At 70.9% G+C, this 114,688-nt stretch carries 102 protein-coding genes, 1 tRNA gene, 1 pseudogene and 1 riboswitch (1 of these 105 cut by a window edge); of the genes and pseudogenes, 44 read left to right on the top strand and 60 right to left on the bottom strand.

The genetic code is table 11. The annotated features are described in order from the left end of the window. The 3 genes from Q9R26_RS09965 to Q9R26_RS09955 all read right to left on the bottom strand — a co-directional run. Positions 1-713: the 5' portion of a CDP-alcohol phosphatidyltransferase family protein gene (locus Q9R26_RS09965; RefSeq protein ID WP_311227189.1), read on the bottom strand. The gene continues 109 nt to the left of window position 1, outside the view; the window shows 713 of its 822 coding nt (coding positions 1-713); the start codon lies at positions 711-713; its stop codon lies beyond the left edge, outside the window. Positions 714-717: 4 nt separating this feature from the next. Then, a complete protein-coding gene (locus Q9R26_RS09960) occupies positions 718-1,761 on the bottom strand; it encodes a glycosyltransferase family 2 protein (RefSeq protein WP_111029537.1) in 1,044 nt (347 codons plus the stop codon). A gap of 182 nt (positions 1,762-1,943) precedes the next feature. Then, positions 1,944-3,896, bottom strand: coding sequence for a trypsin-like peptidase domain-containing protein (locus tag Q9R26_RS09955; protein ID WP_311227188.1), 1,953 nt, complete (start codon positions 3,894-3,896; stop codon positions 1,944-1,946). A 191-nt stretch (positions 3,897-4,087) separates the two neighbouring features. Between Q9R26_RS09955 and Q9R26_RS09950 the strand changes: the two are divergent. Continuing rightward, positions 4,088-5,212: pseudogene (locus Q9R26_RS09950) on the top strand (aminotransferase class I/II-fold pyridoxal phosphate-dependent enzyme); the annotation flags it as partial. A 114-nt stretch (positions 5,213-5,326) separates the two neighbouring features. Here Q9R26_RS09950 and Q9R26_RS09945 read toward each other — a convergent pair. From Q9R26_RS09945 to Q9R26_RS09930, 4 genes are all read right to left on the bottom strand, one after another. Continuing rightward, positions 5,327-6,166 carry a carbon-nitrogen hydrolase family protein gene (locus Q9R26_RS09945; protein ID WP_311227187.1) on the bottom strand — a complete coding sequence of 280 codons (840 nt, stop codon included), beginning with the start codon at positions 6,164-6,166 and terminating at the stop codon, positions 5,327-5,329. A 187-nt stretch (positions 6,167-6,353) separates the two neighbouring features. After that, positions 6,354-6,430, bottom strand: a tRNA-Met gene (locus Q9R26_RS09940). A 63-nt stretch (positions 6,431-6,493) separates the two neighbouring features. After that, complete coding sequence (locus Q9R26_RS09935; protein ID WP_311227186.1) at positions 6,494-9,466, bottom strand: UPF0182 family protein; 2,973 nt, start codon at positions 9,464-9,466, stop codon at positions 6,494-6,496. A 165-nt stretch (positions 9,467-9,631) separates the two neighbouring features. Next, entirely contained in the window at positions 9,632-10,741 is a 1,110-nt protein-coding gene (locus Q9R26_RS09930; RefSeq protein ID WP_311227185.1) for a S16 family serine protease, read from the bottom strand. 152 nt (positions 10,742-10,893) lie between these two features. On the opposite strand from Q9R26_RS09930, the gene Q9R26_RS09925 reads away from it, so the two are divergent. Next, positions 10,894-12,312 carry a zinc-dependent metalloprotease gene (locus Q9R26_RS09925; RefSeq protein ID WP_311227184.1) on the top strand — a complete coding sequence of 473 codons (1,419 nt, stop codon included), beginning with the start codon at positions 10,894-10,896 and terminating at the stop codon, positions 12,310-12,312. Between the two features lie 60 nt (positions 12,313-12,372). Next, on the top strand, positions 12,373-13,230 hold the full coding sequence (locus tag Q9R26_RS09920) for a TOMM precursor leader peptide-binding protein (protein WP_209133554.1): 858 nt from the start codon (positions 12,373-12,375) through the stop codon (positions 13,228-13,230). Here the strand turns inward: Q9R26_RS09920 and Q9R26_RS09915 are convergent. Beyond that, positions 13,121-14,887 carry an ATP-dependent helicase gene (locus tag Q9R26_RS09915; RefSeq protein ID WP_259580746.1) on the bottom strand — a complete coding sequence of 589 codons (1,767 nt, stop codon included), beginning with the start codon at positions 14,885-14,887 and terminating at the stop codon, positions 13,121-13,123. The two genes, Q9R26_RS09920 and Q9R26_RS09915, sit on opposite strands and share 110 nt — an antisense overlap. Next, positions 14,884-15,819, bottom strand: coding sequence for an NAD(+) diphosphatase (gene nudC / locus Q9R26_RS09910; RefSeq protein ID WP_311227183.1), 936 nt, complete (start codon positions 15,817-15,819; stop codon positions 14,884-14,886). The genes Q9R26_RS09915 and nudC overlap by 4 nt, the downstream gene beginning before the upstream one ends. 116 nt (positions 15,820-15,935) lie before the next feature. Between nudC and Q9R26_RS09905 the strand changes: the two genes are divergently transcribed. Next, entirely contained in the window at positions 15,936-16,934 is a 999-nt protein-coding gene (locus Q9R26_RS09905; RefSeq protein ID WP_311227182.1) for a phosphotransferase, read from the top strand. A 390-nt stretch (positions 16,935-17,324) separates the two neighbouring features. Here the strand turns inward: Q9R26_RS09905 and Q9R26_RS09900 are convergent, their stop codons facing one another. Both Q9R26_RS09900 and Q9R26_RS09895 read right to left on the bottom strand, forming a co-directional pair. Next, on the bottom strand, positions 17,325-20,618 hold the full coding sequence (locus tag Q9R26_RS09900; protein ID WP_311227181.1) for an ATP-dependent DNA helicase: 3,294 nt from the start codon (positions 20,616-20,618) through the stop codon (positions 17,325-17,327). Beyond that, positions 20,615-23,770, bottom strand: coding sequence for a PD-(D/E)XK nuclease family protein (locus Q9R26_RS09895; RefSeq protein ID WP_311227180.1), 3,156 nt, complete (start codon positions 23,768-23,770; stop codon positions 20,615-20,617). The genes Q9R26_RS09900 and Q9R26_RS09895 overlap by 4 nt, the downstream gene beginning before the upstream one ends. A gap of 127 nt (positions 23,771-23,897) precedes the next feature. Between Q9R26_RS09895 and Q9R26_RS09890 the strand changes: the two genes are divergently transcribed. Together Q9R26_RS09890 and Q9R26_RS09885 are read left to right on the top strand one after the other, a co-directional pair. Continuing rightward, complete coding sequence (locus Q9R26_RS09890) at positions 23,898-24,122, top strand: DUF3107 domain-containing protein (RefSeq protein ID WP_031259670.1); 225 nt, start codon at positions 23,898-23,900, stop codon at positions 24,120-24,122. A 4-nt stretch (positions 24,123-24,126) separates the two neighbouring features. Next, positions 24,127-24,423, top strand: coding sequence for a hypothetical protein (locus Q9R26_RS09885; protein WP_311227179.1), 297 nt, complete (start codon positions 24,127-24,129; stop codon positions 24,421-24,423). A 36-nt stretch (positions 24,424-24,459) separates the two neighbouring features. On the opposite strand, the gene Q9R26_RS09880 is transcribed toward Q9R26_RS09885, so the two are convergent. After that, positions 24,460-25,173 (bottom strand): ferritin-like domain-containing protein, encoded by a 714-nt coding sequence (locus Q9R26_RS09880; protein ID WP_259580738.1) that lies wholly within the window; start codon positions 25,171-25,173, stop codon positions 24,460-24,462. Positions 25,174-25,362: 189 nt separating this feature from the next. Between Q9R26_RS09880 and Q9R26_RS09875 the strand changes: the two genes are divergently transcribed. Further along, complete coding sequence (locus tag Q9R26_RS09875) at positions 25,363-26,871, top strand: DEAD/DEAH box helicase (protein WP_311227178.1); 1,509 nt, start codon at positions 25,363-25,365, stop codon at positions 26,869-26,871. Positions 26,872-27,055: 184 nt separating this feature from the next. Here Q9R26_RS09875 and Q9R26_RS09870 read toward each other — a convergent pair whose 3' ends face one another. After that, complete coding sequence (locus tag Q9R26_RS09870) at positions 27,056-27,928, bottom strand: PHP domain-containing protein (protein WP_311227177.1); 873 nt, start codon at positions 27,926-27,928, stop codon at positions 27,056-27,058. A 70-nt stretch (positions 27,929-27,998) separates the two neighbouring features. Between Q9R26_RS09870 and Q9R26_RS09865 the strand changes: the two genes are divergently transcribed. Together Q9R26_RS09865 and Q9R26_RS09860 are read left to right on the top strand one after the other, a co-directional pair. Beyond that, positions 27,999-29,483: an aminopeptidase P family protein gene (locus tag Q9R26_RS09865; protein ID WP_311227176.1), complete on the top strand. Its 1,485-nt coding sequence runs from the start codon at positions 27,999-28,001 to the stop codon at positions 29,481-29,483. Positions 29,484-29,498: 15 nt separating this feature from the next. Continuing rightward, positions 29,499-29,969: a GNAT family N-acetyltransferase gene (locus Q9R26_RS09860; protein ID WP_182065260.1), complete on the top strand. Its 471-nt coding sequence runs from the start codon at positions 29,499-29,501 to the stop codon at positions 29,967-29,969. A gap of 450 nt (positions 29,970-30,419) precedes the next feature. On the opposite strand, the gene Q9R26_RS09855 is transcribed toward Q9R26_RS09860, so the two are convergent. Next, complete coding sequence (locus tag Q9R26_RS09855) at positions 30,420-31,322, bottom strand: general stress protein (protein ID WP_311227175.1); 903 nt, start codon at positions 31,320-31,322, stop codon at positions 30,420-30,422. A gap of 119 nt (positions 31,323-31,441) precedes the next feature. On the opposite strand from Q9R26_RS09855, the gene Q9R26_RS09850 reads away from it, so the two are divergent. The 5 genes from Q9R26_RS09850 (at position 31,442) to Q9R26_RS09830 (ending at position 36,780) form a co-directional block, all read left to right on the top strand. Next, the gene (locus tag Q9R26_RS09850) at positions 31,442-32,761 is read left to right on the top strand and encodes a magnesium transporter MgtE N-terminal domain-containing protein (RefSeq protein WP_182065240.1); all 1,320 of its coding nucleotides are present in this window, start codon (positions 31,442-31,444) and stop codon (positions 32,759-32,761) included. 52 nt (positions 32,762-32,813) lie between these two features. Then, positions 32,814-33,311 carry a DUF1003 domain-containing protein gene (locus tag Q9R26_RS09845; RefSeq protein ID WP_042539423.1) on the top strand — a complete coding sequence of 166 codons (498 nt, stop codon included), beginning with the start codon at positions 32,814-32,816 and terminating at the stop codon, positions 33,309-33,311. Continuing rightward, positions 33,304-34,464 carry a P-loop NTPase gene (locus Q9R26_RS09840; protein ID WP_209133571.1) on the top strand — a complete coding sequence of 387 codons (1,161 nt, stop codon included), beginning with the start codon at positions 33,304-33,306 and terminating at the stop codon, positions 34,462-34,464. The genes Q9R26_RS09845 and Q9R26_RS09840 overlap by 8 nt, the downstream gene beginning before the upstream one ends. A gap of 10 nt (positions 34,465-34,474) precedes the next feature. Then, the gene (locus tag Q9R26_RS09835) at positions 34,475-35,323 is read left to right on the top strand and encodes a bifunctional 2-polyprenyl-6-hydroxyphenol methylase/3-demethylubiquinol 3-O-methyltransferase UbiG (RefSeq protein WP_262137194.1); all 849 of its coding nucleotides are present in this window, start codon (positions 34,475-34,477) and stop codon (positions 35,321-35,323) included. A gap of 161 nt (positions 35,324-35,484) precedes the next feature. Continuing rightward, positions 35,485-36,780, top strand: a complete 1,296-nt coding sequence (locus Q9R26_RS09830) for a carbohydrate-binding protein (protein WP_209133574.1) — start codon at positions 35,485-35,487, stop codon at positions 36,778-36,780. 78 nt (positions 36,781-36,858) lie between these two features. On the opposite strand, the gene Q9R26_RS09825 is transcribed toward Q9R26_RS09830, so the two are convergent. Further along, positions 36,859-37,227, bottom strand: a complete 369-nt coding sequence (locus Q9R26_RS09825; protein WP_027464570.1) for a twin-arginine translocase TatA/TatE family subunit — start codon at positions 37,225-37,227, stop codon at positions 36,859-36,861. Between the two features lie 64 nt (positions 37,228-37,291). On the opposite strand from Q9R26_RS09825, the gene Q9R26_RS09820 reads away from it, so the two are divergent. Then, positions 37,292-37,924, top strand: a complete 633-nt coding sequence (locus Q9R26_RS09820) for a class I SAM-dependent methyltransferase (protein WP_311227174.1) — start codon at positions 37,292-37,294, stop codon at positions 37,922-37,924. A 27-nt stretch (positions 37,925-37,951) separates the two neighbouring features. Here the strand turns inward: Q9R26_RS09820 and Q9R26_RS09815 are convergent, their stop codons facing one another. The 4 genes from Q9R26_RS09815 to dapE all read right to left on the bottom strand — a co-directional run bounded on the left by Q9R26_RS09815 (position 37,952) and on the right by dapE (position 41,424). Continuing rightward, positions 37,952-38,671 (bottom strand): AAA family ATPase, encoded by a 720-nt coding sequence (locus Q9R26_RS09815; RefSeq protein WP_311227173.1) that lies wholly within the window; start codon positions 38,669-38,671, stop codon positions 37,952-37,954. Positions 38,672-38,794: 123 nt separating this feature from the next. Beyond that, positions 38,795-38,965: a DUF3117 domain-containing protein gene (locus tag Q9R26_RS09810; RefSeq protein ID WP_017887054.1), complete on the bottom strand. Its 171-nt coding sequence runs from the start codon at positions 38,963-38,965 to the stop codon at positions 38,795-38,797. A 147-nt stretch (positions 38,966-39,112) separates the two neighbouring features. Further along, on the bottom strand, positions 39,113-40,357 hold the full coding sequence (locus tag Q9R26_RS09805) for a hypothetical protein (protein ID WP_311227172.1): 1,245 nt from the start codon (positions 40,355-40,357) through the stop codon (positions 39,113-39,115). After that, entirely contained in the window at positions 40,342-41,424 is a 1,083-nt protein-coding gene (gene dapE, locus Q9R26_RS09800) for a succinyl-diaminopimelate desuccinylase (protein WP_182065235.1), read from the bottom strand. Before dapE ends, Q9R26_RS09805 begins: the two co-directional genes overlap by 16 nt. Positions 41,425-41,544: 120 nt before the next feature. Between dapE and dapD the strand changes: the two genes are divergently transcribed. After that, positions 41,545-42,510 carry a 2,3,4,5-tetrahydropyridine-2,6-dicarboxylate N-succinyltransferase gene (dapD, locus tag Q9R26_RS09795; RefSeq protein ID WP_311227171.1) on the top strand — a complete coding sequence of 322 codons (966 nt, stop codon included), beginning with the start codon at positions 41,545-41,547 and terminating at the stop codon, positions 42,508-42,510. Between the two features lie 406 nt (positions 42,511-42,916). Here dapD and Q9R26_RS09790 read toward each other — a convergent pair whose 3' ends face one another. The 7 genes from Q9R26_RS09790 to typA all read right to left on the bottom strand — a co-directional run bounded on the left by Q9R26_RS09790 (position 42,917) and on the right by typA (position 50,949). Further along, positions 42,917-44,215, bottom strand: coding sequence for a citrate synthase (locus Q9R26_RS09790; protein ID WP_111046314.1), 1,299 nt, complete (start codon positions 44,213-44,215; stop codon positions 42,917-42,919). Between the two features lie 164 nt (positions 44,216-44,379). Further along, on the bottom strand, positions 44,380-45,498 hold the full coding sequence (gene dapC, locus Q9R26_RS09785) for a succinyldiaminopimelate transaminase (RefSeq protein ID WP_311227170.1): 1,119 nt from the start codon (positions 45,496-45,498) through the stop codon (positions 44,380-44,382). An 11-nt stretch (positions 45,499-45,509) separates the two neighbouring features. Next, the gene (gene fdxA, locus Q9R26_RS09780) at positions 45,510-45,827 is read right to left on the bottom strand and encodes a ferredoxin (RefSeq protein ID WP_017887060.1); all 318 of its coding nucleotides are present in this window, start codon (positions 45,825-45,827) and stop codon (positions 45,510-45,512) included. Between the two features lie 35 nt (positions 45,828-45,862). After that, positions 45,863-47,047 carry a PIG-L family deacetylase gene (locus Q9R26_RS09775; protein WP_311227169.1) on the bottom strand — a complete coding sequence of 395 codons (1,185 nt, stop codon included), beginning with the start codon at positions 47,045-47,047 and terminating at the stop codon, positions 45,863-45,865. Between the two features lie 19 nt (positions 47,048-47,066). After that, positions 47,067-47,615 (bottom strand): hypothetical protein, encoded by a 549-nt coding sequence (locus tag Q9R26_RS09770; RefSeq protein ID WP_311227168.1) that lies wholly within the window; start codon positions 47,613-47,615, stop codon positions 47,067-47,069. 117 nt (positions 47,616-47,732) lie between these two features. Further along, a complete protein-coding gene (locus Q9R26_RS09765) occupies positions 47,733-48,926 on the bottom strand; it encodes an amidohydrolase (protein ID WP_311227167.1) in 1,194 nt (397 codons plus the stop codon). 100 nt (positions 48,927-49,026) lie between these two features. After that, positions 49,027-50,949 (bottom strand): translational GTPase TypA, encoded by a 1,923-nt coding sequence (gene typA, locus Q9R26_RS09760; protein WP_182065228.1) that lies wholly within the window; start codon positions 50,947-50,949, stop codon positions 49,027-49,029. Positions 50,950-51,087: 138 nt separating this feature from the next. Between typA and Q9R26_RS09755 the strand changes: the two genes are divergently transcribed. The 3 genes from Q9R26_RS09755 to Q9R26_RS09745 all read left to right on the top strand — a co-directional run bounded on the left by Q9R26_RS09755 (position 51,088) and on the right by Q9R26_RS09745 (position 53,178). Further along, positions 51,088-51,837, top strand: a complete 750-nt coding sequence (locus tag Q9R26_RS09755; protein WP_182065227.1) for a CPBP family intramembrane glutamic endopeptidase — start codon at positions 51,088-51,090, stop codon at positions 51,835-51,837. A 119-nt stretch (positions 51,838-51,956) separates the two neighbouring features. Then, on the top strand, positions 51,957-52,436 hold the full coding sequence (locus tag Q9R26_RS09750; protein ID WP_182065226.1) for a peroxiredoxin: 480 nt from the start codon (positions 51,957-51,959) through the stop codon (positions 52,434-52,436). 193 nt (positions 52,437-52,629) lie between these two features. Then, the gene (locus tag Q9R26_RS09745; RefSeq protein WP_311227166.1) at positions 52,630-53,178 is read left to right on the top strand and encodes a PH domain-containing protein; all 549 of its coding nucleotides are present in this window, start codon (positions 52,630-52,632) and stop codon (positions 53,176-53,178) included. Between the two features lie 115 nt (positions 53,179-53,293). Here Q9R26_RS09745 and Q9R26_RS09740 read toward each other — a convergent pair whose 3' ends face one another. Next, on the bottom strand, positions 53,294-55,012 hold the full coding sequence (locus Q9R26_RS09740; RefSeq protein ID WP_311227165.1) for an ABC transporter family substrate-binding protein: 1,719 nt from the start codon (positions 55,010-55,012) through the stop codon (positions 53,294-53,296). Positions 55,013-55,268: 256 nt separating this feature from the next. On the opposite strand from Q9R26_RS09740, the gene Q9R26_RS09735 reads away from it, so the two are divergent. The 3 genes from Q9R26_RS09735 to Q9R26_RS09725 are packed head-to-tail and all read left to right on the top strand — an operon-like array spanning position 55,269 to position 59,328. Continuing rightward, complete coding sequence (locus Q9R26_RS09735; RefSeq protein ID WP_311227164.1) at positions 55,269-56,249, top strand: ABC transporter permease; 981 nt, start codon at positions 55,269-55,271, stop codon at positions 56,247-56,249. 3 nt (positions 56,250-56,252) lie between these two features. After that, positions 56,253-57,191 carry an ABC transporter permease gene (locus tag Q9R26_RS09730; protein WP_209133588.1) on the top strand — a complete coding sequence of 313 codons (939 nt, stop codon included), beginning with the start codon at positions 56,253-56,255 and terminating at the stop codon, positions 57,189-57,191. After that, entirely contained in the window at positions 57,184-59,328 is a 2,145-nt protein-coding gene (locus tag Q9R26_RS09725; protein ID WP_311227163.1) for an ABC transporter ATP-binding protein, read from the top strand. Before Q9R26_RS09730 ends, Q9R26_RS09725 begins: the two co-directional genes overlap by 8 nt. Positions 59,329-59,509: 181 nt before the next feature. On the opposite strand, the gene Q9R26_RS09720 is transcribed toward Q9R26_RS09725, so the two are convergent. The 8 genes from Q9R26_RS09720 to gcvT form a co-directional block, all read right to left on the bottom strand. Further along, a complete protein-coding gene (locus Q9R26_RS09720) occupies positions 59,510-60,016 on the bottom strand; it encodes a PH domain-containing protein (protein ID WP_311227162.1) in 507 nt (168 codons plus the stop codon). A gap of 62 nt (positions 60,017-60,078) precedes the next feature. Beyond that, the gene (locus tag Q9R26_RS09715; RefSeq protein WP_259580687.1) at positions 60,079-61,821 is read right to left on the bottom strand and encodes an ABC transporter ATP-binding protein; all 1,743 of its coding nucleotides are present in this window, start codon (positions 61,819-61,821) and stop codon (positions 60,079-60,081) included. Further along, complete coding sequence (locus Q9R26_RS09710) at positions 61,818-62,768, bottom strand: ABC transporter permease (protein WP_182065220.1); 951 nt, start codon at positions 62,766-62,768, stop codon at positions 61,818-61,820. The genes Q9R26_RS09715 and Q9R26_RS09710 overlap by 4 nt, the downstream gene beginning before the upstream one ends. After that, the gene (locus Q9R26_RS09705) at positions 62,758-63,687 is read right to left on the bottom strand and encodes an ABC transporter permease (RefSeq protein WP_027464553.1); all 930 of its coding nucleotides are present in this window, start codon (positions 63,685-63,687) and stop codon (positions 62,758-62,760) included. Before Q9R26_RS09705 ends, Q9R26_RS09710 begins: the two co-directional genes overlap by 11 nt. A 221-nt stretch (positions 63,688-63,908) precedes the next feature. Then, positions 63,909-65,534 (bottom strand): ABC transporter substrate-binding protein, encoded by a 1,626-nt coding sequence (locus Q9R26_RS09700; RefSeq protein ID WP_182065219.1) that lies wholly within the window; start codon positions 65,532-65,534, stop codon positions 63,909-63,911. 533 nt (positions 65,535-66,067) lie between these two features. Continuing rightward, positions 66,068-68,989, bottom strand: a complete 2,922-nt coding sequence (gene gcvP / locus Q9R26_RS09695) for an aminomethyl-transferring glycine dehydrogenase (protein WP_311227161.1) — start codon at positions 68,987-68,989, stop codon at positions 66,068-66,070. Next, the gene (gene gcvH / locus Q9R26_RS09690) at positions 68,986-69,363 is read right to left on the bottom strand and encodes a glycine cleavage system protein GcvH (protein ID WP_311227160.1); all 378 of its coding nucleotides are present in this window, start codon (positions 69,361-69,363) and stop codon (positions 68,986-68,988) included. The genes gcvP and gcvH overlap by 4 nt, the downstream gene beginning before the upstream one ends. Positions 69,364-69,367: 4 nt before the next feature. Continuing rightward, the gene (gcvT, locus tag Q9R26_RS09685) at positions 69,368-70,513 is read right to left on the bottom strand and encodes a glycine cleavage system aminomethyltransferase GcvT (protein ID WP_311227159.1); all 1,146 of its coding nucleotides are present in this window, start codon (positions 70,511-70,513) and stop codon (positions 69,368-69,370) included. Positions 70,514-70,562: 49 nt separating this feature from the next. After that, a riboswitch (glycine riboswitch) is annotated at positions 70,563-70,668 on the bottom strand. A gap of 230 nt (positions 70,669-70,898) precedes the next feature. Between gcvT and Q9R26_RS09680 the strand changes: the two genes are divergently transcribed. The 4 genes from Q9R26_RS09680 to Q9R26_RS09665 are packed head-to-tail and all read left to right on the top strand — an operon-like array spanning position 70,899 to position 72,795. Then, positions 70,899-71,273, top strand: coding sequence for a BlaI/MecI/CopY family transcriptional regulator (locus Q9R26_RS09680; protein ID WP_311227158.1), 375 nt, complete (start codon positions 70,899-70,901; stop codon positions 71,271-71,273). Positions 71,274-71,286: 13 nt separating this feature from the next. Beyond that, a complete protein-coding gene (locus Q9R26_RS09675; protein WP_111092456.1) occupies positions 71,287-72,024 on the top strand; it encodes a M56 family metallopeptidase in 738 nt (245 codons plus the stop codon). A 37-nt stretch (positions 72,025-72,061) separates the two neighbouring features. Further along, positions 72,062-72,544: an FBP domain-containing protein gene (locus Q9R26_RS09670; RefSeq protein ID WP_311227157.1), complete on the top strand. Its 483-nt coding sequence runs from the start codon at positions 72,062-72,064 to the stop codon at positions 72,542-72,544. After that, positions 72,541-72,795 (top strand): hypothetical protein, encoded by a 255-nt coding sequence (locus Q9R26_RS09665; protein WP_259580672.1) that lies wholly within the window; start codon positions 72,541-72,543, stop codon positions 72,793-72,795. The genes Q9R26_RS09670 and Q9R26_RS09665 overlap by 4 nt, the downstream gene beginning before the upstream one ends. Before the next feature lie 46 nt (positions 72,796-72,841). On the opposite strand, the gene Q9R26_RS09660 is transcribed toward Q9R26_RS09665, so the two are convergent. Next, positions 72,842-73,726 (bottom strand): LysR substrate-binding domain-containing protein, encoded by an 885-nt coding sequence (locus Q9R26_RS09660; RefSeq protein ID WP_311227156.1) that lies wholly within the window; start codon positions 73,724-73,726, stop codon positions 72,842-72,844. 68 nt (positions 73,727-73,794) lie between these two features. On the opposite strand from Q9R26_RS09660, the gene Q9R26_RS09655 reads away from it, so the two are divergent. Together Q9R26_RS09655 and Q9R26_RS09650 are read left to right on the top strand one after the other, a co-directional pair. Next, a complete protein-coding gene (locus tag Q9R26_RS09655; protein ID WP_182065211.1) occupies positions 73,795-74,283 on the top strand; it encodes a GNAT family N-acetyltransferase in 489 nt (162 codons plus the stop codon). A gap of 84 nt (positions 74,284-74,367) precedes the next feature. Then, positions 74,368-74,553, top strand: coding sequence for a hypothetical protein (locus tag Q9R26_RS09650; RefSeq protein WP_110860597.1), 186 nt, complete (start codon positions 74,368-74,370; stop codon positions 74,551-74,553). 9 nt (positions 74,554-74,562) lie between these two features. Here the strand turns inward: Q9R26_RS09650 and Q9R26_RS09645 are convergent, their stop codons facing one another. Further along, positions 74,563-75,750, bottom strand: coding sequence for an aminotransferase class I/II-fold pyridoxal phosphate-dependent enzyme (locus Q9R26_RS09645; RefSeq protein WP_311227155.1), 1,188 nt, complete (start codon positions 75,748-75,750; stop codon positions 74,563-74,565). 110 nt (positions 75,751-75,860) lie between these two features. Here Q9R26_RS09645 and Q9R26_RS09640 point away from each other — a divergent pair, with 110 nt between their 5' ends. After that, the gene (locus tag Q9R26_RS09640; RefSeq protein WP_311227154.1) at positions 75,861-76,637 is read left to right on the top strand and encodes an isocitrate lyase/phosphoenolpyruvate mutase family protein; all 777 of its coding nucleotides are present in this window, start codon (positions 75,861-75,863) and stop codon (positions 76,635-76,637) included. 83 nt (positions 76,638-76,720) lie between these two features. Here the strand turns inward: Q9R26_RS09640 and Q9R26_RS09635 are convergent, their stop codons facing one another. Together Q9R26_RS09635 and Q9R26_RS09630 are read right to left on the bottom strand one after the other, a co-directional pair. After that, a complete protein-coding gene (locus Q9R26_RS09635; RefSeq protein WP_311227153.1) occupies positions 76,721-78,589 on the bottom strand; it encodes an amidase family protein in 1,869 nt (622 codons plus the stop codon). Further along, positions 78,586-79,395 (bottom strand): hypothetical protein, encoded by an 810-nt coding sequence (locus Q9R26_RS09630; RefSeq protein WP_311227152.1) that lies wholly within the window; start codon positions 79,393-79,395, stop codon positions 78,586-78,588. The genes Q9R26_RS09635 and Q9R26_RS09630 overlap by 4 nt, the downstream gene beginning before the upstream one ends. A gap of 139 nt (positions 79,396-79,534) precedes the next feature. Between Q9R26_RS09630 and Q9R26_RS09625 the strand changes: the two genes are divergently transcribed. Then, positions 79,535-80,146 carry an HD domain-containing protein gene (locus tag Q9R26_RS09625; protein WP_311227151.1) on the top strand — a complete coding sequence of 204 codons (612 nt, stop codon included), beginning with the start codon at positions 79,535-79,537 and terminating at the stop codon, positions 80,144-80,146. A gap of 265 nt (positions 80,147-80,411) precedes the next feature. Next, positions 80,412-80,699, top strand: a complete 288-nt coding sequence (locus Q9R26_RS09620) for a hypothetical protein (RefSeq protein WP_182065205.1) — start codon at positions 80,412-80,414, stop codon at positions 80,697-80,699. A gap of 82 nt (positions 80,700-80,781) precedes the next feature. Here Q9R26_RS09620 and Q9R26_RS09615 read toward each other — a convergent pair whose 3' ends face one another. Beyond that, positions 80,782-81,246 carry a phage tail protein gene (locus tag Q9R26_RS09615; RefSeq protein WP_311227150.1) on the bottom strand — a complete coding sequence of 155 codons (465 nt, stop codon included), beginning with the start codon at positions 81,244-81,246 and terminating at the stop codon, positions 80,782-80,784. A gap of 99 nt (positions 81,247-81,345) precedes the next feature. Between Q9R26_RS09615 and Q9R26_RS09610 the strand changes: the two genes are divergently transcribed. Together Q9R26_RS09610 and Q9R26_RS09605 are read left to right on the top strand one after the other, a co-directional pair. Beyond that, positions 81,346-81,810 (top strand): helix-turn-helix domain-containing protein, encoded by a 465-nt coding sequence (locus Q9R26_RS09610; RefSeq protein WP_311227149.1) that lies wholly within the window; start codon positions 81,346-81,348, stop codon positions 81,808-81,810. After that, positions 81,810-82,190 carry a HepT-like ribonuclease domain-containing protein gene (locus tag Q9R26_RS09605; protein ID WP_311227148.1) on the top strand — a complete coding sequence of 127 codons (381 nt, stop codon included), beginning with the start codon at positions 81,810-81,812 and terminating at the stop codon, positions 82,188-82,190. The genes Q9R26_RS09610 and Q9R26_RS09605 overlap by 1 nt, the downstream gene beginning before the upstream one ends. A 36-nt stretch (positions 82,191-82,226) precedes the next feature. On the opposite strand, the gene Q9R26_RS09600 is transcribed toward Q9R26_RS09605, so the two are convergent. From Q9R26_RS09600 to Q9R26_RS09590, 3 genes are read right to left on the bottom strand one after another with little or no spacing between them, the layout of a single operon-like run. Continuing rightward, entirely contained in the window at positions 82,227-82,598 is a 372-nt protein-coding gene (locus Q9R26_RS09600; RefSeq protein ID WP_311227147.1) for a hypothetical protein, read from the bottom strand. A gap of 12 nt (positions 82,599-82,610) precedes the next feature. Then, positions 82,611-83,684: a redox-regulated ATPase YchF gene (gene ychF, locus Q9R26_RS09595; protein WP_311227146.1), complete on the bottom strand. Its 1,074-nt coding sequence runs from the start codon at positions 83,682-83,684 to the stop codon at positions 82,611-82,613. Between the two features lie 59 nt (positions 83,685-83,743). Beyond that, the gene (locus Q9R26_RS09590) at positions 83,744-83,953 is read right to left on the bottom strand and encodes a hypothetical protein (RefSeq protein ID WP_311227145.1); all 210 of its coding nucleotides are present in this window, start codon (positions 83,951-83,953) and stop codon (positions 83,744-83,746) included. A 44-nt stretch (positions 83,954-83,997) separates the two neighbouring features. Between Q9R26_RS09590 and Q9R26_RS09585 the strand changes: the two genes are divergently transcribed. Together Q9R26_RS09585 and Q9R26_RS09580 are read left to right on the top strand one after the other, a co-directional pair. Then, entirely contained in the window at positions 83,998-84,663 is a 666-nt protein-coding gene (locus Q9R26_RS09585) for an exonuclease domain-containing protein (RefSeq protein WP_311227144.1), read from the top strand. A 105-nt stretch (positions 84,664-84,768) separates the two neighbouring features. After that, complete coding sequence (locus Q9R26_RS09580) at positions 84,769-85,527, top strand: GntR family transcriptional regulator (RefSeq protein WP_182065196.1); 759 nt, start codon at positions 84,769-84,771, stop codon at positions 85,525-85,527. A 187-nt stretch (positions 85,528-85,714) separates the two neighbouring features. Here Q9R26_RS09580 and Q9R26_RS09575 read toward each other — a convergent pair whose 3' ends face one another. From Q9R26_RS09575 to iolC, 11 genes are all read right to left on the bottom strand, one after another. Continuing rightward, positions 85,715-86,122 (bottom strand): tautomerase family protein, encoded by a 408-nt coding sequence (locus tag Q9R26_RS09575; RefSeq protein ID WP_182065195.1) that lies wholly within the window; start codon positions 86,120-86,122, stop codon positions 85,715-85,717. A gap of 61 nt (positions 86,123-86,183) precedes the next feature. Beyond that, positions 86,184-87,377 (bottom strand): Gfo/Idh/MocA family oxidoreductase, encoded by a 1,194-nt coding sequence (locus tag Q9R26_RS09570; protein WP_311227143.1) that lies wholly within the window; start codon positions 87,375-87,377, stop codon positions 86,184-86,186. Between the two features lie 206 nt (positions 87,378-87,583). Further along, the gene (locus Q9R26_RS09565) at positions 87,584-88,696 is read right to left on the bottom strand and encodes a transaldolase family protein (protein ID WP_311227142.1); all 1,113 of its coding nucleotides are present in this window, start codon (positions 88,694-88,696) and stop codon (positions 87,584-87,586) included. Continuing rightward, on the bottom strand, positions 88,693-89,562 hold the full coding sequence (locus tag Q9R26_RS09560; protein ID WP_311227141.1) for a sugar phosphate isomerase/epimerase family protein: 870 nt from the start codon (positions 89,560-89,562) through the stop codon (positions 88,693-88,695). Before Q9R26_RS09560 ends, Q9R26_RS09565 begins: the two co-directional genes overlap by 4 nt. A 3-nt stretch (positions 89,563-89,565) precedes the next feature. Further along, positions 89,566-90,639, bottom strand: a complete 1,074-nt coding sequence (locus tag Q9R26_RS09555; protein WP_182065191.1) for a Gfo/Idh/MocA family protein — start codon at positions 90,637-90,639, stop codon at positions 89,566-89,568. Between the two features lie 44 nt (positions 90,640-90,683). After that, positions 90,684-91,637 carry a sugar phosphate isomerase/epimerase gene (locus Q9R26_RS09550; RefSeq protein ID WP_017887103.1) on the bottom strand — a complete coding sequence of 318 codons (954 nt, stop codon included), beginning with the start codon at positions 91,635-91,637 and terminating at the stop codon, positions 90,684-90,686. A gap of 33 nt (positions 91,638-91,670) precedes the next feature. Beyond that, complete coding sequence (gene iolD, locus Q9R26_RS09545) at positions 91,671-93,560, bottom strand: 3D-(3,5/4)-trihydroxycyclohexane-1,2-dione acylhydrolase (decyclizing) (RefSeq protein ID WP_311227341.1); 1,890 nt, start codon at positions 93,558-93,560, stop codon at positions 91,671-91,673. 17 nt (positions 93,561-93,577) lie between these two features. Next, on the bottom strand, positions 93,578-94,501 hold the full coding sequence (gene iolB / locus Q9R26_RS09540) for a 5-deoxy-glucuronate isomerase (RefSeq protein WP_311227140.1): 924 nt from the start codon (positions 94,499-94,501) through the stop codon (positions 93,578-93,580). 8 nt (positions 94,502-94,509) lie between these two features. After that, on the bottom strand, positions 94,510-96,021 hold the full coding sequence (locus Q9R26_RS09535) for a CoA-acylating methylmalonate-semialdehyde dehydrogenase (protein WP_182065189.1): 1,512 nt from the start codon (positions 96,019-96,021) through the stop codon (positions 94,510-94,512). Further along, complete coding sequence (locus Q9R26_RS09530; protein WP_035807563.1) at positions 96,018-97,007, bottom strand: class I fructose-bisphosphate aldolase; 990 nt, start codon at positions 97,005-97,007, stop codon at positions 96,018-96,020. Before Q9R26_RS09530 ends, Q9R26_RS09535 begins: the two co-directional genes overlap by 4 nt. Then, positions 97,000-98,055, bottom strand: coding sequence for a 5-dehydro-2-deoxygluconokinase (gene iolC / locus Q9R26_RS09525; RefSeq protein ID WP_311227139.1), 1,056 nt, complete (start codon positions 98,053-98,055; stop codon positions 97,000-97,002). Before iolC ends, Q9R26_RS09530 begins: the two co-directional genes overlap by 8 nt. 190 nt (positions 98,056-98,245) lie before the next feature. Between iolC and Q9R26_RS09520 the strand changes: the two genes are divergently transcribed. Further along, a complete protein-coding gene (locus Q9R26_RS09520; RefSeq protein ID WP_311227138.1) occupies positions 98,246-99,508 on the top strand; it encodes a DNA recombination protein RmuC in 1,263 nt (420 codons plus the stop codon). A gap of 167 nt (positions 99,509-99,675) precedes the next feature. Here the strand turns inward: Q9R26_RS09520 and glpX are convergent, their stop codons facing one another. Then, positions 99,676-100,665, bottom strand: a complete 990-nt coding sequence (glpX, locus tag Q9R26_RS09515) for a class II fructose-bisphosphatase (protein ID WP_311227137.1) — start codon at positions 100,663-100,665, stop codon at positions 99,676-99,678. 219 nt (positions 100,666-100,884) lie between these two features. Between glpX and fbaA the strand changes: the two genes are divergently transcribed. Continuing rightward, complete coding sequence (fbaA, locus tag Q9R26_RS09510; protein WP_209133631.1) at positions 100,885-101,913, top strand: class II fructose-bisphosphate aldolase; 1,029 nt, start codon at positions 100,885-100,887, stop codon at positions 101,911-101,913. Between the two features lie 105 nt (positions 101,914-102,018). Continuing rightward, entirely contained in the window at positions 102,019-103,278 is a 1,260-nt protein-coding gene (locus tag Q9R26_RS09505) for a M18 family aminopeptidase (protein WP_311227136.1), read from the top strand. Positions 103,279-103,465: 187 nt separating this feature from the next. On the opposite strand, the gene Q9R26_RS09500 is transcribed toward Q9R26_RS09505, so the two are convergent. Both Q9R26_RS09500 and Q9R26_RS09495 read right to left on the bottom strand, forming a co-directional pair. Beyond that, positions 103,466-104,212, bottom strand: a complete 747-nt coding sequence (locus Q9R26_RS09500; protein ID WP_311227135.1) for a DUF6264 family protein — start codon at positions 104,210-104,212, stop codon at positions 103,466-103,468. Beyond that, positions 104,209-105,273, bottom strand: a complete 1,065-nt coding sequence (locus Q9R26_RS09495; RefSeq protein WP_371830610.1) for a 4-hydroxy-3-methylbut-2-enyl diphosphate reductase — start codon at positions 105,271-105,273, stop codon at positions 104,209-104,211. The genes Q9R26_RS09500 and Q9R26_RS09495 overlap by 4 nt, the downstream gene beginning before the upstream one ends. 126 nt (positions 105,274-105,399) lie before the next feature. On the opposite strand from Q9R26_RS09495, the gene xseA reads away from it, so the two are divergent. The 5 genes from xseA to Q9R26_RS09470 all read left to right on the top strand — a co-directional run bounded on the left by xseA (position 105,400) and on the right by Q9R26_RS09470 (position 109,771). Continuing rightward, a complete protein-coding gene (xseA, locus tag Q9R26_RS09490; protein ID WP_111055645.1) occupies positions 105,400-106,635 on the top strand; it encodes an exodeoxyribonuclease VII large subunit in 1,236 nt (411 codons plus the stop codon). Between the two features lie 71 nt (positions 106,636-106,706). Then, on the top strand, positions 106,707-106,952 hold the full coding sequence (locus Q9R26_RS09485; RefSeq protein WP_017886728.1) for an exodeoxyribonuclease VII small subunit: 246 nt from the start codon (positions 106,707-106,709) through the stop codon (positions 106,950-106,952). After that, positions 106,949-107,584 carry a DUF4245 domain-containing protein gene (locus Q9R26_RS09480; RefSeq protein WP_311227134.1) on the top strand — a complete coding sequence of 212 codons (636 nt, stop codon included), beginning with the start codon at positions 106,949-106,951 and terminating at the stop codon, positions 107,582-107,584. The genes Q9R26_RS09485 and Q9R26_RS09480 overlap by 4 nt, the downstream gene beginning before the upstream one ends. Before the next feature lie 56 nt (positions 107,585-107,640). Next, positions 107,641-108,255: a carbonic anhydrase gene (locus Q9R26_RS09475; protein WP_027464510.1), complete on the top strand. Its 615-nt coding sequence runs from the start codon at positions 107,641-107,643 to the stop codon at positions 108,253-108,255. A gap of 97 nt (positions 108,256-108,352) precedes the next feature. After that, positions 108,353-109,771 (top strand): class II fumarate hydratase, encoded by a 1,419-nt coding sequence (locus tag Q9R26_RS09470; RefSeq protein WP_311227133.1) that lies wholly within the window; start codon positions 108,353-108,355, stop codon positions 109,769-109,771. A gap of 93 nt (positions 109,772-109,864) precedes the next feature. On the opposite strand, the gene Q9R26_RS09465 is transcribed toward Q9R26_RS09470, so the two are convergent. The 3 genes from Q9R26_RS09465 to Q9R26_RS09455 all read right to left on the bottom strand — a co-directional run bounded on the left by Q9R26_RS09465 (position 109,865) and on the right by Q9R26_RS09455 (position 113,750). Next, entirely contained in the window at positions 109,865-111,226 is a 1,362-nt protein-coding gene (locus tag Q9R26_RS09465) for a PhoH family protein (RefSeq protein ID WP_182067150.1), read from the bottom strand. Between the two features lie 505 nt (positions 111,227-111,731). Further along, a complete protein-coding gene (locus Q9R26_RS09460) occupies positions 111,732-112,841 on the bottom strand; it encodes an aminotransferase class V-fold PLP-dependent enzyme (protein WP_110860697.1) in 1,110 nt (369 codons plus the stop codon). Positions 112,842-112,964: 123 nt separating this feature from the next. Beyond that, positions 112,965-113,750 (bottom strand): isoprenyl transferase, encoded by a 786-nt coding sequence (locus Q9R26_RS09455; protein WP_311227132.1) that lies wholly within the window; start codon positions 113,748-113,750, stop codon positions 112,965-112,967. Between the two features lie 96 nt (positions 113,751-113,846). On the opposite strand from Q9R26_RS09455, the gene Q9R26_RS09450 reads away from it, so the two are divergent. Next, positions 113,847-114,557, top strand: a complete 711-nt coding sequence (locus Q9R26_RS09450) for a hemolysin III family protein (protein ID WP_247737514.1) — start codon at positions 113,847-113,849, stop codon at positions 114,555-114,557. The last annotated feature ends 131 nt before the right edge of the window (positions 114,558-114,688 follow it).

The raw sequence follows: 114,688 nt of genomic DNA, 5'->3' as shown, positions 1-114,688 counted from the left end.
CCGATCACCAGGGCGAGCACGGCGAAGACGAACGCGAGCATGCTCAGCTCGACCGAGTGGTACAGGCGGTGGAACGGCAGGAACCTCGCCAGTCGGCGGAGCGAGGCGAGCTTCCGACCCGACGGCGCGGTGGAGGCGTCCCGCCGGTCGACGAGCTTGTCGAGCCCGGCGTTCGCGCGGGCCACGTGCACCATGTCGTTGAGGGCCTTGTTCAGCACGATGACCAGGCCGAGTGCGCAGCCGATCGTGGTCCACATCCAGTCGGCGTCGTGGATCGGCCACGTGGCGGCCCGGATGCCGAGCGCGACCGGGATCAGCCCCTCGGTCGTGTAGTGCCCCACCTTGTCGAGGAACACCCCGGCGGGCGACTTGGTGCCGCGCCACCGGGCGACCTCGCCGTCGGAGCAGTCGACGAGCATCTGCAGCTGGCCGAGCACGAGCGCCAGCGCAGCACCCCAGATGCCCGGGATGAGCAGGGCGGCCGCGACGCTCCAGCCGACCAGGATCATCAGACCGGTGACCTGGTTCGCGCTGACGCGGGTCTTCAGGAGCACCCAGGTCAGGTACGGCGAGACGTCGCGCAGGTACAGCGAGGCCGTCCAGTGCTCGGCGTTGGCGCGGGCGCGGACCTCCTCCGGCTGGGCGACGGCCCGGAGCTCGGCGATCGAGGTCGGCCGTGCGGATCCGCGGCCGGTCGTGGGCTGGTCGGTCATTCGGTCACCGTCCCGTGTGGGTGGTCAGCTCGGACGTGCGGGTCAGGAACCCGATGATGAACCCGAGCCCCCAGCCCACGTGGATGCAGGGGAGCACGACGAGCAGCCAGAGGAGCGTCGGCAGCCCGGAGCGGCGCGCCACGGCGATCGACCCCAGGACGACGAAGAGCAGGTAGACGACGGGCACCACGAACCCGAGCAGCGCCCAGGCGAGCGGCGTGCCGAGCACGGCGCCGACGACGCCGACGAGCCCGGCGACGATGCCCAGCGCCATCGCCGCCACCATGGCCGGCGGCACGAAGTAGCGCAGGCCGTTGTTCGCCGGGAACCGACGGGCGAGCTCACCGCGCCAGAGCCCGGTGGCGACGAACTGCCGCACCAGGCGCTTCAGGCTCGGCCGCGGGCGGTACGTGACGACGAGTTCCGGCGTGAACCAGACGGTCCCGCCGGTCTGGCGCAGCCGCCGGTTGAGTTCCCAGTCCTGTCCGCGCTTGATGCCCTCGTCGAAGAGTCCGACGTCGAACAGCCGCTCGCGTCGGAACACGCCGAGGTAGGCGGTCTCGGCCGGCCCCGCGGTGCCGCCGACGTGGTGCGGCGTGCCACCGAGCCCGACACGGCTGCCGTAGGCCAGGGCGACGGCCCGCTCGAAGGGGGTCCGGCCCTCGGCGCGCATGATGCCGCCGACGTTGTCCGCACCGGACTCGAGGAGCGTGTGCACCGCGATGCGCGTGTAGTCGGTCGGCAGGACCGAGTGCGCGTCGACCCGGATGACGACGGGGTGCACGGACGCACGGATCGCGACGTTCAGCCCGGCGGGCGTCGACCCGACGGGGTTGTCGATCGCGCGGATCCGGGGGTCGGCAGCGCTCATCTCGGCGACGAGCTCGTTCGTGCCGTCGATCGACGGCCCGAGCGCGAGGATGACCTCGAACGGGCCCGTGTAGTCCTGGTCGAGCAGGCTGCCGACCGCGGCTCGGACCTCGGTGACCTCGTTGAGCACGGGCATCACGTACGAGACGCCCGGCAGGGGCTGTCCGTCTGACTGCATGCGTACCTCGGGGTGCTGGCTGGCGGCACGGGACGCACCGGGGCGGTGCCGCCCCGCAGAGCGACCATGAGCCTATCAAGAGGCCGAACCACCCACCTGCGTCGGCGCGGGACGCGCCCCGTGACGGACTGGAGGCCCGGCGCACGTCGTGCCCCGGGCCTCCTGTCCGTCGTGTGGTGGCGTCAGCCCTTGCTGTCGAACGTCCCCAGCTTCACGTCGGCCTGGCGGGTCTGGCCGTCGCGGACGAAGCTGATCGTCGTCGACGCGCCACCCGCGAAGAAGCGCACCTGCGCCGTCAAGTCGGTCGCGTCGGAGACCGACGCCGAACCGATCTTCGTGACGACGTCGCCCTTCTGCAGACCGGCCTTCGCCGCGGCACCGCCGTTGGACACCGACTTGATGAGGGCGCCGACCTGGGTGGCGCTGGCGTCCTCGGTGGCGTCGCCGACGGTCGCGCCGAGGAGCCCGTGCGTCGCCGAGCCGTTGTCCTTGATCTCGTTCGCCACCCGCTTGACCAGGTTGGCCGGGATCGAGAAGCCGACGCCGATGCTGCCCGCGGCCGAGTCGGACGACGACGAGCTGCCGGCGGAGGCGATCGCCACGTTGATGCCGATCAGTCGGCCCTTCGAGTCGAGCAGCGCACCGCCGGAGTTGCCGGGGTTGATCGATGCGTCGGTCTGGATGACCGGGAGCGACACGGTGGTGTTCGCGGACGAGCTGCTGCCGTTGTCCCCGTTGCCCCAGAAGTCGAAGGGACCCGAGCCGCCGTTGCCGCCCTCGTTCGAGTCGCCACCCTCGCTGGGGGCACTCGAGGTGACCTGGATGCTGCGGTTCAGGGTCGAGACGATGCCGTCGGTGACGGTGTTCGACAGCCCCAGGGGCGCACCGATCGCGACCGCGGTGTCGCCGACGTTGAGCTTCGACGAGTCCGCGAACTCCATCGGCTTGAGGTCGGTCGCGTCGATCTTGATGACCGCGAGGTCGACCGTCGGGTCGGTGCCGATGAGCTTGCCCGCGTAGATCTTGCCGTTCGAAGTCGTCACGGTGATCCGGCCGTTCGAGCTGTCTCCGTCGAGGGTGACCACGTGGGTGTTCGTGACGATGTAGCCGTCCTTGCTCATCACCACACCGGAACCGGTGCCGGCTTCGTTGCTCGCGGACACGTTGATGGTGACGACCGACGGGGTCGCCTGTGCCGCGACGGCGGTGACGACCGTGGCGGAGTCGTAGTCGTTGACGGTCAGGTTGCCGCCCTGCGACGAACCGGAGGACACCACGCTGCCACCGTCGTTGCCGGAGGAGACGGCCCAACCGGCGCCGCCGCCCACCAGACCGCCCGCGATGACCGCCGCGATGACCGGCAGGAGCAGCCGGTTCCGGCCCGAGCGGTCCTTGGTCGTCGTGGACGCCGCGGCACCCGAGGCGTCGTCGCTGAAGTAGTGGCCGTTGCGCTGGTTCGCGCCGTCGACGTCGCCGAAGGCGCTCGTGGCGGACTGCGGGGCCTGCGCGGACGCGTTCGCGTACTCGGAGGACGAGCTCGGAGCGGACGAGGACGTCGGCTGCGCGTACTCGCCGTAGCGGGGGCGTTCGGCGCCCGGCTGGCCGTACTGGGACTGCTGGCCGTACGGGTTCTGGCCCTGCTGGCCGTACTGGGACTGCTGGCCGTACGGGTTCTGGCTCTGCTGGCCGTACTGCGACTGCTGGCCGTACGGACTCTGGGCCTGCGGCGTCTGCTGGCCGTACGGCAACTGCTGGCCGTACGGGTTCTGGCTCTGCTGGCCGTACTGGGACTGCTGGCCGTACGGGCTCTGGCTCTGCTGAGGCTGCTGTCCGTACGGCGACGTCTGCTGGCCGTAGCCGCCCTGCTGCGCGCCCGAGGAGTCGCCGGAGACGGCGGGGTACGGCGCGGTGTAGCGGTCGGTCGGGTGGTCCGTCGACGACGGGATCACGTCCGTGTTGTCCGGGGTCGTGTCGTTCTGGTTCGGGCGACGGGTCTCGTCCGGCTGGTCGGAGTCGTTCGGCATCGACGTGTTCCCTCTCGTGGCCGCTGCTGCGGCGTCCTCACTGGCGGCAGGCGGAGCCGCATCGTCCGGACGGCGGTCGTCGCCCTGCCCGCTGGGCGTGGTGTCGGTCATGCTGGACGTGCTCCCTTCAAGCTCGTGCAGTCTGTCGCAAGCACCTGAGCGGTCCTTCTGGCGACGCTGCGAGCCACCCCTGGCGATCTTATGCGTGCGCTGTACACGGTGGCCCGGTCCGCCGCGGGACGGACAGCTAGGTTGGGGTCCGTTCAGCGCGACACGTCGTCGCCCGCACGGGAGGGAACCACATGCGCCAGGCAGGACCGTGGCTGCGAGCCGCCGACGGAGCGATGCTGCTGGGACCGGACGGGGTCCCCGCACCGACGGTGTTCGCCGAGATGAGCGCCCTCGCGGCCAGCACCGGTGCGGTCAACCTGGGGCAGGGCTTCCCCGACGAGGACGGGCCGGCCGAGGTGCTCGAGGCCGCGATGCAGGCGATCCGCGACGGCGTGAACCAGTACCCGCCGGGCCGGGGCACCTCCGACCTGCGGGCGGCGATCGCCGAGCACCAGCAGCGGTGGTACGGGCTCGCGGTGGACCCCGACCGCGAGGTCCTCGTCACCGCCGGGGCCACCGAGGGGCTGGCCGCGACGATCCTCGCGCTGGTCGAACCCGGCGACGAGGTGGTCACCTTCGAACCGTTCTACGACGCCTACGGCGCACTCATCCGGCTGGCCGGCGGCGTGCACGTCACGGTCCCGCTCACCGCGCCCGACTTCCTGCCCGACGAGCGCACGCTCCGCGCGGCCTTCACCGACCGCACCCGCGCCGTGCTCGTGAACACGCCGCACAACCCGACCGGCCGCGTCCTGCCCACCGAGGTACTGCAGACGATCGTCGACCTGGCCACCGAGCGCGACGCGGTGATCATCACGGACGAGGTCTACGAGCACCTGACGTTCGACGTCCCGCACACGCCCGTCGCGACCCTGCCCGGCGCTGCCGAGCGGACGGTGTCGGTGTCGAGCGCCGGCAAGACCTTCAACACGACCGGGTGGAAGGTCGGCTGGCTCACCGCTCCCCCGGCGCTCGTCGACGCGATCACGACGGTCAAGCAGTACCTGACCTTCGTGAACGGTGCGCCCTTCCAACCGGCCGTCGCCGTGGGACTCCGGCTGCCCGACGCGGTCTTCACCACCATCGCCGCCGACCTGCGCGCGAAGCACGAACTGCTGGCCGACGGACTGACGGCGGCGGGCTTCGACGTGATGCGACCCGACGGCGGGTACTTCGTGCTCGCGGACGCCGCGCCGCTCGGGTACGACGACGCCCGTGCGTTCTGCCTCGATCTCCCCGCGTTGGCCGGTGTCGCGGGCGTGCCGGTCTCGGCGTTCGTCCGCCCGGACCGGGTCTCCGGCTACCGGTCCCTGGTGCGCTTCGCGTTCTGCAAGCGCCGGAGCGTCCTGGAGGACGCCGCCGCACGCCTGGCGACCCTCGGAGCGCGCCCCCGCGCTGAGACGCGACCGCGTCGGGACGCGACCGACGTGTCAGGGCTGCCCCGGGCCTCCAGGCAGGGGGCGCAGTGCGACGTCGTACCGCCGCAGCGACAGCGACGGGTTCACCCGCCGGACGGCGTCGGTGACGGCGGTGTCGATCGTGGCGGTGAGCGTCGTCGGCGAGGCGCCGGCTGAGGCGACCGCGACGCCCGACGGGTCGAGGACGACCGAGCCGCCGACCCCGATCGGCGGCGTCTGGCCGACCCCGACGACCCAGACGGTGTTCTCGATCGCGCGAGCGGTGAGGAGCGTGCGCCAGTGGTGCTCCTTGCCGGGACCGCGCACCCACTCCGCGGGGAGGACGACGACGTCGGCCGCTCCGGTCTCCGGAGCGGCGAGCCGTCTGGTGACCTCGGGGAAGCGCAGGTCGTAGCAGGTCTCGAGCCCGATGCGGACTCCGTGGAGCTCGAAGACCGGCAGCTGCTCCGGGTCGCCGGACGCGATGCGGTCCGACTCCCGCGAGCCGAAGGCGTCGTAGAGGTGGACCTTCCGGTACGTCGCTGCCAGGTCGCCCGACGGGAGCACCGCGACCAGGGTGTTCCGGAAGCGCTCCGGCGTGTCCGTCGACTCAGCGACCCCGACGACGAGGGCGATCCCGGTCTCGCGGGCGACGTCGCGGAGGCCCGAGACGAACGGACCCTCCAGGGGCTGCGCGGCCGCCACGAAACGATCGTCGATGTCGGCGGTGAAGTACGAGGTGTACTCCGGCGTGACGAGGAGGTCCGCACCCCGGGCGGCCGCGTCGGCGGCGGCGGTGCGCACGGTGTCGAGGTTGGCGACTGGGTCGTCCACGGGGGCGAACTGCGCCGCCGCGATCGTGAGGGTGGCCATGGGGTGAGCGTACCCGGGGGCCTGCGGCGGGTCGTCTCGCGACCGGTCGTCTCGCGGTGGGTCGTCTCGCGGCGGGTCGTCTCGCGGCGGGTCGTCTCGCAGCGGGTCGTCTCGCAGCGGGTCGTCTCGCGACCGGGGACACGAAGAAGGCCCCGGTCCTGTTGGACCGGGGCCTTCATGTGACGCTTGGTTGCGGGGGCAGGATTTGAACCTACGACCTCTGGGTTATGAGCCCAGCGAGCTACCGAACTGCTCCACCCCGCGGCACGTTTAGAAGCCTACACGGGGCCGTGGCGGGACACAAATCGAGTGCCCCGCCACGGTGTGTCAGTTGCCGTTCTCGGCTGCCGTGGCGGCCTCGATCGCGTCCTGGAGGCGCTGGTCGGCTTCCGCCGCAGCGACCAGGTCGTTGTCGGCGTACGCCTCCTGACGGTCCTGCAGGGCTGCCTTGGCGTCGGCCAGGGCCTCCTGCAGGGCGTCGTTGTCGGTGGAGCCGGATCCCGTCGAGCCGGAGCCCGAGGAACCCGTGTCGGAACCGGACCCCGTGTCGGAGCCGGAACCGCTGTCGGAGCCGGAACCACTGCCGGAACCGGAACCGCTCGCGCCGGAGTCGCCGGCGGCGGCACCGGAGTCACCGCCGAACAGCGAGTTCAGGGCCTCGTCGAGGGTGTCCTCGAACGCGATCTTGTCGCCGAAGGCCACGAGGACCTTCTGCAGCAGCGGGTACGAACCACTCGAGGTCGACTGGACGTAGACGGGCTGCACGTAGAGGAACCCACCACCGACCGGGAGCGTGAGCAGGTTGCCCTGCTTCACGGTCGAGTTGCCCCGCTTCAGGATGTTCAGCTCCTGCGACACGGTCGAGTCACCGTTGAACAGGCTCTGCACCTGCCCGGGGCCCGGGATGTTGTCGGTCTTCGGCATCGTCAACAGCGTGAGTTTCCCGTAGCCCGACGCCTTCTCGCCCTTGCCGGCTCCACCCGCGTCGGAGTTCACCGCCAGGTAGCCGGTCAGCACGTTGCGGTTGTTCGCCCCGGCGGACTGCTGGGGGATGTAGGTCGTGTACAGCGAGTACGCCGTCCCCTGCCCCGGTACCTTCATCGTCAGGTAGTACGGGTCCTGCAGATTCGCCCTGTTGGCGGTCGTCGTCGTCTGCGCGCCGAGCGCGTTCGTCGACGTCGCCGCGGTGTCGGCGTCACTGTCCGACGTCGCCGTGCTCGTCGGTTCCTGCGGGGTGTTCCACGCGTCGTCACCCGAGTAGAACGAGTTCGCGTTGGTCACGTGGTACGTGCCGAGGATCGAGCGCTGCACCTTGAACAGGTCGGTCGGGTACCGCACGTGGTCGAGGAGCTCGGCGCTCATGCTCGACACCGGCTTCATCGAGGTCGGGAAGATCTTCTGCCAGGTCTTCAGGACCGGGTCCTTCGTGTCCCACGTGTACAGCGTCACCTTGCCCGTGTACGCGTCGACCGTGGCCTTCACCGAGTTCCGGATGTAGTTCACCTGGTCGGTGCGGTACGTCGAGGACTCGGCGCCGGCGATGCTGTCCGACAGGCTCTGGCTCTGCGAGTACGGGTACGCGTCGCTCGTGGTGTAGCCGTCCACCACCCACTGGATGCGGTGGTCGACGATCGCCGGGTAGGCGTCGCTGTCGACGGTCAGGTACGGCGCGGCCTTCTGCACGCGGGTGATCGGGTCGCGGTCGTAGAGGATCTGCGAGTCCTTGTTCACCGCGTTCGAGAGCAGGATCTGCTCCGACTGGAACTTCGCGGCGTAGACGAGCCGGTTGAAGAAGTTGCCGAGGCTCGGACCGCCGTCGCCGGCGTACGTGGTGGTCGCGTTGCCGCCGTTGTCGTCGTCGGAGCCGGACGGGTAGTCGAGTTCGACGTCCTTCGTGCCCTTCGGGGCACCCACGATCGAGTAGGGCGGCGAGGTCTCACCGAAGTACACGCGCTGCTGGAAGTCGCCGAGCGCACCGTTCGACGGGATACCGGACTCGAGGAACACCGGCTTCCCGTCGCTCGCGCGCTGGTTGCCGTAGGCCGCGGTGACGCCGTAGCCGTGGGTGTAGACGAACGCCCGGTTGTACTGGGTGTTCGCAGCCGAGCTGAGGCCGTCGAGGTCGATGTCGCGCACCGCGATCACGGTGTCCTCGGTCTCGCCCTTGACGTCGTAGCGGTCGACGTCGAGCTCGTTCGGGAACTGGTAGTACTGCCGGTACTGCTGCAGCTGACTGAAGGTGTCGGAGACGATCTTCGGGTCGATGAGGCGGATGTTCGCCGTCGTCTGGGCGTCCTGCGCCAGGGCGCCCGAGCTCGCCTCGGTCGTGGCGTCGTAGTTCTGCTCCTCGACCCCGGCGACGCCGTAGGCGTCACGCGTGGCCTTGATGTTCCGCTCGATGTAGGCCGACTCGAAGGTGCGCTCCGAGGGCTTCACCTGCAGACGCTGGACGACCCACGGGTAGATGCCGCCGACGACGATCGCGGCGACGAGCAGCAGGCCCGTCCCGACGATCGAGATGCGCCAGCGACCGATGACCGCCGTGACGATGAAGAGCAGCGCGACGATCGCCGCGATGCCCGCCATGATCTCGCGGCCCGGGATCACCGCGTTGACGTCGGTGTACTGGGCACCGGTGATGAGCGAGTTCGACTTCGTCAGCGCCGCGTACTGGTCGAGCCAGAGGCTGACGGCCTGCAGCGCGACGTAGAGCGCCGCCGTGACCGCGAGCTGGATGCGCGCGGCACGGGAGATCCGGACCTCGCGCCCACCGAAGCGGAGCGCACCGTAGAGGTAGCTCGCGGCGAGCGCAGCGAGGCCAGCGATGAGGACGACGGCCGATGAGTAGGCCACGATCGAGCGCCAGAACGGCAGCTCGAACACGTAGAACCCGATGTCCAGTCCGAACTGCGGGTCGGTCTTGCCGAACGGCGTGCGGTTGAAGTACTCGAGGACCATGCTCCAGCGGCCCGCCGTCGAGAGCCCGGCGAAGATGCCGAGCACCACGGGGATGCCGATCATCACGGCGCGCCGCAACGGCTCGATGACCTGCTGGTAGCGGTCGAGCTGCGAGTTGAGCTTCGCGTACACCGGCCGGAACCGGAACGCGAGCGCGATGCTCACGAAGACCGGGACCGCCATGCCCAGGAAGCCCGCCAGGAACATCAGGGTCCCGGCGATCCACCGGGTCGTGAGGACCTGCTGGAACCCGAGCTGCGCGAACCACGCGTAGTCGGTGTACAGGCTGGCGAAGATGAAGAAGGCGATCACCAGTGCGGCCAGCACGATGATCGTGACCACGATGGGGACCCGCGGCGAACGCCGCCCCGAGGTGGACGAGGTTGTCGTCACTTGATGTGCTCCAGACGTGTCGGACCGGCGGGCCCGGCTCGCGGCGGGCCGTCAGTGACTCTGATCCTATGGGACCGGACCGAGCGTGAACCTGTACGGGGACTCAGGACCGGGTCAGGAACCGCAGCGGGCGAGCTTCGCGGTGCTCTTGCCGTCGGCGATCGTCTGCAGGTCGGTGACGGCCTGGTCGAGCGTGGAGACGCTGTAGACGTCGAGCCCGTCCGGTACGTGCCCGACGACCTCGTCGCAGTTGTCCGCGGGGGCGAGGAACACCGTGGCGCCAGCGTCCGCGGCGCCGTAGAGCTTCTGCCGGATCCCGCCGATGGGGCCGACCTCGCCGTGCGCCGTGATCGTGCCGGTGCCCGCGACGTGCTTGCCGCCGTTGAGCTTGCCCGGCGTGATCTCGTCGATGATCCCGATCGCGAACATCATGCCGGCTGACGGGCCCCCGACGTCCTGCAGACGGATCGACACCTTGAAGGGGAACTCGTAGCGCTCGGTGACGCCGACACCGAGCAGCGCCGTGCCCTGCTCGCTGCGCGGCGTCACGCGGACGTCCTTCGTCGCGCCGTCCCGCTCGACGGTGACGGTCGCGGGGCTCGCGGTGCCGTGCTGCGCGACGGCTTCGCGCAGGCTCCCCGCGTCGGCGTTGGTCGTGAGCGGCTTGCCGTCGAACGCCGTGATGACGTCGCCCTTCTCGATCGCGCCGTCGGCCGCTGAGCCCTGCTGCACGGCGCTCACCTCGAGTTCCGTGGGCAGGTCGTTCCCCTGCTGGATGAGGGCGGCGGCGACGGCCGACTGCTGCGACGCCTGCATGTCGGCGGAGTCCCGCTCGTTCACCTGCTCGGTCGTGGTGCCGCTCGGGTAGATCGCCTCGACCGGGATCACCGCCTGCGACCTGGTGAAGATCGCGCGGATCACGCTGGTCCACGACGGACGGTTCGTGGCGTCGCCCTGGATGCCGACGGTGAGCATGTCGAGGGCGCCTGCGGTCGGGTACGTCTCGTGGCCGGACACCTGGATGAGCTTGACGTCCTTCGCGTCCTTGCCCGTCCCCTGCTTCTGCGTGCCGATGGTGTTGTAGACCGGCCCGGGGACCTCGATGAGGTACGGGCTGGGCAGCAGGCTCGCCAGCAGGCCCAGCACGACCGCGCCGATCAGGAACGCCCACCCGACGGTCCGGGCACGCGAGCGACGACGGGGCGCGGGGGCGAAGAGGGTCACGCGGGGTCCTTCCGAGGTGGGCACCCGCGCCTGGCGGCAGGGTGGTCGCCCACGTCTCGCGACGGGGCTGTTCGCCCTGGGCGCAGCGCTCCGGGCGTTCCCACGGGGGCATCCCAGGTGCGGCCCCGTGAGCAGCGATTAGCGTAGTCGGCATGCCTGATGAACCACAGCCGGGGCCGGACGACGACTTCCAGGAGATGCTGCGCAAGCTGCTCTCGGGCGAGGGGCAGATCGACCCGTCGCAGCTCGCCGGTGCCGCCGGTCTGCCGAACGACCCGGCCTCCGTGGCGAACCTGATGAGCCAGCTCCAGCGCGCCGCGCAGTCCGGCGGTGACGGCATCGACTTCTCGGCCACCGCCGAACGCGCCACCGCGATCGCTCGGGACGGCGGCCACCCCGTCGACCCGGCCACCTCGCAGGCCGCCGACCAGGCGTTCCAGGTCGCCGCATTGTGGCTCGACGAGGTCACGACGGTCGCCGAACTGACCGCGACCCCGAGTCTGTACACGCGTGAGCAGTGGGCCAAGGCGACCGTCCCGGTGTGGACGCAGATCGCCGAGCCGGTGGCCTTCAGCATCGCCGATGCCCTGACCGAGGCGATCGACCAGCGTGCTCCCGAGCAGCTCAAGGCGATGCTCGGCGACGTCTCGAAGGCGATGCGCGGCATCGGCGGGGCGCTGTTCGCGATCCAGCTCGGCCAGGTCGTCGGGCAGCTGTCGAAGGAGGTCGTGTCCGGCGGTGACGTCGGCGTGCCGCTCCTCGACGAGCAGGTCGCAGCACTCCTGCCGCAGAACGTCGCCGAGTTCGCCGAGGGCCTCGATGTCTCCGAGGACGAGGTCCGCATCTACCTCGCGGTCCGCGAACTCGCCCACGCCCGGCTCTTCCGGTCAGCACGGTGGCTGCGACTGCACATCATCTCGTCGATCACGGACTACGCGCGGGGCATCCACATCCCCTTCGACCGCGTCGAGGAACTCGCGGCCGACATCGACCCGACCAACCAGGAGCAGCTGCGCGACGCACTCGCCTCGGGTGCCCTCATCCCGCCGCGCACCGCTGAGCAGGACGCCGCACTCGCCCGGCTCGAGACGATGCTCGCCCTGGTGGAGGGCTGGGTCGACACGGTCACCGCTGCCGCCACCGTCCGTCTCCCGAAGGCCGGGGCGATCGCCGAGATGGTGCGCCGCCGCCGTGCGGCCGGTGGCCCGGCCGAGTCGGCGTTCGCCACACTCGTCGGCCTCGAGCTGCGTCCACGTCGTCTGCGTGAGGCGGCGGCGATGTGGCAGCGGGTGACCGACGAGCTCGGCGCCGAACAGCGCGACGCCCTCTGGTCGCACTTCGACCTCGTGCCGACCTCGGACGACGTCGACGCACCCGATGCCCTCGTCGCACGGCTGCGGAACCCGTCCCAGAGCGACGAGGACGACGCGTTCGACAGGGCCCTCGAGGACCTGTTGAACGACTCGACGGGTGCGCGCCCGCACGAGGACGAGTCCGGCCGTGTGGCGGACGACCGCGAGGGTGGAGCGGACGACGAGCCGGGGAACGACACGGGCGACCAGACCCGCTGAGTTCTCCACAGATGCCCCTGGTGACCCCACACGTGCCGCGCACTCCGGCACCGTGGGGTCATGGGCATCCGCATCGATCCGACGCTCGAATTCGTCTGGCGTGACCCCGCCACGGTCCAGCTCGGGGTCGATCCTCCACGCGCCGTCGTCGCGGTGCCCACCACGGGGGAAGAGCGTTTCCTCGACGGCCTGCGACGCGAGACCGGCCACGACGTGCTGGCAGGCCTGGCGGCCGCGTCGGGGTGCTCGCCGGAACGTGCCGCGGGTGTGCTCGGTGCGGCGTCGCCCGCGGTGGTCGAGGTCCTGCCCGAGCCGCTCGAACGCATCGAGGTGCACGGCGCCGGTGTCCTCGCCGACACCGTGGCGACGTTCCTCTCCGGCGAGGGTGTGACGGTCAGTCGCACCACCGCGCCCGCCGGGGGCCCGATCGCGTTGCCCGAGCCCGAACCGCGCCTCGCCGTGGTGGTGGCCGACCACGTCGTCGATCCGGCGCTCCGCGCCGCGTGGACCCGCCGGGGCGTGCCGCACCTGGCGGTCGTCGTCGGGGACGGACGCGTCCGTCTCGGTCCGTTCGTCGTGCCGGGAGCCGGGCCGTGCCTCCAGTGCGCTGAGTACGCACGCGTCGACGACGACCCGGCCTGGCCGGCGATCGCCGCCCAGGTGTGGGGGCGGCACCCCGCACCGCTGTCGCCGTGGCGAGCAGCGGCGGTGGCCGCCGCCACGACGCGGATGCTGCTGGAACGGCTCCCGCTCCGGACGCAACTGGCCGAGCCCGACCAGCTCGTCTTCGAGCGCGACGACCTGTCGGTCAGCCGTTCGCCGGTCCGGCCCCATCCGCGGTGCGCGTGCCGAGCGCTGCCAGGAACCGACTCGGAGCCCGGGCTCCCCCACGCGTGGAGCCCTGTTGCGACCACGTGATCGTGACGGATCGGCGGGCTCGGGTCAGCCCGACGTAGAACAGGCGTCGTTCCTCGTCCACCTCGGTGTCGGTCGACGCGTGCGAGATCGGCAGGAGCCCCTCGGCGGCGCCGGCGATGACCACGTGCGGCCACTCCAGACCCTTCGACGAGTGCAGCGTCGCGAGCGTGACGGCGTCGACCTCGGGCTCGTGGTGCGTCGCCGCACGGTCCACCAGGTCCTGGGTGAACTGCTGCATCGTCGTGCCGGCGGGGGCGTCCTCGGCCAGGCCCATGATCGCCTGCAGCGCTTCCCACTGCTCGCGCACTGCGCCGGTGCCCTCCGGCGGTGTCTCCGTCCAACCGCTGACCTGCAGCACCAGCCGGACCCGTCGGGTCAGCTCGTCGTCGGTCTGCCGGATCGCCTCGCCGCGCATGTGGTGGACGGCGAGCTTGACCTCCGGGCGGTTGAAGAACCGGGTGCCTCCCTGCACGCGGTACGGGATGCCGTTCCGGCCGAGCGCGGACTCGAGCGCGGCGGACTGCGCCCCGACGCGGAAGAGCACGGCGCAGTCCCCGTAGGACGCTCCGGCCCCGACGAGCTCGGCGATGCGCCGGGCGATGGTCTGTGCCTCGTCGCCGTCGTGGACGCAGGCCAGCACGACCGGCTCCGGGCCCGGTTCCTGGCTCTGGGCCACCAGGTCGAGCGCGCCGGGCTGGCCGCGCATCAGCGTGTTCGCAGCGGACACGACCTCGCGAGTGGAGCGGTAGTTCCGCTCGAGGCGCAGGACCGACCCGCGCGGGAACTCCGACCCGAACCCGAGCAGGTAGTCGCTCGAGGCGCCGGCGAACGAGTAGATGGTCTGACTGGCGTCCCCGACCACGCACAGGTCGTCCCGGCCGCCCAGCCAGGCGCGCAGCAGGTCGTGCTGGACGGGCGAGACGTCCTGGTACTCGTCGACGACGAAGAACCGGTACTGCTGCCGCACGTACGACGCCACTCGGGGCTCGGACTCGACCATGCCGAGGGTCGCCAGCAGGACGTCCTCGAAGTCGAGCTGCCGCCGGTCGTCCTTCAGTCGCTCGTACGCCTTCATCAGGTCGATGACCCGGCGCGGTGTGGTGTCGCGCGGCATCACCCGGTCGGCGGCGGCGGCCTCGTACTCGTCGAGCGAGAGCATCTGGACCTTGCGCCACTCGACCTCGGCGGCCAGGTCGCGGAGCACCGGGGTGTCGACGTGCATGCCGACGGTGTCCGCGGCGTGGGCGATCATCCGCCCCTTGGACTCGACGATCTTCGGGGCGTGCCCGCCGACGGTGTCCGGCCAGAAGTAGCTGAGCTGCGCCATCGCGGCGGCGTGGAAGGTGCGCGCCTGGACCGTCCCGGCCCCGAGCGCGCGCAGGCGCGACCGCAGCTCGCCGGCGGCACGGGTCGTGAAGGTCAGCGCGAGGACGTGGTTCGGGGCGTAGGTCCCGGTGGCGACGCCGTAGGCGATCCGGTGCGTGATCGCACGGGTCTTGCCCGTCCCGGCGCCGGCGAGCACCGCGACCGGACCGAGCAGGGTGCGGGCGACCGTCCGCTGCTCGGCGTCGAGCGCGGCGAGCAGTTCGTCGGGCGACGGCGGCCGGGGCTCGACCGCCCCTGCTCCCGTTGCGGCGCGCGGACCGGCGGCGCTCACGGCAGGTCCAGCGGCCCGCCGTACCACTCCTCGATGATGGCGCGGGCGATCGAGGTGCGTCCCGGCAACAGCAGGGTGTCGCCGGCGCGCTCGCGGATCTCGTCGCGCGAGAACCACCGGACGTCCAGGATCTCCACGCCGTCGGGGCGGGCGGTCGTGGGGTCACCGCCGGCTGCGCGGGCACGGAAGCCCACCATCAGCGACGCGGGGAACGGCCACGGCTGCGAGCCGAGGTACTCGGGCTCCTCGACGCGGACGCCGGACTCCTCCCAGACCTCGCGACGGACGGCGTCCTCGAGCGACTCCCCCGGCTCGACGAACCCGGCCAGCAGCGAGTACCGGTTGGCGTCCCAGGCGGCGTTGGAACCGAGCAGGATCCGGTCGTCGGCGTCGACGACCCCGACGATGATCGCCGCGTCCGTGCGCGGGAAGAGATCGTGCCCCTCGGGGTCGCGGCGGACCCATCCGCCGCTCACGACGGCGGTAGGCGACCCGGTGCGCGGCGAGAAGCCGTGCACGGCGTGCCAGTTGGCCATCGCGACGGCTTCGACCGCCAGGCCCTGGTCGCGCGGCGAGAGCTCGGTGCCGAACATCCGGAGGCTCTGCCAGGCGTCGTCGTCGGGTTCGATGGCGGTCGCCGTCGCACTGTCGATCAGGGCGGCGACGAAGCGGGTACCCGCCGGGGCGTCGGCGGCGTCCGACACCGCACGTCCGAGGTACAGGGTCACGGTGTCGACCGGGATCTCCGTCGCGGTCACGAAGCGCAGGGCGCCGTCGGCGTTCCGGAGCATCTCGGCACCACGCACCGGCAGGTACCGGGTGTGTTCGTCCTCGCGCAGGACGCGCTCGACGTCGTCGGTCGTGCGGAACTCGGCGTCGCGGTCGAGTTCGTTGCGGGAGAGCGGGAGCCGGGCGGCGAACTCGACGGTCACGGCGGGAGAGCTCCTCGGATCGGGTACGGACGTGCAGGAGACGTGCGGTGGGCGTGCGGGCCGCCGAACAGCGTGGCGTGCAGCCGTGCACGGCTCACGCGCCTACCCTGAGGGGCATGGCGGGATCCCAGTTCACTCTAGCCGCGTTGGCGACGACGGCCGTTCCAGGTCTCCTCGTCACGGGCACGCGCACGCTCGGCTCGGCCGCGGGCGGCGACTACGAGTCGGCGCTCCTCCGCGACGCCGACGGCACCGAGATCGTCATCCGCCGCCCCCGGAACCAGCGCGCCGAAGCGCGGCAGTCGGCCGACCTCGTCGCCATCCGTGCGCTGAGCGCCGGCATCCGCACACGTCTGCCGTTCGGCGTCGCCGAGTACCGCGGCCAGGCGCCGATCGGGTCGACGCGCGCCATCGTCACGACCCGACTGGCCGGGGCTCACCCGACCCTCGCGTCGCTCGTCGAGCGCCCCGACCTCGCCACCAGCGTCGGCCGTGCCGTCGCCTCGATCCACCAGCTGCCGACGAGCTTCGTCTCCGACGCCGGCCTGCCGTCGCTCACGCCGTTCGAGGTGCTCCGGTCCGCCGTCTCGGTGATGGACCGCGCCGTGGCGACCAAGCTCGTCCCCGCCGCGCTCGTCGAACGCTGGGAGGGTGCCGCCCGCGACCAGCAGCTCTGGCAGTTCACACCGACCGTCGTGCACGGGTCGCTCGGCACCGGCGCCCTGCTGGTCGACGGCGACGCGGTGACCGGGGTCCTCGACTGGGGCGAGCTGCGGCTCGGCGACCCGGCGAAGGACCTCGCCTGGGTGCTCGCCGGCCGCCGCGATGCCTTCGACACCGTCCTCAGCGCCTACGAGGCGAACGGCGGCGGACGCGACCGCCAGCTCGCACAGCGTGCACGCGTGCACCACGAACTCGAGACGGCGCACTGGCTGCTCCACGGCGTGCAGGCGAAGAGCACCGAGGTCGTCGACGATGCCGTCGCGATGATGCACCGCCTGGTCGACGCGGTGCACGCCCCGAGTGCGGAACCGCTGCAGTCGGTGTCACCCGAGACGATGGAGATCGGCGAGGTGGAGCAGCTGTTGTCCTCCACCGAACGCCGCCACGGCTGACCCCGTCTCGTTCGACGCCGTCTCGTTCCACGCACGGCGGTCACGACTCCCCGCTCAGTTCCGCCGAGGGGTCATGACTCGTCGGTCCCAGCGCGGCCGCCCGACGGTCTGTGACCACTCGCTGTGCGTCCTGCGGGGAGTGGTGACCGGTCCCGGCCGCCGCCCGGGCACCTGGCGCGACCGCCTGGAGGCCGGGTGCCGGCAGGGCGGACCCGCACCGGGCCTCCAGGGCGGAGCACGACACGGGCGCGACTCGACACGGGCGCGACTCGACACGGGCCCAGCGCGACGCGGGCGTAACGCGACATGGGCGGAACACGACGCGGGCGCAGCGCGACACGGGCGCGGTACACGACGGGCGCGACGCGCCACCCGCCTGACGCAGAGGGGTCAGCTACCGATGGCCTCGGCCCACGCACGCTCGAGTCCGGCGCGGTCGAGCAGCTCGGTCGGACGGACCTCGAGGTCGTCGGCGACGAAGTAGAACACCGCGTCGACCTGGTCGAGCGGTCGCCCGGTGAACTCGGCGTAGGCGACGCGGTACAGCGCGAGCTGCAGCGTTCGGCGGGCCAGGTCGTCCGCGCCCGACGGCGCCTTGCCCGTCTTCCAGTCGACGACCTCGGCACGGCCGTCGATCTCGTACACCGCGTCCAGCTTGCAGACCACACTGTGCCCGAGGAACGGGATGTGGATCTCCCGCTCGACCTCGATCGGTGTCAGCCCAGCCCACCGGGAGCGGGCGAAGGTCGCCTGGAAGTCCGCCAGTCGACGGGCGTCGTCGTCGGTGACCACGGCGTCTGGCGACGCGTCGGTGAGGTCGTCGGCATCGAGGTCGAGCTCCCCGTCCCACACGTCGAGCGTTTCGAGCGCGCCGCCGCTCCGCGCCCGCTGTTCCACCCACTGGTGGAAGAGCGTGCCGAGCCGGGTGGCGCGGTACGGTCGCTCCGGCATCGGCCGGCGGAGCCGCTCGGCGACGGAGTCGGGTTCGGTCAGGTAGTCCTTGAAGCCCGAGGCCGGCACCCGGTGCGGGACGGCGACCGCGTGCTTCGCGTTCCGGGTGGCGTGCCGTTCGGCGAGCAGGAGGTCGATGTCGGCAGCGAAGCGCCCCGCAGCGCCGGGGTTCGCGTTCCGCACCCGCTCCGCCGCGGCCAGGACCCGCGGCGCGCGCTGCCCGAACGGCACGTGCGGCCAGGTCTGGGTCGCGCCGCTCTCCCCCATCGGGTTCTCGTCGTGCACCGTCGTCTCCGGGATCGCAGCACCGTCGATGACGCCGGCGTCCACCAGGTCGCGCAGGTAGCGGCTCGGCTCGGTGGGTCGGACTCCGCCGGCCCAGAACGAGCCGGACACCAGCAGGTCGTGCTTGGCGCGGGTCAGGGCGACGTAGGTGAGCCGGCGCTCCTCGTCTTCGTTGCGGGCCTTCACCTGTTCCTTGAAGGTGTCGATCGCCGTGGTGACGTCCTTCTGGGTCTCCTGCCCGCGCCACGCGAGCCGTGGCAGCTCGGCGGCGTCCCCGCGGAACTCGTACGGCAGTCGGCCGAACCCGAGCCAACCGGACGAGCCCTCCTGCGGACGCGCCGGCAGCCCGCCCTCGACCATCCGGGGCACCGCGACGGCGTCCCACTCCAGCCCCTTGGACCCGTGGATCGTCAGGATCTGCACGGTCCCGGCCTCGGGCTCCTCGGAACGCGGACCCATGTCGTCACGCCGGGCTGCGGCGTCGATCCACCCGAGGAACGAACCGAGGTCGGCGCGGTCGTCGGTCGAGACGAAGCCGGCGAGTTCGTCGATGAACGCGTCGAGGTAGGCGCCGCTCCCCTGTTCGTGCGCGGCGACCTCGATGTCGAGCCGCATCTCCTGCACGACGAGCGTCACGAAGTCGACCAGGTCGCTCCCCGCGCGTGACCGGAGCATCGCGAGCTGCCCGCCGAGCGCACGCATCCGGCTGCGCCCCGCGGCGGTGATGCCCTCGAGCGCGCCGTGCTCGTCGGGCGCGGTCGCGACGAAGTCGAGGGCGTCGACGATCGACCCGTGCTCCCCGGCGGCCACCGAGGCCCGGAAGGCCGCGGTCAGGTCGTCGTCGAGGCGCTGCTGGGTGTGGTCGCGCTGGAACAGCCACCGGGCGAGCTGGTGCAGGGCGACGATGTCCGCTGCCCCGACCCGCCACCGTGCACCCGCCAGCAGCCGGATCAGGTCGTTGCCGGCCGCCGGGTCGTGCAGCACGCGCAGGCACGCCACCAGGTCGACGATCTCCGGACGCTGGAGCAGTCCTCCGGTGCCGAGCACGTGGTACGGCACCCCGCGGGCACCGAGCGCCGCCGTGAACGCCGCGAGGTCCTTCCGCGCGCGCAGCAGCAGCGCCATCGAGCCCGTCGGGTCCTGACGGCGGTGGTCCTGGAACCACGCCGCGACCTCGTCGGCTTCTTCCGGCAGGGTCTCCGGGAACACCACCCGCACGGTGCCGGCGTCCGCGCCCGGCCGCGGCGAGAGCCGTTCGACGTCGACCTCGGACGCCTCGGACAGCGGTGACACGATCGCGTTCGCCCCCGCGAGCACGTCCACCGGGTTCCGCCAGCTGGTCGACAGCGCGAAGGTGACGGGTTCGGCCACGCCGGGTTCGTCGCCGCCGAAGTCGTGCGGGAACCGGGCGAGGTTCGCCGCACTCGCACCACGGAACCCGTAGATCGACTGGTGCGGGTCGCCGACTGCCATCACCGAGTGCCCGCGGAACAGCCGGGCGAGGAACCGGGTCTGCACCACCGAGGTGTCCTGGTACTCGTCGAGGAGCACCACCCCGTACCGGCTCCGCAGGTCGGTGACGACGCGGGGCGCGGACTCGGCCGCGGCGAGCGCGAGGGCGATCTGGTCGGAGAACTCCACGAACCCGCGGTCGACCTTCTGCCGTCGGAACTCGGCGACCAGGTCGGCCAGGGGTTCGAGGGCACCGATCGCGGCGACCGCGTCGGTGATCGCCTTGTACGGCTTGCCGCGGTTGCCGGGGAGTTCGAGCAGCTCGGAGAACTCCATCGCGAACCGGCGCAGGTCCTCCGGCTCGACGAGGTGTTCGGACGTGGCGCCGGCGAGGGCGACCACGGCCGCGGTCAGGGTGTCGACATCGCGGTCGAGTCCGGCGAGCCGCTCGTCGCGGGCGGCGACCACGACTCGACGGGCGAGCTGCCAGGCCGAGGGTTCGGTCAGCACCTGGGACTCTCCGTCACGCCCGACGAGCAGGGCGTTCTCGCGGAAGACCGCGTTGGCGAAGGCGTTGTACGTCGAGACGGTGGGCGCCTCGAAGGCGTCCCCCGGGGTGATCAGCCCCACGTCCTCGAGCGCGCGGATGCGGTCGTTGATGCGGACGGAGAGTTCACCGGCGGCCTTGCGGGTGAAGGTCAGGCCGAGCACCTCGTCCGGGCGGACGAGTCCGTTGGCCAGCAGCCAGACGACGCGCGACGCCATCGTCTCGGTCTTCCCGCTGCCGGCTCCGGCGACGACCAGCGCCGGCACGAGCGGCGACTCGATGACCGCGCGCTGCTGGGCGGTGGGGCGGGGGCGGCCGAGGGCGTCAGCGATGGCGTCGGCGTCGTGCCGGATGACGGGCGGCACAGCGGCAGCCGTGCGGACCGCACCGGCCACAGCAGCCGTGCCGGTCGCGTCAGCCGCGTCGGTCGTGTCCGCCGTGTCGCTCACCAGGTCACCTCCGCCACCACGTGGATCCGGCACTCGACCCCGGTCCGGGCCTTGTCGCAGTGGTCGTCCACGTTCGCCACGAACGTCCGGCCGGCCATGCCCCGCGCCACCCCGTGCAACCGCTCGCGGTAGGCCTCACGCGCCTCGGCGTCGAACGCGTGCTGCGTCCGCTCGGAGAACGCCTGCCCACCGCGGGGGTTCTGGACGAACACCAGCCGGGCGTCGGTCATCGGAGAACCCGCCGGCACGCCCTCGACCGCGCCGTCCTCGACCGCGAGTTGGTAGGCGCCGAGCTGCGGGTGTTCCGGCATGTCGTTCTTCTCGCTGGGCATCGACCGGCCGGTCTTCAGGTCGACGACGCTGACCCGGCCCTCGGGATCGACCTCGATGCGGTCGATGCTCCCCCGGATCCGGGCGGGCCCGGTCACGAGCGCGAACGACGTCTCGGCTCCGAGCAGCCGGCGGCCGGCACGGGCGAAGGTACGGAGGTAGTCGCTCAGCCCCTCGATCATCCGCCGGGTCCGGGCGCGCTCGCGGTCGGCGACCCAGGGCGACTCGAACGTCAGCTCGTCCCACCGGGCCTCGACCCGCTCCCACAGCGACTCGACGTCGATCTCGGTGGCGTGCTCCATCGCCTCGTGCACGATCGTCCCGATGCCCATCGCCGGGCTCGGGGCTCCGCCGCCGAAGGTCTGCGCGAACCAGTGCACCGGGCACTCCTCGAAGGTGCCGATCCGCGACGGCGACACCGACACGACCGGAGCGACGGGCTCGCCGCCCTCGACCTCGGGCGCGGGCTCGGCGTCGAGGTCGACCAGGGGGTCGTCCGTGGTCGGTTCGGCGAGCCCGTACCACTCGTCCGGTGCCGCCCCGGGTACCTCGGCCTCGGCCAGGCGGGCCAGCGCGGACGCGGCCTCGTGGTCGCCGGAGCCCACCACCCGGCGGCGCAGCGACCCGGCGAGCCCACGCAGGGACAGCGGGTGGACGGTCGGCTGACGGTCCGGCGGCACCGGGACGAGTCGGACGAAGGGTGACGGCGACTCGTCGTCGTTCGCGACCGTGCCGATGACGACCTGCGTGGTGGCGCGCGAGACGGCCCGCGCGAACAGCCGGAGTTCGTCGGCGACCACCGCGGCACGGTCGTCGATGGGCGAACGCTCGACCCCGGCAGCAGCGCGGACCAGTCCGTCCGGGTCGAGCAGACTGCCGCGCACCCGGGTGTTGGGCCAGACGCCGTCCTGCAGACCGAGCACCACGACCACGTCGCACTCGAGCCCGATCGTCGCCGACGGCGTCAGCACCCGCACCCGGCCGGCGGTCCGGTCGGGGCCGATCGAGTCCTCGGGCAGGTCGGCGCCGAGCAGGTCGTCGACGAAGACCCGCGCGGGAGCGTCCGGCGTGCGCTCGACGAAGCGCTTGGCGGCGGTGAACAGGCCGACGACGGCGTCCAGGTGCCGGTCGGCTTCCCCGGCGCCGACCCCACCGGCGGCGGACTGGGCACCCCACGACTTCGCGAGACCGCTGCGTTCCCAGAGGCCCCAGAGGATCTCCTCGATGCTCGATCCCGCCTGGGCGTCGGCACGGGCCTGCACCAGGCTCCGGGCCAGCCGGGTCGCCCGGCGCGCGAACCCGGCGTCCACCGTCGCCAGGCGCTCCGGTGCGCCCAGGGCATCGACCAGCAGTTCGTCGGCGGTGCGGCTGCCGTCGCCCGCGAGTTCCTCGCGCCGCAGGGCGAGCCGGAGCCGGCGCATCGCCAGGGTGTCGAGGCCACCGAGGGGTCCCGTGGCGAACGCGGTGGCCAGGGCGGCGTCCAGCGGCAGGACGTCGAGCGCCACCGCAGCCGCGTCGAGCAACGCCCGCGCCGCGGAGTCGTCGCGCGGACGGACGGGCGCGGCACCGGCGGTCGCCGGGACCTCGGCCACGGAGAGTGCCCGGACGAGTTCGGGGATGGCAGCACCGCTGCGGGTGACCACGGCCATCCGGTGCCACGGCACACCGTCGAGCAGGCGGTGTTCGCGCAGTCGACGGGCGATCGCCACGACCAGCGCGGACCGGCTGGCGGCCTCGAGGTGCACGACGGCGTCGGACCGCGCATCCTGGTCGCCCGCCGAGGCGCTGCGCTGCCGACCGGCCGCCGCGGTGCCGATGCGACCCGTGACACCGGTGACCAGGGCACGGATCGGGGCGGGGTGCCGGTGCACTGCGCCGAGGAACAGCTCGTCGACGCGGTCGACGCCGAGTCGCACGGCCAGGCGACCGAGGACGTCCGGTTCGGCGCCGCGGAACGCCGAGGCGGCGATGTCCGGGTCGCCGAAGGCCACGAGCTGCACGCCGGAGCGCGCGAGTGCCCCGAGCAGGGCGATCTCACCCTCCACCAGTTCCTGCGTGTCGTCGACCACGACCAGGCGCAGGGCGGCGATGCTCGCGGGGAGCTCGTGCCGCAGCACCGCGGCGGTGGCGTACGCCACGAGTTCGCCGGAGTCGAGTCCGGCCGGTCGGAACGCGGTCACCGATGCCCGGTAGTCGTCCACGAAGTCCCCGACGGCCCGCCACTCGGGTCGTCCGAGCTCGTCGCCGAGTTCCCGCATGTCGTCGGGCTCGACGCCGGCGGCCACCGCACGCATCATGACGTCACGCAGGGCGGTGCGGAAACCCGCTCGCTCACGGACGACGGCGGTGATCGGGTCGGGCCAGGCCGGTCCGGCTCCGTCGAGTTCGTGCCCGGCGAGCAGGTCGGCGATGATCCGGTCCTGCTCCCCACCGGTCAGCAGCGTCGGGGGTTCCTGCCCCTGCACCGACGCCGCGTGGGTGACGATCTGGAACGCCAGCGAGTTCACGGTGCGGGCGAGTGCACCCGGCACGACCCGGTCGACCGCCCGAGCGAGCCGGTCGCGCAGCGCCGTCGCGGCCGTCCGCGCCGAGGTCAGGGCGAGGACCGTCGCGTGGCCATCGGGGGTGATGGCGTCGGGTCGGGTCAGCCGGTCGGCGACGAGCCGTGCGAGCGTGGTCGTCTTGCCACTGCCCGGTGCACCGATCACCGCGGCGTGACGGCCGTCCGGCAGCGCGAGCACCGCGGCCTGCGACGGGTCGTCGACCAGTGCGCGCGCGAACCCGGTGTCCTCGGGAGCGGGCGTCAGCGTGGTCTGCGGCACGCTCGTACGGTACCCAGGACCGCCGACAGCACCGCTGCGGACGCGCGGGACACCGGTCGTCACGACGTCGAGTGCGCCCGCGGCGAACGCCCGATGCCGCTCGGGACGGCTCGGATACGCTGTGCTCGTGGACATCAAGATCGGCATCATCAACAGCCCCCGCGAGATCGCCTTCGAGACCGCCCAGACCGCGGACGAGGTCGAGAAGGCCGTGTCCGAGGCACTCACCGCCAAGTCGACGCACCTGTCGCTGCAGGACGACAAGGGTCGTCGCTTCATCGTCCCCGTCTCGGCCCTGGCGTACGTCGAGGTCGGCGCGGAAGAGGCACGGCGCATCGGCTTCGTCGCCTGACGACGTGGAACTGCTCTTCGCCGTCCTCGGCGGCGTCATCATCGGCGCGGTCGCGCACGTGATCCTGCCGTGGCGGTCGAACCGCGGCGTGCTCGTCGGCCCCGCGGTCGGCGGCATCGCCGCAGCCGTCCTCTGGGAGGCACTGACCTGGGCCGGGTGGCGGTACGACGGCACCTGGATCTGGGTCGTGGCCCTCGTGGGGTCCGGCGTGGTCGCCCTCGTCGTCGAGTGGCTCCTCGGCATCCAGCGCGACAAGCGCGACGCCGCGTACTACGAGCAGCTCAGGACGCGCGGCGCCTGACCAGCAGGCGGCCCGACGCTCGAGCAGCCTGACCGCTCAGGCCGTCAGACCGAGTGCGTCCATCCGTCGGGTGTGCGCGGCGATGAGTTCGGTCCAGACCGGCTCGAGCCGCTCCTGGTCCTCGCGGGCGTGCGACGCCAGCGCCGACCGGGCGACCAGCAGGGTGTCCCCCACCAGGCGACGTCCCCACATCGCCAGACGCGAACCGATCTGCGGGTCGTCCTCGATGTGCGCCGTCAGTTCTTCGACGACCGCCGCTTCCTCGCGCGCGTCGAACACCGAACGGAGCCGCTGCCGCACGTCGATCGGCAGCGAGCGGAGCAGGTTGCCGAACAGGTCGTTCAGGATGCCAGCCGTCACGTAGCCGGTCAGCATCGACTCGTACCAGTCGGCACCGCTGGTCCGTTCGAGGAACAGGTCGATCGCCTCGCGGTGCGGTGCCATCAGCGCCGCCGGGTCTCCGCCACTGCGCTCGATCTCGGCCACGATCGTGCGGTGCCGCTCGAGCGCCGTCGTCGCGAGCACCCCGGTGACCAGACGGCCGGAGAGCGTCGGTGCGGAAGCACCGGCTCGTCCCATGGTCTCGTAGACGGAGAGCTGCAGGTACGCGGCCTGCCCCAGGTAGACGTCGAGCTCCGGGGTGACGTCGTCGAGCGCGAGCCGCTTGACCTGTGCGGCTCCGCGCGGGGTCCGCGACGCGAGCCATGCGGCAGCGAGCTGCGCCGCGCGCTTCCGGTTCCACCACGACACCACCCGACCAGCATAGAGGGCACCCGCCGGTCACCCGCCCGACCTCCAGCGGTGCCGACCGGTCGCCCGCCCGACGTCCGGTGACGCCCGCCGATCGCCCGCGCGGACGCCCCGACGGACCCCGGAGCGCCCGGACCACGCGCCCGTCGGTAGACTGGCCGGGACTTCCACCAGAACTAAGGTGATTCTTTGACTTTCTCAGACCTCAACATCGACCAGGACATCGTCGATGCACTGGCCGGCAAGGGCATCCTCGAGCCCTTCCCGATCCAGGAACAGACCATCCCGCTCGGCCTGACCGGCCAGGACATCATCGGCCAGGCCAAGACGGGTACCGGCAAGACGCTCGGCTTCGGCCTCCCGCTGATCCAGCGGCTCGGCGCCGACCCGGCGCACGGCGTGAAGGCGCTCGTCGTCGTCCCGACCCGTGAACTCGCGGTCCAGGTCACCGAGGACCTCGAACTCGCGGCCTCGAACCGTCCGACCACGATCGTCTCGATCTACGGCGGCAAGGCCTACGAAGGCCAGGTGGAGCAGCTCAAGGCCGGTGCCCAGATCGTCGTCGGCACGCCCGGGCGACTCATCGACCTGCAGCGGCAGCGTCTGCTCGACCTCTCCCACGTGCAAGAGGTCGTGCTCGACGAGGCCGACCGCATGCTCGACCTCGGGTTCCTGTCGGACATCGAGCGCATCTTCCAGGCCGTCCCCGAGGTGCGGCACACGATGCTGTTCTCGGCGACGATGCCCGCGCCGATCGTCGCCCTCGCCCGCCGGTTCATGAGCCGTCCGGTGCACATCCGGGCGACCGACCCGGACGAGGGCCTCATGCAGGCCAACATCAAGCACCTCATCTACCGCGCGCACTCCCTGGACAAGGACGAGGTCATCGCCCGCATCCTCCAGGCCGAGGGCCGCGGCAAGACCGTGATCTTCACCCGGACCAAGCGTGCCGCGGCGAAGCTCGTCGAGGAACTGAAGGACCGTGGGTTCAACGCCGCAGCGGTGCACGGTGACCTCAACCAGGAGCAGCGCGAGCGCGCGATGGCGGCGTTCAAGGCCGGCAAGCGTGACGTGCTCATCGCCACCGACGTCGCGGCCCGCGGCATCGACGTCGACGACGTCACGCACGTGATCAACCACACGATCCCGGACGACCCGGACACGTACCTGCACCGCGCCGGCCGCACCGGCCGAGCGGGCAAGACCGGCATCGCGGTCACGTTCGTCGACTGGGACGACCTGCACAAGTGGACGCTGATCGACAAGGCCCTCGAGTTCGGGATCCCCGAGCCCGTCGAGACCTACTCGTCGTCGCCCCACCTGTTCGAGGAACTCGACATCCCCAAGGGCACCAAGGGCCGTCTGCCCGGCTCGTCGTCGCACGCGGCTTCTGCCGGCGCGCCCGTCGAGAAGCGCAGCAGCGACCGCCCGGCCTCGGGTTCGCGTGACGCGTCGCGCTCGCGGTCGCGCAGCCGCACCCGGTCAGGAGGCTCGGAGCAGTCCACCGCGCAGGCTCCGGCCACCGAGTCGGTCGCCCCCACCGCCGCGACGGGCACCGAGGACGGCTCGGCCGCGGAGGCTGGTTCCAGCACCGACGGCGCCGCGAAGCGTCGCCGACGTCGCCGCCGTCGCGGAGCCGGCACCGGCGATGCCTCGGCGACCGCTTCGGCACCGCAGGGCACGTCGGACGGCGAGTAGCGCCTCCAGACCGAAGGGCCCGTCGCTGACGCGACGGGCCCTTCGCCGTCTTCCCCCCCCCCCCCCCGACTGCACCGCGGGAGCGACAGATCGCCGCGAAGGGTCAGCGGGCATCTGTCGCTCCCGCGGTTGGGTCACGCCGCGCCGAGCGAGATCTGTCGCTTCAGTGGGACGGCGCGACGCGTCAGGACAGGCGCGAGCCGGGTCCGACCACCGGAGCGCTGCCCGTCGCCTCGGACACGATCGCGTCGAAGGAGACGCGTGCGGTACGGTGCTCCCCCAGCCGGTTCGGCTTGCCGGTGCCGTGGTAGTCGCTCGAACCGGTGACGAACAGGCCGTAGCGGGTCGCCCAGTCGAGCAGCGTGCGCTTGCCGTGTGCCAGGTTCTCGCGGTGGTCGACCTCGAGCCCGCCGAGCCCGGCGTCGACGAGGTCGCGGAGCATCGGCTCGTCGATGACGATCCCGCGCGAGGACGCCGCCGGGTGCGCGATGACGGGCACGCCGCCTGCCTGCCGGATGAGTTCGACGCCGCGCAGGGGCGACGGTGCCTCGTGTGGTTCGTAGTAGCCGGAGGCGGGGTGCAGGATGCCGCGGAACGCCGCGGACCGGTCGGACTCGAGCCCGCGGGCGACCAGGGCGTCGGCGATGTGCGGACGGCCGATCGTGGCACCGGGGCTGGACTGGGCCAGGACGTCCGCCCAGGTGATCGGGTGGTCCTCGGCGATGCGGTCGACCATGCGGTGCGCGCGGGAGAGCCGGCCGTCGCGGATGCGAGTCGTCTCCTCGACCAGTCCGGGGTGCTCGGGGTCCACCAGGTAGCCGAGCACGTGCACGCTGCGGTAGCCGATCCGGGTGCTCAGCTCGAGGCCCGGCAGCAGGGTCAGGGGCAGCTCGTGCGCCGCGGCCGCGGCGTCCGCCCACCCCGCGGTCGTGTCGTGGTCGGTCAGCGCGACGGCGTCGAGTCCGGCGGCCGCGGCCGCTCGCACGAGCTCCGCGGGACGCTCGGTGCCGTCGGAGACACTGGAGTGCGCGTGCAGGTCGATGAACGGGTCTGGCACGTGGCCAATGCTATCCACAGGTGAGCGGCCGCACAGGCCGGGTGTCCCCGGGCGGTGCGATGATGGACGCATGGCCGACACGACTCCCCGCGCGACGAGCAACCGATCCACGACCCCCGGGTCCTCGACCTTCAAGGACTTCATCGGGTCGCAGTGGGCCGAGCGCTCGGAAGCGCAGCCCGAGCCCCGCGAGCAGGCCGCGTTCGCCGCCGAGCGTCGCGCGCGCATCTCCGAGCTGCACCAGGGCCGCACGATCGTGGTGCCCGCCGGGCAGGCCAAGGTCCGCTCGAACGACTGCGACTACCCGTTCCGACCGCACTCCACCTTCGCGCACCTGACCGGCTGGGGCACCGATACCGTCGTCGGCTCCGTGCTCGTGATGACGCCGAACGGCTCCGGCCACGACGCCACGCTGTACTTCCGCGCCACCGCGGGCCGCGACTCGGAGGAGTTCTACGCCAACCCCGAGATCGGCGAGTTCTGGGTCGGTCCGCGCCCCTCGCTCGACGCCGTCGCCACCGACCTCGGGCTGGCCACGGCCGACCTCGGGGCGTTCTCCGCCGTCGCCGACGCACTCGACGCATCGGCACTGCTCGTGCGCGAAGCCGACGACGACCTGACCCGTTCGCTCGACGCCCGCATCGGCGCGGCGATCGGTGGTGCGGTCGAGACCGAGGGATCGCCGGCCACCAACGACCTGCTCTCCCGCGACCTGTCCGAGCTGCGACTGGTCAAGGACCCGTACGAGGTCCGTGAGCTCCGTAAGGCCGTCGACGCCACGAAGCACGGGTTCGACGACGTCATCGGCGACTTCGACGCCGTGCTCGCGCACCCGCGCGGAGAGCGCATCGTCGAGGGCACGTTCAACCGCCGGGCCCGCGCCGACGGCAACACCGTGGGCTACGACACCATCGCCGCCTCGGGCCACCACGCCTGCATCCTGCACTGGACCCGCAACGACGGCGCCGTGCAGCCGGGCGACCTCATCCTCATCGACGCCGGCGTCGAGGTCGACTCCTTCTACACCGCCGACATCACCCGTACGCTGCCGGTGAGCGGCACCTTCTCGCCCGTGCAGCGCATGGTCTACGAAGCCGTGCTCGAGGCCGCCGATGCCGCGTTCGCGATCGTCAAGCCCGGCATCACGTTCCGCCAGGTGCACGCCACCGCGATGGAGGTCATCGCGCGCAAGACCGCCGAGTGGGGCTTCCTGCCGGTCTCGGCCGCCGAGTCGCTCGAGCCGGACAACCAGTTCCACCGCCGCTACATGGTGCACGGCACGAGCCACCACCTCGGACTCGACGTGCACGACTGCGCCAAGGCCCGCCGCGAGATGTACCTCGACGGCACCGTGCAGGCCGGCATGGTCTTCACGATCGAGCCCGGACTGTACTTCCAGCAGGACGACCTGACCGTGCCGGAGGAGTTCCGCGGCATCGGTGTCCGCATCGAGGACGACATCCTGGTGACCGAGGACGGCGCCGAGAACCTGTCAGTCGGCATCCCCCGAACCCCCTCGGAAGTGGAGGGGTGGATCGCCCGCTCTGGCCGCTAGCCTGATCGGGTGACCATGCCCGAGGCCTCCCCGAACACGTTCTCGATCGAGGTCGAGCACTTCGACTCCCCCGACGCCCAACGACTCCGCGCCGCCCAGCGCCTGGAGATCGACCGGGCACACGGCGGCGACACCGAACCCGGTGAGAAGCCGACAGCCGAGTCGATCGCGGTGTTCTTCGTCGCACGGGACGAGTCCGGTACTCCCCTGGGGTGCGGGGGCCTGCGCATCGTCGACGACGGCATCGCCGAGATCAAGCGGATGTACGTCCGACCGGAATCCCGCGGGTCCGGCGTCGCAGCTGCCCTGCTGCGACGGCTGGAAGAAGCCGCGCTCGACCTGGGGTCCCCGGCGCTCGTCCTCGAGACGGGGACGGAGCAGCAGCGCGCCGTCGGGTTCTACCAGCGCGAGGGGTTCCGGCGGATCGCGAACTTCGGGCCCTACGTCGGGGCACCCCTGTCGGTCTGCTACTCGAAGGTCCTCTAGCCGCGCCGAAGCCGCCTGGCGGTTCCGTGCCGTGCGATGCCGCTCCGTGCGCAAGTCGGCGCCGCGCGTGGGCCCGCGCCGCGCGCGGGCCCGCGCCGCGTCCGGTCACGACGTGCCGTCGGCCCGAGGACGAGCGGTCACGAACCGTCGTCTGTGCCGGCGCCGAACGACGATCGCTGACCGCTCGACCCCGGTCTCGCGAGGTGTGGCGACCGCCCAAACGTCCGCCCTCCGGACTCCGCCGCCGGGTCGCACGAAGTGCCGCCCGCGACGATCGGCGGCGACAGTTCGCGCGACGTCGGCGGACGTGAACGGCGTGTCGAGCGATCTCGCAGGACCCGATCTCGCACAACCCGATCTCGCACGACCCGATCTCGCACGACCCGGTCTCACGCAAGCCGATCTCGCACGACCCGAGGACGAAGCCCGGTCGCGCCAGCCGGAGCGCAGCTAGCGGCGGTCGCCGTCCACGTCGCCGTCGCGCTGGGCATCCGGCGAGGAGGAGGGCTCCGGCGGCGTGGCACCGGCGACCCGCTCGCCGTAGCGCGGCGGCTCCTCGGGCCGACGCTCCGGCACCGGCCGGGCCGCGGGGGCGGCAGCCGTCTCCGGGGTCTCCCCGTACCGGGGTCCGTCGTTCGTGCCGTAGCGCGGCGGGCCCGAAGGCGCACCCGTCTGCGCCCCGGGGGCCGACGTGCCGGGGTGCTGCGGGCCTCCTGGCTGCTGGTGCGGCGTGGCGTGCCCGCCGTACGGCGACTGCTGCTGCGGCGGGACCCCACCGGGGCCCGGACGCCACTGCTGCTGCTGCCGCTGCTGCTGCTGCTGCTGCTGCTGCTGCTGGGGAGCGTCGTTCCAGTGCGTGGACGGGGTCGCTCCGTGCTCGCCGAGGATCCGCTGCGCCTGCCCGGTCAGCTGCGGGTTGACGACGATCTGGTAGTTCGTGGCGAGCACCTGGTGCACGCTCGTGAAGTCGCGCTGCCGCTTCGTGATCGCGAACGAGACGATGCCGTAGAGCATGCCGAACGCGGCGCCGATGACGGCCGCGGCGAAGAACAGCCCACCTGCCTGCGGTGAGAACAGCGTGAGCACGATGCCGAAGAAGAACCCGAGCCACAGACCGGACAGCGCGCCGGCGATGGCGGCGCGGCCGTAGGTCATCTTGCCGGTGACCCGCTCGACCGTCTTCAGGTCGTTGCCGACGATCGAGAGCTGGTTGACGGGGAAGTCGGCCTCGGCCAGCTTCGCCACCACGCGCTGCGCATCGGGGTAGCTGTCGTACGTTCCCAGGACGTCGCCCTTGGGCAGCGTCGGGAACGCCTGGGCGGTCCTGCCGGCGAAGGGGCTCTGATTGCTCACACAGCCATCATTCACCGCACACCTTGCAATCGCACGTGCACTCTCAGGGAAGCAGCCGATCGGAAGCAGCCGACCGGCGCGGGCCGAGCGCGCACACCCGAGCGACTACGCTGGGTCGGGTGAGCGCCACGAAGGTCTTCGTCGCCCGCCTCGCCGGGTGCTCCGTCTTCGACCCCGCGGGCGACCGCGTCGGCAGGGTCCGGGACGTCCTGGTCGTCTACCGCCGGGCCGATCCCCCACACGTCGTCGGGCTCATCGTCGAGGTGCCCGGCAAGCGCCGGATCTTCGTGAGCATCGGCCGCATCACCTCCATCGGTGCCGGGCAGGTCATCACGACCGGCCTGGTGAACATGCGCCGCTTCGAGCAGCGCGGCGGCGAGGTCCGCGTCATCGCCGAGATGCTCGGCCGCAAGGTGCTCATCAAGAACCAGCGGATCCGCGCCACCATCGAGGACGTCGCGATCGAGGACCGCGGACAGGGCGACTGGGAGGTCGCGCAGCTCTTCCTCCGCAAGCCGAAGACCACGCCGTCGCCGTTCGGCAAGGGCCCCACGACGTTCGCGACGTGGAACGAGGTCACCGAGGACGAACTCCCCGGCGAGGCCCAGTCCGCCGAGCACGTCATCGCCGCCTACTCCGACCTGCTGCCCGCCGACCTCGCGTCGACGCTGCTCGACCTGCCCGCCGAGCGCCGGTTCGAGGTCGCCGAGGAACTGCCCGACGACCGCCTCGCCGACGTGCTCGAGGAGATGCCCGACCAGGAGCGCATCGAGATCCTCACGCGGTTGGCCGACGCCCGCGCCGCCGACGTCCTCGACCAGATGCAGCCGGACGACGCGGCCGACGTCCTCGCCCAGTTCTCCGACGAGCGGAGTGAGGCCCTCCTGCAGCTCATGGAGCCGGAGGAGGCGCAGGACGTCCGCATGCTCCTGGAGTACGAGCCGGACACCGCCGGTGGTCTGATGACCACCGAGCCGGTGATCGTCTCGGCCGACGCCACCGTGGCCGAGGGCCTGGCGCTGGTCCGCCGCCACGAGCTCGCGCCGGTGCTCGGCGCCGCCGTCTGCGTCACCCTGCCGCCGTACGAGCCCCCGACCGGTCGGTTCCTCGGGCTCGTGCACTTCCAGCGGATGCTCCGCTACCCGCCGAACGAGCGGCTGGGCACGCTCATCGACCAGCAGACCGAACCGGTCCGGGTCGACGCGAGCGCCGCCGAGGTCACCCGCATCATGGCGACCTACAACCTGCTGTCCGTCCCCGTGGTCGACGACGCCCACCGTCTCGTCGGGGTGGTGACGATCGACGATGTCCTCGACCACGTCCTGCCGGACGACTGGCGAAGTCAGGGCGAGGGGGAACCCTCACCGCTTCCACGCCAACGCCCGCGCAGGACACCCGTGACGACGGGAAGGAGGACCACCCGTGGCCCGAACGGATGACAACCGTCGCGACCGTGACCGCCAAGAGGTCCGGCTCGACTCCCCCAAGGGCATGCGCACGCGTGTGCTCCCCAGCCGCCGCCGTGGTCGCGGGGACACCTTCGGTCGCGCCACCGAGGGCATCGCCCGCGGTATGGGCACGCCGTGGTTCCTCATCGGCCTCACGCTGTTCTGCGTGGTCTGGATGGGCTACAACACCCTGGCACCGAAGCCGTGGCAGTTCGACTCGGCGGCCATCGGGTTCACGGCGCTGACGCTCGTGCTCTCGCTGCAGGCCTCGTACGCCGCTCCCCTGATCCTGCTCGCGCAGAACCGGCAGGATGACCGCGACCGCGTGCAGTTCGAGCAGGACCGCCAGCGCGCCGAGCGCAATCTGGCCGACACCGAGTACCTGGCCCGCGAGGTCGTCGCCCTGCGCCTGGCGATGCGGGACATGGCGTCGAAGGACTTCATCCGCGCCGAGCTCCGCTCCCTGCTCGAGGAGCTCGACCGCCGCGACGCCGACGAGGCCGGCTACGCGGACGAACACGACAGCTCCACCCGTGGCTGACGCCGCCCCCACCGACGAGCAGCTCGGCACGGCGGTCCTCGCTGCGCTCGGCCGTGTCATCGACCCCGAGATCCGCCGCCCCGTCACCGAGCTCGACATGATCCGAGGTGTCGACGTGCAGCCAGGAGGCGCGGTGCGCGTCGACCTGCAGCTCACGATCGTGGGATGCCCGGCCGCCGACACCATCGAGCGCGACGTCCGCGTCGCCGCCGGGTCCGTGCCGGGAGTCGCCGCAGTCGCCGTCGACGTGTCCGTGATGGACCCGGCGACGCGCTCCGCGCTCACCGAGCGGCTGCGGGCCGGCCGCCCCAAGGGTGTCCAGTTCACCGCGGACTCGCTCACCCGGGTCATCGCCGTCACGAGCGGCAAGGGCGGCGTCGGGAAGTCCACCGTCACCGTGAACCTCGCCGTCGCGCTCGCTCGGCGCGGTCTGCGCGTCGGGGTCGTCGACGTCGACGTGCACGGCTTCAGCGTCCCCGGGCTGATGGGTCTGACGGACGAGCACGGGGTCGCACCCCGTCCGACCCGCGTCGACAGCATGATCCTGCCGCCGGTGGCGCACGACGTGAAGGTCGTGTCGATCGGCATGTTCGTCGACGACGTCTCGACCGCGGTGTCGTGGCGCGGACCGATGCTGCACCGCACCGTGAACCAGTTCCTGACCGACGTGTTCTTCGGTGATCTCGACGTCCTGCTGCTCGACCTGCCCCCGGGCACCGGTGACGTCGCGATCTCGGTGGGGCAGCTGCTGCCGCACGCCGAGGTCCTGGTCGTCACGACCCCGCAGGCCGCCGCGGCCGACGTCGCCGAACGCAGCGGGATCGTCGCCCGGCAGACCGGGCAGCGCGTCATCGGCGTGATCGAGAACATGGCCGGGCTCGTGCAACCCGACGGATCGGTCCTGCACCTGTTCGGCGAGGGCGGTGGCGCCGAGACGGCCGCGCGGCTCTCCCGCGGGCAGGACGCCCCCGTCCCGGTGCTCGGCAGCGTGCCGCTGTCCGTGCCGCTGCGAGAGGGCGGCGACGCGGGCGTGCCGGTGGTGCTCAGTACCCCCGAGGACCCGTCCGCCGTGGCGCTGACGGCGATCGCCGACCGCATCACCACGATGGGACGCGGGCTCGCCGGTCGGAAGCTCGGGTTGTCGCTGTCCTAGGCTCGGGGGCATGAGCACGGATCACGTCGACGTCGACTGGGACCACGCACGCGCCACCAACCGCGCGAACTGGGACGACCGGGTGCCGATCCACGAGGGTGCCTACGCGATCGACGCCCTCGCCGACCCCGGCCACCGCTCGGACGTCGTCCGCGAGGACCTGCCGGCCCTGACGCCCTGGTTGCCGACCGGATCGCTCGCGGGCCTCGACGTCTGTCACCTGCAGTGCCACATCGGCACCGACACGGTGTCACTCGCCCGCGAGGGTGCTCGACTGACCGGCGTCGACTTCTCCCCCGCCGCCCTCGCCTCGGCCGCCGGGCTCGCATCACGCCTCGGCCTCGACGTCACCTGGGTCGAGACCGACGTGCTCGATGCCCGGGCCGCCGTCACCGGCGACTTCGACGTCGTGTACACGAGCATCGGCACGATCTGCTGGCTCCCCGACCTCGACCGTTGGGCTGCGCAGGTCGCCGGCCTGCTGCGCCCCGGCGGGGTGTTCTTCATCCGCGACGGCCACCCGGCGCTGTACGCCCTCGACGAGGACGCCGACGAGCTCGTCACCCGGTACCGGTACTTCCCGGACGGCACGGCGCAGCAGTGGGACGACGCCGGCACCTACGCCGGCGACGGCACGGTGGCGAACACCCGCACCTTCGAGTGGCCGCACCCGCTGTCCGAGATCGTGAACGCCCTGCTCGGGGCCGGGCTGCGGATCCGGCGGCTCGATGAGGGCCGGACGCTGCCGTGGCGCTTCAGCTCGCGCATGGTCGAGACCGGCACCGGGTCGTGGGCCTGGCCGGAGCACGACCGCGACCGGATCCCCACCACCTACACGATCGTCGCGACCCGCGATTGACGCGTCCCCTGGTCCGTTCGGCGCATCCTGTGCGTTCGTTCATGGACAGGGCGTTCTACCCCGGCGCATTATGCAAGGGCATTACACAATGCCCTTGCGGAATATGATGTGAGGGCTCCACCCGCCGGACGACGACGTCCGACCGAGGACAGGAGAACCGTGTGAACCAGAACACCCGTGTGCGATCGGGCCTCGTTGCCACCATCGCCGCCGTCATCATCGCAGGGGGCTCGCTCACTGCGGCGCCAGCCTTCGCCGCGACGACCTGTGCGACCGCTTGGAGCGCCGGCACCGCCTACAACGGCGGAGCCACCGTCAGCGAGAACGGCTCGAACTACACCGCGAACTGGTGGACCCAGGGCGACGAACCGGCGACCCACTCCGGTACGACCGGCAGCGGCCAGCCGTGGACGTCGACCGGCGCGTGCACCGGCGGCAGCACGGGCGGTGGGACGACACCTCCGGGCGGCGGCACGACGACCCCGGGCAACGGCAGCACCGGGACCGCGAGCGGGCTGGTCTTCAGCCCGTACAAGGACATCACCGTGAACCTCGACTGGAACACGAACGTCATGAACACCGCGGTCACCGGCACGCGGATCCCGGTCGTCGGGTCGACCAACAGCCTCGTGTCGACGCGGGAACCCGGTCTCAAGGCCATCACGCTCGCCTTCGCCACCGGTACCTGCGGCAGCGAGAACTGGGGAGGTGTGGCCGCCGACGCGTTCGCCAGCGCCAACATCGCGAAGCTCGACGCTGCCGGGGTCGACTACATCGTCAGCACCGGTGGCGCCGCAGGCTCGTTCAAGTGTTCCGGCACCGCGCTCCAGTCCTTCATCGCCCGGTACGCCTCGCCACACATGATCGGCGTCGACTTCGACATCGAGAGCGGGCAATCCGCCGCGGACGTGCAGAACCTGGTGAGCGCAGCGGCCCTGGCGCAGTCGAAGTACCCCGGCCTGCGCTTCTCGTTCACGCTCGCCACCCTGGCGGCGTCCGACGGTTCGTTCGGCGGGCTGAACAGCACCGGTGACGCCACCGTCAAGGCGATCAAGGCCTCGGCGCTCACGAACTACACGATCAACCTCATGACGATGGACTTCGGGCGTGCGACCACGGCCAACTGCGTGATCGTCGGGTCGACGTGTCAGATGGGGCAGTCCACGATCCAGGCGGTCACGAACCTGCAGCACACCTACGGGATCGCGTCCTCGAAGATCGAGGTCACGCCGATGATCGGTGTGAACGACACCCAGGACGAGGTCTTCACCCTCGCCGACGTCGACACCGTGGCCGCCTACGCGAAGTCGCACGGCCTCGCCGGCGTGCACACCTGGTCCCTCGACCGCGACACCCCGTGCCCGGCACCGCAGAGCACGGCGTCGCCGACGTGCAACTCCGTGACGGGGTCGGCGCCGCTCGCGTGGACCGACCGGTTCCTGGCGGCGCTGCGGTAGGCGCGCACCGGACGGACGGGAGGCCCGGTGCCAGCTGGCACCGGGCCTCCCGTCCGTCGCGTGGGGACGTGACGGGCGTCAGGTCGCCTCGGCGTCGAAGGGTGCCGGTTCACCGGCGGCCAGGGGCACGACGGGAGCCGTCGCGCGCACCTTGGAGGCCGTCACCTGCGCGGTCTGGACGGCTGCGGCACTCGTGCCGGAGTCGAGCAGTGCGTCTCGGATGATGCGACGCGGGTCGTACTGGCGCGGGTCGAGCTTCTGCCACTCGATGTCGTCGAACTCGGGGCCCATCTCGTCGCGCATCCGCTCCTTCGCGGTGTCGGCGAACCGACGCACGGCCTTGACGAACTCGGCCAGCTTCTGGGCGTACATCGGCAGGCGCTGCGGGCCGAGCAAGAGGACGCCGATGACCCCGATGATCAGGATCTTGTCGAGCGGGATGTCCACGCGAGCGAGCCTAACGCGTGCTGCTGCGTTGCACCTCTAGAGTTGTCTCCCGAACGGAGTGTGCGTGTCAGAGAAAGAGTCGAACTGGAAGTTCGCCGAGGACATCGTCTCGGAGACCGAGGCGATCGCCCGTGCTCGTGAGCACTCCCTGGAACTCGGGGTCGAACCGATCTCGCCCGCGATCGGTGCGCAGATCGGGGTCATCGCCGCAGCCTCGCGAGCCACGAGCATCATCGAGATCGGCACCGGCCTCGGGGTCTCCGGCCTGTACCTGCTCGCCGGCGCCCCGGACGCGACCCTGACCACGATCGACGTCGAGGTCGACCACCAGCAGTTCGCCCGCGACGCCTACATCAGCGCCGGTACCGCTCCCGCACGGATCCGGCTCATCCCCGGTCGGGCGAACCAGGTGCTCCCCCGCATGAACGAGGCGTCGTACGACGTCGTGCTCGTCGACGCCGACCCGGAGCACGTCATCGAGTACGTCGAGCACGGGCTGCGCCTCGCCCGCCTGGGCGGCACCGTCCTGGTGCCGCACGCCCTGTGGCGCGGGCGCGTGGCCGACCCGGTGAAGCGTGACCGCGCCACCACGGACTTCCGGCTGCTCCTGACCGAGGTGTCGACCTCGGGTGCGGTGCGGAGCGCGCTGTCGCCCGCCGGTGACGGGCTGCTGCAGTTGACGAAGGTCACCAACTAGCCCTCGACCCGCCGACGCTCGCGCAGGTCAGTCGAGGTGCCGCAGGTACCGCCCGGGCGACTCGAGGAACGCACGCTCGTTCCGCACCAGGTCGAGGTCGCGCCATCCGGTGCGCCGCAGACCCCACTCGCCGACCTCGTGGATCTCGGCCCCGGGGAACGCGGCGAGCACGGGTGAGTGGGTCGAGAGCACGACCTGGCCGACACCCGTCTCGACGATGGACTGCAGGAGCCCGATCAGAGCCAGGCACCCCGAGAACGACAGCGCTGACTCCGGCTCGTCGAGGATCCAGAGCCCGGGCCACTGCGACCGGTGGATGACGAAGTCGAGGAACGACTCACCGTGGCTCCGTTCGTGGAACAGCGGCTCGGCTCCCCCGGGGTGCTGTTCGAGGTAGGTGAAGACCCCGTGCATCGTCTCCGACCGCAGGAAGAAGCCGGACCGCACCGCGCCGGGCTCCCGGTGCAGGGCGATGTGCTCCCAGAGCTGCGATTCGCTCGGGCGGGTGCTGTGCCCGGACTTCGTCGAACCGCCCTCGGGCCCCATGCCGAAGGCGAGCGCCATCGCCTCGACCAGGGTGGACTTGCCGGCACCGTTCTCACCGACCAGCACCGTCACCGGAGCGAGGTCGAGCCCGTCGTCGAGGAGTTGCCGGACGGGCGCAAGGGTCGCGGGCCAGACATCGCGCGGCATCGGGTCGGGCGCGTACTCCTCGACGCGGCGGATCGGCAGTCTCGTCCTCGGCACGGCCCCATCCTGCCGGAGCCGACCGACAGCGCCGGGGATGCTCCCGCCGCGGGATCGTCGGCGGACAGACGGAAGGCCCGGAGCGTACACGCTCCGGGCCTTCCGTTCTGGTGCTTCGACGTACTAGGCCGAGACGACCTCAGCGAGTGCGTCGTGGAGTTCCTTGGCCTCGGCATCGTTGACCGAGACGACCAGGCGGCCTCCACCTTCGAGCGGAACCCGCACGATGATGAGTCGACCCTCCTTAACAGCCTCCATCGGCCCGTCACCGGTCCTCGGCTTCATGGCTGCCATCAGATGTCCCCTTTCGTGCAGTAAATGCAGCCCCATTATCCCGTATGGAGGGGGCAACTGCGAAACCGCCCAGGTTGGGGGTGTCGGATGTGCCGTTCGGATGCTCCGCAGAACGCGGATCCACGGGCCTCAGGCACCCCGCATCGATCACGGCGGGGTCCAGTCGTAGCCGTCGATCCACCACGTGGAGTACAGCCAGACCCACTGCAGCCCGATGAACGCGACGACGACGGCCACGCGGTACACCCGCGACCGCGGCAGCGCGACGATGCCGAGCAGCGGTGCGATCGGCACGAGGATGCGCCAGGTGCTCGACTGCGGGAAGAACACCGCGAGCAGGTACACCAGGTACGCCACGCCCCAGAGTCGGAGCTCGATGCCGATCCGACGTGCGGCCGTCATGCCCACGAACGCCGCGAACCCGACGAGCACGACGACGAGCAGCACCGTGCCCGCCGGCTGTCCGAACCACCACCCGAACCCCTGCACCCACGGCGCGAACGGCACGAGTTCCTTCCAGCCGATGTACGACGACCGCCAGGCGAGCTCGGTGTCCGTGTAGGCCTTCGGCACGCCGGTGACCGCCCATGCGATGGCCGGCCAGGCCAGACCGACCAGACCCGACACCGTGGCGACCACCGCAGGCGGTACCAGCCGGCGGAGGGTCAGCGGTTCCGACGAGCGCACCCAGGCCGGGCGGATCCCCCACGCGGCCACGAAGAGCACCACCAGGAACGCGAAGGCGAGTCCCGTCGGTCGGGTCATGCCGAGCAGGAGCACGACGGGCAGCATCGCCCACCACCGTCGATCCACCATGAGCAGCAGCGCGACGAGCAGCAGGAACAGACCCATCGACTCCGCGTAGGCCACCTGGAACATCGCCGACACCGGTGCGACGCAGAACAGCACCGTGGCGAACGTCGCCCGTCCTGGGTCGAGGAACCGTCCCATGAGCCGGCGGAACACCAGCGCGGCCCCGAGTCCGGCGAGCAACGACACCGAGACCGCGACGGACTCGAACGACGCTCCGGTGAGCAGCGTGAGCGCGCGCACCAGGAACGGGTACGCGGGCATGAACGCCCACGCGTTCTCGGTCACGTGCCCTGCGGCGTCGACGGGCAGGGTCGACGGGTACCCGCCCGTGGCGATCACGCGGTACCAGGCGCCGTCCCAGATCGACGCGAACGACAGGTAGCCCGGGCTCTGCACGGTGAACGAGTTCGCCGCCTGCACGCGGGCGAAGGCGAGCATCATGGCGCCCGTGACGAGCCGCGCCAGCACGTAGACGACCGTGATGCGCACCCACCACGGGACGACCCGGTACCGGGCCCGCCAGCGGTTCCGAGCAGGGGTCTTCCGGGCGACCCCCGCCGTCGTCAGGCCGTCAGCCACCGACGCAGCCCGGCCTCGACCGCGGTGATCTGCGCGACCGGGACCTGCTCGTCGTCGTGGTGGGCGAAGACCGGCTCGCCGGGGCCGTAGTTGACCGCGGGGACCCCGAGCGCCGAGAAGCGTGCGACGTCGGTCCAGCCGTACTTCGGACGGGGCTCCGGTCCACCGACGGCCGCAACGAAGTCCTGCGCGAGCGGGGCGTCGAGCCCGGGGCGGGCACCGGCGGCGAGGTCGACGATCGTGACCTCGTACCCGTCGAACAGCTCGCGGATGTGGGCGACGGCCTCGTCGGCCGAGCGGGAGGGGGCGAACCGGTAGTTCACGTGCACCATCGCCTCGTCCGGGATGATGTTGCCCGCGATGCCGCCGCTGATGCCGACCGCGTTCAGGCCCTCGCGGTACTCGAGCCCGTCGACCGTGACGGTCCGCGGCTCGTACGCGGCCAGGGTGGCCAGGATCGGGGCGGTCTTGTGGATGGCGTTGTCGCCGATCCAGCTCCGGGCGCTGTGCGACCGCTTGCCGAACGTGCGGATCTCGGCGCGGAGGTTGCCGTTGCACCCACCCTCGATCTGCGCCCCGGACGGCTCACCCAGGATCGCGAAGTCAGCGGCGAGGAGTTCGGGTCGCGTCCGGGCCAGGCGGCCGAGGCCGTTCAGGGCGTCGCTGACCTCTTCGTGGTCGTACCAGACCCACGTGACGTCGACCGACGGGTCGACCAGGTCGTACGCGAGCTTGAGCTGCACCGCGCAGCCGGCCTTCATGTCGACGGTGCCGCGGCCCCAGAGGATCTCGGTGCCGTCCTCGGTGGTCCGGAACTCGGTCGGCAGGTTGTCGTTGAGCGGCACCGTGTCGATGTGACCGGCGATGACGACCCGGCGGTCGCGGCCCAGGTTCGTCCGCGCCACGATCGCGTCGCCGTCGCGGATCACCTCGAGGTGCGGCAGCGGTGCGAGCACGGCCTCGATCGCGTCGGCGAGGGCCTGCTCGTTGCCGGACACCGACTCGATGTCGCAGATGGCACGGGTGATGTCGATGGACGAGGCGGTGAGGTCGAGGTGCTCCGGCATGCGGGCAGCCTACCGGCCGCCCCTCGCACCGCCCCGGCAGTCCGGACGGTCGGCGACCCCACCCGCCCCGGCAGTCCGGCCGGACGGTGCCCGCCGACGGCCGCTCGGTACCCTGGAGCCGTGACCGACACGACTGCCACCGACCGCCCGACCCACGCCTGGGGCCACGGCCTCGCGACGATCGCCGCCGACGGCACGACGCTCGACACCTGGTACCCGGAGACGCACCTCGGCGCCCTGCCCGCCGACGCCGTGTTCCCCGCCGAGCTGCAGGCGCACGTCGGTGACAACCCCCGCCGCGAGGTCCGGATCGAGGCCGTCACCACCGAGATCACGATCGACGCCGGCCCGACGAGCACCCCGGACGCCTACCTCCGCCTGCACCTGCTGAGCCACCTGCACGTCCGTCCGAACGAGGTCTCCCTCGACGGCGTCTTCGGCCACCTGCCGATCGTCGCGTGGACGAACGCCGGCCCGGTGCACCCCGAGTCACTGACGCGCCTGCGCCTGTCCCTGCAGCGCGCCGGCATCGCCGTGCACGCCGTCGACAAGTTCCCGCGCCTGCTCGACTACGTCGTGCCGGACCGCGTCCGCATCGGCGACGCCAACCGCGTCCGCCTCGGCGCTCACCTGGCGCCGGGCACGACGGTCATGCACGAGGGCTTCGTCAACTTCAACGCCGGCACCCTCGGCGACGCCATGATCGAGGGCCGCGTCTCGCAGGGCGTCGTCGTCGGCAACGGCACCGACATCGGCGGTGGCGCCTCGATCATGGGCACGCTGTCCGGCGGCGGCACGCACCGTGTCTCGCTCGGCGAGCGCGCGCTGCTCGGCGCGAACGCGGGCCTCGGCATCTCGCTCGGCGACGACTCCGTCATCGAGGCCGGGCTCTACGTCACGGCGGGCACGAAGGTGGTCCTGGTCGGCGCGGCCACGAACCCCGACGGCACCCCGAAGACCGTCAAGGCCGCCGAGCTCTCCGGCACCCCGAACATCCTGTTCCGCCGCAACAGCATCAGCGGCGCCGTCGAGGCGCTGCAACGCACGGGCGAGGGCATCCAGCTGAACACCGCGCTGCACGCGTAGCGCTCGGCGAGCGGTCACGACGCGCCGCCTGCGCGCGCCGAGGGCGCACGAACCGTCGCTCCGGCACTCGCCGGACGACAGTTCGCGACCACTCGGCGGAAGTGAGCGGCACGTCCTGCCTCCTCACGAAGACCGACGCACGCACGCCAGGCCCGGAGCCGGTCCACGAGACCGGCACCGGGCCTCCCGGCCGTCGCGTCCAGAGCCCGCCCTGCCCCGCGAGTGGTCACAACACGCCGTCCGCGTGCGCCGAGGGCGCGCGAACCGTCGTTTCGACACCCGCCGGACGACAGTTCGCGACCACTCGGCGGAGGTGAGCGGCGCGTCCCTGCCGGACGGCGGCACTCTGCGCACACGCACGAACGCCCCGCGCCACGGAACCGTGGGGCGGGGCGTTCGGAGTCGGTCAGCGCTCGGGGACGTCGCGCTCGGGCGCCCCCACGTAGAGCTGCTGCGGGCGCCCGATCTTGTTGAGCGGGTCGTTGTTCAACTCGCGCCACTGGGCGATCCACCCCGGCAGACGCCCGATGGCGAACAGGACGGTGAACATCCGCGGCGGGAAGCCCATCGCCTTGTAGATGATGCCGGTGTAGAAGTCGACGTTCGGGTAGAGCTTGCGGCTGACGAAGTACTCGTCCTCGAGCGCGATCTGCTCGAGTTCCATCGCGATGTCGAGCAGGTCGTCCTGCACGCCGAGGGACTCGAGGACCTCGTGCGCGGACTCCTTGACGAGCTTCGCGCGCGGGTCGTAGTTCTTGTACACGCGGTGCCCGAAGCCCATGAGCTTGACGCCCTGCTCCTTGTTCTTCACCCGCTCGACGAAACGCGTGACGGGCTCACCCGAGTCCTTGATCTGCTGGAGCATCTCGAGCACGGCCTCGTTCGCACCGCCGTGCAGCGGGCCGTACAGGGCGTTGATGCCGGCCGAGATCGAGGCGAACATGTTCGCCTTCGTCGAGCCGACCATGCGCACCGTCGAGGTCGAGGCGTTCTGCTCGTGGTCCTCGTGGAGGATGAGGAGCCGCTCGAGCGCCTTCGAGAGCACCGGGTTGGGCTTGTAGGTCTCGGCCATGGTGCCGAAGTTCAGCCGGAGGAAGTTGTCGACGAACGACAGCGAGTTGTCCGGGTACAGGAACGCCTGCCCGATGGCCTTCTTGTGGGCGTACGCGGCGATGACCGGGAGCTTGGCGAGGAGCCGGACGGTCTGCAGCTCGACCTTCTCGGGGTCGTCGACGTCCATGTCGTCCTCATAGTACGTGGACAGGGCGCTCACGGCGCTCGACAGCACGGACATCGGGTGCGCCGAGTGCGGCAGGGCGTCGAACAGGCGGCGGAGGTCTTCGTGCAGCAGGGTGTGCCGACGGATGCGGGCGTCGAACTGCTCGAGCTCGGCGGGGGTCGGCAGCTCGCCGTAGATCAGGAGCCACGCGACCTCGAGGAAGGTGCAGTTCGCGGCGATCTGGTCGATCGGGTACCCGCGGTAGCGCAGGATCCCCTGGTCGCCGTCGATGTAGGTGATCGCGCTCTTCGTCGCACCGGTGTTCACGAACCCGTAGTCGAGCGTGTTCATCCCGGTCTGCTTCTTGAAGGTCGAGATGTCGATCGCGGACGCGCCGTCGACGCTCTGCAGGATCGGGAACTCCGCCGTGCCACCCGGGAACGTCAGCGTCGCGGTCGCGCCCTGCTGTTCGGCGGCGGGACTCACGGGGACGGGCGTGGTGGGCGGTGTGGCCGTCTTCTGAGCGTCATTGGCAGTGTCAGTCACGAGGACAGCCTAATCGCGGCACCTGTCGGTCGTGCACACATCCCAGGTGACGATCTGGTGGTTCCCACGGATTGCGGGCGCCACCGGAACCACTCGTGTCCGTGCTACGCGGTGCCGAGGCGACGGCTGCTCGCCAGTCGCTGTGCCGCCGCGGCGATGCGTTCGTCGGTCGCTGTGAGGGCCACGCGGACGTGTTCGCCCCCCGCTGCACCGTAGAACGTGCCCGGTGCGACGAGGATCCCGCGGTCGGCGAGCCAGGCCACGGTGTCGACTGCGGGCTCGCCGCGGGTGGCCCAGAGGTAGAGCCCGGCCTCGCTGTGGTCGATCCGGAACCCGGCACCCTCGAGTGCTCGCCGGAGCATGTTCCGTCGCGCTCGGTAGCGGGCCTTCTGCTGCTGCACGTGGGTCTCGTCCTGGAGCGCGACGACCATGGCCTGCTGCACGGGCAGCGGCGGCATGAGCCCGGCGTGCTTCCGGACGGCCAGGACGTCGGCCAGGATCGCGGCGTCACCGGCGACGAAGGCCGCACGGTACCCGGCGAGGTTCGACTGCTTCGACAGCGAGTACACGCTCAGCACGCCGTCGAGCGAGTCGCCGACGACCCGGGGGTCCAGGATCGTGGGGGTCGGGGTGGTGGCGTACTCCGGGTCCCACCCGAGCTCGGCGTAGCACTCGTCGCCGACGATGACGGCTCCGAGCTCGCGGGCGCGCACCACGGCGGCACGGAGCTCGTCGATCGTCAGCACACGGCCGTCCGGGTTGCCCGGGGAGTTCAGCCACACGAGCTTGGTGGTGGACGGCCACGCGGCGGGATCGTCCGACGCGAGGGCCTCCGCACGGACCAGTGCGGCACCGAGCTCGTACGTCGGGTACGCGGCGGCCGGGAACACCACGGTGTCACCGGGGCCGATGCCCAGCCAGAGCGCCAGGCCCGCGATGAACTCCTTCGAGCCGATCGTCGGCAGCGCGTTCGCCTCGGTCAGGGCCACGCTGTGCCGGCGGCCGTACCAGTCCGCGATGGCCTGCCGCAGCGCCGGGGTGCCGGCGACCTGCGGGTAGGCGTGCGCGTCGGTCGCGGTGGCCAGTGCGGTGCGGACGACCTCGGGCGTGGGGTCGACGGGCGATCCCACGCTGAGGTCGACGATGCCGCCCTCGTACGCCGCGGCACGCTGCTTGAACGGGACGAGCTGGTCCCAGGGGAAGTCGGGGAGGTCGAGCGCCACGAGGGGTCCGGTCAGCCGCGGACGGGCTCGGCCGCGACGACGGGGTGGTCCTTGTGGATCACGCCGACCTTCGCGGCGCCGCCGGGCGACCCGACCTCGTCGAAGAACTCGACGTTGGCCTTGTAGTAGTCGGCCCACTGGTCGGGCAGGTCGTCCTCGTAGTAGATGGCCTCGACGGGGCAGACCGGCTCACACGCACCGCAGTCGACGCACTCGTCCGGGTGGATGTAGAGCGAGCGGTCACCCTCGTAGATGCAGTCGACCGGGCATTCGTCGATGCAGGCGCGGTCCTTGACGTCGACACAGGGCTGGGCGATCACGTAGGTCACGGTTCGGGTGCTCCCTTCGACGAGCGGGTTCGAGTCTACTCGCGGCCCGGGGCCGTCCGGGACCGCAGCCCCGACAGGTCCGGCCACGCGAGGACCAGGGCGGCGATCACCGCGGGGGCGAAGGTCCACACGTACCCGGCCGCGTTGGCGAGGACGAGCGGCGAGCTCTCCCCGCCGACCGACACGAGCACCTGCGTCGCGACGAGGATCCCGATGCCGATCGCGGCGACCATCGTCCGCGAGCGGTAGACGAGCCGCACGCCCACGGTCAGGCCGAGCACGATGAGGGTGGTGACGACGAGCCCGACCGGGATCGCGCCGAGCGTCTGCTGGTGCGTGACCGTCCCGAGCCCGCCGGCGAGCAGCCCGAGCAGCAGCGAGACGACGACCGCCGCGGCCTTGCCCTGGCCGGACATCTCGGCGTAGGTCTGCGGGGCCGCTGGCTGCGGGGCCGCGTCGTGCCGGAACGCCTCGACCGCCGGGGCGTGCTGCTTGACGCCGTGCGGCATCACCCACGACAGGGCCGCGGGGTCGGCGGGGTCCACGGGGTCGACGGCGACCTGGGAGCGGTACTGCTCGACGGCCGCACGCACCTTGGCCCGGACCGGCATGACGTCCACCGTGACGTCGGCCTGGCCGCTGGCGGGGTCGACGATCATCGAGAAGGGGACCTCCTCGGCACGGGCCGCGTACTGCGCCGCGTGGTGCATCCGCACGTGGTCGGGGTGCCCGTAGCCGCCGTCATCGGCGTAGCTGATCACCGCGTCGGCACCGGTGGAGCGGATCGCCGCGCGGACGTCGTCGACGACCTCGCCCAGGTCGGCCGCGGTCAGCGAGTCGGCCGGGGCGTCGTCCGCGGCGGTGGCCCGACCGTCCGGGCCCCACTGCATGCCGGAGTCGACGTAGCGGCGCTCCGGCAGGTCGGTCGGCCGGGCCCCGGGCCCGCCGAGCCACAGGTGCTGCGGACCGCCGAGGGCGGCGAGGGCCGCGGCGATCTCGGTCTCCCGGTGCCGTGCCACCCGCGCGGGGTCCCCAGCCAGCGGGGCCAACTGCTCCGTGAGCATCTCACCGCGCTCGCCCCGGGTCGCGGTGAGCACGGTCACCTCGGCGCCGCGCTCGAGCAGGGTCGCGATGGTCCCGCCCGACGAGAGCGTCTCGTCGTCGGGGTGGGCGTGCACGATCAGGACGCGCTCGGGGCGTGTGACGGGGGCCTTCGACATCGTCCCCAAGGGTACGGGACTAGCGGGGCGTGACGATGTAGGTCGCCGTGACGCCGCCGCTGTTCTTGGCCTCCGAGAAGGTCAGGACGACGCGGTAGGCGTCGCTCCGGAACATGCCGAACGCGCTCGACGAGTCGGCACGCTTGGCCGACTCGGTGTACCCGGCCTCGGTGAGCTGCTGCACGGCGGTCTGGAAGTCGTCGACCGAGGCCGCCCGGACCTGCGCGACCCACCCGGAGCCGTTCGGTCCGGCTCCCCCGCCGAGCACGGTGCCGTCGACGAGCGGGACGTCGGCCGACGGGAACCCGTCGGGCACCTTGCCGTCGGACGTCACGTCGGCGCCCTTGAGCGCCGTGTCGAGCGCGCCGTCGATGCCGCCGGCGACCGAGGACATGCCGTCCTGGATCGCCTTGCCGTCGATGCCGGCGACCCCGTCGGCCACGTTCGACGCGACGGAGGATCCGAGGTCGGTGGCCTGCTGCACCGCCTGGGTCGAGCAGCCGGTGAGCCCGGCCAGGGCGATGCCGGCAGCGACGGCGGCGATCAGCGGGGTACGGAGGGAACGCATGGCGCGACCGTAACGGACGAGCCGGGAGGCCCGGCGCGAGTTGGCTGTGAACGTGCCGTCCCCGGGGCGGTCACGTGCGCGGCGGGGCCGCCCCGGGCCTCCTTCCCGACGGACGTGTCAGGCGACGTAGGCGCGCGTCGCCGCGACCAGGGCGTCGACGCCGACCGGGATCGCGGTCTCGGCCTGCGGCGCGTAGAACGGCGAGTGGTTGCTCGGGATCTCCTCGCCGCGGCGGAAGCGCTCCGGGTCGGTGATGCCCGTGAACCAGTACACGAGCGGCGCTCCGGCGGCGGTGGCGAGCTGACCGACGTCCTCCGACGCCATGGCGAGCCCGATCTCCAGGTCGCGGGCTCCCGGCACCTCGGCGCGGATCGCCTCGAGCACGGTGGCGGCGGCCGCGGCGTCGTTCACGGTGACCTCGGCGCCCGGTGCACGCACGATCGTCGGCTCGGACAGGCCACCGGCCGTGCTCTCGGCCCGGACGATGCGCTCGATCGAGGCGATGATGCGCTGGCGGGTCTCCTCGTTGCGGGCGCGGGTCGAGATCTCGATGACGGCCTCGTCGGGGATGATGTTCGCCCGCGTGCCGGCGTGGAAGCTGCCGACGGTGACGACCCCCGCGTCGCTCGGCGAGACCTCGCGGGCGACGACGGTCTGCAGCCGCACGACGGCCGAGGCCGCGGTGACGACCGGGTCGAGCGAGGCCTGCGGCGCCGAACCGTGCGCCCCTCGGCCGTTGAAGGTCACCGTCAGCCGGTCGCTCGACGCCATCACGGGGCCGGTGCCGACCGCGACGATGCCGACCGGTGCGGGTGCGGAGTGCTGCCCGAGCACGACGTCCGGCTTCGGGAACCGCTCGACCAGGCCGTCCTCGACCATCGCGCGGGCGCCGGAGATGACCTCTTCTGCAGGCTGGAAGACGGCGACGACCGTGCCGCGCCAGTCCCCCGTGGTCGCGACCAGGCGCTCGAGCGTGCCGAGCAGCCACGTGACGTGGATGTCGTGGCCGCAGGCGTGCATGGTGGGGACCTCGCGGCCCTCGTCGTCGGTGCCGACGTGCTCGCTGGCGTAGGACAGGCCGGTGCGTTCCTGCACGGGCAGGCCGTCCATGTCGGCGCGGAGCCAGACCACGGGGCCCTCGCCGTTCGACACGACACCGACGACGCCGGTGCCGCCGACGCCCGTCGTCACCTCGATCCCACCGATCTCGGCGAGCTTCGCAGCGATGACACCGGCGGTGCGGTGCTCCTGGAAGCCGAGCTCCGGGTGGGCGTGCAGGTCCTGGTAGATCGAGAGCAGGTCGAGAGTCACGCTGACCACGGTACAACCGCGAACGGCCCGGCCACCTGTTGCAGGTGACCGGGCCGTCGGACGGAGGACGGGCCTCCGCGGGTGTTGCTCGTGCCGGTGCTTACGCGTCCTGGCGCTTCAGGCGGGCGTACGAGCGCTGGCGGGCCTGCGCGTCGAGCTCGACCTTGCGGATGCGGACGGCGTCGGGGGTGACCTCGACGCACTCGTCCTCGCGCGCGAACTCCAGGCACTCCTCGAGGGAGAGCTGGCGCGACGGCGTCATCGACTCGAAGGAGTCGGCGTTCGCCGAACGCATGTTCGTGAGCTTCTTCTCCTTCGTGATGTTGACGTCCATGTCGTCGGCGCGCGAGTTCTCGCCGATGACCATGCCCTCGTAGACCTCTTCGGTGGGGTTGACGAAGAACGTCATCCGCTCCTGCAGGTTCGTGATGGCGAACGGCGTGACGACACCCGAGCGGTCGGACACGATCGAGCCGTTGATGCGGGTCTGGATCGGGCCGGCCCACTCGTCGTAGCCGTGCGAGATCGCGTTGGCGATGCCGGTCCCGCGGGTCTCGGTCAGGAACGACGTGCGGAAGCCGATCAGGCCACGCGACGGAACGATGAACTCCATGCGCACCCAGCCGGTGCCGTGGTTCGTCATGTTCTCCATGCGGCCCTTGCGAGCGGCCATGAGCTGCGTGATCGCACCGAGGTACTCCTCCGGCGTGTCGATCGTCATGTGCTCGTACGGCTCGAGCAGCTTGCCGTTGTCGTCACGCTTCGTGACCACCTGGGGCTTGCCGACGGTGAGCTCGAAGCCCTCACGACGCATCTGCTCGACGAGGATGGCCAGTGCGAGCTCGCCGCGACCCTGGACCTCCCACGCGTCCGGACGACCGATGTCGAGGACCTTGAGCGAGACGTTGCCGATGAGCTCGCGGTCGAGGCGCTCCTTGACCATGCGGGCGGTCAGCTTGTGGCCCTTGACCTTGCCGACGAGCGGGCTGGTGTTCGTGCCGATCGTCATCGAGATCGCCGGGTCGTCGACCGTGATGGTCGGCAGCGGACGGACGTCCTCGGGATCGGACAGGGTCTCGCCGATGGTGATCGTGTCGAAACCGGCGACGGCGACGATGTCACCGGGGCCGGCCGACTCGGCCGGGTAGCGCTCGAGCGCCTTGGTGATGAGGAGCTCGGTGATGCGGGCGTTGACGACGGTGCCGTCGTGCTTGACCCACGCGACCGTCTGGCCCTTCTTCATCGTGCCGTGGAAGATGCGCAGCAGCGCGAGGCGACCGAGGAACGGCGACGCGTCGAGGTTGGTGACGTGGGCCTGCAGCGGGTGCTGGTCGTCGTACTTCGGCGCCGGCACGTGCTGCAGGATGGCCTCGAACAGGGGCTCGAGGTCGTCGTTGTCGGGCAGCGAGCCGTCCGCGGGCTTGTTGCGCGACGCGGCACCGGCACGACCCGAGGCGTAGACCACGGGGACGTCGAGGATCGCATCGAGGTCGAGGTCGTCGACCTCGTCCGACAGGTCCGAGGCCAGCCCGAGCAGCAGGTCCTGCGACTCGGAGACGACCTCGTCGATGCGGGAGTCGGGGCGGTCCGTCTTGTTGACGAGCAGGATCACCGGGAGCTTCGCGGCGAGCGCCTTGCGGAGCACGAAGCGGGTCTGGGGCAGCGGACCCTCGGACGCGTCGACGAGCAGGACGACACCGTCGACCATGGACAGGCCGCGCTCGACCTCGCCACCGAAGTCGGCGTGGCCGGGGGTGTCGATCACGTTGATGGTGATGGGACCGCCCGCGCCGAACTCACCGGCGTGCTTGCCGTTGTAGAGCACCGACGTGTTCTTCGCGAGGATCGTGATGCCCTTCTCGCGCTCGAGGTCGTTCGAGTCCATCATGCGGTCTTCGCCCTCGAAGTGGGCGTCGAACGAGTTGGTCTGCGTGAGCATCGCGTCGACGAGGGTGGTCTTGCCGTGGTCGACGTGTGCCACGATGGCGACGTTGCGCAGGTCGGACCGGGTGGCGAGCGCCATACAGGACATCCTTCAATTTCTGGGAGAGTGTCGGGCCAGCTGGTGATCAACCCCGTTGGTCGATCGGCACCGCACCCGTGGGCAGAACGCCCGACACGCCAGTCTACCGGTAGTTCGCAAGCGACAGGAGTACAGCGCATGAGCCGTCGGCGAACGTGGGTCGAGATCGCCATCGTCCTGCTGCTCTCGCTCGGCGCCAGCGCCCTCTGGTCGATCCTGCAGATCATCGACGACCTGTCGCAGACGACCCCGCTCGGCGAGCAGTCGACGGCGCTGAACACCTCGTCGACGACGGTGCAGTACGTCGATCTCGCCCGGCAGCTCCTGGGCATCGCGGTGGACCTGGCCCCGGTGGCGCTCGTCTGCTACCTGCTGTGGGACACGTCGCGGCCGCACCTCGGCCGGCTCGGGATCGACCGGTTCCGGGCGAAGCCGGACCTGGGCGGCCCGGCGCTCATCGCCCTGTGCATCGGGATCCCGGGGCTCGCACTGTACTTCGCGGGTCGGGCACTCGGCATCACCGTCGCGGTCGACCCTGCCGCACTGAACTCGTACTGGTGGACGGTCCCGGTCCTGCTGCTGTCCGCGATCCGCTCGGGCCTGCAGGAGGAGGTGATCGTGATCGGGTACCTGTACGCCCGGCTCGGCGACCTGGGGTGGGGCCGCTGGCAGGTGATCCTGTCGACCGCTCTGCTGCGCGGCAGCTACCACCTGTACCAGGGGTTCGGCGCGTTCATCGGCAACGCGGTGATGGGCATCGTGTTCGGCTGGATCTACACGCGGTGGGGCCGGCTCCTGCCGCTCGTCATCACGCACGCCCTGCTCGACGCGGTGGTCTTCGTCGGGTACCCCTGGGTGGCGCACGCGTTCCCGCAGTTGTTCTCGTAGGCCACGCCAGCGGCTCGTCGACGCGCCGCTGGCCGTTCAGCGCTCCCCCGAGCGCATCCACAGCCGCCGCACAGCGCGCCGAGGGGCGACCACCGCCGTGCCGCCCTACCGTGAGACCCATGAGCATCCCCGCGATCGGCGAACCGGCCCCGTCGTTCACCCTGCCCGGGATGGTCGTGCGCGGCGGCATCCGCACCGACGACGAGTACGACCTGTCCGCCGAGATCGGCCGGACCGTGGTGCTGGCCTTCTACCCGGGCGACGCGACGGCGGTCTGCACGGCCCAGCTCTGCAGTTACCAGGCCGAACTCGACGAGTTCAGCGACCTCGGCGCGACCGTGTGGGGCATCAGCCCGCAGGCACTCGACTCGCACGAGGGGTTCGCACGCGGGTCCTCGCTCGCGTTCCCGCTGCTCAGCGACACCGCGGGCTCGGTGGTCCGCGCCTACGGGGTGCAGGCACCGGGCATCGGCCTGCGCCGATCGGTCTTCGTGATCGGCCCCGACGGCGTGGTCCGCTGGCGGCACATCGGTCTGGTCGGTCTGCGGTTCCCGAAGGCCGAGACCATCCGCGAACAGATCGAACTGCTCGTTTCGTAGTCCCGGGCGTGGGAGTCCCCTGAATGCGTCGCGATGGGGTATTGACACCCCAACTGGGGGCGACGACCATTGTCGGCACGAGGGTCCGTCCAGGATCTGCCTCCCCGGGGAATCGGGTCGTCCGGAGATACGCGCCGGTGTGTCACACCCGCTCCCCGGGCGTCTCCGGGGAGGCATCTCGTACCCTCGTCCGGTGCCCACCACCATCGTCGCCCCCGGCCTGCGCGCCCTCGCCGTCGTTCTCTGGGTCGTGGCAGTCGTGCTCGTTCCGCTGGCCCTGCTCGGCGGCGGCGCCTGGCTCGTGCCGATCCCGAGCATCGCCGTCGCGTTCGTCGCCTGGGCTGCGCTGTGGCGTCCCCGGATCGAGCTGACGCCGGAGCACCTGCGCATCGTGGACGTCCGGCGGACCAGCACCTACACCTGGTCCCGCATCAGCGAGGTGCGAACGAAGTACGGCATCGAGGTGGTCACCAGCGAGGGCGTCCGCCGTGTCTGGATCGCGACCCGCCCGACGGCGCGTCTCGCCGAGCACACCGGTGACCAGCCGGGAGGCCCGGATCGCCTGGACGTCGACGCTGCGGCCGCGCGGATGCTGGCCCACGTGCCCGCCCCGGCAGCGCAGGACGGCCCACCCCCGTCGACCGTGACGGCTGCGCCGATCACGCACCGCACCCACGGCTGGACGATCCTGGCGATGGTCGTCCTCGGGGTCGCGGCGTCGCTCGCGGCGGCACGGTTCTAGCGTCCGCGCAGTCCGCGCAGTCCTCGCGGCCGTGCCGCACGACAGCGCCCCGACACAGGACGACACCCCCGACGTCGTGCGACGTCGAGGGTGTCGTTCGTGAACGCGGTCGCGACTACTTCGTGTAGCCGACGTCCTGCCACTTGACCGAGGACTGCTGGAACTGCGCCGGACCGTAGTTCACCAGGTCCTTGCGCACACCCCAGGCGTACGGCTCGGCGAACAGCGGGATGGTGCCGGCGACCGCGACGATCTTCTTGTCGATGGCCTGCGCGTCCTTGATGCGAGCGTCCGGGTCGAGCTCGCCGTTCGCCTTGTCCCACGCGGCACCGAGCGAGTCGTCCGTCACGCCGGTGTAGTTCTGGCCGGCGTCGGCGGGGTAGTAGATCGACTTCAGCGACGAGATCGGGAACGGCGTGCCCTGCCACGCGAAGTACGTGGCGTCGAAGTCACGGGTCGTCGTGGTGATGTACTTCGTGAAGAAGTCGTCGGTGGGCACGGTGTCGATGGTCACCTTGAAGCCGGCGAGCTTGGTCTGCTGCTGCACGAGCTGCGCGATGTTCGCCGAGTTCGGGTTGTCCGAGGGGATCACGAAGCGGACGTCGAGTTCCTTGCCGCCCTTGGTCGCGTAGCCGTCCGAGCCGATCTTCCAGCCCGCGTCCTCGAGCTTCGACTTCGCCTTCTCGGTGCTGTAGCCGTAGACGCTCGACACGTCGTCCTGGTAGCCCTCCTGACCGGGCAGGTACGTCAGGTTGTTGAGCACGTCGCCCGGGCTCTTCACCGGCGACAGGATCGCCTGGGCGAGCACCTTGCGGTTGATCGCCTGCGCGAACGCCTGGCGCACGTCCTGGTCCTTGAATACGTCCGATGTGCCGTTCAGCGTGATCTGGCGCTGCGTGGTACCGAGCGACCGCTCGATCTTCGAGTCCGAGCGCGAGTTCGCCGTCTTGAGGTTGTCGGCGCTGCCGTTCAGGTTGAACGCGTCGAGCTCCTTGTTGCCGTACGCCTGGGCGACACCGTCACGGGACACCGTCTTGAAGACGATCGTGTCGAGCTTGCCCTCGTCGCCCCACCACTTCGGGTTCTTCTCGAAGGTCACGACGCCGCCGTTGGCGTCGAAGGACTTCAGGATGTACGGACCACCGGAGACGTACGTCTTGCCGTCGGCCGCGTACGGGCCCTTGGCCCAGGCCTTGTTGAAGTGGTCCGGGGTGTCGACGGCCCAGTACGGGTAGATCGCCGTGAAGACCGACGCCCAGTCGGCGTTGGTCTTCGAGAACGTCATGATGACGTCACGCTCGTCGGAGCCCTGCTTGACCGAGTCCACGTCCTCCCACACGTTGGTGGCGAGGGGCGCGAAGGCCTTGTTCGTGCCGTTCAGCGCCTTCCAGTTCGCGATGACGTCCTTCGCGCTGATCGGGGTGCCGTCCGACCACACGGCCTTCGGGTTGATCTTGATCTCGACGGTCTGGGGCGAGTCCTTCGTCAGCTCGATCGAGTCGACGAAGTCCTTGTTCGCCTCCCACTCGCCGTTCTCCTTGAACTGGATGAAGCTCGGCAGGTAGGTCTGCGAGATCGTCGTGTCGTCGACGGTCCCCGAGTCCAGGTTGAGCAGCTGCCAGTTCGCCGGAGCGGTGTCGATCGGCAGGGTGATCGACCCGCCGTCCTTGACGTCGGCGCGGTCCGCGACGGTCCAGCCGGTCGACTTCAGCGACGACTCGGCGACCGCGGAGTTGTCGCCGCCGGCTTCTCCGCCGCCGGAGCAGCCGGCCAGCACGACGGCAGCAGCCGCAGCGGTGGCCAGGACGGCGATGCCCTTGATCCTCTTTCGCATGGCGAGGATTCCCTTTCGTTGTGGTTCGCGCAGATCGCGCTGGACCGCGTACGGCCCCCGCCGTCGCGCCTGTTGGTTGAGAACCCTAGCCACATCCGAAGGCCGCACAAGGGGCTGTGCGATGAATCGAAACACGCTCGTAACGAATGTTGCATAGCGTCACTTCCGTTGTCCCACCCAGTCGCGCGAACGGCTAGCCTGTCGCCACCGACAACGCCGTCCGGTCGGACGGCCGCACCCAGAGGTCACGAACCACATGCTCGCCTTCATCGCAAAGCGGATCGTCAACTACGTCGTCCTGACGATCGTGGCGACCACGCTCGGGTACATCCTCGCCAGCACGACGCTGAACCCGGCCGCCCGGTTCCTGGGGCGCAACCCCGCCGTGCCGCAGGGCACCATCGAGGCGTCGCTCCGCAAGCTCGGTGCCGATCCGGACACCCCGCTCCTCGTCCGCACCTGGGACTGGTGGGTCGGCCTGGTGACGCACGGCTCGCTCGGCATGAGCACCCGCGGCACCGAGGTGACGGCGGACATCGTCGCCCGCTCCGGCACGAGCCTGCGGCTGCTCGTGATCGGCACACTGCTCGGCGCGGTCCTCGGGGTGCTGCTCGGCGTCTGGAACGCGGTCCGGCAGTACCGCACCTCCGACCAGGTGTCGACGTACCTGTCGTTCGCGGTGCTCGCCACCCCGACCTTCGTCATCGCGGTCGTGCTGATGATCCTGGCGACCACGCTCAACCAGGGCGTCGGGACGCAGGTGATCCGGTTCACCGGCGAGTACACACCGGGGGTGACCGGCTTCTTCCCGGTGCTCGGTGACCGGCTCGTGCACCTCTTGTTACCGACGATCTCGCTGACGATCGGCGCAGTCGCCACCTACTCGCGCTACCAGCGGTCCGCGATGCTCGACGTGCTGTCGAACGACTTCATCCGCACCGCACGGTCGAAGGGCCGCACCCGCGGGTCCGCGATCATGCGCCACGGTGTGCGGGTCGCCCTCATCCCGATGTCGACCTTCTTCGCGTACTCGTTCGGGCTCATCCTGACCGGCGCGAGCATCACCGAGCTGGTCTTCAGCTGGCACGGCATGGGCGAGTACTTCGTCCAGAGCATCAGCAACAACGACATCAACGCGGCATCGGGCACGATCCTCTTCACAGCGATCCTCGTGCTCATCGCAGGGACCCTCGCGGACCTGCTGTACGCCGCGCTCGACCCGCGAGTGAGGGTGTGACCCGTGTCTGTTCTCGACCCCACGACCACGACCACCGCCGGTGATCCCGGCGACGGCAACGCCGGCACCCCGGCGCACGTCATCGAGGTGAAGGGCGGCCGCACCCCGCTGTGGCGCAAGGTGTTCGGCACCTGGCGCGCGCGCATCGGCGGCGGCGCCCTGCTCCTCATCATCCTCTGGGCGTTCCTCGGCCCGTACCTGTACCACTGGAACGCCGTCGACTCCGACGGGCTGGCGTTCGGCATGCCGCCGAGCGCCGCGCACTGGTTCGGCACGAACGACATCGGCCAGGACATCTACGCGCAGACCCTGGTCGGCCTGCAGAAGTCGCTGCTCATCGGCCTGATCGCCGGTCCGGCAGCGACCCTGATCGCCGGCATCGTCGGCGCGATCGCCGGGTACTTCGGCGGCGTCACCGACCGGCTGCTCGTCTGGGTCATCGACCTGCTGCTCGTGATCCCGTCGTTCTACGCGCTGGTGCTGCTCAGCCCGGTGTTCAAGAACCTGACGTGGGTGGCCCTCATCGTCGGCCTCGCGGTGTTCAGCTGGATGGTGATGGCCCGCGTGATCCGCGGGCAGACGATGTCCCTGCGCGAGCGCGACTACGTCAAGGCGGCCCGGTTCATGGGCGTCCCGGCGTTCACGATCATCCGGCGGCACATCCTGCCGAACGTGGCGTCGCTGCTCATCATCGACGCGACGCTCGGCGTCGGCGCCGCGATCCTGGCGGAGAGCTCGCTGAGCTTCTTCGGCTTCGGCATCCAGATCCCCGACGTCTCGCTCGGCACCCTGCTCGCCGCCGGCAGCCAGTCCGCCGTCACCCGCCCGTGGCTGTTCGTCCTGCCCGCCGCGACGCTCGTCGCGACCGTGCTCTCGACCAGCCTGCTCGGCGACGCCCTGCGCGACGCCATCGACCCCACCTCCGGAGCCAACCGTGACTGAGCCGCTGCTCACCGTGTCCGACCTGTCGGTCACGTTCAACCCGAAGACCAAGCCCGTCCACGCGGTCCGGGGCGTCGACTACTCGGTGGCCCCCGGCGAGTTCCTCGGCATCGTCGGCGAGTCGGGTTCCGGCAAGTCGGTCTCCTCGATGGCCGTGATGGGCCTGCTGCCGTCGTCCGCCCAGGTGCAGGGCAGCATCCGCTTCGACGGGCAGGAGCTCGTCGGCAGGAACGACCGTGAGTTGTCGGCGCTGCGCGGTCGGGACATCGCGATGGTGTTCCAGGACCCGCTGTCCGCCCTGACCCCGGTGTACACGATCGGCCAGCAGATCATCGAGGGCCTGCGTCTGCACGACCGCTCCCTCACCCAGCACGCCGCGCGCACCCGCGCCGAGGAACTCCTGCGCATCGTCGGCATCCCGAACCCGGCGCGACGACTCGACGCGTTCCCGCACGAGTTCTCCGGCGGCATGCGACAGCGCGCGATGATCGCCATCGCCATCGCGAACGACCCGAAGCTGATCATCGCGGACGAGCCGACCACGGCGCTCGACGTGACGATCCAGGCGCAGATCCTCGACGTGCTGCAGACCGCCAAGGACATGACCGGTGCGGCCGTCGTGCTCATCACGCACGACCTCGGCGTCGTCGCCGGCAACGCCGACCGCGTCGCCGTGATGTACGCGGGCCGGATCGTCGAGACGGCGCCGGTGCTCCCCCTGTTCCGCGAGCCGGTGATGCCGTACACGATCGGGCTGCTCCGATCGATGCCGAACATGACGTCCGCCCGCACCGAGCGGCTCGTCCCGCTGGACGGCCGCCCGCCCCTGCTCACGCAGAAGCCGACCGGTTGTCCGTTCGCCGACCGCTGCCCCGCCGTCATCGACGCCTGCCGCGACGGCGAACCCGCCCTCGTCGCACCGTCGGTGCCGCAGAGCGCCGACAACCCGGTCCTGACCGGTGCGGTCCAGACGATCGGCAACGGCACCCTGCTCGACGACCACACCGCCGCGTGCATCCGTCGCGACGAGATCGCAGCGGGCACCCTCGAGCGTTCCGAGATCTTCCCCCGCCCCGAGGACGTCCCCGAGGCAGCGGTCGACCACGGCGACGACGTCGTGCTCGAGCTGCAGGACGTCGTCAAGACGTTCCCGCTCACCAAGGGCGCCTTGTTCCGCCGGCAGATCGGCGAGGTGCACGCGGTCGACGGCATCTCCCTGACACTCAAGCGCGGGCAGGTGCTCGGCCTGGTCGGCGAGTCCGGCTGCGGCAAGACGACCACCATCATGGAGATCCTCGAGCTCGCCGGTGCCCAGCACGGCACCATCCGGGTGAACGGCGTCGACACCGCCTCGCTGTCCAAGAAGGACCGTCTGGCACTGCGCCGAGACATTCAGGTCGTGTTCCAGGACCCCATGGCGTCGATCGACCCCCGGCTCGACATCGGATCGGTGATCGGCGAACCCCTCACCGTGCACGGTGTCGCGAAGGACGAGATCCGGCGACGAGTGCGCGACGTGCTCGAGCTGGTCGGGCTCGAGCCGAGCTACATCGACCGGTACCCGCACGAGTTCTCTGGCGGCCAGCGACAGCGAATCGGCATCGCCCGTGCGCTCATCGTCGAGCCGAAGATCCTGGTGCTCGACGAGCCGGTCTCCGCGCTCGACGTCTCGGTGCAGGCCGGTGTGATCAACCTGCTCGAGGACCTCAAGCACCGCCTCGGGCTGTCCTACCTGTTCGTGGCGCACGACCTGTCCGTGGTCCGGCACATCGCCGACGACGTCGCGGTCATGTACCTCGGCCGCATCGTCGAGTACGGCGCCGGCGACGCGGTCTTCTCGGACCCGCAGCACCCGTACACCCGGGCGCTGCTCTCGGCCGTGCCGGTGCCGGATCCCATGGCCGAGGCTGCCCGCGGGCGCATCCTGCTCGAGGGCGACCTGCCCTCCCCCACGGAGCGCATCGACGGCTGCCGGTTCCGCACACGCTGCCCGCTCTACCAGCTCCTCGACGAGGGCCGGCAGGAGCAGTGCCGCACGATCGACCCGGGTCTCGAGCCCGTGCACGGCCGCGGTGTCGCCTGCATCCAGACCGACCAGGAGCACCTGCTCACCGAGCGAGTCGGCGCGGTCGTCTGACGACGCCGGTCACGTGCACCGCTCCAGATCGTGAGCAGGAATGGTCGGGTCCCGTTCGCCGACTCGACCATTTCTGCTCACCGAGCGCGGCAGTGGACGTGACCAGCAGACGGACGGGAGGCCCGGCGCGCGTCGTGCGCCGGGCCTCCCGTCCGTCCCGTGGTCGCGATCGCGAGCCGCGTCAGGCTCCCAGCCACAGGCTGAGCAGCGAGGCGGCGAGCAGCGCCAGCGCGGCTGCGCCGACCGCCAGGGCCGGCACGTCCCAGCCGCGCACGGCGTCGCCGGCGCCGGTGCCGTCGCGGTGCTCGGACCAGCGGTCGAGCAGCACGGTCATCTCGTCCGGCTGCCGCAGGACCGCCCGCTCACCGCGCCGGGCCGGCTTGGGCCGCGGCAGCGACGGGCCGCCCCAGCACTGGATCTTCCGGCCGGCGAAGGTCTCGATCACGATCTGCCATCGGAGCCGGACGTCGGCGACGGCCTGCCAGGGCACCAGGGTGCGGCGGAGCGGGTTGACCACGGTGACCGCGCGCTCGTCGATCACGATGCAAGGGCGGTAGGTCAGGACCCAGAGCGCCCAGACGAGCACGGCGATCGGGCCGGCGGCACGGAGGACGACGTCCCAGCTCCCCCGGAACGCCGCATCGCCGAGCAGGAACAGCCCCAGGACGGCGACGAGGCCGGACGCCACCGCGCCCCCGCGACCAGCGCGGAGGACGACGGGGCGTCCGGCCTCGTTCGTGTCCAGGTGGATCAGCGTCCGAACTCGAACCCGGCGCCGGGGATGGCGGCCAGGAGGTCCTTCGTGTACTGCTCCTTCGGGGCGGCGAAGACCTCGTCGGTCGTCGCCTTCTCGACGATCTGCCCACGGCGCATGACGCACACGTTGTCCGCGACGAGGCGGACGACCGCGAGGTCGTGGGTGATGAACAGGTACGTCAGGCCGAGCTCGGTCTGCAGCTCGGTGAGCAGGTCGAGGATCTGCCCCTGCACGAGCACGTCGAGCGCGGAGACGGCCTCGTCGAGGACGATGACCTCCGGCTTGAGCGCCAGCGCGCGGGCGACGGCGATGCGCTGTCGCTGGCCACCGGACAGCTCGTTCGGGTAGCGGTTCACCATCGACTTCGGCAGCGCGACCTGATCGAGCAGCTCGAGCACCCGGGCACGACGCGAGGCCTTGTCGCCCACCTTGTGCGTGGCGAGCGGCTCGGCGATCGTGTTCCCGACGTTGTACATCGGATCCAGGGAGCCGTACGGGTCCTGGAACACCGGCTGCACGCGGCGGCGGAAGTCGAAGAGGTCCTTGCCCTTCAGCGCGCCGATGTCGATGCCGTCGAACTGCACGGTGCCGCTCGTGATGCTCTCGAGCTGCAGGACGAGCTTGGCGACGGTCGACTTGCCCGAACCGGACTCGCCCACGAGCGCCGTGGTGGTGCCCTTCTGGATCGAGAACGACACGTCGTCGACCGCCTTGAGCTCGCGCGTGGCGAGGCTCTTGCCGCGCAGCTTGTAGACCTTCTCGAGGTTCTTCACCACGATGAGGTCCTCGGCCGGACGGTGCTCGCGCTCCTGGGCCCGGGCGATCAGCTCGGCGTCGTCGGAGCCGGCGTCGGCGATGTCGACGCGCGCGTGCTGCACCTTCGACTGGATGCGGCGGCTCGCGAGGGAGGGCGCCGCGGCCACGAGGCGCTGCGTGTACGGGTGCTGCGGGTTCGCCAGGATCTCCTTCGAGGGACCGGCCTCGACGACCTGGCCCTTGTACATCACGACGAGCTTCTCGGCTCGCTCGGCGGCGAGACCGAGGTCGTGCGTGATGAACAGCACCGAGGTGCCGAAGTCGCGGGTCAGGCTCTCGAGGTGGTCGAGGATGACGCGCTGCACCGTGACGTCGAGCGCACTCGTCGGCTCGTCGGCGATGAGCAGCTGCGGGCGGCTCGACAGACCGATGCCGATGAGCACGCGCTGCCGCATGCCGCCGGAGAACTCGTGCGGGTACTGCTTGAGTCGGGTCGACGCGTCGCCGAGCCCGGCCTCCTTGAGGACCTCGATCGCGCGGTCGCGGACGGCCGCCTTGCCGGTGGCCATGCCGTTCGCACGGATCGCCTCTTCGACCTGGAAGCCGATCGACCACAGCGGGTTGAGGTTCGACATCGGGTCCTGCGGGACGTAGCCGATCTCCTTCCCACGGATCTCGGACATCTCCTTGTCGCTCAGCCCGACGAGCTCGCGCCCGTTGAACTTGATCGAACCGCCGGTGACCTCACCGGTGCCGGGCAGCAGCTTGATGATCGCCTGGGCGCTCGTCGACTTGCCGGAACCGGACTCGCCGACGATGGCCAGGCGTTCGCCCTGCTCGAGGGTGAGGTTGACACCGCGGACGGCCTGCACGAGGCCGCTCTGGGTCTTGAAGCCGACCTGCAGGTCGGTGATCTCGAGCAGCGGCGCACCGGTACCACCGGTGCGGCTGCTGTTCGGCTGGGTCAGTGTCTCGCTCATCGGCGGGCCCTCGCCTTCGGGTCGAGCGCGTCGCGCACCACGTCACCGAGGAGCAGGAACGCGAGCACGGTGATGGACAGGGCTGCCGACGGCCAGAAGATCGTCGACGGGTTCGTGCGGATCGAGGTCTGGGCGGTGCCGATGTCGAGGCCCCAGCTCAGCGCCGACGGCGGCAGACCGATGCCGAGGAACGACAGGGTCGCCTCGGCCACGATGAACGTGCCGAGCGACACGGTCGCGACCACGATGACCGGAGCGAGCGAGTTCGGGATGACGTGGCGCACGAGCGTCCGGAACCGGCTGACGCCCAGGGCTGCCGACGCCATGACGTAGTCGGCCTGCTTCGCGCTCAGCACGGCACCACGCATGATGCGGGCGATCTGCGGCCACGCGAACGCAGCGAGGACGAGTGCGACGGTGATCGCGTTCCGCGCGGGGATGACCGACATGATCACGATCGCGCCGAGGACGGTCGGGATCGAGAAGAAGATGTCACCGATGCGGGACACGATCGTGTCGAGCCAGCCGCCGTAGAAGCCGGCCAGGGAACCGATCACGATGCCGATGACGGACACCAGGATCGTCGCGACGATGCCGACGATGAGCGAGTTCTGGGCACCCCAGATCACGCGGGCGTAGACGTCCGAGCCCTGACGCGTGAAGCCGAGGATGTGCCCGGCCTCGGGTCCGCCGTCGCTGTTGTCGAGGTTCGACGCCCGCGGGTCGACGTGGGCGAAGAGCCCCGGGAAGACCGCGACGACGATGATCAGCAGGATCAGGATCGAGGAGATCCAGAACGTCGGACGGGTCCGCATGGACTCCCACGCGTCGGTCCACAGGGAACGGGTCTTCTCGTCCTCGTTGACCTGGTCGACCGCCTGCAGTGGGGTTTCTTCGAGCGGGGCGACGTAGTGCGTCGCCGAGCGGGGTGCGGCGTTACTTGGCATAGCGGATCCTCGGGTCCAGGACGGCGTAGAGCAGGTCCACCAGGAGGTTGGCGAGCATGAAGATGATGACCATCACGGCGACGAAGGAGACCACCGTCGGGCCCTCGCCGAGCTTGACGGCGCGGAACACCGTGCCGCCGACACCGTTGATGTTGAAGATGCCCTCGGTGACGATCGCACCGACCATCAGGTTGCCGATGTCGACACCCAGGTAGGTCACCACGGGGATGAGCGAGTTCCGGAAGATGTGCACGCCGACGACACGACGACGGGGCAGACCCTTGGCCGTGGCGGTCCGCACGAAGTCGGCGCTCATGTTCTCGGCGACGCTGGCCCGGGTCAGACGCACGATGTACGCGAACGAGACCGAGGCGAGGACGATCGCCGGCAGGACGAGTTCGCTCCACGGCGCCTCACCGGACACCGTGACCCGGAACAGTCCGAGCTTGATGCCGAAGACGTACTGCAGCACGAACCCGACGACGAAGGTCGGCACCGAGATGAGCAGGAGCGACACGACGAGCGCGGTGGCGTCGAACAGCTTGCCCTTGCGCAGACCCGCGATGACGCCGACGACGATGCCGGCGACGGCCTCGAACACGAGCGCGAGGATCGCCAGGCGCGCGGTGATCGGGAAGGCCGATGCGAGCTGCTGGCTGACGGGCAGACCCGAGTAGGTCACGCCGAGGTCGCCGCGGAACACGCCGCCGATCCAGAGCAGGTACTGCACGATGAACGGCTTGTCGAGGTTGTACTGCTGACGCAGCGTCTCGATGACCTGCGGCGACGGCTGCCGGTCGCCGAACAGCGCGGCGATCGGGTCGCCGGGCAGCGAGAAGACCAGGAAGTAGATGAGGAACGTGGCCCCGAAGAACACGGGGATGAGTTGCAGGAGGCGCTTGCCGAGGTACCAGAGCATCAGATCACTGCCCGGTCCGGAGCGATGTCGATCAGGTTCATTGTGGTGAGGGGTGGACGGTCCGAGGGTCGGCACGGATGTCCGGTGCGGGAGGGCGCCCGCTGTGTGGGGGTGTTGTCACCGTGGTACGGGGGTTCGGGGACCTGTGCGGCCCCCGAACCCCCGTCCGGTGATCGCGAAGCAGGATACCTGCTCGCGCTTCGGTCTCTAGGAGACCTGGATCAGTTGTTGACCTCGATGTCGTAGTACAGCGGCACCGAGTTCCAGCCGAACTTCACGTTCGAGACGTTGTCCGCGTTCCAGACACCGGTCACGTTGGAGTACCAGAGCGGGATCTCGGGCAGGTCCTCGAACAGGAGTTCCTGAGCCTGGTCGAAGGACTTGTTGCCCTCTTCGACGGTCGCAGCCGAACGGCCCTTGGCGAGCAGCTCGTTGTACTCCTTGGAGTCGTACCGCGAGTAGTTGTTCGACGAGCCCTCACCCATGGTCGGGCCGAGGAAGTTGTACAGCGACGGGTAGTCGGCCTGCCAACCGGTGCGGCTGCCGCCCGTGAGCTTGTCGTTCGTCTGGAGGTCCAGGGCTTCCTGGAACGTCGGGATCGCGTTGCCCTCGGCCTTGATGCCGAGCGTGTTCGAGATCGAGTTCGTGACCGCGGTCACCCAGGCCTCGTGGCCACCATCGGCGTTGTACGTGATGGTGAGCGTGTCGTCGTACTTCGAGATCTTGTCGGCCTCGGCCCAGAGCTTCTTGGCCTCGGACTCGTCGTAGTCCAGGACGTCCGAACCGTCGAGGTCGTCGTTCCAGCCGGCGATCACCGGGGAGGTGAAGTCCTTGGCCGGGGTGCGGGTGCCGTCGAAGATCTTGTCGGTGATCTGCTTGCGGTTGATCGCCATCGAGACGGCCTCGCGACGCAGCTTGCCCTCTTCACCCTTCCAGTGGTCGAGGTAGTAGGGCAGGTAGATCGCCTGGAAGATCGCGGCGGGCTGGTTGACGTTCGAGTCCGGGAAGTCGGACTTGTAGGTCTTGAAGGCGCTGTCCGGCACGGCGTCGAGGACGTCGAGGTTGCCGCCCTGGGCGTCGGAGTACGCGGTGTCCTGCGAGGCGTAGAACGTGATCGTGAGACCACCGTTCTTCGGCTTGCGCTTGCCCTCGTAGTCCTTGTTGGTGACGAGCTTGATGGACTGGTTGTGGGTCCAGGCCTTCTTGCCGTCGAGCTTGTACGGACCGTTGCCGATCGGGTTCTCACCGAACGCCTTGGTGTCGTCGTAGAACGCCGACGGCAGCGGCACGAACGCCGAGTAGCCGAGCGACAGCGGGAAGTCGGACTGCGCCGACTTCAGCGTGACGGTGAACTCGTCGTCGTCCACGACCTTGAGGCCGGTGAGCTCGGAGTCCTTGTCGGCGTTGTAGCCCTCGATGTTCTCGAAGAAGTAGCTGGCGCCCTGGGCGTTCGACTTCTGGGCTGCCCAGTTCCACGCCTTGGTGAACGACTCGGCCGTGACCTTCTCGCCGTTGGTGAAGGTGTAGTTGGTGTTCAGCGTGATGTCGAACGTCTTCGAGTCATCGGTGTCGATGCTCTTGGCGACCTCGTTGACCGGCTTGCCGTCGGCGTCGTACGAGACGAGGCCCTCGAAGAGCGAGTCGATGATCTTGCCGCCACCGGTCTCGGTGGTGTTCGACGGGATCAGCGGGTTCTGGGGCTCGCTGCCGTTGGTGGTGACGATCCCGGACGCGTTCGCCGAGCCCGAGCCACCCCCGTCGGAGCTGTTGCTGGAGCAGGCGGTCAGGGCGAGTGCTGTGGCCCCGAGCACGGCGAGGGCTGAGAGCCCGGCGCGCTTCTTGATCAAGGTTCCTCCTGGTGCATGGGACGCGCAGGGCACAGCGGTGTCGCCCGGGCGCGTTTGACCTTTGCACTGTAGGCAAGGTGAACAGCGGCGTCCAAACCCTGGAGCGAACGGTTACACGCCGGTAACCAACTTGCACGATCCTTGCGAGAAGATGCAACATTCGCGCGCCTGCCGGTGAAGGGTGCGTTTTTGTTGCATCCGCATGAAATCCATTGCACTGCGTCACACTTCTGTGCAAGTCGGGGGACGGCCGAGCATCGCTCAGGGGTACGGCTCGCGGGCTGCGCCGAGCGGGGAGGACCCGCCGTGGCTGGCGCGCCGAGTGGTCACGAACTGTCGGTCCGCACGGGTTCTGACGACGGTTCGTGACCGGTCGGCGGAACTGCACGGGGTGTCGTGACCACCCGGGACGCGGCCGTGCCCCGTCCGACCCCCGCCGGACACGACCGCGCCCCGCCCGGAGGACCGGACGGGGCACGAGGCGCTCGGCGACGGAGCGCACGGCGACGACGGGGCGTCGGCGCCGGTCGGGATCAGGCGAAGGCCTCGATCGGCGGGCAGGCGCACACCAGGTTGCGGTCCCCGTACGCCTGGTCGATGCGACGCACCGGCGGCCAGTACTTCCGGCCGCTGATGCCCGGCAGCGGGTAGACGGCCTGCTCCCGGGTGTAGGCGTGCACCCAGTCCCCCGAGATCACCGACGAGGCGGTGTGCGGCGCGTGCACCAGCGGGTTGTCGTCCGCCGGCCACTCTCCGCGCTCCACCGCCGCGGCCTCGGCCCGGATCGCGAGCATGGCGTCGACGAAGCGGTCGAGCTCGGCGAGGTCCTCGCTCTCGGTCGGTTCGACCATGAGCGTGCCCGCCACCGGGAACGACATCGTCGGGGCGTGGAACCCGTAGTCGACCAGGCGCTTCGCGACGTCGTCCACCGTGATGCCGGTGGTGTCGCGCAGCGGGCGGAGGTCGAGGATGCACTCGTGCGCGACCAGTCCGTCGTCGCCCGTGTACAGCACCGGGAACGCGTCGCGCAGGCGAGCCGCGATGTAGTTCGCCCCGAGCACCGCGGCCTCGGTCGCACGGGTGAGGCCCTCGAGCCCCATCATCCGGACGTACGTCCATGTGATCGGCAGGATGCTCGGGCTGCCGTACGGCGCGGCACTGACCGGGCCGCCGGCGTGCGCCAGGCGGTCGTCCGCCTCGGCGGCGGTCGCACCGGAGCGCCGGTCGGCCTGCTGTGCGAACGGGTGCCCGGGCAGGAACGGTGCCAGGTGCGCCTTCGCGGCGACGGGTCCCACGCCGGGGCCGCCACCGCCGTGCGGGATGCAGAAGGTCTTGTGCAGGTTGAGGTGCGACACGTCGCCGCCGAAGTCGCCGAAGCGGGCGTGCCCGAGCAGCGCGTTGAGGTTCGCGCCGTCGACGTAGACCTGACCGCCGGCGTGGTGCACGGCGTCGCAGATCTCGCGGATGTCGTGCTCGTAGACGCCGTGCGTGGACGGGTACGTGATCATCAGCGCCGCGAGGGTGTCGGCGTTGGCTTCGACGCGGGCCCGGAGGTCCTCGAGGTCGACGTTGCCGTTCTCGTCGCAGGCCACCACGACGACCTGCATGCCGGCGAGCACGGCGGACGCGGCGTTCGTGCCGTGCGCGCTCGACGGGATCAGGCAGACCGTGCGCTCGCTGTCGCCGTTGGCCTGGTGGTACCCGCGGATGGCCAGCAGTCCTGCGAGCTCACCCTGGCTGCCGGCGTTCGGCTGCAGGGACACGGTGTCGTAGCCGGTGACCTCGGCGAGCCACGACTCGAGGTCACCGATCATGTCGAGGTACCCCTCGACGTCCTCGCGCGGTGCGAACGGGTGGATGTTCGCGAACTCCGGCCAGGTCACGGCGGCCATCTCGGTCGCCGCGTTGAGCTTCATCGTGCAGCTGCCGAGCGGGATCATGCCGCGGTCGAGCGCGTAGTCCTTGTCGGACAGGTGCTTGAGGTACCGCATCATGCGGGTCTCGCTGCGGTGTGCGCTGAACACGGGGTGCGTCAGGTACTCGCTCTCGCGCTGCAGGGCGGCCGGGAGGCCCGTGGCTGCGTCGCGCACGGCGGTCTCGGTCGCGGGGACGGTCACGTCCACCGCCCCGAGCACGCCCGCGAGCGCCACGACGTCGTCGGGCGTGGTCGTCTCGTCGACGGACAGCTGGAACGTGTCGGCGTCCACGACGTGCAGCAGGTAGCCGGCGTCCTGTGCTGCCGCGACGATCGCCTCGGCGCGACCGACGGCCCGCAGGGTGAGCGTGTCGAAGAAGGCGTCGTGCACGACCTCGACCCCGGCGTCACGCGCCACGGCGGCGAGCGCCCCGGCGGTCCGTGCGACCCGGCCGGCGATGAACCGCAGACCCTCGGGCCCGTGGTAGACCGCGTACATCGAGGCCATCACGGCGAGCAGGACCTGCGCGGTGCAGATGTTGCTCGTCGCCTTCTCGCGGCGGATGTGCTGCTCGCGGGTCTGCAGGCTGAGGCGGTAGGCCATCTGGCCGTCGGCGTCGAAGGACACCCCGACCAGCCGACCGGGCAGCTGTCGCTCGAGGCCGGCGCGCACCGCGAGGTAGCCGGCGTGCGGGCCACCGAAACCGAGCGGGACGCCGAAGCGCTGGCTCGTGCCGACGGCCACGTCGGCACCGAGGTCGCCGGGGCTGGCGAGCAGGGTCATCGCGAGCAGGTCGGCTGCGACGACGGCGATGCCGCCACCGGCGTGCACCCGCTCGATGACGGACGTCGGGTCGACGATGCGGCCCGAGGCGCCCGGGTACTGCAGGATGACGCCGAACGCATCGTCGAGCTGGTCGTCGCTCGGGCCGTCGGCAGCGTCGAACGCGCGCAGCGTGATGCCCACGGCGTCGGCACGGTGGTCGAGCAGCGCACGGGTCTGCGGCAGCAGGTCGGCGTCGACGAGGAACGCGTCGCCCTTGACCTTCGAGGCGCGGCGGGCGAGGAGCATGCCCTCGACCACGGCGGTGCCCTCGTCGAGCATCGAGGCGCCGGCGGTGGCCATGCCCGTCAGGTCGGACACCATCGTCTGGAAGTTGATGAGCGCTTCGAGGCGGCCCTGCGAGATCTCCGGCTGGTAGGGCGTGTACGCCGTGTACCAGCTCGGGTTCTCGAGCACGTTGCGCTGGATCACCGCGGGCGTGTGGGTGCCGTGGTAGCCGAGGCCGATCATGGCGCGGCGGACGGTGTTGCGGCCGGCCTTGGCGCGCAGTTCGGCCAGCGCCTCGGTCTCGCCGACGGCGGCCGGGATCACCGAGTCGGCGACGGGGCCGACGTGGATGGACTCCGGGATCGCCGCACGGACCAGCGCGTCGACCGACGGCTGTCCGACGACGTCGAGCATGGCCTGCTGGTCGGCCGGGGTGGTGCCGATGTGGCGGTCGGCGAAGGACGTCTGGAGGTTCTCGAACGCGGTCATGCGATGGAGGCCCGGTACGCGTCGTGGTCCATCAGGTCCTCGGGGAACGAGGTGCCGTCGACCTTGATCTTCACGAGCCAGCCGGCACCGAACGGGTCCTGGTTGACGGTGTCAGGGGTGTCGACGACGGCGTCGTTGACCTCGACGACCTCGCCCTCGATCGGTGCGAAGAGCTCGCCGACGCTCTTGGTCGACTCGATCTCGCCGATCTGCGCGCCGGCGGTCGTGGCGGTGCCGACGGCGGGGAGCTCGACGTAGACGACGTCACCGAGCTGCTCGGCGGCGTGGTCGGTGATGCCGACGGTGACGGTGTCGCCCTCGACGAGCAGCCACTCGTGGTCGGCCGTGTACTGGAGTGTGGTCTGGTCGGTCATGGGGTCAGCCTTTCGAGGCGCGGCGGTAGAAGGGGAACGCGGAGATCGTGCTGGGGACGGCAGTCCCGCGGACGTCGATGTGGAGGGCCTGTGCCCCGTCCGACACGGCCGCGAGCGCGGCGGGGTCGACGAAGGCCATCGCGACGGGGTGGCCGAGCGTCGGCGAGAGCGCGCCCGAGGTCACGGTGCCGACGACGGTGCCGTCGAGCACGACGTCGTAGCCGGCGCGGGGAGCACGGCGTCCCTCGGTCACCAGGCCGACGAGCACCCGGGCGTCCGCGGACGGGGTGACGCCGGCAGCCCCGACGAAGTCGCCGTCCTTCGCGACGACGCGGCCGAGGCCGGCCTGGGCCGGACGGACGTCGGTGCCGAGTTCGTGCCCGTACAGGGGCATGCCGGCCTCGAGCCGCAGCGTGTCCCGTGCGGCGAGCCCGGCGGGGACGACCCCGCGGTCGGCACCGGCCTCGAGCAGGGCGTCCCACAGCACGGGGGCGGTGTCCGGGGCGGTGTAGACCTCGAAGCCGTCCTCGCCGGTGTACCCGGTCCGCGCGACGAGCACGTCAGCACCGTCGAACAGCGCGTGCAGCACGCGGTAGTACCCGAGTTCGTCGAGCGGGGTCTCGGGCTGCAGGCGGTCGGCGACGACGAGCGCGTCCAGCGTGCCGGCAGCCGCGGGGCCCTGGATCGCGACGAGGGCCGTGGTGTCGGAGTCGTCGGAGACCTCGACGTCGAACCCGTCGGCACGGGCGGTGAGCGCGCTGACGGCGACGTCGCGGTTGGCCGCGTTCGCGACGACCAGGAAGACGTCGTCGTCGGTCCGGTACACGACCAGGTCGTCGAGGATCCCGCCGTCCTCGGCGAGCAGCAGCGAGTACTTGGCGCGGCCGATCGGCATCGTGCCGAAGGACCCGGCGAGCGCGTGGTCGAGGAAGGCGACTGCGTCGGTGCCGGTCACCCCGATCTCGGCCATGTGCGACAGGTCGAAGACCCCGGCGGCCTGGCGCACGGCGTGGTGCTCGGCGAGGTCCGACGAGTAGCGCACGGGCATGCGGTACCCGGCGAAGTCGGTGAAGGTCGCACCGGCGGCCTCGTGCACGGCTTCGAGCGGCGACGAACGCTGACCCGGCGTGGGCAGTGGGGACGGACTCATGGCGGAGTTCTCCTGGCATCGGCAGGGCCCGGCGACGATCGCCGGGTGGAACTCCCCCTCTGTCATGGGCCTGAGAGTTTCACCGCGGCCCGTGAGGTCCGGCGGCTTTCACCGTGGGCGAGACGACCGAGCGTCTGCTTTTCAGAGTGGCCTGTCCGCTGCGGTGTGGGACCTGAGAGATTGACGGGGGGATTGCTCCTTCGGTGCCGTGCGTGCGCCCGAGGGCGCGGTGTACCCGAGGGCACGACGTACCCGGAGGTACGTGCACGGCGTCTCCCGCGACGGATGAGCGGCCGGTGTGTTCAGTTGTCCGCGACGAGCATACCGAGGCCGCGTTTCGAGCGTGTGTCGCGAACGGCCGTTCGACATCTCGTAGAATGCGGGGATGGCCGGACAACGATCGCGCCCCCGCGGGCAGCTGGAGCAGGCGGTGCTCGACGCACTCCGCTCCGCCGACGCCGGGCGCACCGCACGCCAGGTGCTCGACGCGTTCCCGGAGCCCCGCCCCGCGCTGACGACCGTCCTCACCGTGCTCGACCGGCTCGGCCGCAAGGGCCAGGTGGAACGCGAGCAGCACGACGACGCTCCCCTGACGTTCCGCGCCGTGCACAGTCGCGACGAGCAGACCGCCTCCCTGATGTCGAGCGCGCTGGCCGCATCGTCCGACCGCGAGGCCGCGCTGCTGCGGTTCACCGGCTCACTCGCCTCGGACGACCTCGAGGCCCTGCGCCGCGCCCTCGACGCCCGCGCCCGCCCCTGACCGGCCGCGCACCGTGGTCGTCGCCGGCATCGCGCTCATCGTCCTCGCACTCGCGGTGGTGGTGTTCGCACCCCGGGTCCTGACCCGTTCCGCCTGGACGATCGACCTGCCCCGCACCGCGCTGGTCTGCTGGTCGGTCGCGGTCCTGCTCGGCGTCGTCGGCTTCGTGGCCGGCATCACCCTCGTGGTGCTCGCCGACCGTCCGGTCACCGAGCTGTTCGGCGGGGACGACTCCCCCACGCACGGCTTCAACGTCGGCGTCGCGCTGCTCGCGGTCGTCGCGTTCGTCGTTGCGGTCCGGGTGCGCCCCGGTCCGGAACACGAGGCCGTCCGGCAGGCGATGCGTTCCGGCGTCGCCCCGCACCGCGAGATCGACGGCACCCCCGTCGCCGTCGTCGAGGCCGACCACGCACTGGCGTGCGCCGTGCCGGGTCGGAGCGGTGGCGTGCTCGTCAGCACCGGCTTGGCAGACCGGTTGCGCACCGACGAACTGGAGGCCGTGGTCGCCCACGAACGCGCCCACCTGACCCAGCACCACGCGGCTGCGGTCGCGGTCGCGGAATCGATCGAACGTGCGGTCCCGTGGGTGCCCGGCGCGCGCGCGATGGCGCGGTCGACGCGTGTGCTCGTCGAGTTCGCCGCGGACGACGCGGCGGCCCGTCGCGTCGGACGCGACGCACTGCGCCGGGCGGTGCTGGTGGCGGACGGGAGCAGCGCGCTCGGGGCGATCCGTGCCTCCAGGCTGTCGTAGCGCCCCTGTCGGAGGCGAGGAATAGGGTGTCAGCACCGTGAAGCCACTGACCGAAGCCGACATCCGATCGTCGTTCGTGAACGCCACCCCCGACGAACTCGAGCAGCTGCCCATCCCCGGCCTGCACGAGACGCTCTGGGACGAACGCGAGTTCCTGGGCTGGCGCGACCCGCAGGCCGCCCGCCGCGGGTACATCGTGTCCTGGATCGACGAGCGCCCGGTGGGCATCGTCGTCCGGTCCGCCGGTGGCTCGCTGCGCCCCGGCATCGCCGCGATGTGCTCGTTCTGCCACTCGCCGCAGCCCGCGACCCAGGTCCGGCTGTTCTCCGCAGCGCGTGCCGGTGAGTCCGGGCGCAACGGCAACACGATCGGCACCTACATCTGCGAAGACCTCGGGTGCCCGATGCTCATCCGGACCGCGCCGCCGCACCTGAACCCGCCCGCGACCATCGCGATGCGTGGCGCCTCCCTGCTGCAGCGCGTGCAGAACTTCACCGCGGACATCACCGGGACGGCGTGAGCCGGTTCGGCACCGCCCGCTGGGCCGTGGTCGAAGAACTCGGCGACGGGCGGTGGCGGCTGACCCTGCGGGACGAGGCCGACGACGAACTCGGCGCGTTCGGCCTGGGCGTCGAGGGGCCGTGGGACCCCGACGTCGAGCCGCACGTCGGGTTCGTGCTCGTGCAGCTCGGGTTGACGGTGCGCGGGGCTCGGCCGTGGCGCATCGACGAGCTCGGCGACCACCGGGCACCCGTGCTCGCGCTCGGCTGAGCGAGGACGCCCGACCGGCGTCCACCCGCGCAGCCGGTCCGCTCGGTCAGTCCGCGGCGACGAAGTTGCGCAGGATCTCGCGGTCGTCGTCGGCGCGCATCGCCCAGGCGAGCTCGCTGCGGTGGTCGCTGCCCTCGAGCGGCAGGAGCGCCACGGTGTCGGGTGCGGCGACCGCGGCACTCTCCGGCACCACCGTGACACCGAGGCCGACCCCGACCAGGTGCAGCACGGTCGCCCAGGTCGTGGCCTCCTGCACGATGACGGGACGGCGACCACCGGCGGTGACCGGTGCGAGGTTGCGCTCGGTCGCCAGGGCCCCCGCGACCGCCGGGAAGAACACGAACGGCTCGTCGACGAGCTCGGTCCCGCGGATGGCCGCACGGCCCGCGAGCCGGTGTCCACGCGGGACCGCCGCGACGAAGGCCTCGGACCGGAACGGCAGCAGCCGCACGGCGGGGTCCGGGTCGGCATCGCGGACGACGGCGAGGTCGAGCTCGCCGCGGACGATCCGGGCGAGCAGGGTCGACGAGTACCCCTCGGTCAGGTCCACCCGGACCAGGGGGTAGCGCTCCCGGAACGCCTGCACGCGTTCGATCGGACCGAGGGGCAGCGCGGAGACGACGAACCCGACGTCGAGCCGACCGATCTCGCCCCGGCCGACCCGCACCGTCTCGTCGAGGTCCCGCCGCACCTGCCCGAGCAGCGATCGCGCGCGGCCCTGCAGCACCCGGCCGGCGGCGGTGAGCGCGACGCTGCGGCTCGTGCGGACGAACAGGTCGACGCCGAGCGCGCGCTCGGTCCGCCGGATCTGCTGGGACAGCGCGGGCTGCGCGATGCGAAGGCGCTCGGCAGCGCGGCCGAAGTGCAGTTCGTCGGCCACTGCTAGGAACGCACGGAGCTGGCGGAGGTCGACGTCCGGTTCCCGATCCATGCAAGGAGCTTATCGATCGAAGCGAACGAGTATTGGACGTGACCTCATCGTGGTCCGAGGATGGAGCCATGCCCGAAGCGACCTCCACCGTCACCATCGCCGACCTCGCCACCCCCGCGGACGCCGAGGCGTTCCGCACCCTCAACGAGGCGTGGATCACGCGGTACTTCACCCTCGAGGACGAGGACCGCGTGTTCCTCACCGATCCCGTCGGTCGCGTCGTGGAGCGCGGCGGGGCCGTCCTGGTCGCCCGGCTCGACGACCAGGTCGTCGGCTGCATCGGCATCGTCCCGACGACGCCCGGGGTCTTCGAGCTCGTGAAGATGGCCGTCTCCCCCGATCACCAGGGGCACGGCACCGGGCGGAAGCTCATCACCGCGGCGCTCGACCGGGCCCGCGAGCTCGGCGCGCACCGCATCGACCTGGAGAGCAACGCACAGCTGGCCAGCGCCGTGCACCTGTACGAGGCGTTCGGCTTCCGGCACCTGCGCGAGGACGAGCTCGTGCCGAGCCCCTACGTCCGTGCCGACGTCCACATGACGCTCGAGCTGCACTGATGTTCAAGCCGCACTGACGTTCGAGCTGCACTGACGTTCGAGCTGCACTGACGGCGGACCGGCCCGCTTCGGTACGCTCACGGCATGGCGACGTACGAGGTGCAGGCGGTCCGCGAGGCCGGCGCGTGGCAGGTGTTCATCGACGGCTTCATGGTGACCGAGGTGTCCCGGTGGCCGTCCGTCGGGTTCGTGGCCCGCGAGCTCCTCGCGATGGACCGCGACGACGACCTGCGCATCCGCGTCGTCGGCCGCAACCAGTACATCGACTGACCCCAGCGCTCACGCGACGTGCCAGACCAGCCCCTCCTGCGCACTGGACGGGTACGCCGAAGCGATCCGGAACACGGCCTCGCGCAGGGTCTCCGGTGAGCACGCCAGGTTGAGCCGGACGAACCCACGCCCCTCCGACCCGAACCCGAGCCCGGAGTTCAGCGCGACGTACGCGTTCTCGCGCAGCGGCACCGCGGGATCGTCGCCGAGGCCGATGCCGCGGAAGTCGAGCCACGCCAGGTACCCGGCGCGCGGCCGGGTGTAGACGACCCCGGGCAGGTGCTCGGCGAGGAGCTTGGCGAGCAGCCGGTCGTTCGCCACGATGCGCGCCACGACGTCGTCGAGCCAGTCCGTCGCCAGGGTGAACGCCGCCAGGTTCGCGTGCAGCCCGAGGATGCTCGTGCGGCAGGCGACCTCCTCCCACAGGGTGTCGAGCAGGTCCGCGGTCCGGGGATCGCCGGCGACGATGACCGAGCACTTCACACCGGCGAGGTTCCACCCCTTGCTCGCCGAGGTCACGCACACGCTGCGGGCACCGAGCGGCTCGGCGACGGCAGCGAACGGGGTGAACCGCACGCCGGGGTGGGTCAGGGGCGCGTGGATCTCGTCGCTGATGACGAGGACGTCGTACTTCGCCGCGAGCTCGGCGACCGCGACCAGGTCGGCGCGGTCGTGCACCAGGCCGACGGGGTTGTGCGGGTTGCAGAGCAGGAAGACGCCGACCCCGCTGGCGAACGCCCGCTCGAGCCCGTCGAGGTCGAGCCGGTACTGCCCCCACTGCTCGAGCAGCGGGACTTCCTCGACCTGACATCGGGCCTCTTCGACGAGCTCGAAGAACGGCGGGTACACGGGCGGTGTGATCGCGACGCGGCCGCCGTCGGGCAGCGCGAGCCGGAGCGACTCGACGATCCCGACACTGACGTCGGTGGCCAGGTGGATCCGCGACGGGTCGATGTTCCAGCCCCACCGGTCCAGCGCGAACTGCGCGAACGCGGGAGCGAGCGGCCCGGGGCCGTCGAGGTACCCGAGGTCCGACTGCGAGACCCGTTCGATCAGGGCCTGCCGGATCGCCGGCGCGACGTCGTGGTCCATCTCGGCGACGAACAGGGGCAGCACGTCGGGCGCGTACCGCGTCCACTTGATGCTCGTCCGGACCCCGCGGAGCGTGCCGACCGGGTCCTCCTCGTCGCTCGCCATGCGATCCAGCATGCACCGACCGGGAGGCCCGGCGCGAGCCCGCCCGTCATCCTGCGTCGTCTACCGCACACCCTGGGACGCAGGGCGTCGCCCCGCATACTGTCGGTCCCATGAGCACGAACACCGCCGACAAGGCCGTCACCCTCAAGCAGCTGCACGAAGCCCCCGAGATCCTGCGCGTCGTGAACGTGTGGGACGCGATCACCGCGAAGGTCGTCAGCGACCTGCCCGGCACGAAGGCGATCGCCACCGCCGGCCACTCGATCGCCGCGTCGTACGGGTACGAGGACGGCGGGATGCCCCTCGACCTCGCCCTGTCCGGGGCAGCGATCGTCGCCGCCGCCACGGACCTGCCGGTCACCGCCGACCTGGACGACGGCTACGAGGACCCCGCCGAGACCATCCGGCGCGCCATCGGTTCCGGCATCGTGGGCGCGAACGTCGAGGACCGCCTGCGCCCCTTCGACGAGGCCGTCGCCCGCGTCGCGGCGATCACTGCCGCTGCCCAGGCCGAGGGCGTCGACTTCCAGCTGAACGCCCGCACCGACGCGATCGCCCGCGGCGGCGAGCGCCCGATCGACGAGAGCATCGAGGACGCGATCGCGCGTGGCACGGCGTTCCTGGACAACGGCGCCGCACTCGTCTTCGTGCCCGGCGCGATCGAGCGTTCCGTGGTCGAGCGGCTCGTCGCCGGTCTGGGCCGCGGCAAGCTCTCGGTCATCGGTCTGCCCGGCGCCCTGCCCGCTGCCGAGTACGAGGCGCTCGGCGTCGCCCGCATCTCCTACGGTCCGCTCACGCAGCGCGTCGCGCTGCGCGCGCTCCGCGACCTGGCGACCGACCTGTACGCCGACGGCGTCGTGCCGGAGGACACCCCGACCCTGAACTGACGAAGCAGACGGACAGGAGGCCCGTGGCGGTGTCGCCACGGGCCTCCCGTCCGTCCTGTGGTCGCGATCGCAACCCGCTCAGCTCAGCCGAGCGCCGGGTACAGCGCGGGCGTGGTTCGCGCCTTCGTCTCCTGCTCGAAGGCGTAGCCGAGGCCGATGACCGTGCTCTCGTCGAACGAGCGGCCGAGGAACTCCAGGTTCACGCCGGCACCGGTGATGGTGTTGTCGGCAGCGATCGCCTGACCCATCGGGACGGTGACCGCCGGCATGCCGGTGTTGGGGCTGAGGCGCATGTTCGTCGACTGCGTGCCGTACGGCGTGCCCGACGGGTAGACGAGCGCGTCGAGGTCCTGGTCGTCGAGCATCTGCGTCACGAGCTGCTTGCCGGTGGCGAGCTGCGTCGTGTGCGACCCCGTCGGTCCGGCCCACGCCTGGTACTGCGCGTCGGTGATCAGGTCGCGCGACTGGTAGGTGCTCTTGCGGCTCGGCACGTACTCACCCGAGGCCAGGATGCCCTGCAGGGAACGCGCGGTGACGTCGGGGTCGAGGTGCTTCGCGACGTACTCGTCCAGGTCGTGCTTGAACTCGTTCGTGCTGCCGCTGCCCTCGGACAGGACCCGGTTGAAGGCCGTCGTCGCGGTGATCGGGACGACGGTGGCACCGGCGGCCTCGAGCTTCGCGACGGAGGCGTCGAACAGGCGCTTCGTCGTGGCGTTCGTGCCGACCATGCTCGTCACGTAGCCGATGCGGGCGCCCTGCAGGGAGTCGGCGTCGAGCGACGACGTGTACGACGTCGGCACCTTGCCGGCCTGCGCACTCGTCGCCGGGTCCGCCGCGTCCACGCCGGTGACGGCGTCGAGCGCGACCGCGGCGTCGGTCACCGAGCGGGTGATCGGGCCGCCGGTGTCCTGCGACAGCGCGAGCGGGATGATCCCGTCACGGCTGGTCAGGCCGACCGTGGGCCGGATGCCGACGAGCTGGTTGTACGTCGACGGCACACGGATCGAACCGCCGGTGTCGGTGCCGAAGCCGATGCCCGCGAGGTTCGCGGAGATCGCCGCACCGGTGCCGCCGCTCGAGCCGCCGGCCGTCTGCGCCGTGTTGTACGGGCTGGCGACCAGGAGCGACGAGCCGGCGGGCTGGTTCGACGAGAACTCCGAGACGAAGCCGTAGGCGAACTCGTCGAGGCTGGCCTTCGCCAGGATCACGGCGCCGGAGTCGCGCAGACCGGTGACCATGGCCGCGTCGGTGTCGGTCTGGTTGTCGTCCCAGCAGCCGCAGCCACCGGTGGTCGGCATGTCCTTCGTGTCGTAGTTGTCCTTCACCGCGATCGGCACGCCGAGCAGCATGCTCGTCATCCCGTGCTCGGCGCGCTCGGCGTCCGCGGACTTCGCGGCGGCCAGGGCGTCGGCGTTGGTGGTGACGATCGAGTTGAGCGCGCGCCCGGTCGACGCGGTGTCGACCTTGGTACGGTCGTACGCGGCGATGCGGTCGAGGTACTCCTGCGTGATCGCGACCGAGGTCGTGACGCCGGCGTTCATCGCGGCCTGCATGTCGATGGTGGACGCCTCGACGAGCTGGAACGGGCCGTCGTCGTAGATCATCCGCTGGGACAACCCGGCCAGGTCGGCGACGCTGATGGTGCCGTCGGCGTCGGTGTCCGCGGCGCTGACCGTCGCCCAGTCGGTGCTCGCGGTCGTCGCACCGAGGTGGTCGGTGAGCACGGCGAGGTCGGCCTTCGTCACCTGGTCGTCGCCGGTCAGGTCGAGGTCCGTGTAGTACGGCGCGAGCATGGCGGCGGGGCTGGCGTCGACGGCCGCGGGTGCTGCGGCGGCGGTGATCGCGGGGGTCGCGGCGAGGACGGTGCCGACGAGGGCGATGAGCGAGGCGCCGGCGACGGCGGTGCGCTTCCGGGCGTGCTTCGTGATGGCGTCCGGCTTGATGGCGGTCATTCTGCTGCTCCGGTGCGCTCGCGGCGGGCGCGGCGCGCCCGCAGGGTGATCAGGGTCCCGCCGGCGGCGAGGAGGGCCAGGGACGCGGCGATCCACGGCGCGACGTCGGCGCCGGTCCAGGCGAGGTCGCCGCCGGTCGGACGGTCGTCCCCTCCGGCTGCCGCCACGGCGGTGGCGCCGCTGGTCGGGTCGGTGCCCGGTGCCGTCGGGTCGCCGGGGGCGGTGGGGGTACCCGTGCCGCTGCCGGCGCCGGGCTGCGTGGTCGCGCCCGGGGTCGGTGTGGCCGTCGGGGCGGTGGTCACGGCCGCCGCGACGACGACGGTGGTGCTCGCCGGGTCGTCGAGGGTGGTCGACGTGCCGTCGGAGCCGACGAGGGTGATGCTCGTGACGTCGAGGTCGACACTGGCGACCGCAGTCGGGGTCAGCGAGATCGAGGTGGCCAGGTCGCCGTCGAACGCCGGCGAGGTACCGAGGCGGGTGTGCACGATCGTCAGGGCGTCGCCGTCCTGCTCGACGCTGTCGAACCCGCCGTCCGGGCCGGTGACGCTGTCGTCCCGGTACTGCACCGAGTCGGCTTCGAGCGTGATCTCGTACGCGTAGACGTCGGCGGTGTCGGGGATCGTCAGGTCGACGTCGAACGCCGTGCCGACGGTCGCGGTGGCCGGGGCGTCGATGGTGGCGGTGGTCGCGGTGGGCGCCGCCTGGGCCGGAGCGGCCGTCAGGACGGCGAGGCCGAACGCCCCGGCGGCGACGAGCGTCGAGGAGACGATCGTCGCGCGGGGGCGCAGCCGTGATCGGTGCTGCATGGGCGCAGTTCCTTCGGGTGGGGTGGAGGGGTACTGAGCGGGTACTCAGTGAACCGAAAGCTAACGGGGCGCTGTTTCCGGTTCTGGCCCGGCACGTTTCCGCCCCGTTACGGCTCGTTCCTGCCGCTACTGTCGTGCCATGTCGGTCGACGTCGCAGCCCTGCTCACCCCGCCCTCGCCCGTCGCTGCGCGCGCCCTGGACGTCGTGCGGGCGTGGTCGTCACCGGCTCTCGTCAACCACTGCCGAAGGTCGTGGGCGTGGGCGGTCCTGCTCGCCCCGACGGTCGACCTCGAACCCGACCCCGAGCTGCTCTTCGTCGCGACGATGCTCCACGACCTCGGCGTGACCCCGTCGTTCGACGCCCACCGGGTGCCCTTCGAGGACGCCGGCGGCGCGGTCGGTTCGGTCTTCGCGCTCGGAGCCGGGTGGGACGCCGTGCGAGCCCGTCGGGTCGGGGAGATCATCGAGCGGCACATGTGGCGGTCCGTCGACCCGGAGCTCGACGCCGAGGGGCACCTGCTCGAGGTCGCGACCTCGCTCGACGTCTCCGGAGTGGGCTTCGACAGGTGGTCGGCGGACGACCTGCGGGCCGTCACGGCCGCGCTGCCCCGCCTGGACTTCTCGGCGACCTTCGACGGGCTGATCCACGACCAGGCTGACCGCAAGCCGTCGTCCGCGGCCGCTCGCCTGGACGGGTCTGGCAACGTCGGCGCTGGCGGGGACCGCTGGGCGGCGTTCCTGGTCTCGTGACGGGCCCGGTCCGCTGGACTTCCTCGCATGGTGTGCGTATAGTGTTCTTTTGGTGCACTGCAGCGAACCCATCTGACTCGCGCACACCACCCTCTCGACACCGACTCACCCGAGTCGCATTCCACTCGAGACACCGCTCGATCCGAACGGACGAGCTGCACGTTGAAACTCGACGTGCGCGCCCGCACTCGATGCGTCGCGCTGGACTGAGACGTCCGCCGACACCGAGTCGCCCTGGCGCCGAATGACCAGGAAGTACAGCACCATGACCAGCAACGAACGAATCACCGTGTTCGGGACCGCACTCGCGGCCCCGACGATCACCCCCGACCGCATCGCCGAGTTCCCGGTGCGCGACGACCGCTCGCAGCGCGAGTACCTCGTCCGCATCGCGGCCGACGACCTGCAGACCTTCGTCACCCGCGGCACCCGTCTGGACGCCGTCGGCGAGGCCGGCTGGACCGTCCCAGGCCGCTCCTGGGCGGGCGAGGCCAGCCGCACCCTGCTGCAGGCGCAGTCCGTGCGGGCGGGCGAGATGGCCCTCGCGGCCTAGGTCACACCAGCACCACCACGAAGCGCCGCCGAGTCCGCTCGGCGGCGCTTCGTGGTTCCCGGGGCAGCCCCGGTGCGACGCGTCAGTACTCGCCCCTGATCACGAAGAACGAGCCGCGGATCGTGCCCGCGAGCTTCGACCGCTGCCGGGCGAACTTGAACTTGTCCGCGAGTTCCTCCGGCACTTCCATACCGTCGGAGAGCTTGAACCCGACCGCACGCTTGCCGCCCGGTTCGAGCGTGTAGAGCACGTTGATCGCCAGGCCGGACTCGTAGAAGACGTAGGTCCAGCGGACGCCGTCGACCACTGCTTCGGTGGCCTCGAGCGGCGGGGACGCGATCACGAGCCCCCGCTCCTCCACGAGCACGCGGGCGACGTACTCGACCAGCTCGGGAGCCTCGACGGCAGGACGTGTGGTGAGGTCGTGGTCGTACTTGTTCTTGAAGTAACGGGCCTCGTTCGCACGGAGGCCGGCGAGCGCATCCACCACCGGCGAAGTCTCGAGCCCCACAGTGGAGACGTTCACGAAGTCGACGACGTACGGCATGGGGCCTCCTCGGCACTGGACGAGCTGAATCTAGTCCCCCATGCCACTTCATCAGCAAGGGCGAGTCCCTTATAGTCGGGAGCTATAGGGGAGGTCGCCATGCGGGTCGAACGTGCTGCGGAGCTGATCCGCGCTGCCCGCGAGGACCTCGGTCTCTCGCAGACCGGTCTCGCTGCCGCCGCAGGCATGCAGCAGCCCACCATCTCGGCGTACGAGAGCGGGCGAAAGCAGCCGCGCCCGGAGTCGCTCCGGCGGATCCTCGAAGCGGCCCACACCCGCCCGAGCATCCCCCTCGCGATCTACGCCGACGCGATCCTCGACGAGGCGAAGCGCTTCCACCTCGACGACGTCCGCGTCTTCGGCTCCGCTGTTCGCGGTCAGGACACCGAACACAGTGACATCGACCTGTTGGTCCACCTGACCCCCACGGCATCGCTGTTCGATCTCGGTGGGTTCGCGCACGAGGTCGAGCGCATCACCGGTTTCGAGGTCGACGTCCTCACCGACGACCTCGAGGACGACGAGCACTTCGCCCACGTCCTCGACGAAGCCGTGCCGCTGTGATGCCGGCTCCCCGGTTCACGCCTCGACCCCGCAACGACCGTGACCCTTCTGCCCTCGAGGAGCGGTGGCCGTCGCTCCAAGCCAGCTTCCTCGACCTGCTCGCCGAGTGCGCCATGATCGTCGAGCACGGGCGGAACGAGTTCGACGCGGCCCGCAGCCTCACCTACCGAGCAGCCGAAGCGGTCATCATCCACTTCGACGACCTGCTCGGTCGCATTCCCCCGGACCGGGAGGCACGACTTCCGTCCGACCTGTCACTCACGGCGGTCCGGAAGACCCGCAACATCCTGTCCCACGACTACCGGAAGGCGCGGAAGGAGATCGTCTGGGACGCGATCGAGCACCGCATCCCGGCGGTCATCCTCGCGCTCGTCGACTGATCATGCCCGGCCCGATGCCGACTCCATCGGTCGGCTTCACTCGTACCCGTCGAAGCGGTAGCTGATCTGTGGGTCGTACAGCGGCAAACCCAGGTCGACCACCGCCGAGATGACGACGTTCCACTGCTCCGGCTCCATGCCGTAGCAGGTCGTGGTCACCATCTGCGGGCTGTAGCTCACGTCGACCGCGCCGCGGTCCCCCGGCCCGGCGAGCATCGTCTGGTCTGCACCGTCAGCGCGGGTCCTCTCGATGGCCCAGTCCGGGAAGGCGGCGATGAGCGCAGCCTCGACGGCCTCGTGGTCGAGGGCCTCGAGTTCGGGGACGTGCTCACCCTCCACCAGGCGCTCGTACACCTGCGCGGAATCGAGTCGCTTGATCGTGCGCCAGAAGGCGAACTGTTGACTCATGCGTCCCCCGGCCTAGTTGTTGAAGCGGAACTCCACCACGTCGCCGTCCTGCATGACGTAGTCCTTGCCCTCGATGCGGGCCTTGCCGGCAGCGCGGGCCTCGGCGATGGAGCCGGTCTCGACCAGGTCGTCGAACGAGATGACCTCGGCCTTGATGAAGCCCTTCTCGAAGTCGGTGTGGATGACACCGGCAGCCTGGGGAGCCTTCCACCCCTTGCCGATCGTCCACGCTCGGGCTTCCTTCGGACCGGCCGTCAGGTAGGTCTGCAGCCCGAGGGTGTCGAACCCGATGCGGGCGAGCTGGTCGAGGCCGGACTCGGTCTGCCCGGTCGACTCGAGCAGTTCGGCGGCGTCGGCCGGGTCGAGGTCGATGAGTTCCGACTCGACCTGGGCGTCGAGGAACACGGCCTTCGCCGGCGCGACGAGCGCCGCCAGCTCGGCCTTGCGGGACTCGTCGGTCAGGATCGCCTCGTCCACGTTGAAGACGAAGATGAACGGCTTGGCCGTCAGGAGCCCGAGTTCAGCGATCGGCGTGAGGTCGATCGACGTTGCGGACAGCAGCGTGCCCTGCTCGAGCGCGGCACGGGCCTCGCGAGCGGTCTCGAGCACGATCGGCTCGGCCTGCTTCAGCTTCAGCATCTTCTCGTACCGCGGGAGCGCCTTGTCGATGGTCTCCATGTCGGCGAGGATCAGCTCGGTGTTGATGACCTCGAGGTCGTCCTTCGGGGAGACCTTGTTCGCGACGTGCACGACGTCGTCGTCGGTGAAGCCGCGGACGACCTGCGCGATGGCGTCGGCCTCACGGATGTTGGCAAGGAACTTGTTGCCCAGGCCTTCGCCCTCGCTCGCACCCTTGACGATGCCCGCGATGTCGACGAACGACACCGGCGCCGGCACGGTCTTCTCGGAGTGGAACAGCTCGGCGAGCTGGTCGAGTCGCGGGTCCGGCAGGTTCACCACGCCGACGTTCGGTTCGATCGTCGCGAACGGGTAGTTCGCGGCGAGGACCTGGTTCTTGGTGAGGGCGTTGAACAGGGTCGATTTGCCGACGTTCGGGAGACCGACGATTCCGATGGTGAGAGCCACGGAAGCACAGCCTACCGGCGGCGACCTGCCGGGGCCGACCCGGGCCTCCAGTCCGTCCGTCAGAACAGGGGACGCGACCCGCCCAGTGTGGCCAGCCACAGGATCGCGACGAGGAGGCCGTGGGCCGATCCGGTGACCGCGACCGCGACGGCGGCGCCGGCCGCGACGAGCGCGGCGGCCAGGCCGACGGCACGCCGCGTCGTGTGCGGCGCTGCGTCGACGCGCTCCGCCTGCGCCAGCAGCTCGTCCATGTCGTGCGGTTCCCCCATGCGTCGACAGTAGCCACACGCAACGCCGACGGGAACGGAGGGCGATGTCGGAACCCCGTGCGACGATCGGGACCGTGCCGTTGAACTTCACCGCGATCGACTTCGAGACCGCCAACAGCTCGCCCGCCAGCGCCTGCTCCGTCGGGCTGGTGAAGGTCCGCGCCGGCCGGGTCGTCGATCGGGCGTCGTGGTTCATCCGCCCGCCGTTCGGGCACGACGCGTTCCTGGAGTGGAACACGCGGATCCACGGCATCGTCGCCGAGGACGTCACGCACGCCAAGACGTGGGAGCAGCAGTACCCCGACCTGGTGGCCTTCGCCGAGGGTGACGTCCTGGTGGCGCACAACGCGCGCTTCGACATGGGCGTCATCGCCGGTGGGTGCTCCGCGACGGGGATCGACCTGGCCGAGCACCACTCGCTGTGTTCCCTGGCCGTGGCCCGCAAGACCTACACGCTCGACTCGTACCGCCTGCCGGTCGCCGCGATGGCCGCCGGGTTCGAGGGGTTCCAGCACCACGACGCCGCTGCCGACGCCGAGGCCTGCGCTGCGATCGTCGTGCACGCCGCCGGGCACCACGGGGTCGAGACGGTCGAGGCGCTCGGCGCGGTGACCCGGGTGGCGATCGCCCCGGTCCGCGCACGTGCCGAGAAGCCGAAGGCCGCGAATCAGCCACGGCTGTCGAACCGGCCGATGGTGTTCGCCGACTGACGCAACGCCCGCTGCGCGCGGCCGGTGTGGCACATCCCCGGTGGTATTGTCACGACAATGCCGTCGGCACCGACGCCGGCATCTCCGCACGTGTGAAGGACCGCGATGACCAACGAAGGCCAGCTGCCGTCCGACCTGTTCATGGACCTGGACCGGTCGGGTCCCATGCCCCTCTACTTCCAGGTCGCCTCGCGCATCGAGGAGTCCATCCGCTCCGGCGCGATGCCACCGGGTGCCCGGCTCGAGAACGAGATCGCCCTCGGTGAGCGCCTCGGCCTGTCGCGGCCGACGATCCGTCGTGCGATCCAGGACCTCGTCGACAAGGGCCTGCTGGTTCGCCGCCGCGGCATCGGGACCCAGGTCGTGCACGGCCCGGTCACCCGCAAGGTCGAGCTGACGAGCCTGTACGACGACCTGGCGCAGGGTGCGCAGGCTCCGGCGACGAAGCTCCTGCAGCGCAACGACGTGCCCGCATCCGACGAGGTCGCTGCGGCGCTCAGCCTCGAACCCGGCACGACCGTCGCGCACATCCGACGGGTGCGGTTCGCCGAGGACGTCCCGATGGCGATCCTCGAGAACTACCTGCCGCCGGAGTTCCTCGACCTGACCGACGACGACCTGCAGGCGCACGGGCTGTACCAGCTGCTGCGCGGCCGCGGCGTCACGATGCGGGTGGCGAAGCAGCGGATCGGGGCCCGTGCGGTCACCGACGAAGAGGCCGGCCTGCTCGAGATCGAGGACGGCGACCCCGTGCTCACGATGAGCCGCACCGCGTACGACGCCTCGGGCCGTGCGGTCGAGTACGGCGTGCACTGCTACCGCCCCGACCGGTACTCGTTCGAGGTCACGCTCGTCGACAAGTAGGCCGTTCGGTCAGGTTCCGTCGCCGGGGCCGCTCGTCGAGGGGTCACAACATGCCGTCGGTCGTGCGCCGAGTGGTCACGAACTGTCGCCCGGGCGTCCGGCAACCGACAGTTTGTGACCACTCGGCGGACCTGAGCGGGGTGTCGTGACCACACTGCGTCCGAGCCCGCCCTCGGTTGCGCCGACCTCAACCGAGCGCGGGTACCCCGAGCTCACCCGTGACGTACTGGGCACGCCCGAAGCCGAACGACCAGTCCTGCGGCCCGTTCTCGACGTAGCCGATGAAGACGTCCTCGGACGCGACACCGATCGCCGCGAGGGCATCGTGGATCGCCCGGTACAGCGCGGCCTTCGCCTCGTCGGTCCGCCCGCGCTGCGTGAACACCTGGATGACGACCACACCCTCGGTGCGCTCGAACCCCAAGCCGGCGTCCTCGGCGATGATCTGCTGCGCCGGGTGCTCGGTGATCACCTGGAACCGGTCACGCACCGGGATCCCGTACACGTCGACGATGGCCTGGTGGATGGCGTCGGCGATGCCACGGACGGCCTCCGGCGTGCGGCCGGTGGCGAGGTCGATACGGACGAGCGGCATGGTGCCTCCTGGTTGCTCAGACTTTGTCCTTACATACTAACAAGCAACCACGGCGACGTGTCTAGAACCTCGGCGTCGGCGCCCCGTACGTCAGGGGTCCGTCGACACGAGCGACATCGTGCCAGGCGCCGTCGACCAGCGAGGCCTCCGCCGCCTCCACGATCGACGCCGCAGCCATCCCGTCGGCGACCGAGGGCGCGAGCTGCTCCCCGCGCTGCACACTCGCGATGAACTGCGCCGCCTCGATCGTCTTCAGGTCGTCGTAGCCCATCGCGGTGCCGGCGCCGGGCTGGAAGCGACCGAATTCGCCGTCCCCGGGGGCGACGGAGTGCGTGGCGTACCCGTCGACCTCCTGCCCGTCCAGGTACACCTTGAGCTCGTTGAGGCGCTGGAAGTCCCACCGGACCGAACCGCGGGTGCCGTAGATCTCGAGCGTGTACTCGGCGTGCGGCCCGCGCATCACCCGACTCGAGTCCATCGTGCCGACCGCACCGTCCTCGAACCGGAACAGCAGCGCGGCGTAGTCCTCGTTCTCGACAGCACCGAGCTCGCCGGTCGCCGCGGCGCTGCGGTCGACGATGCCGGCAGCCGGCCGGGGACGCGACTCGATGAACGTCTCGGCGAGCGCACTGACCGAGGCGATCCGCCCGACCACGTACTGCGCCAGATCGAGCCCGTGCGACAACAGGTCGCCGAGCACACCCGATCCGGCACGCTCGCGCTCGAAGCGCCAAGTCAGCGGTGCCGCCGGGTCGGACGAGTAGTCGGCGAGCAACGATCCACGAACGTTCGTGATGCGTCCGAGCCGCCCGCTGCGGACGAGTTCACGGGCGCGCTCGATCGCCGGGGCGTGCCGGTAGTTGAAGCCGACGCTCGTGATGACGCCGGCCCGCTGCACCGCCTGGTGGATGGAGCGGGAGTCGCTGGCGTACCGCCCCATCGGCTTCTCGATCCAGAACGGCTTGCCCGCCTCGGCCGCGGCGACGGCCATCTCACGGTGCAGGAAGTTCGGCGAACAGATGGACACGACGTCGACCGCCGGGTCGGCGAGGACCTCGTGGTAGTCGGCGACGGCCCGCTCGTACCCGAGCCGGGTCAGCGCCTGGTCGCGTGCCGCCTCGATCGGGTCGGCCGCCACGACGAGCCGCGGCTGGACGCCGAGCTCCGGGAAGTGGTCCGGCAACGCTCGGTAGGCACGCGAGTGCAACCGCCCCATCCAGCCGACCGAGATCAGCCCGACGCCGATGCTGTCCATGGAGAACTCCTTCGTTCAGGTGACGCGCGTTGGAGCGCGACAATGAGCCTAGCCCACGCGGCCGACTTTGTCAGCACATGACGCAACCGTCTGGAGGCCCGGTGCCGGTCGCGGGGACCGGCACCGGGCCTCCAGGCTGATGCGGCAGCGCGCGGGGCGCGACCCGTCGTTGCGACCGCGGATCGCACCGCGCAGCAGATCGCGTCTCAGACCGCGGGGACGAGGATGTCGCGGACCAGGGCGTCGAGCTTCGCGTCGGCGTCCAGGAACTGCCGGAGCGTCGTCACGGTCGCACCGAAGCGATCGAACTCGTCGATCGTCATGCCGTCCACGTCGTAGCCGCGGGCGAACTCCGGCGTCGCGGCCCGGAGCGCCTCGATGACGTGCGCGGGGACCTCGTCGTCGATGGCGTGCGGACGGAACGGGAACGCGTTGTCGTTGATGTCCTTCGTCCACTGGAACGGCGGCGACACCACCAGGTCACCGCCCTGGAACTCCGACCACTGCAGTGCGTTGCGGAACGCGGCGACCAGGACGCGCGAGCGGAACCCACGCTCCTGGAAGACGCGGTAGGCGTTCTTCACCGCGGCGACACCGGCCCACTCGAGGATGCCGGGGTCCACCATCACGTGGTCGCGCTTGACGACGGTCTTCAGCCAGTCGTCGAAGCGGCCGGCCATCAGGGTGACGACGTGGCCGAACTCCTGCTCCGGCAGGCCCTCGGCAGTACGGCGGTCGAGTGCCCGCTCGATGGCCTCGCCCACGGCGACGACCTGCGGCACGGTGAACGACACCGTGGCGTTGATCGAGACGCCGCGGTAGGCGGCTTCCTCGATCGCGGCGATGCCGACCTTGGTGGCGGGGATCTTCACGATGATGTTCGGCGCGAGCTGCGAGAACCGGACGGCCTGCTCGACGAGCGCGTCGGCGTCGCGGTGGAACCTGGGGTCGGTCTGCATGGACAGTCGACCGTTCCGGCCGCCGGACGCCTGGAACGCGGGCAGCAGCTGCGCCGCGGCGGCGATGGAGAGCTCCTCGACGGCCTTCCAGCCGATCCAGGACTCCCCCGCCGTCGGGTGCTCCTCGGCGATCTCGCGGATGCGCGGGACCCAGGTGTCCGGGTCCTGCTGGATGCAGGTGTACGCGATCACCGGGTTGCAGGTCGCACCGACGGCGCCGTACTCGTGGATGGCGGTCGACAGTTCGCGCGGGTCGGCGGAGTCGTTCCACAGGGCGGTCGGGGTCTGCTCCGCGGCCTGCAGGGTGACGGGACGGGAGTCGGCGGCGGTGGACGCCTGCGTCTCGAGGGTGGTGGTCATCGTTGGAGTCCCTTCGTGATCGTGTCGAGCTGGAACCGCGACACCGCGTCGGCGTTCTCGTCCTCGGCGAAGACGCTCGAGACCGCGACGGTGTCCTCGCGCGCCGAGAAACCGACCCGGTCGAGTGCCGCCCAGAAGGCGTCGAAGTCGACGTCCGCCTGGCCGACCGGCAGGTGCTGGTGCACGCGGACCGGGTTGCCGGGCGGATTCGTGATGTACCGCAGGCCGTGCGAGCGACGGTGGTCGTACGCGTCGGCGACGTGGACCAGCTGCAGCGAGTCACCGGCGGCGTCGATGATCTCGTCCATGTTGCCGCCGTAGTGGAACGTGTGGCAGGCGACGTAGACGAAGCCGACGTGCTTCGAGTTCAGGCCGCGGATCACCCGGAGCGCCTCGAGCCCGTCCTCGACGAAGTCGTCGGGGTGGGGGTCGATGAGCACACGGACGCCGGCGTCCTCGATGATCGGCAGCAGTTCCTCCATCGACCGGTAGAACTGGTCCTCGGACTCCTCAGCACGCTCGGGGCGGCCGGAGAACTCCGTGTTGATGGTGTCCACACCGAGGCGCTTCGTGATCTCGATGACCCGCTTCCACTTGCGCACCGCAGCCTGTCGGGCGTCCTCGTCCGGCCCCGACCAGCGCAGCACCGGCAGCACGCTCGCCACCTGGACCCCGGCGTGACGGCAGGCCGCGGCGAACGCGTCGACCAGGTCGTCGTCGGCCTTGGGGTGCCGGTAGAAAGGGATGAAGTCCTTGTGCGGGGTGAGCTGCAGGTACTCGTAGCCGAGCTCCGCCACCTTGCGCGGGAACTCGAGCAGCGACAGGTCGTGGTGGAACGGGGTTGGGTCGAGCGCGATCTTCGGCATCGATCAGGCCCCGGCGAGCGCGGCGGTCTCGTCGCTCGTCGCGTCGCTCGTCTCGTCGTAGAACGACGGCTTGGTGACCGCGTACTCGACCACTTCGTGCGCGCCGGACTGCTGGGCGCGGACCGCGACCTCGGCGACGACGGAGGCCGTGTAGCCATCCCAGGCACTCGGCCCGTCGATGCCGCCGGTCCGGGCAGCGTCGACCCAGCGCTGGACCTCTTCGTCGTAAGCGGCGGCGAAACGCTCCTTGAAGGACGGCGTGACGCCCTGCGAGGTCGCTCCGGCTGCGACGAGCGAGAGCGAGGTGTCGCGGCCGATGGAGGCGACAGCGGACTCGAACACGGCGTCGGTGGTGACCTGGTAGCCGAACTGGGCGTTGACGTTGATCTCGACGATCGCCATGGTGCCCGACTCGGTGGTGAACAGGACGAACTGCGGCTCGGGCAGGTCGGCCGGCGCGAGGGAGTTCTTCCGCGGCTTCTTCACCTCGACGCTCGTGATCGCTTCGCCGGTCAGGAACGGGATGATGTCGATCTCGTGGATCACCGAGTCGTGGATGAGCATCGACTCGCTGAAGTTGGGCGGCGTCGTCGGGTTGCGGTGCGCGTGGTGCAGGGCGAGCAGGGCGCCGTTCGCCCCCGACTCGCGCAGCGCCTTGAGCTCCTGGTACCCGGAGTCGAAGCGGCGCATGAAGCCGACCTGGATCACGGGTCGGGCGGCGTGCTGCTGCTCCAGCTCCACGATGCGCAGGGAGTCCTCGGCGCTGGTCGTCAGCGGCTTCTCGCACAGGACGGTGAGCCCGCGCTCGAGCGCGGTCACCAGGATCGGCTCGTGCAGGAAGCCCGGCGTCGCGATGATGACGGCGTCGATCTCGGTCTGCTCGAGTGCCTCGTCGAAGGACGCGGCGGTGATCGCGCCAGGGGCCAGGGCGGCCGCCGCGGCGGCACGGGTCTGGTCGGGCTCGACGACGGCGACGACGTCGGCGTTCGAGATCTTGGCGGTGATGCGGCGGACGTGGTCGGCGCCCATCATGCCGGCGCCGACGACGGCGACGCGGAGGTTCTGCGTGGTGGTCATGGTGGTGTTCTCCTGGGGTTCGTTGACGCTGCGTGGACGGCGCGTCAGGAGGCGCGGGCGGCCGAGGTCGAGCCGAAGATGTGCTGGAAGGTGCGCTCGGCGATCGGGCCGGGGGCGTCGACGGAGCAGCCGTACATGTCCTGCTCGACGATGCCGAAGACGTCCGGGTTGATCGCGGCGACGGCCTCGATGATCGGGGCGAGCTCCGGGGTGCCGTGCGGCGGCTCGGTCATGATGCCCTGCGACACGGCGGTCGCGAACGGCACGTCGTTCTTGAGCACGTCGAACAGCAGGTCGGTGTCGACCTGCTTGAGGTGCAGGTAGCCGATGCGCTCCGGGTGGGCGGCGATGAGCTTGAGGTTGTCGCCGCCGTAGTAGGCGAAGTGGCCGGTGTCGAGGCAGAGGTTCGTGTACTCGGGGTTCGTGACCTCGAGGAACCGCACGGTCTCCTTGTAGGTGCCGACATGGCTGTCCGCGTGGGTGTGGAACTGCTGGTGGACGCCGTACTCCTCGAGCAGCGCCTTGCCGAGCTGGTCGTGGCCCTTGCCGAGTCGCTCCCACTGCTCGTCGGTGAGTGTGCGCGCCTCGAGCACCTCTTCGGTGGCGTCCGAGCGCCACAGGTCGGGGATCGTCACCAGGTGCTCGGCGCCGAGCTTCGCTGCCAGACCGGCGACCGCGACGGCCTGGTCCCACGCACGCTGGAACTGGTCCTCGCCCTTGTGGAAACCGGTGAAGACCGTGCCCGCCGACAGCTTGAGCCCGCGGGATTCGAGCTCGTCGGACAGCTGCGACGGGTCGGTCGGCAGGTACCCGTACGGGCCGAGCTCGATCCACTCGTACCCGGCGGCGGACGCCTCGTCGAGGAAGCGCTGCCACGGCACCTGCTTCGGGTCGTCCGGGAACCAGACGCCCCACGAGTCCGGGGCGGTTCCGATACGGATCGAGGCGGGCGCCGCGTCGGTGGCGGGGCTGCCGATGGGGGTGGCGGTGTCGGTCATGACGTCGCTGTCGCTTTCTGTCTCGTGAACGGTTCAGCCGAGCAGCGGACGCTGCGTGGCGACCTGCTGCTCGTACTCGGCTCGGGCGGCCTGGGTGCTGGGGAGGGTGGAGGTCTGCGCGACCGGCACGTCCCACCAGCCGTCGCCCTCGGGGGCGTAGACCAGCGGATCGGAGTTGATGTGCACCAGGGTGGTGTGGTCGTTCGCCTTCGCCTGACGCAGCGCGGCCTTCAGGTCCTCGATGCTGTTCGGACCGGGCTGCACCTCGATGACGTCGACGCCGTACGAGCGGGCGTTGGCGGCGAGGTCGACGGGCAGGGGCTCGCCGTTCTCGAACGACTCGGTCTCGTCGAGGTAGCGGTACTTCGTGCCGAAGCGCTCGGAGCCGACGGTCTCGGACAGGTGCCCGATCGACGCGTACCCGTGGTTCTGGATGAGCACGACGATGATCTTGATCCCCTCGGCCACGGCGGTGACGAGCTCGGTGTGCAGCATGAGGTAGCTGCCGTCACCGACCATCACGATCGCGTCGCGGTCCGGAGCTCCGCGTCGGACGCCGATGCCGCCGGCGATCTCGTAGCCCATGCACGAGAACGCGTACTCCACGTGGTACCCGAGTTCGTCCCGGACCCGCCAGAGCTTGTGCAGGTCGCCGGGCAGCGAGCCCGCCGCCTGGATCACGACGTCGCGCGGGTCGGACACCGACTGCACGGCGCCGATGATCTCGGGCTGACCGGGCAGATCCGCGCCGGACGGCGCGAACGCGCCGTCGACGGCGGCGTCCCACGCCGCCTTCAGCGAGGCGATCTCGGACGCGTAGCCGGGCTCGACGACGTACGCCGTGTCCGACGTGAGCGACTCGGCCAGGGCGACCAGGGCTTCCCGGGCGTCCGCGATCAGCGGCAGCTGCGAACCGTGCTTGTAGGCGTCGAACGCGGCCACGTTGACGTTGACGAACGTGACGTCGGGGTTCTGGAACGCCGTGCGCGACGCCGTGGTGAAGTCGCTGTAGCGGGTGCCGATCCCGATGACGACGTCGGCCTGGGCGGCGATCGCGTTGGCGGCCGCGGTGCCGGTCGCACCGATCCCACCGAGGTACTGCGGGTGGTCCCAGACCAGGGAACCGCCACCGGCCTGCGACGTGCCGACCGGGATCCCGGTGGCCTCGACGAAGGCGCGGAGTTCGTCGGCGGCGTCGGAGTACAGCACCCCGCCGCCGGCAACGATGACCGGACGCTTGCCGGCACGGATCGCGGCCACCGCACGCTCGAGCGGACCGCGCTCGGGCAGCGGACGGCGGATGTGCCACTCGCGCGGCTGCAGGAACGCGACGGGCACGTCGAACTCCTCGGCCTGGACGTCCTCGGGCAGGGCGATCGTCACCGCACCGGTCTCGGCCGGGTCGGTCAGGACCCGCATCGCGGCGAGGGCGATCGAGAAGAGCTGCTCCGGACGCTCCACGCGGTCGAAGTAGCGCGACAGCGGCCGGAAGGCATCGGTGACCTGCAACGACGTGTCGTGCGGCAGCTCGATCTGCTGGAGCACCGGGTCGGTGGTGCGCGTGGCGAAGGTGTCCGACGGCAGCAGCAGCGCCGGCAGCCGGTTCGTCGTGGCCAGCGCCGCGGCGGTCAGCATGTTGGCGGCACCCGGGCCCACCGATGCCGTTGACGCGTAGGTCGCACGGCGGCGGTGCATGCGGGCGAAGCCGACGGCCTCGTGCACCATGGCTTGCTCGTTGCGGGCCTGGTGGTACGGCAGCAACCCGGGCTGCTCGACGTGGAGCTGTTTGATCGCCTGACCGACCCCGGCGACGTTGCCGTGCCCGAAGATGCCGAAGATCCCCGGGATGGTGCGTTCGCGGACGTCGCCGTCGACGGTCCACTGGTTGGCCAGGAACTCGACGAGTGCCTGGCCGACGGTCATCTTCCGCGTGGTGGTGGTCACGCCTGCTTCCTTTCGTAGGGCAGTCGTGGGTCGATCGATTCCGACGCCCACGCCTGCCGGACCCACCCGTGGGCCGGGTCGTCGGTGATGTTCCAGACGCGCTCCGGGTCCGGCCCGGCCATCACGTTGAGGTAGTACATGTCGTAGCCCGGAGCGGCGACCGCCGGGCCGTGCCAGCCGTACGGCACCAGGGCGATGTCACCGGTCCGGACCTGCCGGAACTCGTCGATGACACGGTCGTCCGAGGCGTACGTGCGGTGCAGGGCGAACGGGTCGGAGGCCTCGGGAGCGATCGACTCGAGCCCGCGGGACACCGCTGCCTCGTAGTAGTAGATCTCCTCGAGGTTGGACTCCGACCCGGGCACGTTCGTGTCGTGCTTGTGCGGCGGGTACGACGACCAGTTGCCAGCCGGCGTGATGACCTCGCACACGATGAACTTGACGGCGTCGAGCGCGGCCGGCGTGCCGAAGTTGTGCACCTGACGACTCGACTGCCCAGCGCCGCGGAGCTCCACCGGCACGTCCGGCCGGGCCACGTAGGTGGTCGGCTCGACGGTGTCGGTGGGGGCTTCCGCGACGGCGAACCGCCCGCTGCCGGTGATGGTGGCCGCGGACCCCGAGCCCAGGTACAGGACGTCGGTGGGGCCGTCGAAGACGCTCCCACGCCCCTGCAGGGCCTGCTCGCCGTCGCCGGCATCGCCCGAGTGGGCCACGTGGAACGACCCGGCGAGCGGCACGATGATGCGTTCCACGGCGTCGGCCGGGAGGCGCAACTCGCCCCCGTCGGTCAGCGCGCCGGTCCGGAGCCCGGTGTGCGCCCACCCCTCGATGCGACCGTCGACCACGTCGGTCCAGCCTGCCTCGGGCCGGGAGCCCGCCGGGATGAACCACTGGTCGTGCTGGTGCTGTTCGTTCGCCATGCTGCGGGTCAGTTGTTCGACGGGAAGCCGAGGTTGATGCCGCCGTGCGACGGGTCGAGCCACCGGCTCGTGATCGCCTTCTGACGGGTGAAGAAGCTCACGCCGTCGGCACCGTAGGCCTTGTGGTCACCGAACAGCGAGTTCTTCCAGCCGCCGAACGAGTAGTAGGCGACCGGCACCGGGATCGGGACGTTGATGCCGATCATGCCGACCTGCACGTCGCGCTGGAACCGCCGGGCGGCGCCACCGTCGTTCGTGAAGATGGCCGTGCCGTTGCCGTACGCGCCGGAGTTGATGAGCTCGAGGCCCTCTTGGTAGGTGGCGACCCGCACGACGCTCAGCACCGGACCGAAGATCTCCTCGGTGTAGACGCGGCTGGTGGTGGGCACCTGGTCGATCAGCGTCGGGCCCAACCAGAAGCCGTTCTCGTCGCCGTCGGGTCGGACGGTGCGGCCGTCCACCACAACCACCGCACCGTCCTGCTCTGCGACCTCGATGTACGAGGCGACCTTGTCACGGTGCTGCTTCGTGACGAGCGGCCCCATGTCGCACCCGCGACGACCGTCGCCGATGCGCAGGGTCGCCGCGCGGTCCTTGATCTTCTGGATGAGCTCGTCCGCCACCGGCTCGACGGCGACGACGACCGAGATCGCCATGCAGCGTTCGCCGGCCGAACCGAAGCCGGCGTTGATCGCGTTGTCGGCGACCAGGTCGAGGTCGGCGTCGGGCAGGACCAGCATGTGGTTCTTCGCACCGCCGAGGGCCTGCACGCGCTTGCCGTGCTTCGTGCCGGTCTCGTACACGTACTGCGCGATGGGCGTGGAGCCGACGAACGAGATCGACTCGACGTCGTCGCTGGTGAGCAGACCGTCGACGGACAGCTTGTCGCCGTTGAGCACGTTGAAGACGCCGTCGGGCAGCCCGGCCTCCTTGAACTTCTCGGCGAGCCAGATGGCGGCCGACGGGTCCTTCTCGCTCGGCTTCAGCACGACGGTGTTGCCCGCGGCGATCGCGATCGGCAGGAACCAGAGCGGCACCATCGCCGGGAAGTTGAACGGGCTGATGATGCCCACCACGCCGAGCGGCTGGCGGATCGAGTAGACGTCGATGCCGGTCGAGACCTGGTCGGAGAACTCGCCCTTCATCAGGCTCGGGATGTTCGTGGCGAGTTCCACGACCTCTTGCCCACGGGCGATCTCCCCCAGGGCGTCGTCGATGACCTTGCCGTGCTCGCTCGTGATGATCTCGGCCAGCTCGGCCTTGTCGCGGTTCAGGATCTCGCGGAACGAGAACAGGATCTGCTGGCGCTTGGCCAGCGACAGGTTGCTCCACGCCGGGAACGCCGCCTTGGCGCTGCCGATGGCCGCCTGGATCTCGGACTCGTCGGCCAGGGCGACCTGCTTCGTCGCGACGCCGAGCGCCGGGTCGTACACGGGGGCGGTGTTGCCCGACGCGGATTCGACGCGCCTGCCGTCGATCCAGTGCCCGACCGTGGTGGTGGTCGTGTCGGTGAGCGTCATGCGTTGCTTCCTTCCGAGATGGACGAGTCCATGGTGGTGGCGCCCGCGAGCCGAGCGGCTGGGTCGTGGGCATCTGTGGAGAACCCGCCCCGGGCCTCCTGGCTGTGGACGAGACCGGCGGCCACGTCCACGGCGGCGGCGACGTCGCCGTCCGAGGGGTAGAGCAGGGTGCGTCCGACGACCAGGCCGCGGACGCCGGGAAGCGCCAGGGCGTCAGCCCACTTGGCGTACGTCTCCAGCGGGCGCGAAGCCGGGTCGCCGCCGAGCAGCAGCGTCGGCAGCGTCGTCGCCGCCATCACGCGCTCCATGTCGTCGACGACGGGGATCTTGAGCCAGCTGTAAGCGCTGGACTCGCCCAGCCCCGCAGCGATCGCCATCGAGGTGATCACGGCATCGGCCGACAGGTCGTTGACGACCCGGCCGTCCCGCCACTCGGACATGAACGGCTCGAGCATGATCGGCAGCTGGAGTGCCGCGGCCTCGCTGACGGCGCGGGCCGTGGCCTCGAGCGTCGGCGCGGTGCCCGAGTCCTCCAGGGCGATGCGCACCAGCAGCTTGGCGAAGTCGAGCCCGGAGTCCTTGATGGCCTGCGCCGAGTACGCCGTGTACCGGTCGTCCATCTCGAACGTGGCGCCGCGGAGTCCACCGCGGTTCATCGACCCGACGACGACCTTGCCGTCGAGGGCGCCGAGCAGCGCGAGGTCCTCGAGGATGTCGGGGGTGCCGAGCACGCCGTCGACCCCCGGCCGGCCGAGGGCCGTGACGAGCCGCTCGAGCAGGTCGTAGCGGTCAGCCATCGCGGACTCGTCGTCGCGCACCGCCAGCGCACCGCGCGCGGGGTGGTCGGCGGCGACGATGAAGAGCTTGCCGTCGTCGGCGAGCAGGGAGCGCTTGCGGCGGGCGTCGAGCGTGGCACGCACCAGGTCGGGCTGGCCGGCACGGATGTCGCGGAGGCGCTGGAAGTCAGCGGGGCTGAGCTCAGGCATGGGTCTTCTCCTCGGTGTTCGTCTCACCAGTGTTCGTCTCACCCGTGTACGTCTCACCCGTGTGATTCGTGCCCTCGGCGGGGTTGTCGGTCAGGAACTGCTCGATCTCGTCGCTCGTCGGCATCGCCGTCGAGCACTCGAACCGCGTCGCGACGATCGCGCCGGCGGCGTTGCAGAACGCCAGGATCCGCTCGAGGCTCCAGCCCTGCAGCAGGCCGTGGGTCAGCGCGCCGCCGAAGCCGTCGCCCGAGCCGAGCCCGTTCACGACGTCGATGTGGTGCGGACGGAACTCGACGAACTCGTCGCGGGTCTTCGCCAGCACGCCCTTCGGCCCCTGCTTGACGATGGCGATCTCGACGCCGCGGTCGAGCAGGGCGTCGGCGGCGCGGACCGGGTCGGTCTCCCCCACCGCCACCTCGCACTCCTCGCGGTTGCCGACGGCGACGGTGGCGTGCTCGAGGGCGATCGCGACCTCGCGCGTCGCAGCCTCGGGGCTCGACCAGAACATCGACCGGTAGTCCAGGTCGAGCACGGTGTGGGTCTTCGTGCTGTTCTGCGCGGCGGACCGGGCTTCGTACGCCACGTGGTGCGCCTGTCGGCTCGGCTCCTCGCTGAGGCCGGTCACCGTGGTCCAGAAGATCTTCGCGCGCTCGATCTCGTGCAGCGGCAGGGACTTCGCCGTGATCATCAGGTCCGGCGCCTTCGGGGCCCGGTAGAAGTAGAGCGGAAAGTCGTCCGGCGGGAAGATCTCGCAGAAGGCGACGGGGGTGTTCAGCCCCTCCACCGTCTCGACGAACGCGTTCGCGACCCCGTACTCGGGCAGCGTGCGGGCGATGTACCGGCCGAAGGGGTCGTTGCCCGTCCGGGTGATGACCGCGGCGTCCGCGCCGTGGCGAGCAGCGGCGATGGCGACGTTCGTGGCGCTGCCGCCGACGGACTTCGAGAAGGTCGAGACGTCCTCGAGCGGGCCGGTCTGCTGCGGGTAGATGTCGACGCTGACGCGTCCCATCGTGATCACGTCGTAGGCGTGGGGAGCGTGGTTCGTCATGCGACGCGGTGGACCTTCCGTGCGGCTTCATCGGCGGACGATCACGACTGTACACCCTGTTTGCCCTAATGTCATGACATGGATTCCGCGGTCCGTCACGTTGGTCCCGCGGCGCTGGTCACGCCGGATCCGCGGGGCGCGCAGGAGTGCCGGGAGGCGCGGTGTCAGTGGGTTCTGCCAGGGTCGCGACATGCAGATCCTCGCCCTGGTCATCGGTCTCGTGATCGGCATCGCCGTCGGTGCGGTCGTCGCCTGGTCGCTCGCCCGCTCGCGCGCGGGCGTCGACGCCGCGTCGGCCCGTGCGACAGCCGAGGCGCTCCGCGGCCAGCTCGAGGCGGCCCGGCGCGACGCCGAGGAACGCCTCGATGCCCAGGACACGCAGTACCGCCGCCAGGTCGACTCGCTCGAACGGCGCTCCGCCGAACTCGAGCACCTGGTGCAGCGCATGCACGGCGTCGACGCGGCGCGCAACCAGAACGAGTCCAGGGTGCTCTCGGCGCTCAGCCCCGTGGCGCAGACGCTCGACGTGATGCGCACGAAGATCGCCGAGCTCGAACAATCGCGGAGCGAGCAGTACGGCGCGCTGTCGGCGCAGCTCCGGTCGGCCGCCGAGTCGGAAGAGCGCCTGCGCGCCACCGCCGACACCCTGGCCAGCGCCCTGTCGTCGAACAGCACGCGCGGCGTCTGGGGCGAGACGCAGCTGCGCAACGTGGTCGAGGCCGCCGGGCTGCTCGAACGGGTCGACTTCGACGTGCAGTCCTCTGTCACCACCGCCGTCGGCTCCGCCCGCCCGGACATGGTCGTGCACCTGCCCGGCGGCAAGACCATCGCCGTCGATGCCAAGGTGCCGTTCAGCGCCTACCTGCAAGCAGCCGAGATCCCGGCGACCGCCACCGGTGCCGAGGCAGCACGACGCGACCAGCTCATCGCCCAGCACGTCAAGGCGCTCCGCGCGCACGTCGACGCCCTCGCCGCACGGGAGTACTGGACCGGCTACGACGCCTCCCCCGAGCTCACCGTCGCCTTCATCCCGTCCGAGTCGCTCATCTCGAGCGCCCTCGCCGCCGACCCCGGCCTGCTCGACCACGCCTTCCGCAAGCGCATCGCACTCGCCTCACCCGTGACCCTGTGGTCCGTGCTGAAGACCGTGGCGTTCTCGTGGCAGCAGGACGTCGTGTCGCAAGAGGCGCACGAGCTCTTCAAGGTCTCCCGCGAGCTCTACGGCCGGCTGTCCACGATGGCGGGGCACGTCGACAAGCTCGGCCGCTCGATCCGGGGCTCCGTCGTCGACTACAACCGCTTCGTCGGGTCGCTCGAACGCCAGGTCCTGCCGAGTGCCCGTCGGTTGTCGCTGCTCGACGAGTCGAAGGTGATCGCGGACCCGGCGTCGATCGAGGACGAGCCGCGGCTGCTCACGGCCCCGGAGCTCGTCGGCGCCGTCGACGAGGACTGACGGCGGAGCGCAGCGCAGCGCGACGTCCGGCGCAGCGGCGCAGCGGCGCGCCGCACCGCGCCGCACCGCACGGCACAACGGAAACCCGTCCGAACCACGGGATCGCGTGGTCCGGACGGGTTGCAGTGGTGCAGCGCGGATCCGCGCCGATCAGGACCGCGTGCGGATCAGAACCACTTCTCCGCCCGGTGGTCCGCCTGGATGCGGCGGATCGTGTTCGAGCGCGAGCGGAGCACGAGCGAGTCGGTGTGGATGACGCCGCGCGAACGACGCACGCCGTCGACCAGGACGCCGTCGGTGACGCCGGTGGCGACGAAGAACGTGTTGTCACCGGTGACCAGGTCGTCCTGGTCGAGGACCTTGTCCAGGTCGTGGCCGGCGGCGATGGCGCGCTCGCGCTCCTCGTCGTCCTTCGGCTGGAGCTTGCCGAGGATCACGCCGCCGAGCGCCTTGATCGCGCACGCCGTGATGATGCCCTCGGGGGTGCCGCCGACACCGACGCACATGTCGATGGTCGAGCCGGGCAGGGCGGCGGCGATGCCACCGGCGACGTCACCGTCGAGCAGCAGTCGCGTGCCGGCACCGGTCGCGCGGATGGCGCGGATCAGCTCGTCGTGGCGCGGACGGTCGAGCACGGCGACGACCATGTCCTCGAGGTCCTTGCCCTTGGCCTTCGCCAGCGCGCGGATGTTGTCACCGATCGGCTTCTCGAGGTCCAGGACACCGCGACCCTCGGGGCCGGCGGCGATCTTGTCCATGTAGAAGACGGCGGAGGGGTCGTACATCGAACCGCGGTCCGAGACGGCCATGACGGAGATGGCGTTCTGGCGGCCGGCGGCGGTGAGCGAGGTGCCGTCGATCGGGTCGACCGCGATGTCGCAAGCCGGACCGTGCCCGTTGCCGACGTGCTCGCCGTTGTAGAGCATCGGGGCGTTGTCCTTCTCGCCCTCACCGATGACGACGACGCCATCGAAGTTCACCGTGCCGAGGAACTTGCGCATCGCGTCCACCGCAGCACCGTCGGCGAGGTTCTTCTCACCCCGCCCGACCCACGGCTGCGCACGGATCGCGGCGGCCTCCGTCGCACGCACGAGCTCGAGCGCGAGGTTGCGGTCGGGCTGGAGGAACAGGGCACCGGTTTCCGTAGTGGGAGTCACGACCCGAGCCTACCGACCGGCGGCCGACCCGCGGTCCGGACACCGGGCCCGTGCACGCATGTGCACGCCGGACGTGAGCCGACCGCGTGACCCGGACCGCGCCTCCCCCAACCGGCACGGCCGGTGCGCCGCTGGCGCGCCGCACCGGAACCGGCGGTCGGGGCCCAGAGCTTCTGACTACGATCGGCGGGGACATCACCGAAGTCGAAGGAGATCCACGTGCCCATCGCAACGCCGGAACAGTACGCCGAGATGATCGAACGCGCGAAGGCGGGCAAGTTCGCGTACCCCGCGGTCAACGTCTCCTCCTCGCAGACCATCAACGCGGTCCTCCAGGGCCTGCAGGAAGCCGGTTCCGACGGCATCCTCCAGGTCACGACGGGCGGTGCCGACTACTTCGCCGGCCACACCATCAAGAACCGCGCAGCGGGTGCACTCGCGATGGCGAAGTTCGCCCACGAGGTCGCCAAGAACTACGACATCACGGTCGCGCTGCACACCGACCACTGCCCGAAGGACGCCCTCGACGGCTTCGTCCTGCCGCTCATCGCGGCGAGCGAGGAAGAGGTCCGGCAGGGTCGCAACCCGATCTTCCAGTCGCACATGTGGGACGGTTCGGCCGTGCCGCTCGACGAGAACATCGAGATCGCGAAGACCATGATCGAGAAGACGCGGAACATCAACGCGATCCTCGAGGTCGAGATCGGCGTCGTCGGCGGCGAAGAGGACGGCGTCCAGCACGAGGGCACGAACGACGCGCTGTACACCACCCCGAACGACGTCGAGAAGGTCGTCGACGCACTCGGTCTGGGTGACAAGGGCCGCTGGATCGCGGCGCTCACCTTCGGCAACGTGCACGGCGTCTACAAGCCGGGCAACGTCAAGCTCCGCCCCGAGCTCCTCGGCGAGATCCAGGCGTCGGTCGCGGCGAAGCACGGCACCGGCGAGAACCCCCTCGACCTCGTCTTCCACGGCGGCTCCGGCTCGACCGACGACGAGATCCACGAGGCCGTCCGCAACGGCGTCATCAAGATGAACATCGACACGGACACGCAGTACGCGTTCACCCGCTCGATCGCCGACTCGATGTTCCGGAACTACGAGGGCGTCCTGAAGATCGACGGCGAGGTCGGCAACAAGAAGCAGTACGACCCCCGCGCCTGGGGCAAGGTCGCCGAGACCGCCATGGCGGCTCGCGTCGGCGAGGCCGCGAAGGTCCTCGGCTCCGCCGGGAACACCCAGGGCTGAGCAGGTCCGTCGGGTCGGGTCCACCGGCCTGGAGGAACGGGGTGCGTCCGACGGACGCGCCCCGTTCTGCGTCGGGTCGTCTCCACCGCGTGCCACGATGGACGGGTGACCGTCGACGCCATCGCCTCCGAGTTCGCCCAGTTCGTCACCGAGTCGCCCACCGCGTTCCACGCGGCGGCGGCGACCCGTGACCGTCTCGTCGCCGCCGGGTTCACCGAGCTGTCCGAACTCGACGCCTGGCCGACCGAGTCCGGTGCGTACGTGGTGGTCCGCGACGGCGCCGTCATCGCGTGGCGCCTGCCCGACGGTGCCGGCCCGACGACGCCGTTCCGGATCCTCGGCGCCCACACCGACTCCCCCGGCTTCCGCGTGAAGCCGAACCCCGGCGTCCGCACGGGCGGCTGGGAGCAGCTGAACGTCGAGGTCTACGGCGGCGCGCTCCTGTCGACCTGGTTCGACCGCGACCTGCGGATCGCCGGCCGGGTCGTCGACGCCGACGGCAGCGTGCGGCTCGTCAGCACCGACGCCGTCGCCCGCATCCCGAACCTCGCGATCCACCTCGACCGCGGGGTGAACGACGGCAAGGAGATCGACCGCCAGCGCCACACCCTGCCGATCGTCGGGGTCGATGGCGACGCCGGTGGGACCGCTGTCGTGGAGTGGCTGCTCGCCCGGCTCGGCGAGGGCGCCGTGTCGTGGGACCTGTTCCTCGCCGACACCCAGGTGCCGGCCCGGATCGGCATCGAGCGCGAGTTCCTGGCGTCCGGCCGGATGGACAACCTGACGAGCGTGCACGCCGGACTCCGGGGCATCGTCGACGCGCCGACCGACGGTGACCACATCCCGGTGTTCGGGGCGTTCGACCACGAGGAGATCGGGTCGTCGACGCCGTCCGGTGCCGGTGGTCCGTTCCTCGAGGACGTCCTCGGCCGTGTGCAGGAGGGCCTCGGCGCCACCCGCTCCGAAGCGGCCCGGGCCTTCCGTGCGTCGTGGCTGCTGTCGAGCGACGCCGGGCACCTGGTGCACCCGAACCAGCCGGAGAAGCACGACCCGACGAACCGACCGCGCCCGGGAGCCGGACCGCTGCTGAAGATCAGCGCGAACCAGCGCTACATGACCGAGGCGAAGGGCGAGGCCGTCTGGGCAGCCGCGTGCGAGACCGCCGGTGTGTCGTGGCAGCCGTTCGTCAACGTGAACACGATCCCCGGCGGCTCGACCATCGGCCCGATCGCGGCGACCCGGCTCGGGATCCCGACGATCGACATCGGCGTCGGACTGCTGTCGATGCACTCGATCCGGGAGCTCGTGCACGTCGACGACCTGGCCGCCCTGCACGGAGCGGTCGCCGCCTTCCTGGCCGGCTGACCTCCGGCCGGCGTCGGCTGGCTGGGGTGGTCACGACTCCCCGCACGCGCAGGGCCGAGGGGTCACGAAGTGTCGGTCGAGTCGGTGCCAGACGACACTTCGTGACCACTCGACGGCGGGGCCGCGGCGTGTTGCGACCACTCGGCGCGCGGAGGCCGGCGGCGCGAACAACCCCGCGGTCAGGCGGTCAGGCGCCGGACTGGCGCAGCATGAAGTCGACGAATGCCTGGTCCTGCATGACCACGACGACGAACGCGATCGTGCTGATCGCCGTGGCGACGACGGCTCCGACCAGCGGCACCCAGAACGTCCGCCTCCGTGCCCGGAGCCGGCGGATGGACCACCAGGCAACCAGGGCGAACACGACCACGTTGGTGATCGCGGCGATGGCGGCCGCCGTGCTCAGGGCACTCGGGTCGTTCAGCGCCGTGTACTGGGTCTCGAGGGTGCGCCGCACGGTGGAGGCGACCTCGCCCACCGAGAGGGACTGCACCACGGAGACCAGTCCGAAGGCGAGCAGCCCGACGGTGAGCACGAAGTCGGCCGGTGTGCGACCGAACCGGCTGCGGACCATCGACCGCTGCGCCCCGGCAGGGACTGCGCCGGAGCGAGCATCCGTACCAGTGCGGTCGCCGTCGGAGCGGTCGCTCGGAGCAGCGTCGCGTACGCCGGTGGCGGGGGCCTGGTCCTGCCGCTCCCGTGCCTGACGCTCCCGCTCCTGGCGTTCCTGCTCGACGAGGACCGGGTTCACCCAGCCCTCGGGCGCGTACTCGCCGTACCCGGGGGCGGGACGGCCCTGGGGCCGACCGCTCGCGGGACCGGCGGCCGCCGTCGGGGACGCACCCCGGGCCTCCTGGCCGGCACCAGCCCCGGCGTCACCGTGGTCCGCCGGGTCGCGACGCGGGACCGAGGACCAGCCGTCCGAGCCGCTCATGCCCGACGCCCGCCGAGCGCGCGCGTCGGGTTGCCCGAGGCGTCGGTGCGGAGCTCCTTGGGGAGCGAGAACATCAGGTCCTCGTGTGCGGTGACGACCTCTTCGACGGCGGCGTAGCCGGCGTCGGCGAGCTGTTCGAGCACCTCGGCCACGAGTTCTTCCGGCACGGACGCACCGCTCGTCACGCCGACCGTCTCGACACCGTCGAGCCACTCCTGCTGGATCTCCTCCGCGTAGTCGACACGGTGAGCGGCGCGGGCACCGTGCTCGAGCGCGACCTCGACCAGGCGGACGCTGTTCGACGAGTTCGCCGAGCCGACGACGATCACCAGGTCGGCACCGGGCGCGACCTTCTTGATCGCGACCTGGCGGTTCTGCGTGGCGTAGCAGATGTCGTCCGACGGGGGGTCCTGGATGGCCGGGAACTTCTCGCGCAGCAGCCGCACGGTCTCCATCGTCTCGTCGACGCTGAGCGTGGTCTGCGACAGCCAGACGAGGTTGTCCGGATCGGAGACGGACAGTGCGGCGACGTCGTCGGGGCCGTTCACCAGGATCGTGCGGTCCGGGGCGTGCCCCATCGTGCCCTCGACCTCTTCGTGGCCGGCGTGGCCGATCAGGATGATGGTGCGCTCGGCCTTGGCGAACCGGGTGGCTTCGCGGTGGACCTTGGTGACGAGGGGGCAGGTGGCATCGATGGCGTGCAGGTCGCGTTCGGCGGCACCCGCGACGACGGCCGGCGACACACCGTGCGCGCTGAAGACGACGTGCGAGCCCCGGGGGACCTCTGCGACGTCGTCGACGAAGACGGCACCGCGCTGCTCGAGCGTCGACACCACGTGCACGTTGTGGACGATCTGCTTGCGGACGTAGACGGGCTCGCCGTACTGCTCCAACGCCTTCTCGACCGCCACGACCGCGCGGTCCACCCCGGCGCAGTAACCACGGGGGGCCGCGAGCAGCACCTTCTTGGGGCCGGCGACCGGTTCGTCACGCAGTCTGCCCCGTGCCGCGTGCACACGCGGCGGGGCGAGCGGGACCGTGTGGCCGTTGGTGATCGTCACGTCCCCGATGATAGGTGAGCGGCACGCACGCGACCTGGGCGCGCGGAGTGCCTGTGGAGAACACGACGTCCGTCCCCTGTCACCGGTCTCGGGCACGATGGACGTCCCAGCAGGACGAGGAGCGACATGGCGATCGAACAGGGCCCGCCGACGGCCGACAACCCGTGGCCCGTGGCGCTCCTCGGCGCGAAGCTCCGCGACTGGATCGACCGGCTCGGCACCGCCTGGGTCGAGGGCGAGATCACGCAGTGGAACGTCGCCGGGGGCAACGTGTACGGCAAGCTCAAGGACGTCGAGGTGGACGCCACCGTGTCGTTCTCCATCTGGTCGAGCGTGCGCTCCCGGGTGCCGGCGGACATCAAGCAGGGCGACCGGGTCGTCGCCGCGCTCAAGCCGAACTACTGGGTCAAGGGCGGCTCGCTGACGATGCAGGTCGTCGAGATGAAGCACGTCGGGCTCGGTGACCTGCTCGAACGCCTCGAGCGCCTCCGCCGCACCCTCGCCGAGGAAGGGCTGTTCGACCCGTCCCGCAAGCAGCGTCTGCCCTTCCTGCCGCACCGCATCGGCCTGATCACCGGCAAGGACTCCGACGCCGAGAAGGACGTCAAGCGCAACGCGCAGCTGCGGTGGCCCCAGGTGGAGTTCCGCACCGTGCACACGGCGGTGCAGGGCGAACGGACCGTGGGCGAGGTCACGGCGGCGATCCTCGAGCTCGACGCCGACCCCGAGGTCGACGTCATCATCATCGCCCGTGGCGGCGGCGACTTCCAGAACCTGCTCGGCTTCAGCGACGAAGGGCTCGTCCGTGCCGCGGCCGCTGCGTCGACCCCGATCGTCTCGGCGATCGGGCACGAAGCCGACCGCCCGATCCTCGACGAGGTCGCCGACCTGCGCGCCTCGACCCCCACGGACGCCGCCAAGCGGGTCGTGCCCGACGTCGCCGAGGAGCTCGCCAACGTCCGGGCGGCCCGCGCCCGGCTCGGGCTCCGGCTCTCGCACACGCTGTCGGTCGAGGCCGACCGGCTCGCCGCGCTGCGGTCGCGCCCGGCTCTGGCGTCGACCGCGTGGCTCGTCGACACCCGTGCGGAGGAGGTCGCCCGCGACCTGTCCCGTGCCCGCGAACTGCTCGACCGCCGGCTCGAGCGCGGGCACTCCGAGGTCGGGCACCTGACCGCTCGGCTCCGGGCACTCTCACCGCGCGACACCCTGCGCCGCGGGTACGCCATCGTGCAGCGGGCCGACGGGGGCGTCGTCCGCGGCACGGACGACCTGTCCGGAGCGACGCCGGTGCACGTCACGCTCGGTGCCGGCACGGCCACGGGCACGCTCGAACCGGACGGCCCCGGCCCGGACGGCTCCTGACCACCACGGGTGTTCTCCACAGCCTGGGTCCGGGCGGCGGATCGTCGGTGGACGCTCGGTAGGATCGACCCGTGCCATCCCAGCAGGAACCCGAGCAGACCGACGTCCAGTCGCTGAGCTACGAAGCTGCCCGCGACGAACTCGTGCGCGTCGTGAGCGAGCTCGAACAGGGCTCCGCGACCCTCGAGCGTTCGCTGGCGCTCTGGGAGCGGGGCGAAGCCCTCGCCGCCCGGTGCGAAGAGTGGCTCGTCGGCGCCCGCGCACGGCTCGACGCGGCCCGTGCCGCCAGCGACGCCCAGGACGGCTCCGGGCGATGACCGACCCCAACGGCCGCCCGATCGTCGCCGAGCTCGGTCGCCCCGAGACGGCAGAGGAGACCTGGGCTCGCAAGGACGCCGCCCGGACCGCCCGCCGTCAGCACCAGACCGCGTTCAACCTGGTCATCGCGCTCATCGCCTCGCTCGGCATCGTGCTGTTCCTGGTGGCGGTCGTCGTCCGGCCCGACACCACCGTGGACCGCACCGTCGACTACCAGCAGATCGCGGCGAAGGCGAACGTCGACGACGTCACCCTGGTCGCGCCGCCGCTGCCGGACGGCTACAGCGCCAACCGCGCGGACTTCGCGAGCAAGACCACCGACGGCGTGGACGTCTGGACCGTCGGCTTCGTGACGCCGGACAAGCAGTACCTCGGTGTGCAGCAGGGCATCGACGCCAACGCCTCGTGGGTGTCGAACCAGCTCGACCAGCGGCCGTCCACCGGTGACCGCACGATCGGTGACACGGAGTGGATCGTCTACGACCGCCGCGCCGAGGGCACCGACGCCGGCAACCACGCCTACTCACTCGTCACGACGTTCGGCAAGAACACGATCGTGCTCTCCGGAACCGCCGACGACAAGGCCTTCCGGACCGTCGCGACCGCCGTCTCCCGAGAACTGTCCGAGTAGACGACGGGCACCGCCCCGTCAGTCACCACCCCGTCCCACCCGAACCGAGGAGCCCCATGCCCGACCGCGCCGCCTCCACCCCGTCCGACGCCCTGCGCCTGCTCGTCGACGGCAACGCACGATTCGCCGCCGACAAGCGCCGGATGGGCCGCGTGGACCCGGACCGCCGCACCGAGCTCGAAGGATCGCAGTCGCCGTTCGCGACCGTCCTCGGCTGCTCGGACTCGCGGGTGCCGTTCGAGCACGTCTTCGACGCCGGCATCGGTGACCTGTTCGCCATCCGCAACGCCGGCCAGATCGTCGACGACGTCGTGCTCGGCTCGATCGAGTTCGCGGTCGTCGCCCTGGGCACGCCCCTGGTCGTCGTGCTCCGGCACACCCGGTGCGGTGCCGTCGCGGCAGCGCGCTCCGGTGAGCCCGTCCCCGCCCCGCATCTGCAGGCCCTCGTCGATGCGATCGCCCCGAGCGTCGAGAAGGTCCGGCTCACCGACGCCGAGCTCCCGCAGGAAGCCGTCGGCGCCGCACACCTCGAAGCCACCCTCCGCCAGGTGATCGAGCGCTCCGGCGCGGTCTCCGACGCCGTGGCCGAGGGTAGATTGGCGGTCGTCGGGGCGACGTACGACCTCGCCACCGGAGAAGTCACCATCGACACCGTCGTCGGCCAGGTCTGACCCACCCGACCCCGACGACCGCCCCGGCGACCCCGGGGCGCAGGCACGGGCCGGCGCGACCGCGACCGGCGAGCACCCCAGGAAGGACCACGACGACGTGACCGACACCACTGCGAACGACACCGCTGCGACCGAGTTCCGCATCGAGCACGACACGATGGGCGAGGTACGGGTGCCGAAGTCGGCGCTCTACCGTGCCCAGACCCAGCGCGCCGTCGAGAACTTCCCCATCTCGGGCACCGGGCTCGACTCGGCGCAGATCGTGGCGCTCGCACGGATCAAGCGTGCGGCGGCCGTCGTGAACGGTGCACTCGGCATCGTCGAACCCGCCGTCGCCGACGCCATCGCGGGCGCGGCCGACCTGATCATCGGGGGGCAGCACCACGACCAGTTCCCGGTCGACGTCTACCAGACCGGCAGCGGCACGTCGTCGAACATGAACATGAACGAGGTGCTCGCGACACTGGCGTCCGACATCGCGGGTTCGGCGGTGCACCCGAACGACCACGTCAACGCCTCGCAGTCGTCGAACGACGTCTTCCCCACCTCCGTGCACGTCGCCGTGACCGAGGCGCTCCTCCGCACCCTCGTGCCCGCCCTCGAGCACCTCGCCGAGTCCCTCGAAGCGAAGGCCACGCTCTGGGCCGACGCCGTGAAGTCCGGCCGGACGCACCTGATGGACGCCACGCCCGTCACCCTCGGGCAGGAGTTCGGCGGCTACGCACGCCAGATCCGCCTGGGCATCGAGCGTGTGCAGGCGACGCTGCCCCGCGTCGCAGAGGTCCCGCTCGGCGGCACCGCGGTCGGGACCGGTATCAACACCCCGAAGGGCTTCCCGCAGCGGGTCATCGCCCAGCTCGCGAGCGACACCGACCTGCCGATCACCGAGGCCGTCGACCACTTCGAGGCGCAGGGGGCGCGTGACGCCCTGGTCGAGGCCTCCGGTGCGCTCAAGGTGCTCGCCGTCAGCCTGACGAAGATCAACAACGACCTGCGCTGGATGGGCTCCGGTCCGAACACCGGCCTGGGCGAGCTGCACATCCCCGACCTGCAGCCCGGCTCCTCGATCATGCCCGGCAAGGTGAACCCGGTGATCCCCGAGGCCACCCTGATGGTCGGCGCCCGGGTCATCGGCAACGACGCCACCATCGCCTGGGCCGGTGCCTCGGGTGCGTTCGAGCTCAACGTCGCCATCCCGGTGATGGGCACGGCGCTGCTCGAGTCGATCCGGCTGCTGGCGAACAGCTCGCGGGTGCTCGCGGACAAGACCATCGACGGGCTGCAGGCGAACCTCGAGCGTGCTCGCGCGTTCGCGGAGTCCTCGCCGTCGATCGTCACCCCGCTCAACCGGGTCATCGGCTACGAGGCAGCGGCGAAGGTCGCGAAGTACGCCGTCGCCGAGGGCATCACCGTGCGCGACGCCGTCGTGGCCCTCGGCCACGTCGAGCGCGGCGACGTCACCGAGGCGCAGCTCGACGAGGCGCTCGACGTCCTGAGCATGACCCACCCGAACTAGCGGGACGCTCCTGACGCACCCCCACGACGGACGGGAGGCCCGGTGCCAGCTGGCACCGGGCCTCCCCTCAGTCAGGAGCCGGCTCGACCCGCCTCACGCCAGGTCCGGCGAGTCCAGCAGGTCGGTGACCAGGGCGGCGATCGCGGAGCGTTCGGAACGCGTCAGCGTGACGTGCGCGAACAGCGGGTGCCCCTTGAGCCGCTCGATGACCGACGCGATCCCGTCGTGCCGACCGACCCGCAGGTTGTCGCGCTGCGCGACGTCGTGGGTGAGCACCACCCGCGAGTTCTGACCGATGCGGGAGAGCATCGTGAGCAGCACGTTCCGTTCGAGCGACTGCGCCTCGTCGACGATCACGAAGGCGTCGTGCAGGGAGCGGCCGCGGATGTGCGTCAGGGGCAGCACCTCGATCAGGCCGCGCTCGACCACTTCGTCGAGCACGTTGTCCGACACCACCGAACCGAGGGTGTCGTAGACGGCCTGCGCCCACGGGTTCATCTTCTCGCCGGCATCGCCGGGCAGGAAGCCGAGGTCCTGCCCACCCACGGCGTACAGCGGTCGGAACACCATGATCTTCTTGTGCTGCTGCCGTTCGAGCACCGCCTCGAGTCCGGCGCACAGGGCGAGCGCCGACTTGCCGGTGCCGGCGCTGCCGCCGAGCGAGACGATGCCGATCTCGGAGTCGAGCAGGGCGTCGATGGCGAGCCGCTGCTCGGCCGAGCGTCCGCGGAGTCCGAAGACCTCGCGGTCGCCGCGCACCAGGGCGACGGCGCCGGCGACGTGCACACGACCGAGGGCCGATCCGCGCTCCGAGTGGATGACGACCCCGGTGTTCACCGGGACCCCGTCGAGCTTCGCGGAGCGGATCTCCTCCTTCTCGTACAGGTCGGACATCTGCTCGCCCGAGACCTGCAGGTCGGCGATGCCGGTGTAGCCCGAGTCGACGGCGAGTTCGGCGCGGTACTCCTCGGCCGCCATGCCGATCGACGACGCCTTGACCCGGAGCGGCAGGTCCTTCGACACGACGACGACGTCGAGTCCGTCGTTCTTCAGGTTCGACGCGACGGCGAGGATGCGCGAGTCGTTGTCGCCGAGCTGCAGGCCCGACGGCAGTACGGACTGGTTGGAGTGGTTCAGTTCGACGCGGAACGAGCCGCCGTCGCCGATCGCGATCGGGAAGTCGAGCCGCTCGTGCTCGATGCGCAGTTCGTCGAGCAGCCGGAGGGCCTGCCGGGCGAAGTACCCGATCTCCGGGTCGTTGCGCTTCGACTCGAGTTCGCTGACGACCACCACGGGCAGGACCACGGCGTGCTCGGCGAAGCGGAACAAGGCCCGCGGATCGCTGAGGAGCACCGATGTGTCGAGCACGTACGTGCGCTGGGCGACCGATGTGGACGAGTCCGCGGTGTGCTGCTGCTGTGCTCCGCGAGAGACGTTCTGAGAGGTCACGACCACTCCATCCCCGGGCCGCGACGGGCCCGGTCCTGTCCTCGAACGCGGCCACGGAGCGGGTCCCGAAGCACCGACTGTGGCCGCTTCGATCGGGCGCGGTGCCCGATGGGGACAACGTACGTCCGGCCCCCGACACCCCGCCAGCGACACGCGGTTTCCGGAGTTACGGTCGCGTGAACAACGCGAGCGTGGCTCGCGCAGCCTCGCGCGGCGGTGACGCCGAGTGGTCACGAACTGTCGGCTGCGGCCGCTCCGGCCGACAGGTGGTGACCCCTCGGCGGACGTGAGCGGGATGTGGTGACCGCTCGCCGGCCGCGGACGGGAGGCCCGTGGCGGCCTGGCACCGCGCCTCCAGTCCGTCCGCTGGTCGCGACTCGTCGCGGGTCGCCCCGACCGGCCACGAACTGTCGGGTGCGATGGTGCCAGCCGACAGGTGGTGACCACCCGGCGGACGTGAGCGGGGTGTCGTGACCGCTCGCCTGCCCCGGACGGGCGGCACGAGACGCTGCTACTGCATCGTGGCGTACGAGACGCAGGCGTCGCGGAACATGTCCAGGGTCTCGTCGGTGGTCGACGGGAACACGGACACCCGCGCGACCCCGAGCCGCGTGGTCGCGGTGACGCCGTGGTTGTGCATCGCGGCGGACAGAGCCGTCACGCGACCCTGCGTCGGCCGGAGCACGACGATGCCGGCGCGCTCGGCCGGGTCGCGGCTGGACTCGACCTCGAGCCCGAACTCGTCCGCGATCGCGAACACGCGCTCGACGCGGTCGGTGACACGCTCCTGCACGGCGGCGACGCCGACCGCGGTGAGGCGCTCGAGCGACACCGCGAGCCGGGCCTGCGCGACCGGGTCGATGCGGGACATCTGGAAGCCGGCGGCCCCCGGACGCACCGCCGGGACCTCGGTGGGCCAGCCGGAGGTGCCGTGCGGACCGGACAGTGCCGGACGGATCCGGTTCAGGGCGCGATCGCTGAACGCCACGAAGCCGGTGCCCCACCCGGCGTGCAGCCACTTCTGCCCGCCGGTGGCGACCACGTCGGCGACCTCGTACGGGGCGTCGACGACGCCGAAGCCCTGGATCGCGTCGACGATGAGCAGGCGGTCGCCGATGACCTCGCGGATGGCGGCGAGGTCGGTCAGGTAGCCGGTACGCCAGTCGACCAGGGACACCGCGACGGCGGTCACCTCGTCGGTCAGGCGCTCACGGATCAGCTCGGGGGTCACCCAGCCGGCACCCGACTCGATGACGACGGGCTGCACCCGTCCGCCGGTGGCCGAGGCCGCGCTGGCCAGCGCGAGCGGCAGCGACGGGTACTCGTCGGCGGACACGAGCACGCCACCGGTCAGGCCGAAGGCGGTGTGCAGCAGGCCCGGGGTCGTCGCGGCCTGCGAGACGACCTGGTCCTCGCGGCGGCCGACCAGGCGGGCGGCGACGGTGCGGACGCGGGCGTCCTGCTCGTCGAGGGTCTCCATCGCGCCGAAGCGCATGTGTGCCTGGATCGTGCCGAGCACACGCTGCTCCTCGAGCACGGCGGTCTGCACGGGGCCGAACGCAGCGTGGTCGAGGTAACCGGGGTCTTCGGAGAAGCCGGCGGCGTACTCGTCGATGTTCACAGGTGGTGCACCTTTCACAGGGTTGAACCCTGAGAGCCTACTGGGACGCGGCTCCGCCGCCGAACCCGGTGCGGCAGGTGGCTGGTCGCTGGTGGTTCGGCAGCCGGCTGCGCCCGACCGTGCTCAGCCGCCGAACCGACGGGACCGGAGTCCGAAGTCGCGGACCGCCCGGAGGAAGTCGACCTCGCGCAGGTCCGGGTAGAACGCCTCGACGAAGTAGAACTCGCTGTGCGCGCTCTGCCACAGCATGAAGTCGGACAGCCGCTGCTCGCCCGAAGTCCGGATCACCAGGTCGGGGTCGGGCTGGCCCTGCGTGTACAGGTGGTCGCCGATGAGCTCCGGCGTCAGGACCTCTGCCAGGGTGTCGATGGTGCCGCCGCCGGCGCCGTGCGCCTGCACGATGCTGCGCATGGCGTCCGCGATCTCACGCCGACCGCCGTACCCGACGGCGAGGTTGACGTGCAGCCCCGTGCGTCCGGCGGTGCGCTGCTCGGCCCGTTCGAGCGCGGTCACCAGGTTGTCCGGCAGCCCCTCGTTCGAGCCGACGTGCTGCACGCGCCAGTCACGGTTGTCGGCCAGGACCCCGGCGAGGTCGGCGATGATCCCGACGAGTTCCTCGAGCTCTTCGCCGCCACGACCCGTCAGGTTGTCGGCGGACAGCAGGTAGAGCGTCACGACCTCGATGCCGAGGTCGTCGCACCACGTCAGGAACTCCGGGATCTTCGCGGCGCCGGCACGGTGACCGTGTGCGGCGGACTCGAGCCCGAGCTGCTTCGCCCAGCGGCGGTTGCCGTCCACGATCATGGCGACGTGCTTGGGCTTCGCTGCACCATCGAGCTGGCGGCGGACCCGGCGCTGGTAGGCGCGGTAGAGGATCCCTCGCCCTGTCCATCCCGCCGTCCCGGTCACGCACCGAGCGTAGTGCACCACCGACACACGCTCCCTGAGGCTCCCGCTCTCCGGACACGTGGCTGTCGTTCGGGGTCAGGCCCTATGGTCGGGATCATGCAGGACGAGCACGAGACCGGAACACTCCCCCACGTCCCGTTCACGGAAGAAGCGTCGGCGACCACGACCGCCGAACCCCGTCCGGCCTGGCGCGGCTGGATCCACCTCGGCGCGTTCCCGTTCGCGATCGCGATGGGGGTCGTCCTGATCACCCTCGCCGACAGCACCGCGGCGAAGGTCGGCAGCGCCGTGTTCATGGCGACGTCGTTGGCGATGTTCGGCGTCTCCGCGACCTACCACCGGTTCCCGTGGGGGCCGAAGGTGAAGGCCGTGCTGAAGCGCATCGACCACACCAACATCCTGCTGCTCATCGCCGGCACCTACACGCCCGTCGCGATCTGCGCCCTGCCGCACACGCTCATGGTCGTCGTGCTCTGGGTGATGTGGTCGGGCGCCGCGCTCGGCATCGCGTTCCGGGTGCTCTGGATCAACGCGCCCCGCTGGCTGTACGTGCCGATCTACCTGGTGCTCGGGTGCGCTGCCCTCGGGCTGCTGCCGCAGTTCTTCGCGGCGAGCGTCCCGATGACCGTGCTCATCCTGTCCGGTGGCGTCGCGTACATCATCGGCGCGCTGGTCTACGGCTTCAAGCGCCCGAACCCGGTGCCGACCCAGTTCGGGTTCCACGAGGTGTTCCACGCCCTGACCGTGGTGGCCTTCGGTGCGCAGTGGGTCGGCGTGCTCATCGTCGCGCTGGACCCGGTGCGCTGACCGTCGCACGTTCCTTCCCAGAACGGGTGCGATGCCTGGTGGTTCCGGGCGTCCTCACCAGGAACTTCTGACCAGGTACGCCCGGTTCAACCAGGTACGCCCGGTTCGACCCGGTACGCCTGGTTCCGGTC

It is taken from the genome of Curtobacterium sp. BRB10 (genome assembly GCF_031844325.1).
Classification (GTDB): Bacteria; Actinomycetota; Actinomycetes; order Actinomycetales; family Microbacteriaceae; genus Curtobacterium; species Curtobacterium poinsettiae_A.
This window is presented reverse-complemented; position numbering and strand designations above follow the sequence as displayed.

What these genes read in the sequence shown, in the direction of transcription:
- Q9R26_RS09960 (WP_111029537.1), bottom strand. Translation starts at nt 1,761, where the DNA reads ATGCAGTCAGACGGACAGCCCCTGCCGGGCGTCTCGTACGTGATGCCC.
- Q9R26_RS09955 (WP_311227188.1), bottom strand. Translation starts at nt 3,896, where the DNA reads ATGACCGACACCACGCCCAGCGGGCAGGGCGACGACCGCCGTCCGGAC.
- Q9R26_RS09945 (WP_311227187.1), bottom strand. Translation starts at nt 6,166, where the DNA reads ATGGCCACCCTCACGATCGCGGCGGCGCAGTTCGCCCCCGTGGACGAC.
- Q9R26_RS09925 (WP_311227184.1), top strand. Translation starts at nt 10,894, where the DNA reads ATGCCTGATGAACCACAGCCGGGGCCGGACGACGACTTCCAGGAGATG.
- Q9R26_RS09920 (WP_209133554.1), top strand. Translation starts at nt 12,373, where the DNA reads ATGGGCATCCGCATCGATCCGACGCTCGAATTCGTCTGGCGTGACCCC.
- Q9R26_RS09905 (WP_311227182.1), top strand. Translation starts at nt 15,936, where the DNA reads ATGGCGGGATCCCAGTTCACTCTAGCCGCGTTGGCGACGACGGCCGTT.
- Q9R26_RS09865 (WP_311227176.1), top strand. Translation starts at nt 27,999, where the DNA reads ATGGCCGACACGACTCCCCGCGCGACGAGCAACCGATCCACGACCCCC.
- Q9R26_RS09860 (WP_182065260.1), top strand. Translation starts at nt 29,499, where the DNA reads ATGCCCGAGGCCTCCCCGAACACGTTCTCGATCGAGGTCGAGCACTTC.
- Q9R26_RS09845 (WP_042539423.1), top strand. Translation starts at nt 32,814, where the DNA reads ATGCGCACGCGTGTGCTCCCCAGCCGCCGCCGTGGTCGCGGGGACACC.
- Q9R26_RS09835 (WP_262137194.1), top strand. Translation starts at nt 34,475, where the DNA reads ATGAGCACGGATCACGTCGACGTCGACTGGGACCACGCACGCGCCACC.
- Q9R26_RS09810 (WP_017887054.1), bottom strand. Translation starts at nt 38,965, where the DNA reads ATGGCAGCCATGAAGCCGAGGACCGGTGACGGGCCGATGGAGGCTGTT.
- dapE (WP_182065235.1), bottom strand. Translation starts at nt 41,424, where the DNA reads ATGCCGGAGCACCTCGACCTCACCGCCTCGTCCATCGACATCACCCGT.
- Q9R26_RS09775 (WP_311227169.1), bottom strand. Translation starts at nt 47,047, where the DNA reads ATGTCGAAGGCCCCCGTCACACGCCCCGAGCGCGTCCTGATCGTGCAC.
- Q9R26_RS09770 (WP_311227168.1), bottom strand. Translation starts at nt 47,615, where the DNA reads ATGCGTTCCCTCCGTACCCCGCTGATCGCCGCCGTCGCTGCCGGCATC.
- typA (WP_182065228.1), bottom strand. Translation starts at nt 50,949, where the DNA reads ATGGCGCTCGCCACCCGGTCCGACCTGCGCAACGTCGCCATCGTGGCA.
- Q9R26_RS09755 (WP_182065227.1), top strand. Translation starts at nt 51,088, where the DNA reads ATGAGCCGTCGGCGAACGTGGGTCGAGATCGCCATCGTCCTGCTGCTC.
- Q9R26_RS09750 (WP_182065226.1), top strand. Translation starts at nt 51,957, where the DNA reads ATGAGCATCCCCGCGATCGGCGAACCGGCCCCGTCGTTCACCCTGCCC.
- Q9R26_RS09740 (WP_311227165.1), bottom strand. Translation starts at nt 55,012, where the DNA reads ATGCGAAAGAGGATCAAGGGCATCGCCGTCCTGGCCACCGCTGCGGCT.
- Q9R26_RS09735 (WP_311227164.1), top strand. Translation starts at nt 55,269, where the DNA reads ATGCTCGCCTTCATCGCAAAGCGGATCGTCAACTACGTCGTCCTGACG.
- Q9R26_RS09715 (WP_259580687.1), bottom strand. Translation starts at nt 61,821, where the DNA reads ATGAGCGAGACACTGACCCAGCCGAACAGCAGCCGCACCGGTGGTACC.
- Q9R26_RS09710 (WP_182065220.1), bottom strand. Translation starts at nt 62,768, where the DNA reads ATGCCAAGTAACGCCGCACCCCGCTCGGCGACGCACTACGTCGCCCCG.
- Q9R26_RS09705 (WP_027464553.1), bottom strand. Translation starts at nt 63,687, where the DNA reads ATGCTCTGGTACCTCGGCAAGCGCCTCCTGCAACTCATCCCCGTGTTC.
- gcvP (WP_311227161.1), bottom strand. Translation starts at nt 68,989, where the DNA reads ATGACCGCGTTCGAGAACCTCCAGACGTCCTTCGCCGACCGCCACATC.
- gcvH (WP_311227160.1), bottom strand. Translation starts at nt 69,363, where the DNA reads ATGACCGACCAGACCACACTCCAGTACACGGCCGACCACGAGTGGCTG.
- gcvT (WP_311227159.1), bottom strand. Translation starts at nt 70,513, where the DNA reads ATGAGTCCGTCCCCACTGCCCACGCCGGGTCAGCGTTCGTCGCCGCTC.
- Q9R26_RS09680 (WP_311227158.1), top strand. Translation starts at nt 70,899, where the DNA reads ATGGCCGGACAACGATCGCGCCCCCGCGGGCAGCTGGAGCAGGCGGTG.
- Q9R26_RS09660 (WP_311227156.1), bottom strand. Translation starts at nt 73,726, where the DNA reads ATGGATCGGGAACCGGACGTCGACCTCCGCCAGCTCCGTGCGTTCCTA.
- Q9R26_RS09655 (WP_182065211.1), top strand. Translation starts at nt 73,795, where the DNA reads ATGCCCGAAGCGACCTCCACCGTCACCATCGCCGACCTCGCCACCCCC.
- Q9R26_RS09650 (WP_110860597.1), top strand. Translation starts at nt 74,368, where the DNA reads ATGGCGACGTACGAGGTGCAGGCGGTCCGCGAGGCCGGCGCGTGGCAG.
- Q9R26_RS09645 (WP_311227155.1), bottom strand. Translation starts at nt 75,750, where the DNA reads ATGGCGAGCGACGAGGAGGACCCGGTCGGCACGCTCCGCGGGGTCCGG.
- Q9R26_RS09640 (WP_311227154.1), top strand. Translation starts at nt 75,861, where the DNA reads ATGAGCACGAACACCGCCGACAAGGCCGTCACCCTCAAGCAGCTGCAC.
- Q9R26_RS09635 (WP_311227153.1), bottom strand. Translation starts at nt 78,589, where the DNA reads ATGACCGCCATCAAGCCGGACGCCATCACGAAGCACGCCCGGAAGCGC.
- Q9R26_RS09630 (WP_311227152.1), bottom strand. Translation starts at nt 79,395, where the DNA reads ATGCAGCACCGATCACGGCTGCGCCCCCGCGCGACGATCGTCTCCTCG.
- Q9R26_RS09625 (WP_311227151.1), top strand. Translation starts at nt 79,535, where the DNA reads ATGTCGGTCGACGTCGCAGCCCTGCTCACCCCGCCCTCGCCCGTCGCT.
- Q9R26_RS09620 (WP_182065205.1), top strand. Translation starts at nt 80,412, where the DNA reads ATGACCAGCAACGAACGAATCACCGTGTTCGGGACCGCACTCGCGGCC.
- Q9R26_RS09615 (WP_311227150.1), bottom strand. Translation starts at nt 81,246, where the DNA reads ATGCCGTACGTCGTCGACTTCGTGAACGTCTCCACTGTGGGGCTCGAG.
- Q9R26_RS09610 (WP_311227149.1), top strand. Translation starts at nt 81,346, where the DNA reads ATGCGGGTCGAACGTGCTGCGGAGCTGATCCGCGCTGCCCGCGAGGAC.
- Q9R26_RS09605 (WP_311227148.1), top strand. Translation starts at nt 81,810, where the DNA reads ATGCCGGCTCCCCGGTTCACGCCTCGACCCCGCAACGACCGTGACCCT.
- Q9R26_RS09600 (WP_311227147.1), bottom strand. Translation starts at nt 82,598, where the DNA reads ATGAGTCAACAGTTCGCCTTCTGGCGCACGATCAAGCGACTCGATTCC.
- Q9R26_RS09590 (WP_311227145.1), bottom strand. Translation starts at nt 83,953, where the DNA reads ATGGGGGAACCGCACGACATGGACGAGCTGCTGGCGCAGGCGGAGCGC.
- Q9R26_RS09585 (WP_311227144.1), top strand. Translation starts at nt 83,998, where the DNA reads ATGTCGGAACCCCGTGCGACGATCGGGACCGTGCCGTTGAACTTCACC.
- Q9R26_RS09580 (WP_182065196.1), top strand. Translation starts at nt 84,769, where the DNA reads ATGACCAACGAAGGCCAGCTGCCGTCCGACCTGTTCATGGACCTGGAC.
- Q9R26_RS09575 (WP_182065195.1), bottom strand. Translation starts at nt 86,122, where the DNA reads ATGCCGCTCGTCCGTATCGACCTCGCCACCGGCCGCACGCCGGAGGCC.
- Q9R26_RS09570 (WP_311227143.1), bottom strand. Translation starts at nt 87,377, where the DNA reads ATGGACAGCATCGGCGTCGGGCTGATCTCGGTCGGCTGGATGGGGCGG.
- Q9R26_RS09565 (WP_311227142.1), bottom strand. Translation starts at nt 88,696, where the DNA reads ATGACCACCACCCTCGAGACGCAGGCGTCCACCGCCGCCGACTCCCGT.
- Q9R26_RS09560 (WP_311227141.1), bottom strand. Translation starts at nt 89,562, where the DNA reads ATGCCGAAGATCGCGCTCGACCCAACCCCGTTCCACCACGACCTGTCG.
- Q9R26_RS09555 (WP_182065191.1), bottom strand. Translation starts at nt 90,639, where the DNA reads ATGACCACCACGCAGAACCTCCGCGTCGCCGTCGTCGGCGCCGGCATG.
- Q9R26_RS09550 (WP_017887103.1), bottom strand. Translation starts at nt 91,637, where the DNA reads ATGACCGACACCGCCACCCCCATCGGCAGCCCCGCCACCGACGCGGCG.
- iolD (WP_311227341.1), bottom strand. Translation starts at nt 93,560, where the DNA reads ATGACCGTCGGCCAGGCACTCGTCGAGTTCCTGGCCAACCAGTGGACC.
- iolB (WP_311227140.1), bottom strand. Translation starts at nt 94,501, where the DNA reads ATGGCGAACGAACAGCACCAGCACGACCAGTGGTTCATCCCGGCGGGC.
- Q9R26_RS09535 (WP_182065189.1), bottom strand. Translation starts at nt 96,021, where the DNA reads ATGACGCTCACCGACACGACCACCACCACGGTCGGGCACTGGATCGAC.
- Q9R26_RS09530 (WP_035807563.1), bottom strand. Translation starts at nt 97,007, where the DNA reads ATGCCTGAGCTCAGCCCCGCTGACTTCCAGCGCCTCCGCGACATCCGT.
- iolC (WP_311227139.1), bottom strand. Translation starts at nt 98,055, where the DNA reads ATGACGAACCACGCTCCCCACGCCTACGACGTGATCACGATGGGACGC.
- Q9R26_RS09520 (WP_311227138.1), top strand. Translation starts at nt 98,246, where the DNA reads ATGCAGATCCTCGCCCTGGTCATCGGTCTCGTGATCGGCATCGCCGTC.
- Q9R26_RS09500 (WP_311227135.1), bottom strand. Translation starts at nt 104,212, where the DNA reads ATGAGCGGCTCGGACGGCTGGTCCTCGGTCCCGCGTCGCGACCCGGCG.
- xseA (WP_111055645.1), top strand. Translation starts at nt 105,400, where the DNA reads ATGGCGATCGAACAGGGCCCGCCGACGGCCGACAACCCGTGGCCCGTG.
- Q9R26_RS09480 (WP_311227134.1), top strand. Translation starts at nt 106,949, where the DNA reads ATGACCGACCCCAACGGCCGCCCGATCGTCGCCGAGCTCGGTCGCCCC.
- Q9R26_RS09475 (WP_027464510.1), top strand. Translation starts at nt 107,641, where the DNA reads ATGCCCGACCGCGCCGCCTCCACCCCGTCCGACGCCCTGCGCCTGCTC.
- Q9R26_RS09450 (WP_247737514.1), top strand. Translation starts at nt 113,847, where the DNA reads ATGCAGGACGAGCACGAGACCGGAACACTCCCCCACGTCCCGTTCACG.